The sequence below is a fragment of the Arthrobacter sp. SLBN-122 genome, from assembly GCF_006715165.1.
GTDB lineage: Bacteria > Actinomycetota > Actinomycetes > Actinomycetales > Micrococcaceae > Arthrobacter.
Window position 1 is genome coordinate 1,988,263 of sequence record NZ_VFMS01000001.1, and the last position, 115,343, is coordinate 2,103,605.

Sequence of the window (115,343 nt, forward strand, 5' to 3'; positions counted from 1 at the left end):
TCCATGCCTGGGTGCGGCCGCTACAGCAGGGGGTGGTCCTGGTCCTTCGGGTCACCGCCCTGCGCGGTGGCCCGTTCCACGATTTCCTGGGCGATGGCGTACACCTTGCGGTTCGTATCCTGGCTCAACTGACTGATGAGCTCAAAGGCCTGCTCCGCGGTGACCCTGGTGCGCCCCATCAGGATGCCCTTTGCCTGTTCGATGACTGCCCGGTTGCGGGCCGACGCTACGACTGCCTCGGTGGCGAGTTGGTGGCGGTCCGTATGGATTGACTGCGTCAGGTCCACCACCACACCCCAGACGCCAACTGCAGTGTCCCCTTCAAGGATGTAGTCCGCAGAGTACAGGAGTTTGTGCTGGCGGTTCTTGCGGTCCCGAATGGACACGTAGATGGACGATGGCCCGCCTGCCGAGGAGACGCGTTCCCAATAGGCATGAACCCGGGGCCGGTCATCCGGCTCGATGTGCGCCATTGCCATGTCCATGGACGGGACAACTTCGCCGCGCTCATACCCGTACATCCGGTACAGGCTGTCAGACCAGCGGAAAATGCCGTCTGAGAAGTAGTACTCGACGAGTCCGGTGGGACAATCGAGGAAGTCCTCGTGCGGGATATGGCCTGGCACAAGTCCTGGAAGCTGGCTGCTGGGAATCACTGAAGGGGCCGTTCGACGTGGCTGTGTCCTGGCCGCCCCCTGGACCGGATTCAAAGGACCAGAATACCGCAGGGTCCGTACTTTGCAGGGGCCGCTGGTCCCCTCGGTGGGGCTGGTGCCGGACGCCACAGATCCCGCACCCTTGGGTGCGGGATCTGTCCGGCGAAGGCGGGGTGGGGCGGTTGTTTAGGCGGCGTCCTCCACGACCACCAGGTCGCGGCCATTCGTTTCCGGGGTGAAGAAGGTGGTGATGAACGAGATTGTTGCCAGGGCCAGCGAGTAGATTGCCGGGACCAGCCAGGAGTGGTTGGTTGCGGCGAGGAGGGCAACGCCGATCATGGGTGCGAATCCTCCGGCGAGTACGGCGGACAGTTCGCGGCTGAGGGCCACTCCGGTGAAGCGGTGCTGGGAGCCAAAGAGCTCCGGCAGCAGGGCGCACTGCGGGCCAAGCATGGCCTGGACGCCAAGGGCGATGCCCAACACCATGACGATCCACACCAGGGTGACGTTGCCCAGCGTGACCAGGTAGAAGGCCGGCAAGGCGATAACGGCCTGGAAGAGTGCGCCGTAGCGGTAGACGGGAACCCTGCCGAAACGGTCGGACAGGGCGCCGAAGGTAACAACCATGACCGCAGCGAAGCCTGCGGCAATCAACAGGCCCGTGGGGCCGATGAACTTGTCGCCGGCGAAGACACCTGCCGGCATGCTGATAAAGGACACCAGAAGCGCGGAGTAGATGGAGGAGTTGCCGTTTTCCCCCATCCGCAGGCCAATGCCTATCAGCACGTTCTTCTTGGAGTGCTTCCAGATCTGGCCTACGGGATTTTTGGCCACGGCCTTGTGCTTCTCGAGTTCCTGGAAGACCGGGGTCTCTTTGAGCCGGAGCCTGATGAAGACGGCGATCGCGATCAGGACGACGCTTGCCAGGAATGGTACGCGCCACAGCCAGGCCTGCAGGGTTGCCTTGTCCGCCAGCGCCATCAGGGCAAAGGTCCCCGCACCCAGCAGGGTGCCCAGCTGGATGCCAACGAACGGCAGGGAGGCGAAGAAACCACGACGGCGGCGCGGGGCCACCTCCGAGATGAGGGTCGTGGCGCCTGCCTGCTCGGCACCGGCGCCCAGGCCCTGCAGGATGCGCAGGCTCACCAGGAGCACAGCCCCCAGCATTCCCGCCTGTTCGAAGGTGGGCAGGAGGCCTATGGCGCAGCTGGACAGGCCCATGAGGCCGATGGTCAGGATCAGCACCATCTTCCGGCCGAACCGGTCGCCAATGTAGCCGAACACCACGCCGCCGAAGGGCCGGGCGGCGAAGCCGACGCCGTAGGTGGCGAAGGAGGCGATGACTGCTCCACTCTCACCCAGTGGTGCGAAGAAGAGCGGGCCGAAGATCAGGGCCGAGGCAAGGCCGTAGATGTAAAAGTCGTAGTACTCCAGGGCGGAGCCCACGGAACTGGCAAGAGTTGCCCTTCGCAGCTGGTCCGGATCGACGGTGGCGCCGTCCGCGGTGGCCTGCGGTGAGTTAGTACGAGTTGTCACGAAAACTCCCTCTAATGCACTCCAAGCCCCCGTTGGCCTGGTGGGATAGCGGCAACACCTATTGCGTCGATCACTATGCTGAACACAATACAGCACACTGAACAACTGGCAACAGTCTTTTTGGTTTCTTACGTCCGGGGATGCCTGGCCCTTCAGTTAGTTAGCCCATCGGGTTGCCCAGCGAGTGGGCCAGCTCCTGCAGCTCCTTGACTATCTGGGAACCCTGTTCCGGCGTGTAGGTGGCCTTGAGCGCCGTTACGGACAGGCCCAGGCTGGGACCGTGCGCGCCCCGCGTGGGGACGGCGACGGCCAGGCAGACCACGCCGGTGGTGGATTCTTCATCCTCGAAGGCGAAGCCCTGCTCGCGGATTTCCCGCAGCTGGGCCTTCAGTTCCGTGCCCGTCCGCAGGGATTTTGGCGTGAGGACGGGCAGTTCTGCGTCATCGGGGAACATCTCCTCAATGTCGTGCACGTTCAGCCGGGCGATCAGCGCCTTGCCCACTGCGCAGAGGGACACGGGCATCTTGTCCCCGATGTTGGAGGTGAGCCGGACCGCGGGGTGTCCCTCGTACCGGGCAAGGTAAATGACGTTGTTTCCGTCCAGCATGGCGATCCGGACCGTCTCGCGGGAAAGGACGGAGGCTTGTTCGCAGTAACGGTAAAACTCCTGGACTTCGTCCATGCGGCCCAGGTAGGCGGCACCCAGTTCCACCAGTTTGCGGCCAAGGGTGAACTCCGCGCCCTGCCTGCTGACCAGGCGCGCCTCCTCCAGGGCCAGCAGGAGGTTGGAGGTGGATGACTTGGGAATTCCGACTTCGCGCGACAGGTCGCTCAGTGTCAGCCGGCCGGTTGCCGATGCGGCCAGGGCATCCAGGACGGCTGCGGCGCGCGTGACGGCGGGAGCCGGAGAAGCGGTTCCCGGTTTATCGGATGAAGCGGGAATGGGGGAATCGGCCATGATTCTCCTTAGGTTGCCGGGCGGGCTTCGCTGGTGTTCAGTCAACTGAACGTTATCCATATTAAGGCGTCGCGGCGTCCCCCGATGCTGGGCCGGCTCAGGCCACGGCGCTGCTCAGGGTTCCGATTTCCTCCACCACAACGTCCACCCGGTCGCCGGGCGTCACGGGTACCGCGGTGCCGGGCGCTCCGGTCATCACCACGTCGCCGGGTTCCAGCGTCAGCCATGAAGTGACGTAGATGAGGCAGTCCACCACCGTGGAGGGCAGGTTGAAGGTCCCGGAGGTGGCCTTGGGTGTCCCGTTGACGTAGACGTCGATGGCCACCTTCTCGGGATCCGGGAGTCCGGTTTCTATCCAGGGGCCCAGGGGCGTGTAATTGACGCCCGCCTTGCCCTGGAAGTTCCGCTCGTCCACCGCGTTCTGGTCCACGTTGGTGACGTCATTGACGCAGGTGTAGCCGAGGACGTGCGCCAGGGCATTCTCCGCAGTCAGGTTGGTGGCTGTCCTGCCGATCACGACTGCGAGTTCACCCTCGGCATTGACCACGCCTTGGTCCCGGACTGCGGCGATGGCGTCACCCGGGCCGGCGACCGTGTGGACGGACTTGTGCCACGCCTGGATGGGCAGGGGGTGGTCATTCAAGGTCCGGTTGTGGCCAATGCCCAGGACGACGGCGGGCGTCACCGGGGCGAGGAACGTGGCCTCGCTGTGTGCGGTGGCGTCGCCGGTGTAGCTGAGGGTTTGTGCGAACGGGTCGGCGATATGGTGCCATTCCCCGGCCCGTTCAACTGCATACTGCGGGCCTGCTGCCGTTTGGATTCTGGCGATGCGCATCGGTACTCCGCCCCGTCTTAGTAGAAGTGGACGGTGTCCACGAGGTGGGGGAGGTCCCCGCCGTCGAGGAACGTCCGGAGGTTGGTGCAGAACCGTTCGGTGATGAGGCGGTTTTCGGCGGCGCTGAGTGCTGAGGTGTGGGGCGAGACCATGACCTTGGGGTGGTTCCACAGGGGGCTGTCCTGCGGCAGTGGTTCCACGGCGAAGACGTCAAGGCAGGCGTAGCCCACCTGGCCGTTGTCCAGTGCGTCCAGCAGCGCATCCTCGTCCACCACGGTTCCGCGGCCTACGTTGACGAAGGTGGTCCCGGGCTTCATGGCGGCGAACAGGTCCCGGTTGAACAGCTTCTCCGTGTAGGCGGTGCCGGGCAGGGTGTTGACGACGGCGTCTGCCGTGGCCAGGAGGGCGGGAAGACCGGCGTTGTCCACAACCAGGTCTATCCCGTCGATGGGCTCCACGGTCCGCTTGCTGCCGCTGACTTTCATTCCCAGCGCCCGGGCGATCCGGGCGGTTTCCAGTCCGATTTCACCGAGGCCGCTGATGACCAGGTTTGATCCGTTGACCAGCCGGGTGGGGACCCGGAGGCTGGGCCAGGCCTTCGCCGCCTGGTCCTGGGCAAGTTCGGCGCTGCGCTTGAAGCCGTTGAGGATTCCCATCGCTGCGAACTCTGCGAGGGGCAGGGCGTGGACCCCGGCGGAGGTGGTGATCTTGAACTTCTGCAGGACATCCTGGCTGAGCCCTGATGCCTTGACTGCTCCGCCCGCCCCGGCCGCCATGGCATGGACCCATTGCAGCCTTGGATTTTCCCGGGCGATGCGGGCCAGACCCTCAGGGTTTTCGTTGGGAAAGCCGTAGAGCACCTCGGCGCTGTTGAGCATTGCCCAGTAGCGCTCTTCCTGTTCATTCGTCCGTTTGAAGCCGGGATCCCCCGTGTGGTCGGCCGGAAAACGTTCAGGCGGCAGGAGGTCCGGCTGGTAGAGGACCGTTATGGACGGATCAACGGCGCGGATCTGGTCCACAAGCTCTGCTTCGAGCGGGACGGCGATGGCCACGGTCTTAGGGGAAGTCATTCGTCCAGCATAATGGGTAGTGTTCGGCATATTGAACAAAATTGATAATTGACGTCTTAGGGGAGCGGGTCCGAAGGCGACTGTGTCAGATTAAAATCTGTAACCCTGGCATCCGCGCGTCAGGAATGGGAAAACCGGACTTCAACCGGACGCGTTTCAGGTAATGACCTGATGTCAGGTTTGGGCGTGCCCAAATGGGGCAGCGGAAAAGCTTTCGCCTCTGTGGGAAAATGCGAGTGCCCCGTTCTTATGGGGGAGATCGTTTCAGAGGCGGTTAAGCCAAGTGAGTTGCGACCTGTCCTCGAGGATCAGTGGTGCGAGTGCTTCGTTGAACGTCGCTCCATAGCTGGCGTTGATGTGGGCTTCGAAGGCTGCGGCGTCTTTGTACTCTTCATAAACGAAGAATCGTTCGGGGTGTTCTGTCTCCCGATGTGCGATAAAGAGGATGTTTGCAGGTTCCTCACGAACCTGCCGTGCCAGGTCATTGATGAGTGTCTCCACGGCGTCTGCGTGTCCAGGCAATGCGGTGAACTCTGCGTAGAGCACCCGCCGATCCTGGTTTGCGGGCATGGTCAAAGGCTTAGCTCCTGACGGTTTTGTTGTTCTTCTAGTGTTGGGCTGACCAGTGCGTCAGTGACGTTGGGCAGGCGAGGCCCACCGAGGACTAACTCGAGGCGTGGGCGGCGTTGTGATTTTCGGCCCGCCGGATTTGCAGTTGTGGGACTGAGGCAGGACAGGTTGCGGTTCCTATTTCGTCGAGGCGTGGAGGATTGGCACCGACGCGTGAGCAGGTGATGCCGGAGGCTTTGGTCGCGTAGCGCAGGATGGGGAGCAGACGTTCGCGGTCAAGCCTCATGAGGTCGTCGCGCTTGGATGAGCCGAGGAGGTCCAATTGGTCGAGGGCAGCGATAAGTGCTGCCATAAACGAGTCACCGGCACCCACAGTGTCGGCCACTACGATGGTATATGCGGGCAGCTCGATACGGGATTGTCGGGTGAGGGCGACAGGTCCCAGAGCGCCGCGAGTCAGGATGACAAGTGCTGGTCCTAGTTCCAGCAAATGCTGCATGGCCATGTCAGCACTTACGTCCGGGTACAGCCACTGCAGGTCTTCATCACTAGCCTTCACGACGTCGCTGATCCCGATGAAGCGCTCCGCTTGTCTGCGGGCAAAACCAACATCCTGGATGATGGTAGGCCGGCAGTTTGGGTCGTAGCTGATGGTTGCCTTTTCCCTGGCGTCGCGTAGCAGGGTGTGAACGGTCCGTGCACCCGGCATAAGCATTGTGGCTATTGATCCGGTGTGCAGGTGGGAGGATGTTTCGATGGCGGCCGATGCTGCCAGCGTGCCGTTTGCCAGGTCCCAGTCAAGGGAAAATTCGTAGGTGGCGCTGCCATCAGGGTCGACGGTGGCTGTGGCTGTGGAGGTGGGAGCTGTTCCCCCGGTCAATACTTCTACGCCGTTGTCCTTGAGGTGCTGGGCAATCAGGTGGCCGTGGTCGTCATTGCCGAAATGCGTGACGAGCCGGGTTTGTACCCCAAGTCGTGCGCACCCCACTGCAACGTTCAGTGGACTTCCACCAACGTGATCACTAAGTGCCGGGCCGCTTTCTTGGGATCGAATTCGATCCACGAGAGACTCTCCAACTGTCGTAATGATGTTCCCGCTCCTGTCGGGTGCGGGGAGTTCGAGGGACGCCATGTCGCAAAGATCCTTACTTGTTCTGCTTGGCAAAGTGCTAATGCTGCTGGTCGGGTGAACCTTGGCGAAGAGCCACCGGGGTTCGGTAGTTGGGGTGTTTTTTGGGTCGCTGGCGCTGGCCTTCAACTGCAGTGTTCACTGGAACAATCTGTACACATTAGTGACTGAGGGTCCTTACAGGGACACCGGAGCATCTTGCGCACATGACCTTCGACGACCGCGGGCCTTCGACCTGCTCGGGCGCGGAGTCGACGTCATAGCCCAGCACCGTGTCGGCCTGGGCGCTACAGCAGCTGAGGTGCAGTCGTCGGCTACTTCCGGCCCGGTGCGGAGCCCGGCGCAGATCCATTCGAGTCTGCGCCGGGTTTCGACGGTCTCCTTTGTCTCGGAATCTACCTCGGCCAGCGGTGCTGGGCGACTGGAAGCTCAGGGAGGACTTGGTTCACGCCGTCTTGATACCAGTAGGCGGTGGTGGAGATGTCGTCGCTGCGTTCGAACAGTCCTCCGTGATCCCAGGTTCCGATTTGCTGCACGGCCACACGTAGGCGCTCCTGGAAGTAGATGGGGTCCGGGATGTGCCAACGGTAGATGCCATGCATGGGAGGCATCCCTGGGTGGAAGGGTGCGGCCTTGGTTCGGTCAACGGTCTCGTGGAACGGGTAGCCGAAGTAGGGAGCGTTGAAGGTGAGGATCTTGGGGTCAGGAACGCTTCGTAGCTCATCCTGGAATGCCCAGGCTCCGCCGGCGTAGTCCTCCAGCCCGGTGCTGCACAGGGTGGGGTAATCGGTGTCGTCGTCTACGTAGAATTTGACCTCTCCCTCGCCCCACCAATAGCGCTGCAGGGAAGCAAGGGCTACGTAGGTGCCAAGATACTTTCCGCGCCCTTGGACGCCGTCCAGGATTACGTGGTCTTGTCCAAGCGGGAGGTTGCCGTTTGAGCGGCGCCATTGTGCGTGGAAGTACATGGCATCTGCCACGTCATCGCCGATGGTGTAGTCAATCTGGTAGAAGAAGTGGGTGAGTTCTCCTCCGTGCTGGTTCTCGATCGTGATGCGGGCTCCTTCGCGGAACGGCATCGGTATGAAGCTGTTCATGCCACCGGTTGGCGCAACCACAATAGGTTCTGAGGTGACGAGCGCTCTCTGGGCGAACCCGTTGCAGAAGAAGTCTCCCAGGGGGACTTCGACGCTGGGGGTTTCGGAGTTGTCCCAGTACATGCGTAGGACGAGATCGCGGAGGACAAACGGGCCGGCGTCGGTTCGGTGGTCCACGGTCAGCCAGATGTGCCGGATGACGCCAGGTCCTTCGATGTCGGCGAGTGTGGCCGTCGTGCCCGAGGGGATCTTGATCCAAGCCGAGCCCTTCCGGCCGGGGCCGAGGTTTGAGGAGGCTTTCGCTCCCTGCCCGGGCAAGCCTGTGAAGTTTTCGGCGTTGATGGAGCGGCTGCTGACGCCGCGAGGCATAGTGGCCCATGCGATGGTCACTTGGGGTTCCTTTCGATGGAGATCTTAGCGTGATGGCTTACTTAACTGCTCCGGCTGCAACGCCGCGCACCAGGGTGCGCTGGAAGAGCAGGAAGAAGACGAGAGTCGGCAGTAACGACATGAGGGAGCCGGCGTTAAGCACTGTGATGTCGATGTTGTGCTGCCCGCGGAGGGTGGCCAGGGCGATGGGTATTGTCTGGGACGACTGGTCGGCCAGGAGCACCACCGGAATGTAGAACTCGTTCCAGGTCCAAATGAAGAAGAACACCACCAGGACGGACAGGCTCGGCCGCAGGATGGGTACCAGCACTTTCCAAAGGATTTGCCACCGGCTGGCTCCGTCCAATTGAGCAGCCTCAATCAATTCCTCGGGAATGGCACCCATGACGCTGGCCAGCAGGTACGTCCCGTATGCCGCTTGCAGGACGGAGAAGACAATGATGACGCTCCAGACCGTGTTAAAGGTGCCTGTGGCCTGCGCGCCGTAGAACAACGGGTAGATCAGGGCCTCGTGAGGGAGCATGGTGGCCACCAGCAGCACCGCCAGGACAATCCCGTTGGCTTTCACGCGGCCAACACCCAGCGGGTATGCGCTCATCAGGGAGAGCACCACTGCTATCGCTGCTACGAGCAGTGAAATGACCAGGGAGTTCCAGAAGGCCTGGCCGAAGTTGACCCTGCCGAGATAGTTGATGAAGGCATCTATGGACAGGGATGTGGGCCAACTAAGCGGCCCGTGGCTTGAGTAGTCCTGCGTGGACTTGAAGGCGTTCAGGATGATCAGGCCGAAGGGCGCCAAAATTGCGATGCCCGCAATGACAGCCACGGTGAGCAGCACCCATTCGCTGGGTTTCCGGCGCTGCGCTCGGGTTTGGGTAGGGGTGGGCGTCAGGCGGACTTTCTCCCGAGTTTGTGTGGCGCTCATATTGTTTCCTGCCTGCGCTGCCACCACAGCATGAGCGCTGCTATGGCGAAAATGACCAAGGCCATGACGGTGGAGATCGCCGAACCGTAGCCCACTTGGGACAGTTCAAAGAAGTTTCGGTAGGCGTAGTAGGACGGAACGACGGTTGATCCTTCCGGTCCACCTCCGGTCAGGATCAGGATGGGGGCAAAGACTTTTAGTGCTGCCACCGTTGCGGTCAGGACCACAATGAAAATCTCTGGCCGAATGGTTGGTACGGAGATAGCGAGGAACTGACGCCATTTGCCGGCGCCGTCCAGGGCAGCCGCCTCGTACAGCTCGGGATCGACCCGGGACAGGGCAGCCATGAAGATGACCAGAGGGTAGCCGATCTGGAGCCAGACGAGCATTAGCATCACCGCGTAGATGGCAAGATCAGGGTTTCCCAGCCAGTCCGGCCCTCCCATCCCAATGGACTGCAGGAAACTGTTGATGGCGCCGTTCGAAGGATCCAGGATCCAGCTCCACATGAAGCCAGCAACAGCGATCGGCAGGATCTGTGGAAGGTAGTAGGTTGCCCGGAGAAAACTGGCGATCCTCGGTCCGAACCGTCTGCCAATTGTCTCGGTCAGCAGCGCCGCCAGAAGTAGGCCGATCACTGTTGGTATCACGACCATGGCAATCACCATGAAGATCGAGTTTCGGAGGGATGTCCAGAATTCGACGTCCGCGAACAAGGTGGCGTAGTTATCCAGGCCGTTCCAGCGCATCGGCGCTGCCCCTCCTTTCCATCGGAAAAGAGAGAAATAAACGTTAGTTCCAAAGGGGATACCGACCACGGCCAGAAAACCGATGAAGATCGGCAAGAGATATAGCCAGTAGCCGCTCGGTCGGCGCAATCGTGGCGCCAGTCCATTGCTCACGGCAAATTCCATTCGTTAGGGGGTCACGGGGTTGTCCGGGAACGGGGTGGAGCCACGGGTGCATGCCACCCCGTTCCTAAAAGGGCTAGTCCTTGGTGCCCTTGTCGTAGAAGGTCTGGAGAGCGTCCAGGTACTGGGAGGCCGTTTCGTTCTTGTTGGACATCGACTGCATGTGGTTCTGGATGAAGTCCAGAAAGCCTGGCACGGGGTAGTCCGGGTAGAAGGACAGGGTGTCGGCTGCTACAACCTGGTTGAACTTCTCTGTGAGTTCCTTCGTCAGGGGGTCTGAGATGACATTGATGTCTCCTGCCAGCGGCAGGCCACCCTTCTGCCCGATCAGGTTCTGAACTTCCGGGCTGAGCGTGGTTTCAATCCAGTCGTAGGCCAGGTCTTTGTTCTTGGACTTTGCAGGAACTCCCCAAAGATGTCCGGATGAGCCCATGGAGAGCTTTGCGCCCGGCATGATGAAGAATCCCCAGTCGAAGGAAGCATCCTTTCGGATACGGGCAAACATGCCGTTGTTCCAAGGGAGCATGCCAGCCTTTTCCGAAAGGAAGTTAACGGTGGCTTGCTCGAATGACAGACCACCGAGCTGGTCGCCCATGTATCCTTGGTCGATCCACTTTTGGAATCGCTCGGTTCCGCTTTTCCAAGCACCGGACTGGAAGACAACTTTGTCTTGGATGAACATGAAGTCGTCAATTTCTTTACGGCTGGCTTCTGCGGAGACCAGCGAGTACCAGACCCACATTTGGTTGAAGCCTTGGCTTGTGCTGGCTGAGCTGGAAATCGGCACCTCTCCTGCCGCTTTCAGCTTGTCCATGGCTGATTCGAAGGAGGCCAGGTCCGTGGGCACCTCCGTGATGCCTGCCTTAGCGAACTTTGCCTTGTTGTAGTAGAAGTACACGTACTCGCCTACGTTGGGAATTCCGTACCAGTTCCCTGAGCCGGCCTTGCCCTCCTCGTCGTATGGGCGAAGGCAGACATGGAGCCTGAGACTTTTTTGTCCCATCCAAACTTGCTCACCGCGTCGTCGAGTGGCTCGAGCAGCCCTTGCGAAGCGAGCTGGCCGCCGTCGGCGTTTCCTTTGTTGAACTCAACGACATCGGGGACGTCGTTACCGCTGAGGAGAATCTTCGAGTTTTGCCGAAAGGCGTCGAAGCTGGTCTGCTGGACATCTACCGTGAGGTCGGGGTGCTTGGCTTTGAACAGTTCGACCGCCTTCTGCCAGCCTTGACCCTGTGGGGTCGTCGGATCTTCATACTGCAGAATCGTGAACTTGCCGGTGCCGCTGCTGGCCGATCCAGCCTGTTGGCCAGGACTGCATGCTGTCAGTGCCAGCGCGCTGACGCTGAGTGCGCCGAGGCCTCCAAGGACCTGACGTCGGGTAATTGATCGCATGTGCGAACTCCTCTCTGAGTTGTTGCCGGTGCCAGTTCTTAGGCAGGGCTGAGTATCCGTAGCGGTCGGCTCGGATGTTGTTTCGGTGGAAGGGACTATGACGGTAGCTGGGCTACAGAGCCGCGTTCTACAAGTGGGCAGTGTGCAAGGTGGGAGACCGGATCGCGGGGTTCACGGGCTTCTTGGCTGCGCCCGATAAGGCGCCTCGCCGCCCAGTCACCCATCTCGTGGTGGGGCAACTGGATGGTAGTCAGTGGTGGCAGGAGACTTTCGGCAACAAAGGGGTGGTTATCAAACCCAACTAGTGACAGGTCCTCCGGGATCCGCAAACCCAACTGCGCGGCAGCCTGGTAGGTGCCGAAAGCTAACTTGTCCGAAAAACAGAACACTGCGGTGGGACGGTCAGGCCTGCTGAGCAGTTCCAGCGTTGTTTCCCTTGCGGCAGCGGCGGTGAGTTCCGTGGCGGCCACGTGCAGCGCCGGATCCGGCACCATTCCTGCAGTGCGTAGGGCTTCTTCGTATCCACGCCGGCGAAGTTTCGTTGCTATGTACCGCTCATCGGCAAGGTTGCACATTGCGATGCGGCGATGGCCAGCCTGAATCAGATGTCTAGTGGCGGTAAAGGCTCCTCCCACTTCATCCGGCACCACCCAATCCGTGACTGCCGCCTCGTCTTCGGGTCGCCCATCGAGCACCACAATAGGCAGCGACCGTGGGACACGAGGCAACTTCACGTAGCTGTGATAATCAGGTGCGACGATCAGGCCTTCGATACTGCGCTGGAGGAGCGCTTTGACCGCAGGCGCCTCCAGCCCCGTCATTCCAACTGTGTCAATAAGCATCAGGAGGTACCCAAACTCGGCTGCGGCCGTCTGGGCACCGGCAATCATTGGTCCAGCAAAAGGCGTTGATGCAACACCATCCGAAAGCAGTCCGATGGTTAATGACTGTTTGGTCTTGAGACTTCGAGCCAAAAGGTTGGGGACGTAACCAAGGTCATCGGCGACCGCCCTGATCCTGGCAGAGGCTTCCGGGTTGACGCGCCCGTCACCCCTGTCATTGAGGACAAGCGAGACGGCAGAAATCGAAACCCCGACTTCCTTAGCAATGTCTTTGAGAGTGACCAGCGACATGATTTACGAACCTCCTTTCGGTTCTGGCGTCAATCGTTTGATAACTGACCTCAAACGATTGATGTAACTGTCAGTGAGTCAAACGATTTGACGCAATGGCGTTATCAGACTGTTACGTATCGCATGGGTCTTAGGTTTCATGTCTAAGGCAATAATTTGGGCATGCGGACGTGTGGGACGGGATCCCCAATGCCCCCCCACCTTAAAAGCAATTGCAAGAGGGCCGGTCGGTCGAGCATCGCTTTTCCTTCGGATTGTCGTGATCCCTATCGATGCTCTGGAACCATTGCATGTTGCCTTGAAGGTCCCGCCGGTCTTCGCTTCATGCCCCGTGACAGCTGTCAGCCGATTTGCGTAGCCAAGCAGCTCAGAAGGTCCGGGGAAGATTTCAGAATTTTTGGCGTGCGTAGGGGCCGAGCTGAGTCGTTGCCTTCAGTCCGGCAAAGAGTCCGGCCAGCAAGAATCTTTCCGGCCGGCTCCAACGGTATCGGCCGCGTGTACCTTCCGAGCCGGTATCCAGACCATTTCCTGGCCGGAGATACGTTGTCATGGGGCGTTGAGGCATCGGAGGCGCTGTGTGTAGGCATGGGCTCCGCTACAGCTGTGCGGCGGCGGTTACGCCAAGCCGACCGCGGGTGCGGTCTCCAATTGGTCTGCGATATGCTGCCAGCCATTGCTAAACATGCCGTAGGCGGTTTTGATTTGGACGCCCACGGCAAGTTCTGGGCATTCGTTTTCGGCGTTGGTTCCCCAGTTGACCCACCCAGACTGGCGTCGCTGAACGATTTGGAAGGCTCCTGAGGGTTCGGAGGTCCACCAAATCATGGTCCTGCCGAGTTCTGAATGGAGTTCCGCAGTTTTGGAGGCTGGTCCGGGGAAGACGGTCTCGTGCGGCAGCGCGGAGACGTCGACGGGGGCGTCCGTTATGGTCCAAGTCCTGTCGGGGAGATCTGCGAGCACGTGGGAGCTTGCCCGGACCCGGGCGAGTCGTTCGCGGATTTCGTCGTTGTCCAGGGCGCCTTCCCAGCTGCAGAATAAGCGCCAGTACAGGTCCCAGTGGGCGGTTTCGATGTTCCCGGTGAGTTGGCGGCGAAATTCCTGAAACTTAGCAGTGCTTGAGGTGGAGTTTGCGATGGTTTCATCGACCATTTGGGCGAGTTCCCCGGCGTAGGGGTCACCGGAGCGGTACCTTGTGCCGCCGTATGCTTCGAAGCGGTCAAAAACCACGTCGCCTTGGCCTGCTTCAAATTCGTCACCGACGGTGATCTTGTTGGTTATTGAGCGTCCGTTGATGACTGTTTGGAAGTCATCCACCTGGTAGCTGCGGGTGAAGTAGGGCGTGCCGTGGGTGAATTTCCAGTCGATGGCAAACGCTTTGCCCTTGAGCTCTTCGAGCAGCCCGTCAGGGACGGTTCCGTGCATCCGGTAATGGTGCAGGATGGGGCCGCGTTCGATGGTTTCGATTTCGACGGTGGTGTGCTCGGGCGGGTTGATGAGGCCGTTTTCGGGGGTGAAGAATGGGCCGTAGAAACCGCCGATGGCGTTATTGCCTGAGGGCAGCAGGTCGATGCCTTCTTTTAACGTTGCGAAGTGACGCAGTCCCCATTTTGACGAACCGGTACCCTCGGCAGTACCTGAACACATTTCGAGGTCGAAGTACCCCGTGTCCAGGCGGACGAATGCGTCGGATTCGACGGGTTCACATTCGTTGATCCCTTCGACGTGCCCGGTGAGCGGTGCGGCCAGGCTGAACTCCATGCTTCCTTCAAAAGTCACTACCGTGATGAACGTGGTTTTACCGGGTTCGGGTTGGGCGTTCAGCCGCTGGCAGATAAGGGTTTCTCCGGCGCTGGTCGTTGCCGTCCAGAGGTTTTCAGTGAGTTCGGCGCCGACAGTGAAGGTCACTGGCTCGTTGATCCGGTAGCCAGGAAGGGCGTCCTTAACGGCGATGGTGGGCATTGCCACGGGTTTTCCTCTCGAGTTTTGGGTGTGGGACTCCGACCCGGCCACTTGAAGAATGTGACCGGGTTGTCCCGTCAGGCAGGCAAGACGCTGCCGTGATCGCGTTTGGTAGTGCTCTTATGCCGGTGTCTGGGCGGCGAGGGCCCTGGACCACGGCAGGCGGAGCGAGCGCTGCTTCAGGCTGTCGATAGCCACCGCGAGGATGATGACAAGGCCCTTAATCAGCAGCTGAGTGAAGAACTGGACGTTCATCAGGATCAGCCCGGTGCTGAGGACACCGAGAATGATGGACCCGATCAGGGTGCCGTAAATCCGTCCGCGACCGCCGACGAGGCTCGTGCCGCCCAGGACGACGGCGGCGATTGCGTCCAGTTCGTATCCGGTGCCGGCTGTGGGCTGGGCGGAGACGACGCGGGCAGAGAAGATGACTCCGGCGAGTCCGGCGCAGACTCCGGCGATGACGTAGACGGAGGTGATAACGCGTTTGACGTTGATGCCTGCAAGCCTGGCGGCCTCTGCATTGCCGCCTACGGCGTAGACGTGTCGGCCGTAGCGGGTGCGCTCAAGGACGAACCACGCTGCGACGTAGACAATGATCATGATCACCACGGGCACTGGGATTCCGGCCAGATAGCCGTTGCCAATGTCCCGAAAACTGAGCGTGTTCGAGACAATGGGCTGCCCGTCGGTCATTGTGTAGGCCAGACCCCGTAGGAAGGTCATGGTGCCGAGGGTGACGATGAAGGCGGCCAATGCCAGGTAGGAGCTGAGCAGTCCGTTAATCAGCCCGGCGACCGCCCCGGTCAGGACGCCGACGAGGATTGCGACCGGTGCTGGCAGACCTGCAATGCCAGCCATTACCGAAGAGACTCCGGCGACGGCCAGAATGGAGCCGACGGAGAGGTCGATCCCGGCTGCGAGAATGACGAATGTCATTCCGGCAGCGAGAATGGCGTTGATTGAAATTGACCGGGCAATGTTGAGCAAATTGTTGACGCTGGCGAAGTTCGGTGCGATGACAATCATGAGTGCCACGAGTGCGATCAGGACTACGAGGATGCCGACGCGGTCCCACCAGTAGGCGAAGTCGAAGCTGCGTACGGGCTTAGGTGCCGTTTCTGGCAGGACGTCCGCGTCCTGCGGGTTTAGAGCCTGGTTAGTCATTGGAATTCTCCGTTTGTCTGTGCTGCGGTACCGGTGGCGTGGAACATGACGTCCTCTTCGTTGGCGGTGCGTGAGTTGAGTTCGTGGACGATCCGCCCGGACCGCATTATGAGGAGCCGGTCGCTGATGCCTATTGCTTCGGGCAGGTCTGAAGAGATGACCAGAATGGCCTTCCCTGCCTTGGCGAGGTCATTGATGACTTCATAGATCTCGCTTTTCGCGCCGATATCCACGCCCCTTGTGGGTTCGTCGAGGATCAGCACGTTGGATTCGCGCATCAGCCACCGGGCCAGGACCGCCTTTTGCTGGTTGCCGCCAGAAAGCGCGCTGACCGGCAGGCGCAGGGCGTTCTGCCGGAGGTGCAGGCGTTCCATCTGCCTTTTCACGGCATTCCGGATTTTCGTGCGTTGGAGCACTCCGGCGTTCACGTGGCCGCCGAGGGAACTGATGGCGATGTTGTCCTCGACGGTGTGGGACACGAACAGGGCCTGGTCTTTGCGGTCTTCGGGGACCATGGCGATTCCATGGGCGATCGCCTGGGCGGGGCTGGAGGCAATGGCCGTCTTGCCTTGCACTGTGACGGTGCCACCGCGGGGCCGGTCTGCGCCAAAGATCATCCGGGCCGTTTCCGTACGGCCGGCTCCGATGAGTCCGGAAAGGGCGACAACCTCGCCCGAGCGGACCTGAAAGCTGAGCGGCCCGATGCCGGCTCCGTCGGTGAGTTCCTTGACATCCAACATGACATCGCCAGGGCTATGCCGGTCATGGTGGTATAGGTCCTCAAGGTTGCGTCCCACCATCATCCGCACGACATCGGGAGGGCTGATTTCGGCCTTTTCGCGGGTTCCGACGTACGTCCCGTCGCGGAAGACGGTGACCCGATCAGCAAGTTCCCAGACCTCTTCCATACGGTGCGAGATATACACGAGACCGACACCTGCCTCGCGCAATTCGTTGATGATGGCGAAAAGGTGCAGTGTTTCGCTCCGAGAGAGGGCAGCCGTTGGTTCATCGAGTACCAGGATCTTGGCGTTTTCACTGACTGCCCGGGCAATCTCCACCATCTGTTGCATGCCCACGCTGAGCTGGCCGAGCTCGGTCCGCGGGTCGATCCGTGCACCGACCCTTGCCAGCTTTTCACGGGCTTGGGCGATCATGGCGCGGCGATCGAGCGCCCCGAATTTGGTGGATGGCTCACGTCCGAGGGCCAGGTTCTCGGCAACCGTCATCGCCGGTACCGTGTTCAGCTCCTGATGGATGATGGCTATGCCGTGGGAAACGGCCTCGTATGGGGAGCGGATGTCGATTTCGCCGCCGCCCATCAGGATGCGTCCGGAATCGCGGGTCACGTTTCCGGCCAAAATCTTCATCAGTGTTGATTTGCCCGCCCCGTTCTCACCCATCAGGGCATGAACCTCACCGGCACGCAGATCGAAGTGGACGTTGTTGAGCGCGAGGGTAGCGCCGAAGCGCTTCGTGACGCTTTCCAGCTGCAACAGCGGCTGGTGGGAAGGTGTTGTAGTCATGGCGGCCTATTCTCGGTCCGGGTTGTGTGGGGCCCTGTGGGCCCCACACGGGCAATGGGTGCGCTCTACCAGCCTTTGTACTGGTTGACGTTCTCCCGCGTCACGAGCTCACTGGGGATCAGAATGGTGGTTTCCGCCGGGGGCTTGTTGTCGATGATGTTCTGGGCAACCTCGACGGCCTTGCGGACCATCTCCGCAGGGTTCTGTGTCGCGGTTCCGATGAAGGGCGATCCCGGCTGCTTGAGTTCGGCCACTGCTTCCGGGCTGCCGTCAACGCCAGTGACTTTCACCGTGCCGTTCTTGCTGGCCTGCTGAACTGCCAAAACTGCGCCCAAAGCCGACGGGTCATTCATGCCGAAAACCCCTTGTACATCCGGGGTTGCGGTGAGCATGTCTGTGGTTACAGCGAGGCCGGAAGCACGGTCGTTCTTGGAAGCCTGTTGCCCGACCACTTTGATGTCAGGGAACTTCTTGACAACGTTGTTGCAGCCGGTGATGCGGTCCCGGATGGTCTGGAGCGGGGTTCCGTCCACCAGGAGAACATTGCCCTTCCCTCCCATCTGCTCGAACAGGTACTGGCAGGATTTTTCGCCGGCCTGTACTGCGTCTGTCATTACGACGGCGTCGGCGCTCTTGGCCGGAGTGTCCACGGCGATGACAATTATGCCCGCCTGCTTTGCCCGCTCAATTGCCGGCTGGATCCCGTCCTCGTCCACCGCGCTGATGACGATCAGGTTCACGCCCTGCTGGATGAAGGTGTCAATCTGTGTATTCTGATTGGCCAGGTCAAGTTGGGCGTCCTGGGTGTTGGCGGTGGCACCGATCTTCGCGGCAGCTTCCTTGGCGCCCTTGTCCATGGCCGAAAAAAACGGGTTAGACATGTCCTGGACCATGAGGCCGATTTTCTCGATCTTTGTCGGCTTGCTGGCGCCGGGCTGGCTGTCCCCGGAGCTGCAGGACGTCAGGCTGAGCGTGGCCATTGTTGCAGCGGCTGTGAAAACTGCCGACTTCTTGAAGAACTGGTTCATTTTCGGATCTCCTTTGAACCGGAACCGGCGGGGCCATGACGGCCGCCAGGTCCGTGAAAAAACGTGGTCGATTGTATTGGTGGGAGGGGTTACGTCTGGGTCGCTGTGCGAAAACCGGGCTTTCGGGTAAGTTTTCGCGGCGTCACGTACCTCTGGGGTGTAGCAGTCTCCGCCGGACCAGGCCTTGCCCGGGACGTGTCGGAGGGTAAAGCAAGTGGCTTGTGCCGGGCTGGCGGGTCGGTTCCTGTCGCACCGGCGGTTGAAAGGGGACAAGTGATGACGCCACGGCCACCGTGAACTGATGGCCGGCGGTAACCTTGGCTGCTACTGTTCGGTCGGCGAGGAGCTGGGTCAGCACCCGCAAGACTGTCGCACGATTAAGTCCGCGTTCACCTCCCGGCGGTCCTCGGGACGGTAGTCCGGCACTGGAGGTTCGCCCCGCCGTTCAGCGTCCAGCTGCCCATCGAGAATTCGGGTTAGCGTCTCGGCGGCCAGCACCCCGATCGATTCGCTGTCCTCATCTACCACTGTCAGCGGCGGAGCCAGCAGCGGCGCCCAGGCAAACTCGTCGAAAGCTATGAGTGCCACCTGGGCGGGAACAGCAATTTCACGTTGCTGGAGTACGGTGAGGACACCGTGCAGCAGGGGGTTGTTACCCGCTATAATCGCCGCTGGCAGGGTCTGGCCGGGGGCATCCAGATAGCCGGACAACGCCTTATGCGCCGAATCGGAGTCGTTTTCCGTCTCCAGGACGTGCAGGGCGGCCCCATGCTTGGTCGCCGACTCTCTGAGGCCGCGCTCCCGTTCGGCCCGCGTGGACCAGCGACCCGGATAGGCCACAAAGAGCCAATCCATATGCCCGTGTTGGGCCAAGTGGGCTCCGGCCTTCATACTCGCCGCATAGTTGTCCGTGAGAATGCTCGGGACTTGTGTGGCCTCTTCCGGCGGCGCTGAGTCAACGAAAACCACCGGGATGTCCCAGCTTTCCAGGAGCTTAATGTTCTCCATACTCAGCGTGAGGGTGGTGATTATGCCCGCGGTGCGTGACTGGATCAGATCCTGAACGATGGCATCTTCGACCTGGGCGGTGTAGACGCCTTCGGCGGCGATGTCCGCCACGACGGCATTCCGGCCAGAACCCCTCAGGACCCGCTGAATGCCCTTCATGAGGTCCAGATAGTAGTAGTTCGAAGTGCTCGCCGTGATGACCGCGATCGAACTGCGCGATTTCTTGCGGAGTTCCTGCGCGGCGCGGTTAGGGACGTAACCCAGCTCCCGGGCCGCCTTCAACACAAGTTTCCGGCTCGCATCCGAGACATCGGCACCGTTGCTCAGGGCTCGCGAAACCGTGTAGGAAGAGAGGCCTGTGACTTCACTCAAGTCCCGCAACGTGGGCTTCTTCGCCATTATCGCGACCACTTTCTAATCGTTTAGGGAAAGGTATCGCAAACTTCCAGTTGCGTTACCTAAAGGATTAGGGTTAACCATAGGTGTGACTGCACCCACACGTCAATAGCGTCGGCTTCTCCTAATTCGCAGGACGAACTACAGTCGTCCCGGTGCTTGGGTCCGATGAGGGAAGGGGCCGTCGACTGTACTCCCAGTACAGCCCCAGAGCTGGTCAGTTGCGCCTCCCGCGGGTTCGACGGCAGCACGTTCGGGGTGTGAGGTCTTTTCCGCCTTTGGCAGGCCCGCGCTGCTCGTCCAGCGATGCCCTCCCTATGGCGTGCTGATGAGGGAGCGTTCAGATTCAGCAATGACACCCATGAAGGAACATGAGGTTGGCCATGGGGAAGTGCCCACGGTTAAAGACCAGGCTCTCCTTCACGACTTCACAAGCACGCCTTGCGTCTCAGGCCCTCAGCGAGAGTACCTAAGCCATCGAGGTTGCGGGCGAGGCAGTCCATGGTGTGGAGTACGACGGTGTTCTCAGCGCGGGCGAACCGCAGCCGTTCCGTCAGTTGTGGCCTGTCGGTTTCCGTGCCGGAGGACTCGTCCGTGAAGGCCCAGTCCAGAACCTGGCGTTCGGGCTGGCCCCTTTTCCTCTCTGGTCCAGCGTGCTCACGTGCACACTCAGCGCGCCGTCCATGCACCGGCACCTCAAACCCTCATCCTGTCGCTGAGTTTTAGGCCCGTGCCAGAAGAATATCGAGCCTTACGGGCACCCCTTAGTCAGGGTGGGGTGTACTTCAACCAAAAAATGGATACGTGGCACTGCCCCTGAATGAGGCTCCCTCGTAGGGAAAGCTCCTCTTCGGAGTTCGCTGAGATCGCCGCGTCCGACCAAGAATCACCTACGCACTACGTCGGCCTCGCGGGGGTTCGCGGCTCCCGCGGTGGCCCTACGAGTTCCGTGGGAAATCTTCGAATTTCGTTTGCCTCATGGGTAGTAGTGAGTCAGGATCAGCGATTTCTGCAACGAATTCGCCTGCACTCGCCAGACCCCGTACCGGCACTTGTCGCCTAAGGCGTGCCGGATGCCTGACTTTTGTCAGGCTGAACTAGGCAAACCTCCTGAAGAGAACGGGTCAACGCGGGCAGGGACAGATCCCCCGTTTCGTTTTGTGAGTACGGGGGACCTGTCCCTTAGTAACGTCGCTGATGACTGTCAGTGGTCTCGGGTCACCACATGGCCTTGTTAAGGGGCGTTACCGTGAGATTCTCGAGTCTTGCCGTTCCACCTTCCGAAAAGACGGACAGGTCATCTGCTCCTGCGGCTGGAAATACTTGGTCGGTCAGAGTTGCGAGGCCGTTTTGGGCAAAAACTTCGACGGACGCCCTGTCGATAAACAGCCGGAGGAGCAGTCGGTCGTTGATGAGCTGCACGGGGACGTCATCGACCGAAGCAAAAGCCGGATGAAAGCCTTCATTTCCGGAGTTTGTCCTGTCGATGAACACACGTCCGCTCTCACTTTTGTAGCCGATACGCGTTGCTTCAGTTCCGTTGCCCAGTACCTTCAGGCCGAAGGAGGACGCGGTTCCGGGGGAGAACTCAGCATCAATTTGAACGACATCTCCAGAGATGGGCAGACTGCTTGTGCCCGGCTGGATGTCCTGGGCCTGGGTTGTGGCGTATGCCGCGGCAGTGTTCTTCAGCGTGTTTGCCTGAGCTACCACTTTCTGTGTGAGCCGTGGCCCTTGCGGGGTTTGGGTGAGGAGCACTTCCCTGGGCAGGGCCATGGTGCCGCGCCAGGTGGTGGTGGGTGTGGCCTGTCCGTAATCCCAGTTGTTCATCCAGCCCAGCATGATCCGTTTGCCGTCCGGGGCGTTGTTGAAGGAGACAGTGGCGTAGTAGTCCCTGCCCCAGTCCAGCCAGTCGTGCTGTTCCTGCCGCGTGATGTCGGATGCGACGAACTCGTCAGCCAGAATGTGCCCCCAGTCTCCGCGGTTGTTGTCCACGATCCTGATGGCCGCCTGGCTGCCCTGGAACTCGCTTACATCCCAACTCTTCCAGTCCAGGTGTTCCGAATCGGAGCCAGTCGCGGTGCGGACCGTCTGCCCGTTGACCACGAGGTTCACGGTGGTTTCACTGCTCCTGGGTTTAGCCGGCTCCGAGCCCAGCACCATGTTGTCCAAGGTGAGGTGGCCCCACGGCCCCGTGGCGTTGTCTACGATTCGAATGCGGGCAACTTGACCGAAGTACTGCGATACATCCCAGTTTTTCCAGTTCAGGTCACCTGAATTTGTTCCGGTGGTGGTACGCACTGGGACTCCGTTGACGAGCAGTTCCACTTGGAGCTGCCCGTCGGGCCGGTTGCCGCCGCCTAATAGGAAGGCGATGTTGTTATTGGTCAGGTAGAACTCTGGTGATGTGATGGTTCCGACGTTGTTATCTGCCTTTGCGCCGCCCTCAAAGGTGTTGATGCGTTTTCCGATGGCGAATTCACCGCCTGCGGTTGAGGGGTTTCTGGCTGCCTCGAAGTCACCGGTAAGTTGCCATCCGGCGTTTGTAAGTGTTCCGGGATAGTCGAATCCGTCGAACAGCAGGTATCCCGGAGGGGCTTGGTTGCCTGATTGCTCGCCGGGCTTTTGCGGGTGATTTCCACCGCCGGTCAGGAAATTGATGTAGTCCTTGGGCACAGTGAACGTCGCCGATTCCATCGCGCCTACGGGGGAGTCGCCGGCATGGAACCCGTTAACCAGGCCGGCCCCAATGAACCCGGTGACTTCCTGCTGTCCGGCCAGGGTGCCGGTGGCAGGGGAGCTGCCCCAGGGCGCGGATGCGTTGGAAGGATCGTTCTGCACGTTCCAGCCGCTGTAGCTGCCTGCGTTGAAGCCTGCGACCGGGGTGCCGGGTGGTGGCACGTCAGCGGCGTCGGTGGTTTCGGAGGTGAAGGTTGTGCCATTGAAGGAACCGACAAAGTATTGTCCGCCGCTTCCCCCAGCGACCGCTCCCGGATTGATGTTCACCACGAGCACCCATTTGATGTTGTTAGGGTCCCCGTCCACGGCGAGGGGGAACAGATCCGGGCATTCCCATTGCCCGCCCGTTGCATTAGCGGGCTTGAAGTCATCCAGATAATCCCAGTTTTTGAGGTCGTTGCTCTTGTAGAAGAGAACCCGGTGTTCGTTGGCTTCCACGGCGGACATCACCCAATAGGACCCGGCTGGTCCCTGGTACCAGAACACCTTGGGGTCACGGAAATCGCTGGTGTTCCTGTTCAGGACGGGGTTTCCGGTGTATTTAGTCCAGGTCTGACCGTCGTCGGTGCTGTAAGCGAGGGACTGGGCCTGCTTGCCGGGAAACGTCGGATGGCCGCCAGTGAAGTTACTTGTGTAAACGGCAACCAGGGGCGGATTCTGAAGAGTCCCGAAGCCGCTGGTGTTTTGCGCGTCTACAACAACGGAACCGGAAAAGATGTCCTCCACGGACTGCCCGGAGCTGTTTAATGTTTGGGGGATCGCCACCGGCTTTTCCTGCCAGTGGAGCAGGTCAGTTGACGTGGCATGCCCCCAACTCATGTTCCCCCAAGTCGTTCCGGTGGGGTTGTACTGGTAATACATGTGATAAACGCCTTTGTGGTAAACGAGCCCGTTGGGGTCGTTCATCCAGTTCTTTTGGGGCGTGTAATGCAGGTATGGCCGGTATTGCTGGGTGGCCGGGTCCGGGTCGCTGGCGTGGGCGGGGGCGTGCGCCATGGTGAGGGCCGAGGCAGCCAACACCACTGCCATCACTGTGGCCCACCGCTTCCTTGTACGAGTGATCCTCATTGATTCATGTCCTTCGACTGCATTCGTTGGAGCCGCGGATGCTCCCTCGGGCCAACTGTCGTTTCACGTGCGTGGGCGGAAGGAGCGCAGAACGGTGGATTAGGGCGTGGCCCGGAACGAGTAGGAGCTGGTGTACTGGACAAACTCGGCCGATGTGCCGCTGTCCAGGATTTTGGTTCCGGTTGTAGAGCCGTCAAGTACCACGGTGTTCACGGGCACGGAGGCGACCGTGTTGTTGACTGCGATGTAGTTGTTCGCACCCGAGGCGACCAGGACGATGGTGGGCTTTTGGCCCTGCGGCTTCACTGAGGCCGAGGGTACGTCGTAGGAGAAGTGGTTTCCGGTGACTGTGTTGGCGCTGCCCACGATGTGAACGAGTCCAAAGAGGTCGTCCAGTCCGTTGTTGTAGGGCTTGAGGGGGTCGAACGGTTCCATTTGCCGGAGGAAGTGGTTGGAGCCAAGCAGGTTTTCGGTGCAGCTGTCTTCAAAATTCACCATGCCCGGGTAGAAGGCATGGAACCGGTTGGCGGTGATGGATGAACGGGTGCAGTTTTTGAAGTGGACGCTGCTCTTGCCCCGGGGGAACACGTTGTTGGCGGCTACAAGCAGGCCCATGTGACCTTCCGCGAAGATCGAGAAGCCAACGTAGCCGGCGCCGATGAGGTTGTCCGTGACTTTTGAGGCTTGCCCGGACCCTGTCAGTTCTATGCAGCTTCCGCACTCGGCCAGGAAATTGCCGCTCACGCTCAGGGCGTCCGTGTCCCGCACAACGAGGCCGTGTTCGAGGTAGACCATGCCCATGCCTTCGATGCGGCAGGAGTCGTTGGCGGAATCAAAGCGGATGCCTGTTTTTCCGTTCACATATGAGTTTTGGTTGGAGTTAAAGGACACGCCATCGAGGCAGAAGTTTTGGAAGATGATGGAGCTTAGCCTGGGGTCTCCGGTGCGGAAAACGCGGAATGCGTCGGTATTGCCGTCCGTGTTTTCTACGCGGATGCGGCTGCCGCCGGGGTTGATCTCATGCCAGCTGGAGGTGTTGCCTGCGTTGTATCGGATGCTGCTGGAAGTGAATCCATGCCCGGAGCCGCGTATGGTCAGGAAGCTGATATCCACATTCACACGGGTCTTGAGTGAATAGTCGCCCGGCGGGATGTAGACGACGGCGCCTGGTTTTGAGGCTTGGCTGGTTTGTTGAGACTTCACATCGGCGATGATGCTGTTGATGATGAGCCCGATGTCGTTGTAGGGGGTGGCTGAGGGGTTTCCTGGAACGGACCAGGTGGTGACGTCATAAACAGATGTCAAAGCTGATGCTCCTACTTCGTTGGGGGAATTCGTAGCCGGTTGGGGACTTTAAGCGGGTGAAGAGGGCTAAAGCACCCCGATAAGGTGCCGGTGGCCCGGCAGCTCAGGAGAGCCTTGCCCTGGGAAGGACTCTTTACCTGACTCGGCCTGGCTGGTTCCTGTTGCGGCAGCATGGCTGGCCGCGAACAGGGCCACGACCATTGCAGCCAAGGAAGCCGATCCCGCTCGAAGCACAGTTCTCCGATCGGGATTGTAGGGGTGGGATTGCACGTGAAACTCCTTCGTTTGAGTTCGGTGGGAAGACCTGGGCCGCGAGATTGCGTGTGGAAGCTTGCGCAAAGTAGTGAAATCTGCCAAAATGCCAAAACGGTTTTTCGTGGCCGCGCATTCACGTTAGGGCCTCTCATTGCCAGTCGTCAAGAGCCTGGATGAAACATGATGTGACGCTTGACACCCTGCGCATGGGGTCCTATGTTGGGTGCCAAGTCGTTTTAGCAAAACGGTTTTTCGCCCCATATCATTCTCACCACTTCCGTTCGAGAGAAAGTGAGTCGACAGCGATGTCCACTCGTAAAATCATCAACAGGCTCGCCATCGGCGGCATCTGCACCGCCGTCGCCCTGGGCGCCTCGGCGTGCGGCGCAGGGGGCCCGGCGACCACGTCGGGAAGCGCCGGCACCAGCCCCGTCAACGTCCTGGTAGAGGCCGGCGGCCACGCCGAGCTTACCGGGGTCGCAGAACAGTGCAAGAAGGACGCCGGCGTTGACGTGAACTTCGTCGAACTGCCCTATGACGGCATGTTCAACCGGCTCTCCAGCGAATTTTCCTCCGGCAATGTCTCCTTCGACGTCGCCGCCCTGGATTCGGTCTGGCTGCCCAGCTTCAAGGACGCCGTCCAGCCCATCGACGAACTCTTCACGGACGAGGCCAAGAAAGACATCTTCCCGGCCCTGGTTAAGGAAGCCAATGTGGATGGGCACTTCATCGGCATGCCCGCGTGGACAAACGCCGAGATCATCCTGTACCGCAAGGACCTGTTCGAGGACGCCAAGAACAAGGCAGACTTCAAAGCCAAGTACGGCTACGAGCTGGCTGCCCCCACCACCTGGAAGCAGTACCAGGACATCTCCGAGTTCTTCACCAAGGACGGAATGTACGGCACGGACGTCAAGGGCGGCGTCGAAACCGAATGGCTCGCCCACGTCCTGCAGGCCGGCTCGCCCATGGTCCTGGACGGCGACAAGGTGGTCATCGACAACGCCGCCCACAAGGAAGCACTCGATTTCTACGTCAGCCTCGTCAAGTCAGCGCCCTCAGGCGCAGCACAGGTGGATTGGGCCGCCGCTCAAAACCTGTTCAACCAGGGAAAGACGGCCATGACCCGCTTCTGGGCCCACGCCTACCGCCAGATCCCCACGGACTCCGCGGTAGCCGGCAAGGTCGGAACCGCTCCCATGATAGGCGGAAGTGCCGGCGTCGGCGCCGTTCCCGGCCCCTGGTACCTTACGGTCCCGAAGGCCACGAAGAACACCGAAGCGGCTAAGAAGTTCGTCAAGTGCGCCTACGACTACAACGACAAGGGCATCGAATCCAGCCTGGGCCTGGCTTCCCGTATCTCCGCGTTCGAGAAGTACCAGGACAAGGCAGGCTACGAAAGCTTCGGACCCCTGATCGAAACCCTTAACGGCAAGGCCACCGCCACCCGCCCGGCCACCGAGAAGTGGCAGCAGATCGTAGACACCGTCCTGGTCCCGATGCTGCAGAAGGCCGTAGCCGGCGGTGACTCCACCACCCTCCTTGCCGACGCCAAGAAGCAGATCGAGGACCTCCTCAAGTAAGACCACCGCGGCCGGCACCTGATTCACCGGTGCCGGCCGCGGTCCCGACCAGTGGAAGAGAAAACCGTGCGTATCTCCGATCGCCGCTTCGCATTGTTCCTAATGACACCAGCGGCGCTGTTCCTGGCAGTGTTTGTCGCCTTCCCCCTGTTCCGCCTCGTCGCGGACAGCTTCTTTAAGATCTCGCCGATCGCTGGCGGCCCCCGCGACTTCGTGGGCCTGGATAACTACTTCCGCGCTTTCGCCTCCGACGCCTTCATGGGCGCGGGCTGGCGGACCCTGGCCTACACCCTGGTCGTGGTCACCCTCGAATTCGCCCTGGGCCTGGGCATGGCGCTGCTGTTCACCACCCTCGGGCGCAGCTCCCAAATCTGGCGGACCGTGTTCATGTACCCGCTGATGATCGCCCCCATCGTGGCAGGCCTCCTCTGGAAATTCCTGATGATTGATAACTTCGGCCTCATCGGGACTCTCCTGCACCAGGCCGGCATTTTGTCCAACCCCAACCAGATCGGCTGGCTCTCCGATCCAAACATCGTGCTCTACTCCGTCGCCGTCCCAGACATCTGGCTGACCACGTCGTTCATGTGCCTGGTGCTCTTCGCAGGACTGCAGAACATCCCCGGGGACCTGATAGAAGCCGCACGTCTGGACGGTGCACGCGCGCCTGCCCTGCTGTTTCGCATCATCCTGCCCCTCCTGCGGCCCGTCATCGCCGTGGCCCTGGTGGTCCGCGGCATTGACGCAGCCCGGGCGTTCGACACCATCCTCATCCAAACCAATGGCGGTCCGCAGTCCGCCTCGGAAACCATGAGCCTGCTGATTTACAGGACCATGATCCGCTTTGGTGACCCCGGGCTGGCAAGCGCCATGGGCACCCTCTACCTGCTGGCCATGCTCACCGTCGCGTTCGTCGCGGTGTCCACCATCTGGCGGCCAGGAAAGGACAACTGATGCACGTCGCCGAAAGAATTGAGCACGACGGCGGGACCCCGGCCAAGGCGGCCACGGCACCTTCAGCGCCGGCCGCCGTCATCCCCCTGCGCAAGCGCCGCGGCGTCAACCGGGAAGGGCTCGAAGCCGGCCGGCGCAGCACCAGGACTCTGCTGTGGATCCTCCTCGCCGCAGCGATGGTGCTCTACGGGTTCCCCTTCCTGTACCTGCTCTTCACCTCCTTCAAGACCCCCATCGATACCATCGCGGTACCCCCGACCATCCTCCCCAGGGAATGGACGCTGGAGAACTACACCAACGCACTGGGCCGCAGCGGAGTCCTGGCTTCCTTCATTAACAGCGTCCAAACGGCCATTATCAGCACCGTGCTTTCGCTGGTGCTGGCGGTCCCGGCCGCCTACGGCATCACCCGGTACAAGACCCTCAGCGGCCGGATCTTCATCATGGCCGCCCTCGTCACCCGCATGGTGCCGCCCGTGGCAATCGGCATCCCGCTGGCCTCGATGATGGCATCTATGGGCTTGTCGGATACTCCGATCGCGCTGTCCATCGCCCACACCACGATCTCGCTGCCGCTCTCCATCTGGCTAATGGCCAGCTTCTTCGAAGCGGTTCCGGGTGACCTAGAGGAAGCAGCAACTGTGGATGGCTGCAGCAGGCTGGGCGCGCTGTGGCGGGTGGTGATCCCGGTGGTCTCCGGAGGCATCGCCGTCACCGCGATCTTCGCCTTCCTGGCCTCCTGGAACGAGTTCCTCTTCGCACTCCTGATGACAGCGATCCGCTCCCAGACAACGCCCGTGGTCATCGCGAACTTCCAGACCCAATTCGGCCTGGACTGGGGATCCATGACGGCGCTGGCCGCCGTGTACTCCATCCCGGTCATCCTCCTCACCCTTCTCTTGCAGCGCAAGATCGTCGCAGGCATGACGCTCGGCGCCGTCAAGGGCTAGACCACCAACAATGAAACAAACAACAACCCACGCGGGAAGTCGAAAGGTGCGAAAGCATGGAATTTCGGCAGCCAGATAGCCCGCTCAACGGCGTGGCACTAAGGCAACGACTATTCCTCGGTAGCCTACTGGTACGAGACCGGAAAGCACCCGCCGGGAACAGATGCCTCCGGTCGAGGAACGGCTTCTTCGACGCTGGCCTGAACACTGCCTCCGTGACGAGCAGAATTCGGCCCCTCAAGAGCATCACCAACCATAAGGACGTGGGAGACAGATGAGCAACAGGAACATCGGTATCAAGGACGTGGCCGTCGCCGCCGGGGTCTCCGTGACAACTGTCTCCCACGTGCTCAACGAGGTTTCCTATGCCCGAATCAGCCCCGGAACCAGAGACAAGGTCAGGACCGCCGCCGAGGAACTCGGCTACGGCCCGAACCGCCTCGCCCAGGCCTTGCGCACGCAGCGGACCGGCATGCTGGGTCTGGTCAGCGAGGACATTGCGACGACGCCCCACGCGGGCCGGATCATCCTCGGTGCTGACGAGGCAGCCAAAGCACGAGGGTACAACCTCATGATCATCAACACCTCCGGCTCCGCAAGCCTCGAATCCCGGCAGGCCGACGTCGAGGCCCTCCTGGAACGCCGGGTTGACGGAATCCTCTACGCCACCATGTACCACCGCAACGTAGAGCTGCCGGCCAACCTCCGCAGCGTACCCTCCGTCCTGGTCGACTCGGCGGCCATAGGCGGAAACATCACAGCCGTGATCCCCGACGAGGAAGGTGGCGCGCGCGCGGCCGTCGGTGCGCTGCTCGCCGCCGGCCACACCCGAATCGGATTCCTCAACAACACCGACGATGTCCCCGCAACCCGTCAGCGGCTGCAGGCCTTCCGGGCCACGCTGACCCAAGCAGGGCTCGACGGCGACGCCGCACCTGTCGAGTCCGAGGTCTCCGAGGTGCAAGGCGGCTATGAAGCAGCCCGGCGGATCCTGGACCGTGAGGACCGACCCACGGGCTTGTTCTGCTACAACGACCGGATGGCCATGGGAGCCTACCGCGCGGCTGCGGAGTTGGGACTATCCATCCCCGGTGACCTTTCAGTCGTCGGCTTTGATGACCAGGAACTGATTGCCGCCAACCTTCACCCGGGTCTCACCACCGTGGCCCTGCCTCATTACGAGATGGGTGTTTGGGCGACCGAGCACCTGATTGACGCCGTCGAAGGGAAGACAGACCTTACCCTCATGGCACTTCACCCGACCATTCTGAGCTGCCCCCTGGTGCGCCGCGATTCCATCACGGCTCCCCGGCAATAAGCAGCCAGCCCCTTCCATTACACGAGGAACACCAGACATGACCAGCTGCCTTGATGCCGCACGCCCGGAAACAGCCCCGGAAGAAACCTCCAGGTTCCGGCCCGCCATCCACTTCACGGCAAGGGATACTTGGCTGAACGATCCCAACGGACTGGTCTTCTACGACGGCCTGTACCATCTCTTCTTCCAGAACAACCCGTACGGCAACGTCTGGGGCAACATGTCCTGGGGCCACGCCACCTCCCGCGATTTGCTGCACTGGACGGAGCACCCTGTTGCCATTGCCTGCGACGAGACCGAGGACATCTTCTCAGGCAGTGTCGTCGTTGACCATGGCAACACATCCGGTTTCGGCGCGGCGGACGCACCTGCCCTCGTAGCCATTTACACCAGTGCCTACAAAGCCGGGTCCGAACACAGCGGCACGCAGGCCCAGTCCCTGGCCTACAGCACAGACGCAGGAATGACCTGGGAAAAGTACGCCGGGAACCCAGTCCTCACCAGAAACTCCGCGCACTTCCGCGATCCCAAAGTCTTCCGCTACGAAGGCAAACACGACCCCTGCTGGATCATGGTCGCCGTCGAAGCCCAGCACCAAAAGGTGGTCTTCTACCGTTCGGAGGACCTTAAATCCTGGGACTTTCTCAGCGACTTCGGCCCGGCCAATGCCGACGCCGGCGAATGGGAGTGTCCGGATCTCTTTCCCCTGGCGGTGGACGATGATCCCGAGAACATCAAGTGGGTGCTCATTGTGAACGTCAACCCCGGCGCAGTGGCGGGCGGTTCCGGCGGGCAGTACTTTGTCGGGGAGTTCGACGGCATCCGGTTCGTCCCCGACGCCGGTTCACTCGCGGCGCCGGCCGGGGTCAGCGCCCTCGGTGATTCGGCCGCGGCCGCTGCGGCGCTGCAGCAGTGCCTATGGCTGGACTGGGGACGCGACTGCTACGCCTCAGTATCCTTCAGCGATGCCCCGGATGAGCGGCGCATCATCATCGGCTGGATGAACAACTGGGACTACGCCAACGAGCTACCCACTGCCCCTTGGCGGTCCTCGATGACCCTCGCCCGCGAACTGCGCCTCACCGCACTCAACGGCTTCGCCCGCCTGGTCCAGCAACCTGCTCTAGCGGGCCTTACCACTGGAGAAGATCTGACTGCGGCTCACGAGCAGCTGCGATCCGGCACGTTTGAGCTGCGGGATTCGACCTTCCGGTTGCCTGCTGCTGTACCAGACAGCGCCCAGGTTATCGAGGCGGAAATACGGCCCGGAAATGCCGAATATGTGGCCTTCCACCTGTTCGGTAACCCTGACGAAACGACGGGGACCGTGCTCAGCTACAACGCCACCACCGGCCAACTGGTGCTGGACCGTCGGCGGTCAGGAAACACTGGCTTTCATGAGAAGTTTGCCTCCGTGGAATCAGCCCCGCTGGTCCTTGAGGACGGCGTGCTCAAGCTGCAGATCGTCCTCGACCATTGCTCAGTGGAGGTGTTCGCGCAGGACGGCAAAGTGGTCCTAACGGATCTCATCTTCCCCGCCGCCAGGAGCCAGGAAAACTGGCTGACGGCTGGGGGAGGCACAGCAACCGTACTCAAACTCGCGGTCTCAACACTCAGCTGAAAGGTCCAACATGCCATCAGTCCAGCAAACCGGCGCTGACCTCCAGCCTGCCTCTGACGTAGTCGTTGTAGGTGAAGCCCTCGTGGACATCGTGGTCTCACCCCAGGGCAGTGTGGAGCACCCCGGCGGGTCACCTGCAAACGTTGCCTACGGGCTAGGACGCCTGGGCGTGACCACCGGGTTGCTGACCTCGATCGGCGACGACCACTATGCCGCCGCCGTCGGCGAACACCTGCGCAGCGCCGGGGTTCATCTGCTACCCGGATCCCGGCGCCCTGGCGCAACCGCTACAGCAACCGCGGTCCTGGCCTCCGACGGTTCAGCACAGTACGACTTCGACATCCGATGGGATTTCCCGCGGATTACTCCCGCCACCATGCCCAAAATCCTGCACACCGGCTCCATAGCCACTTTCCTGGCGCCGGGAGCGGCCGTGGTGAAGGAGATGCTCGAGCAAGCCCATCAGCGCTGCGTTGTCACCTACGATCCGAACATCCGCCCTGCACTGCTCGGCAGCCAGGCCGAGGCGAAGACCATCTTCGAAGAACTCGTCCCGCTCACGGAGGTGGTCAAACTCAGCGACGAGGACGCACGCTGGCTCTATCCGCGACTGACCCTGGAAGACATCGCGGCACGCATCCTCGGACTCGGGCCTGGGCTCGTCGCCGTCACCATGGGAGCAGAAGGATCCCTCCTCACAACCCACGCCGCGCAGGTAGCCGTTCCCGCCGTCGAGTCTGCCGTGGCGGACACCATCGGGGCCGGGGACTCCTATATGTCCGCCCTGATCTACGGACTCCTCATGCGCGGAGCGGACGGTCTGGCACCGTCAGTGATGGAATCGCTGGGCCGGATGGCAGCCAAAGCAGCCGCCATCACCGTCCGGCGCCCGGGCGCTCAGCCCCCAACGCTGGAGGAACTGCGGGAAGACCTGCCGAAGCATGAACCGGTTGCCCCATAAAAGCTCCGGCGTTATCAGTCTGAGAAACCACAACATCAAGGGAAGAAGCAATGCCGAGCAATAACTACTACGACGTCACGGCTTGGCCCGTCGGCAATCCGGCCAAGGACGTAGGCGAGGTCCTCAACAGCATCATCGCCGACATCAAGGACCGGCAGAGCGCCACAAACGTGGACGACGGCGGAAAGCCTGGCGCGGTGATCTACATCCCGCCGGGGGACTACCACCTCCGCACCCAGGTGGTCATTGATGTCAGCTTCCTCCGGATCGAAGGCTCGGGGCACGGGTTCACATCGTCGAGCATCCGGTACAACGTTCCCGAAGAGGAATGGCCGGACTTGCATGAGCTGTGGCCCGGGGGAAGCCGCATCATCGTGGACCTTCCCGCCGCGGAAGGGGACGAAGCCAAGGGGGCCGCCTTCTACGTCGAGCGGAGCGGGAACCCGAGGATCAGCTCCGTGGAGTTCTCCAACTTCTGCATCGACGGGCTGCATTTCACCCCGGACGGCTCCGGCATGCACCCGGAGAACACCTACGTCAACGGCAGGACCGGCATCTACGTAGCCAGCGCCAACGACTCCTTCCGCGTCACAGACATGGGCTTTATCTACCTGGAAAACGCCCTCACCATCTACAACGCCGACGCGCTCTCCATCCACCACAACTTCATCGCCGAGTGCGGAAGCTGCATCGAACTGCGCGGCTGGGGACAGGCATCAAAAATCACGGACAACCTGGTGGGGGCAGGCTTTAAGGGCCACTCGGTCTACGCCGAAAACCACGGCGGGCTCCTCATCACCGCGAACAACATCTTCCCGCGCGGGGCGAGCAGCATCCATTTCAGGGGCGTGACGCGTTCGAGCATCACAAACAACCGCCTGCATTCGTTCTACCCCGGGATGGTGCTCCTTGCGGACAACAGTACGGAAAACCTCGTGGCCACCAACCATTTCCTGCGTGACCACGAGCCCTGGACGCCGTTTCTGGGCATCGACAACGGACTGGACGATGTCACCGGACTCCTCAGCGTCAGCGGCAGCAACAATTCCGTAATCGGCAACCACTTCTCCGAAGTCCTCGACGCGCAGAGCATCAGGCCTGCGGGTGCAACGCCTGTCATCATCCGGCTGAAAACGGGGGTGGGCAACTTCGTCTCCAACAACCACGTGGTGGCAATGGACGTTCACCCCAAGGCAAGCGACTCCTGCTACGCAGCCCAGGTGGACGCCCTCTTGACTACCGGAGCGCCTGACGGGCTCGCCGTCACAGCCGTGCTGGTCGACCCCGAATCGTCCCGGAATACGATCCTTGACTCCGGAACCGATGCCCAGATTGTGGCCGACAGAGATATAAACGCCATTAGGGCCACACCCACGGTAGGTTCCGAATTCCGTCGGCGGCTCGAATCCGCGAGCAAAGCAAGCCGCAGCCAATCCGTCGAGTCGTCACTCGCCTCAACGCGGGCTACCGAACTGGGAAATAGGGGATGAGTTGCCAAGCTGCCGGGCCGGTAGGTTGGCAGCTCCCCGCACACCGGGGGATGACGATCACCTGGGTAAAGGGTCCCTCAACCAGGCATTATAAAACGCCGATAATAAAGATTCTGTCAGCCTGGCGAGGCAGGGAACTTGCGGTCTTGGCGTTGCGATAAGAGCCTGTGCGAGACTGTCTGCCAGGCGTTCTAGATCGCTCTGGCCTGGCGCAGGTACTGGTAAACCGTTTCGCGGCTGATGCCGTAGTCGTGGGCGAGGACGACTTTTGGAACACCGTTCTCAGCACGATGCACGAGCTCGGCGGCCCGTTCGGCGGTCAAGGTCTTCTTCCGCCCCTTGTAGGCCCCGCGCTGCTTCGCCAGGGCAATTCCCTCGCGCTGACGTTCCCTGATCAGGGAACGCTCGAACTCGGCGAAAGCACCCATAACGGACAGCATCAAGTTGGCCATGGGGGAGTCCTCGCCGGTGAAGACCAGGCTTTCCTTCACGAACTCCACGCGTACCCCTTTGCGGGTGAGGCCTTGGACGAGAGCACGGAGGTCATCAAGGTTTCGGGCCAGCCGGTCCATGCTGTGCACCACCACGGTGTCACCGTCACGGGCGAAGCGCAGCAGCTCGGCGAGCTGTGGTCTGGCGGTGTCCCTGCCGGAGGCCTTGTCCGTGAAGACCTGGTCAAGAACCTGGCCGTCGAGCTGGCGCTTTTCATTCTGCTCCAGCGTGCTTACCCGTACGTATCCGATCCGCTGTCCGCCCACCGTAACCTCCAACCGAGTGCCTGTGAGGTTGAGTTCTAGGCTTGTCCTACAAGCAAGTCAAGACCTGACTGCAGTGTTGTCAGGTTGGGATGTAGGACAGCGGACAGTCGGACCCTGTTGCTTCAGATCGGCTTGGAGACTCAGAACTTAGCCGCGAGCAGCTGGCCGCGCGGTAGATTCCCTCAATAGGAGCGTGGGTCCGACTTTCGAGTCCGGGATGATGTCCGGACTAGTGAGGCGCTGCTGAAGCAGTTGAAAAGTCCTTGTGCCCAGATCCTTGAAGTCAGGAGCCACCGTTGCGAGGGCGGGCCAAGTGAATTCGCTGAACGGCTGGTTGTCCCAGCCGACGATGGATACTTCTTCCGGGACTCGGACGCCTTTTTCGTGGAGGGCGCGTAGTGCGGCGACGGCGAGTCCGTCGTTGGAGCAGAAGATTGCGGTTATTTCCGGGTCTTCAGCGACGCGGAGGCCCTGCTCGTAACCGGACCTGGGTGCGCGGGTTGCTTCCAGGACTGGTGGGGGAGTGATGCCTGCATCGGTGAGTGCGTCGTGCCACCCTTGGTAGCGTCCTGAGAACTGGGTGAGGGGAAACAAGCCGAGGTGGTGCACTGTGTGGTGACCGAGTTGAAGTAGGTGTTCCGTTGCCTGGCGACCGGCTGCGTATTCGTCGATGAATGCGTAGGGGAAACCGGGCTGTCCGACGGGAAAGCCGGACGCGGCTACGGTCGGAATAGTGGTCGGGAGTTGGTTGAGTACTTCAGCGGCTGACGGGTCGAAGTCCAAAACAATGATGCCGGCGAGCTGCTGTTGGAGAGCAGCCTCCAAGGCCGCTTTGACGTCGGGTCCTTCGGCGGATTTCACTGCTGAGATCACGACGGAGTAGCCTGCGGCTTGGGCGGCTTCTTCAATGCCGGCGAGCGTGTTCGCATATCCGTAGGACGCGGTGCTGGCGGTGAAAATCGCGATCATCGTGTGTTTGCCGCTTCGGAGGTTCCGGGCGACCGAACTGGGCCGGTAGTCGAGTTCTTTGATGGCGGCCTCGACGCGTTCCCTGAGTCCTTGGCTTACCGGGATATTTCCTGTCAGGACGCGGGAAACTGTCGGCACGGAAACGCCTGCCATACGCGCCACGTCGGCGATGACAGGTTTGCGCGAATCGTTGGCGATGGTCATTTCAATCCTCGTTGTAGTGTGCCGGCTGCTTTGAAGACTATCCGGCTATATGGGTCTTTGCGTGCACTTGCCTCCTGACGAGCAACCACGCCAGCAGGGCCGGCACAAGGCCGCTGCCCAAGGGGATCAATGTAGGCAGGCGGAGAGCAAGTACTCCCCACGTAGCCAGGCCGATTACACATCCGCCGAGGGGAAGGGGCCTGCGAAGGACTAGCTGCAGTGCTGCCTCCCACAGGTTTCGGCCACTCGTCTCATTGTCTGCTTCCATGGCGGCTGCCAACAGCGCAAGGTAGAGGCCTGCGGCGGCACCGCACAGCGGGATGATGACGCACAGCGCTGCTGTGCCGAGCGCTCCGGGTGTCGATAGCCAAAACAGGATCGAAAATGCAGCCACCACCGCGAGGAATGCGGTGGCGATGCCGGCTAGCGCAAGGCGCTTCCACGCCCAGGAAAATTCACTCATGAAGCGTCGGAAAGTACCTGGTTTGTCTTCCAGAATGACTTGGTGGAACGAACGCTGGAGGGCCACCGCCGCGGGCAACATGGTTACGAGGGGAACGCTGATCACGACAAACAGCAGCTGCAGCAGCAGCGCTTCACCAGTGACGTCGAAGGCGGCTACGACGGCCGCTCCCTTGGAGTGTGCTTTTGCCTTGTTCATTGCGTTTTCCTTACCGCGGCCTCGTTGCTGAGGATACGCCTCCACCCCTTTGAGCCGATCCCCAAAAGTGTGACTTGCATCGCTGATATCGATATCATACACTGGTTTGACCCCGCCATCCATTGTCGGATGGCTACTTCAGGAGGATTGATATGGCACGTCGACGTGCGGGAATTCTTTCGCTGGCGGTCGCCGGCACCCTTGCCCTTAGCGCTTGTGGCTCCGGCGGTGCGTCCACCGCTCCTGCCTCGAACCCGGCAGAAGCCACCGGTACGCTCCGCGTCCTGGTGCCCAGCTACCCGGCCAGCAACGAGGGCAAAGCGGCCCTCGACAAAGTAGTTGCTTCGTTCAACGCGAAGTACCCGAAGGTCACGGTCGAGCCGGACTTCGCTACGTTTGACACCTTGAACCAGAAGATTTCCACGTCCATCGCCGGCGGCCAGGGCTACGACGTTCTGGTGACCGGCATCGGGTGGGTACCACCGTTCGCTGCGAAGAACGTTTTCGAGGACCTGTCCAGCTTCGGGGCGTCCGCTGATTCGCTGGGCAAGTCGACGGACCCGGGGCTTGTCCCGGCGTCCGAGTTCAAGGGCAAGGTCTACGCTGTGCCGCTGATCGCGGCGCCCAAGCCGTTGGCCCTGCGCAAATCGTTGTTCGAAAAGGCGGGTCTGGATCCGACCAAGCCGCCGACAACGATGGATGAGCTCAAGGCCGATGCCGAGAAGCTGACGGTGAAGGATGCCGCCGGCAATATCACCCAGGCGGGCTTCGACTTTTGGGCAGGTCCGGGCGGTTACCGCCAGGACTTCGTCGCTTTGCTGGGTTCGCTGGGCAAGCCGCTGTATGACGGCGACGGTAACCCGCAGTTCGCCGGAGCTGAGGGTACCCAGACCCTGGAGTGGATGAAGAGCATGGTGAACAATGTGCAAAAGTACGGCGCACAGAATGCCGCCAAGTCCCCGTTGGTCAACACCGGCGAAGCGGCCATGGGCTTTACCGGTGGCTACATCGATTGCTCGGACAAGGGAGTGGGCAAGGCTACGTGTGACGACTTGGTCTACTTCAACCTCAAGGACAAAGAGGGCTCGATGTTTACCGGCGGCCAGCTCGCCTCGGTCGGTAAGAGCAGCAAGCTGAAGTCAGCTGCCTGGGACTTCATCCAGGAACTGGGCAAGCCGGAGGCCGAATCGGGAATCGCAACGCTGAACTTCGCTGTCCCGGCATCCAAGGACGCCGCCGGCTCCGACGTTGTGAAATCCAATCCGGCGAGCACCTTCGTGGCAGCCAACCTTAGTGACGCGAAGTTTGAAGGGGGAGCGGCCAACTGGCTCGAGCTCCGGGGGACTTTCGGCACCGGCCTTGACGATGCTCTGCTGGGTAAGAAGTCAGTGGAGGACACCCTGAAGGCACTGGAGCAGCAGTCAAAGTGAGCACTCTCAAAGAGACCAAACCAGCGGTGCGTGCGGCGGGGGCGGCTCATGCCCGCGCCGCACGCCCCGAGGTGCGGAAGTCACGGCTCACCCGGCAGCAGTCCCGCGCCGGCTGGTGGCTCCTGTCGCCGGCGCTGCTGCACTCAACATTCTTCCTCGCCGTCCCAGCTGTTATAGCCATATTCCTCAGCTTCACCGACTATGACTTTTCCGGGACCTGGAAGCTGATCGGAATCGAAAACTACACGGAGCTGTTTCAGGACACCCGGTTCCAGGCTGCACTGCGAAACACGATCGCCTACACACTGGTAGTGGTTCCCCTGTCGATGGCCCTGGCACTGCTCATCGCACTGGGGCTGAACCTGAAAATCCGCGGGCTGGGCTTTTTCCGCACGGTATATTACCTGCCCGTAGTCACCGCTACGGTTGCCGCGGCATCGGTATGGTTGTGGATCTATCACCCGAGTGCCGGCTTGGCGAATGCAGTAGGCAGTCTCTTCGGCCTAGCCCGTTCCGAATGGCTGAACGACCCCGGCACGGCCCTGCCGGCACTGATGGCAGTGGGAATCTGGCAGGGGCTTGGCGCCAAGATGATCGTGTACCTGGCTGCGCTTCAGGGGGTCTCCAAGGAGTTGCTCGAGGCCGCCAATCTCGATGGCGCCAACCGCTGGCAGGTCTTCCGGAACGTTATTTGGCCAGCCCTCGGCCCGGCACATTACTTCGTTCTCATCACTGCCATTGTTCAGACCTTCCAGGTCTTTGACCTCGTCTTCGTCATGACCAAGGGCGGCCCGGTCAACTCGACAACCGTCCTGACCTTCGACATCTACAACAACGCCTTCGAAGGCCTCCGGCTGGGCTACGCGTCCGCGGAAACAGTCATCATGCTCATTCTCATCGCGGTCTTCATTTACCTCGGCGGCCGTTCGCAAAGGAATACCCAGGATGGACAGTAAGAAACTCACCCCCGGCCGCGTGGTCCTCTACGCAGTACTTCTGCTGGGCTCGATCCTGATGGTCGGTCCGTTCATCTGGATGATACTGACGGCGTTGAAGTCCACCGGTGAAGTCAGCACGTTCTCCTGGTTGCCGACCCAGTTCCACTGGGACAACTTTCTCGAGGCCATGAATGCTGCCCCGTTCCTGCGCTACTTCGGCAACAGCCTTCTTTTGACGATCGGGGAGACAGCCCTGACATTGGTGTTCTGCACCATGGCCGGATACGCGCTGGCAAAGGCCCCCATTCGCGGAGCCAAGGGGATCCTGAACTACTTCATCGCCCTGATGATGGTTCCGTTTCAGATCGTGCTGGTGCCGTTGTTCCTGCTGGTGAAGTCGATCCCGCTGTTCGGGGGTAACGACATCCTGGGACAGGGCGGTACGGGCTGGCTGAACACCTGGTGGGCTCTGATCATCCCCTTGGCGATTGCACCGCTCTACACCTTCCTGGCCCGCCAGTTCTACGTGACACTTCCATCGGAACTGGCGGATGCAGCACGGGTGGACGGACTTGGAGAATTCGGGATCTTCTTCCGCATCATGACGCCCCTGGTCAAGCCGGCCCTGGTCACCATCGGCGTCTTCCAAATTGAAGCGGCATGGAACAGCTTCCTGTGGCCCCTCATCGTCACCAACTCCGATGAGCTCCGGCCCCTGCAGGTAGGGCTTGCGATCTTCTCGCAAGATCCGCTCAACGTTCAATGGCCCTACCTCATGGCCGGCGCCACGCTCGCCACGCTGCCCATGATCATCCTGTTCATCTTTGCCCAGAAGCGCTTCGTTGAGGGCATGGCCAGTGCAGGCCTCAAGGGCTGACCCTTCCACACAAGAGGAACAACATGATCACGCCGTCAGCCTCGACGCTGGGCGCACCGGGGATACCCCTGGACGTCATCCTGACCTGGCTGCAACAACACCGCATCCATGGCATCGAACTGCGACTCACCGCAGGGGAAATCGCCGACCCACACATGGGCATACCGGCCCGGGACGACCTAGGACGCAGGATTGACGCAGCAGGTGTGCAGGTAACGGCCATCGCGAGCTACGTGAAGGTGGCGGCTCCGGGGCCCGATGAAGCCGTCCTCGCCGAGCTCATCCAGGCAATCGACTTCGCCAGGGACCTCGGGGCACCGATGGTCCGGGTATTTCCCGGAGCAGACATCCGGCCTGCCGCCTTCACCGAGGTCCCACCCCTGGTGGAATCACGTGCAGAGGTGGATGAACGGGCGGCACGAAGGCTCAGTGCAGTCACCTCCTACGCGGCTGGCCTCGGTGTCCTGCCGGTGCTGGAGACCCACGATTCGCACCCCACTGGAAAGGACGTCGCACGGATTCTGAACCGGGTGGACGGACCTGTGGGGGTGGTGTGGGATGTGCTGCATCCCTGGCGTGTAGGCGAAGCGCTGGACGAGACGTGGAAAACTCTCGCGCCCTGGCTGACAACCGGCCGCGGCTGCGTCCAGATCAAAGACGCCGACATGCCAGCCAGCAGTACACCCGTGCCCATCGGCGAGGGTTCCTTGCCCACCGAGGAGTTTGGCCAACTGCTGGTCCGCAACGGATACCGCGGCCCGGTCACTCTTGAATGGGAAAAGGCCTGGTACCCGCAGGCGGCGCAACTGGACATCGCACTGGATTCCGTCCGGACATGGCTCGACAGACATTGGGAAAAGGACATCAATTGAGTGCAGCACTGCACAGCACCACCGCGCCAAAAACGCCCCGGTTCCGGCCCAAAGTGGCCCTGGCAATGCAGGACGCCGACCTGCGGGACGCCCTGTTTTCCAAACGCCTCCGCAGCCGGCTCGAATCCATCTGCGACTGCGACTTCAGCATGGTCATCCAGGACTTCAAAGCCACACCCGATGAAGCCCTTGGAGATGTTGACGTTCTCCTCACCGGCTGGTTCTCTCCCCGCATCGACGCAACTGTTCTTGCCCGGATGCCCCGGCTCAGGCTTATTGCCCATGCAGGTGGAAGCGTCAAGGGGCATGTCCTGCCTGAATGCTGGGAACGGGGCATAACAGTGACAACGGCTGCAGAGGCCAACGCGTTGCCGGTTGCCGAATACACCCTTGGCCTCATCCTCCTGGCCGGAAAGTCAACAATTGCTGCCAGCCACCTCTACACCCAGCGCCAAACCAAAATTGACCGGGAGCTGGAATTCCCGGACAGCGGCAACTACGAGCGGTCGATTGGGATCGTTGGAGCATCCACCATCGGTCGGCTTGTTCTGGAACGCCTTCGACCGTTCGACTTTGACGTCAGTGTGTATGACCCGACGATCAGCGACGCCGAAGCGCTGCGGCTGGGTGCCCGCCGGCTTGGCCTCCATGAGCTAATGAGCTGCAGCGACATCGTGTCGCTGCACGCCCCGGTACTGTCCGAGACCGTGAACATGGTCGGCCCTGCCCAATTGGCTGCGATGAAGGACGGCTCGACCCTGATCAACACCGCCAGGGGTGAACTGGTAGACCACAACGCACTCATTGCTGAGCTGGAAGCAGGCCGGCTCAATGCCTTCCTGGACGTCACCAGCCCGGAACCATTGCCCGCCGGCCACCCGTTGTACAGCCTTCCCAACGTACTGCTGACTCCCCATATTGCCGGTTCGATGGGTACCGAACTGCACCGGCTGGCGGCCTACGCAATCGAAGAAATCGAACGCTACGCCGCAGCGGAGCCCCAGCGGTTCCCTGTCGGCCTCACCGACCTGGTGAGGATGGCCTAACGATGGAAAGCAGTTTCATTTCATGGTCAAACGGCACCACGCCCAACGGACGTCCCTCCGCAATGACCTTCACCATAGAAGCTGCACAGGGGCCTGCCCCTCGTTCACGCCTGAGCGGATGAAACCCAAATGGGTGACGACGTCCTCCCACCGCTCATCCCTCTGAGCATGCGGTTCCTGATTTCGAGAGAAGAGCTATGTACACGCTGAACAACAGCATCAGGGATTACGCATGGGGATCAAAGACCCTCATCGCCGACTTCCTTGGCCGTCCACCGTCAGGCGCGCCGGAGGCGGAGATGTGGATCGGCGCCCATCCAGGTGCGCCGTCAGAGGCACTCCTGGACAGCGGTCACAGGCGCCTGGATAAATTGATAGGGGCTGACCCGGAAGCCCTGCTGGGGCCGGACAGCCACGCGGCCTTCGGGAGCACATTGCCGTTCCTGATGAAGGTGCTGGCTGCTGAATCTGCACTGTCACTTCAGGTGCACCCAACACGCGAACAGGCCGCGTCCGGCTTCGCAGCCGAAGATGCCCTCGGCGTCCCGAAAGATGCCCAAACACGCAATTACAAGGACCGTAACCACAAGCCCGAGATGATTCTGGCCCTAACGGACTTCGAGGCCTTGTGCGGGTTTCGCTCCGCAACTGACACCAAAGCGATTTTCGACGCGCTCGTGACCTTTTTCAGGGAGACAGGGGCCGAAATCCCCAAGGTCCTGCAGCAAGCCAGCTCCACCCTTTCCGGCGCCGACGAACCATCTGCGATCCGGCAAACCTTCACCGGACTGATCAGGGGCGGCGATGAAGTCTCTTGTACCGTTGACGCCGTGGCGGCGCTGCTGGGCTCGACGATTCCGGAGGGTCCCTATACGGCGGCTTTGAAAACGGCACTGGAGCTCAGTGAAGCGTATCCAGGGGACCCTGGGGTTTTGATATCCCTGATGCTGAACAGGGTTTCCCTTCGTCCAAACGACGCGATGTACCTGCCTGCCGGGAATATTCACGCCTATCTGCACGGCTTAGGAATCGAAGTCATGGCTTCCTCCGACAACGTGCTGCGCGGCGGACTAACCGCCAAGCACATTGACATTGAAGAACTGTTGAGAACAGTCAACTTCATGCCTCTGCCCGTTCCAAGACTCGCCGCAACTTCTCCCGCAGAAGGGCACCTGATCTGGCAACCTCCCTTCGACGAGTTCCAATTGCAGCGGATCGAGCTGGAACCCGGAGCCCCAAGCATGGAGCTTCCAGCAGGGCTTCCGGTGCTTGTCCTGGTCGCCTCCGGCAGTGGCCTGTTAGACACCAGACTGCAGGCATTGGAACTGGAGAAAGGCGACAGCGCTTTTGCCGGAGCGAATGAAAGCCCTATTACGTTGCGGGCAGGCAGCACGGAACCATTGGTTGCCTTCGTCGCCACCACAGGGCTTCAGGAAGCGATACCCCGTTGACGGCCCGCCCACCCTTTAACCAAATCCTTAAGACACGTCAGGAATGATATGACCAACCCAGCGAACGCCCTGTCCACCGCCGACGGGATCCCTACGGCCAGCGGCGCAACGGGCGCCTTAATTGGCTTGGATATCGGTGGCACCAAGACTCACGGCGTAAGGTTCGAAAATGGCGTGCCTGTGGCCGAGAGTATCGCCGGCAGTGCCAACGTCCAGAACGTCAGCCGGGAAGCCGCCCGTGCCCACCTCGCACAGCTTTTCGCGGATATTGGCTACGGGAACGTAGTACAGGTATGCGCCGGCGCCGGCGGAATCGACACGGAAGCCGATGCCGAAGCCCTAAAAGCTCTCATCGCCCCTTTCGCACCGAAAGCCCTGACCAACATCGTCCACGACTCACGGCTGCTGCTGGCAGCAGGCTGTGTCAGCAGCGGAGTCGCCGTCATCGCCGGGACGGGGTCTGCGGCCTGGGGACGTAATCCGCGCGGAGTGGAGGCGCGGACAGGAGGGTGGGGATACCTGCTGGGCGACGAAGGGAGCGGATACTGGCTCGGCCGGGAAGCCGTCCGCCACAGCCTGCGCAGAATGAACCAGGGCTGCGAACCGGACGCCCTCACCCGGGGCCTTCTAGCCGCATGCGATCTGGATCATCCGAATCAACTGATCGCCCTGTTCCATTCCGCAGGCACAGGACGCCGGTACTGGGCGCAACAGGCGCGTCTGGTCGTGGACGCCGCTGACGCCGGTCACCTTCCCAGTCAGAAGATGCTTGACCGTGCCGGGCAGGATCTCGCTCATATGACAACGCAGACACTGTCTCAATTGGGCATTACCGGCCCCGTCGTTCTGGGCGGAGGCCTTGGCATGCACGTACCGCGGCTTCAATCAGCCTTCCGTGAAGCGTTGGCCGAGGACGGAATAACCGATGTCCGCCCGGTTACCCAAGCCCCTGTCTTCGGTGTCACGCAACTCGCGGGGAAACATCTGCCGCGGTTGGCCTAGCAATACCGTAATTTCTCGCTCCCAATCCTCGTAAAAATCTTAGTCCGCCACGTTGAAGCTGCATGGAGGTGCTATGTAATCCGTTCACGTCCCCGCAACAAAAACGTTCCCGGTCGCCCCCGCTTACGTTCACGGCGGTGCCGTTAATGGAGCCGTTTTCTTTTGGGGGCATCGCTCTTGTCCGCTGTCCAGGTCGACGTTGGTGGTCATCCACGGTTCGTAGCATTTCCAGGCCTTGGTCGCAGGGGCACGGAAGAACTGCACGGACCGGTAGCGGTGTTCATCAATACCGAGCATCCGCGGGGCTAGGGCATCAACATCAGGCAGGGTCACCGCCGCGGGATCCAGAGCCCGCTGCACCAGCCACCACCAGGCACTGAACCAGGCGGCGGCCTCGGCGGCTGTCCTGCCGTGGCTGTGCGATGAGAGCGGGATGAAACCTCGAGGAGCAGAAAGCAAAGAACTGTGACTTGCATCTCTGAAATCGATATCATATTCTGTATTTGCTGCACGTCGCCGCAGCTGGTCTTATTTCCCGTCACCGGCCATAGGAGCCCGTATGACTGAACTGGTCCCCCCGTAATTTTGTCCAGGCGACATCCCGGGAAGCAGGTGGCTATTCGACCCGTCGGCCGGTAATACCTCTAAAAAGCCAGCCAGCGGCAGGTGAAACAGCACCCAATGACAAAATTTCCGGCCCGCTTGGCCGCCGTTTCAGCCGGACCAACTGCTCACGGACAGCTCTCATCCGCAGGAGAAAAATGAGCTCAACAACATCGACCATTCGTCGCGTGTCAGCCGCCGAAGTCGCAGCGCTTGAGGCTGCACTAAGTGCTGCCGTTGAAGCTGCTATCCCCGATGCACTATCAATGCAGCACGGCCTCAGGGTAATGCGGCTGGGGCCCGGGGAATACCAGGTGCTAACCGACCCGGACGTCCCTTGCGGCTACACCGTCTGCGACACGTAAACCTGGAGTAGGGCCCATTCCAGAGAAGCTCTCAGAGTACCCAAACTTCCTTCTGCAGCTCAGCCACGACAGGCAGGAACAGTCTTAAGCGCCTTGACTGCGATCAACCGGCCAGTTTCAAAACGGGAAGCAAGCGGCCGCCATCCTTCGCAGCTCCGCATTTCCAGGGATGCCCCTAACGACAACGGCCTGGGATGCGTTCAGATATTTGCAGTGAGATGCCGACACGGAGCCCCGCCGATCAGCGCACTAACTTGTGATTTCTCTCGATATCGGGCTGATGCGCCCGCAAAACGCAGGCAAGGATTCGAGCATGAAGCTCCAGGGCTTTCATGCGCCACATCTACAAATCTCAAATAAGGATGCTCACTCACTTTGGAGGAATTATGGGCTTCGAAACCAAAACGATCCGTATCGCCATGAACGGCATCACCGGCCGGATCTTCCAGATGCTGGGCGGCCTGCACTCCGGCCGTTCCGTCTGCCACCTCTCCAGGACCTTCGAACTCGCCGACCACGCCGGCCTGCTCAAGGACCCCGCGCTGGTTGCGTTCCGGATGTCGGACTACCTGCGCATCAACGGGGTGGGCGTGTGAGCGACGGGTCTCTAAATCGACGGACGTCACCCACTATGCGAAGGAGCATCATGAGTAAACGATTGACCGCCCGAACCAGTCCGGCCCGGGATTCCCCGTTGTCGCGCCGGGGCGGCAGAACCGCCGTCGGCGTAATCGTCGCGGCTCTCACAGCCCTTGTCTTTCCCACGGTGACAGCCCCTCCGAGCCATGCAGCTGCCCCGACACTCACCGACGACGTCTACGTACGATCGACGTCCCCCTCCACGAATTTCGGTACCGCGTCAAACTTGGTCGTTGGGAAGGGCGGTCACGCCTACTTCCGGTTCGACATCTCCCAGATTGACGTGTCGACACTCCAGTCCGTTGTGCTGAACATGACCAAGTACAACAACGCAGCGAACCTCGTTGCTGTACGAAGCAGCGAGTACCTGACCAGCGCAGGCAAACCAACGGGCACTACCTGGACGGAATCGAACATCACCTGGAACAACCGACCACTCGATGTCCAGGGATCGCCCGTGGCGTCGGCCACGGCACCGCAGGGAAACGCCGCGGTTCCCATCGACATTACAGAACTGGTCAAGGCCGCAAAGACTGCGAAGAGTGACGTTCTGTCCATCGATCTGACCACCACGGCGGTGGATGACCAGACAGTCGCAGGCACGGACATCTATTCCACCCGCGCAACGAACGCCGCTGTCCGACCCTCGGTTCAGGTCGCACGAGTCACTGACGTCCCCGCCGTCGATTACCCAGTCAGCCAGAGTTTCAGCGACTATCCGTCGAACGGACAGTCGGCCCAGGATGTGGTGCGCATCGCCGACGAGAGCGGGAAATACCTCACTGTCGACAAGTCCTCCGGCGCCGTAGGCCTGACCGACACCCCGAGTTCCGCAGGGTTGTTCGCCGTCTACGGATACAAGTACACCGCCGCACCCTACCAAGGGCTGGGCGGCGGACAGCAGACGACGTACTCGATCAAGAGCCTCGACAGCGGAAAGTACCTCACCATCCAGAACTACGCCGGAGGTGCCGGCCGGCCGTATTACACAAAGTCGGGTGCGAACTACGACGTCACCGCCGGCGCCGATGATGTCGGGTGGAATGAACGTTTCTCGGTCAAGGGATACCCGAGCTCTCACCAGTACACCATTGCGAGCCATCTCGACGCTTTGCGCGACGGTGCCGAAGCCACAGTGTCCCCGGTTCAGGCCAGCGCAACCGGCCTCGTCGTTGCACCAGGCGATAAGGGCGCCCACCTGTTCACATTCACATCAGCGAAGTCTGATCTGCTCGAAGTCCAGCAATCAGTCACCGGCTCTTCAGTTCGACTTGCCTGGAAACCCGTGAATGGCGATACAGACGCGTCCCACTACACCGTCGATGGCAACGCTACCGCCGCCTTTGACGGGACCGTCCTAGCCGCAACCATCACGGGAGTCACGACTGGAGTCCACGAATACGCCGTCCAATACAACTCCGGCTCCGGTCCTGTGCTGTCGAAGGTCGACGTCGAAATCTTCAATCATCCCGGTGTCTCACTGACGGGAACGCAGCTCGATGCCATGCGCGATCACATCGCGAAGAAACAGGAGCCGTGGTATTCCGACTACCTGCGGCTGAAGAATTCCGTTCCGAATTCCATGTCGTCGCTCGACTTCCAACCGGTGTTCCGCAGTGGAGTCGGCCGCGGTGCGCCCCAAGGGTCAGGCAATATCGCCGACTACGAAAACTCCGGAGGTGCAGCCTACTTCCTCGCTCTGCAATGGGTCATCACAGGTGATGACCGATATGCAGCAAAGACCGCACAGATCCTGGACGGTTGGTCCTCCACCCTGAAACAAATCGACGGACGTGACCAGATCCTCGGTGCAGGGTTGGCGACACTGAAATACATCAACGCCGCAGAAATCCTTCGCTACTACCACGGGGGCTATTCCGGCTACTCCGGTGACCAGTTCGCAGCATTCCAGCGGCTTATGCTGAACGTCGTCTACCCCGACATCCAGGACGCTGGTGCGCCGATGATCGCGAATGGAAACTGGGATGGTGCAGCGATCGTGTCTCTGGAGGCGATCGGCGTGCTGACCGACAGCAAGCCGATCTTCGACCGTGCCGTATCGATGTACAAAAGCCCATTCATCAACGGTTCCATCGAGAACTACGTCACCGACTGGGGGCAGACACAAGAAACCGCCCGCGACCAGGCGCACGCGCAACTCGGACTCGGGCTCATGGGCGACATTGCCAGAATCGCCGAAAGCCAGAGCGTTGACCTGTGGAGTCTGAACGACAACAAGCTTGCACGCGCTTTCAACTGGGTCGCGCAGTACAACCTCTTCAGTGGGCAAGGTGAGCTCCGAGCCGAGCCCGTGCCGAACATCTTCGGCCGCACGGACAACACCGCCTATTGGACTACGCTGGACCAACAGTCGATCCTCCGGGGACAACTGAGGCCCATCTACGAAAACGCCCTCGCACACTACTCCCAGGTGCCCGGAGTGGACGTCACTTGGCTGGCACGCGCGGCACAAGCGTCGAGGCCCGAAGGGCTGGTCCACATGGACGAACTGAATTTCGACACCCTGGCCATGTACAACGGCCCGGCCACGACGACCGTGGCGCCGTATATCCAGCTCCGCACGATGCTCACACCGTGGTACCAGCGCACCTGGCCAGAAGTGAGTGCGTGGGGAGACGCACCACTGGCAGCACGCACAATGACACCGGGCGGCACCATCCCGGCCGACTATGCAACGGAAACACTGAACTCGTACCTGGCCATCCAGAACGATTCAACGGTCGCCGTTAGCGCGATGCAAAAGAAAGCACCCTACTTCCGGCTCGTAACGAACTCGGATGAGAGCTATTCGTTGCAAGACGCGACGACCGGGCGGTACCTCAGCGTCACGGCGACAGTCGTCAACGGCGAGAACGAGATCGTCCTGGGACCCTCGACGGTCGGCGATGCAGAGAAGTTCGAAGTCCGCAGCACCGGAGTCGGTCGCTACTACCTTGTGCACGACGGACGTCTAGTCGATCTCGCCGTTGACGGGCCGACCTCATCGCCTAATGATGCCAAGGTGAGTCTCCGGCTCAGCACCCAGGCAGCGACCACGAGCCCGGCGTCGACCGCCACCAACTCGCTGTTCTTCTCATTCGGAACACCACTGACCGTCGAAGCAAAAGCATCAGTGGTCAAGAGCGCCGGTAACAGCAACGACCTCACGATCACCGTTACGACGGCGATGAGTGACGGATCAACGACTGTCTCCACGGAGACAGTCAGCATCAACAACAACTCCGCGGGCACGTACGCGGTGGGAACCCACCAGGTGTACGTCGACACGCAGGGCAACACCCAAGTCCGCGAGTGCCGAGTCGTGAGCTGAGTGCAACAACAAATGGGCCGGCCGCCTTTGAAGGGGTGGCCGGCCCATTGCGCACCGACCGACGAGTGGTATGGATGCGTATTCAGCGGCAGCGTAATCGCCCCCGGGTCCCGACGCTCTAGAATCCGAGAGCGTCCGATTTGACGGCTCGTTTCCCGGCTGATTCGGCGGTCCGTGCGATCCCGTTTCCGCCCACGGGCGTTCGAGGAACGTCTTCTGCGTCTGGATGCCGCTTGCCCGAGGGGCGTACGAATAGGGCTAAGTTCGGGTTTGTTGACAGTGCGCTCATGATCTTCTCAGATCCCACCCTGACAGTGGGTGGGAAAGGAATCGCGGTGAGGAAGCTCGAGAATAATCGAATCAGTCCAAAGATTCCGGACTTGATGAAGTTCGCTTGGGGCAGTGGGTGCTCATGGCACATGTTTTGATTTTGGCGGGCGTCGGAGAACGAGTGAAAGTTCCGCGTCCTCCCATGTCAGGCCGTTATCACGTCAAGTTTGGGTGTACGGCAACCTGATAGTGGTTGAAGTGCTATCCATTCGAGCTTCGAGACGGGTACTGCTAGGTCCACTGCTTCAAGTGAGGTGTGGCCGCTCCGGAAGCCCTCCGAGCTACCCCAGCACCTCCAACTCCTGAAGCTTTCCAAGCGCCACACCCGCCATGAATTGTGCCTGATCAACGAGGATACTGTCGTCAAACACTGCCCTGGGCGAATGCATGGGAGCCCACTCCATGGGGTCGATATCTGGAGACCCAGCTCCGAGGTGCCCGTACGCTCCGGGGACCTCCACGAGGACCCGGGAGAAATCGTCAGAGCCGGTCCTGGGGGACGGGCTGGGCACGAACCGGTGCTCTCCGAAGAATGTCCGTGCTGTCCTGCCCCAGAGTTCGGCGTCACTGTCGTGATTGACGGTGGCCGGCATAACTGGAGTGAACGTTGCGTCGGCTGTCAGTTGATGAGCGGACGCCAGTTGCCGGATAAGATCCGGCAACTCCTGTGCGAGCCGTGCTTCGACACCGGGGCTGAAAGATCTGACGCTGGCCCTGAATTCCGCCGAATCAGGTATGACATTAGAGGCGGAACCACCATGGAACTGGCCCACGGAAAGAACCACGGGATCAAAAACGTTGAATCGCCGGGTGATGTACGTCTGTAGCGCTCCAAGCATTTCAGCAGCTACCTGTATGGGATCCAGAGCCTGGAAGGGGCGGGAACCGTGCCCACCACGCCCGATAACCTTGACGGACAGATCTCCGAAGGCTGCCATGTAGGAGCCGGCCCGGGTCGTGAACACGCCTGACGGCATGTCTGAAACGACATGCAGGGCGTAGGCAGCATCCGGTCGCCTGCCGGCTGCATTAAGAACGCCTTCCTCCAGCATGATGCGGGCCCCGTCATGTCCTTCCTCCCCCGGTTGGAACATGAAGATGACGTCGCCGGTCAGGCTGTGACGTACGGACGAGAGCAAGCGGGCGGCACCAATCAGGCCCGCTGTATGCAGGTCATGACCGCAGGCATGCATTGCGCCATTGGTCGAGGCAAAGGGTATACCCGTTTTTTCTGCCACAGGAAGGGCGTCCATGTCCCCTCTAAGCAGTACAGTAGGACGGCTCCCAACGGGGGACTGGGTGGCCCCGCCCCGGAGTACCGCAACCACGGACGAGGCCGCTTTTCCCAGGCTTATTTCGAGGTCGAGTCCCTTGAGTGCCTCAAGGACCCGGGCCTGGCTGCGGGGCAGATACAGGCCGACTTCAGGATCGGTGTGCATTTCCCTACGGAAATCGACCAGGTCGCTTCCAAAGGCCGGGATCGCCGCCGTGGCGCCCTCAAGGAAACTCAGCGGTGAAAACCGCACCGTATCTGTCGTTGAAGTATCTGTCATTGAAGGGCTTTCTCGTCTCATGTTGCCAGGCCCTGGCCTGCTGCTTGCCCGAGAGGACGCGGAGCCTCCGCCTTAGCCAGGCGTCACGTTTCTGGAATGTCTGTCGCAGGCCTCGCAGGGCCTCGCTTACGCTTTGGTGGGGTCGGATACGCCGCCTAGAGCGGCAAATCCGTCCTGTCCACGCCAACCACGCGGTCGCCGGTAAAGAAGCGAACGCCGTACTGGGGACCGTGGCCTCCAATACCGCTGGTACCCCAGAAACTCTGCCGCGAATTGCCGGCCAGGTCGCTCATGAACGTGCCGTTGATGCGGACCTCCCCGGCACGAATACGGGATGCCACGTCGATGGCCCGTGTTTCGTCACCGCCGAATACGTAGGCATCAAGACCGGTTGCCGGTCCGTTTGCATGGCTAAGCGCCTCTTCAACGGAATGCACTGGATGTACCGTGACCAGTGGCCCGAAGAGTTCTTCCGCGGCGGCTCCGGCCGGACATCCGACGATCATCCCCGGTGCCAGGAACCAGCCGTTAAGATCTGGTAGATCGCCGGCAGTGACCAGCGTTCCCCCCAGTTCGACGAGTCGATCCACTGCGGCTACCAAACCATCACGCTGCCGCTCAAACGCAAGGGGACCCACTTCCGTTGTCTCATCCAAGGCATTTCCGACCCGAAGCTTACTGAGTTCGAACTTCATAGCTTCAACGAAACGGTCGTGAACCGACCCGTCAACCAGTATCTTGCCGGGCGCCTCGCACCACTGGCCATTGAGACGGGTCATGCCCTGCACAATGGACTGTGCCGCTGAGCTGACATCGGCATCATCCAGAATGATCACGGGATTGTTGGATCCGAGCTCCATCTGCATGACAGCCAGATTGGACGCCGCAGCCTTCGCGACCGTTCGGCCTGCCGAATCGCCCCCTGTAAACGAAAGAGCCTCGATGCGGGGATCCGAGGTCAGCAGTGATCCTGTCTCCGAATTCCCATGAACCAGTTGAAACGCAGCGCTCGGGTAATCGAGTTCGGTCATGGCGGCGACGATCGATTCGGCGAAGAGCTGGCAACCGCCGGGGGCGTTCTCGGAGGGTTTGAGGATGACCGGGCAACCAGCCGCCATTGCTGCCGCCACCTTGCCTACCACGGTGAAGGTTGGAGCATTCCAGGGGCCAACGATGAGGGCCGGGCCGAGGGGCTTGCGCAGGATGACCACAGGCCGATCACCGCCGTCAAGGGTCTCCGACTCGCCAAGCTGCTCCGCTTCAGCGATAGTTCCCCGGACTCTGTCCCCGAGTGCACCGGCAATCAGGCGAGTGGTCCGGATAGGGACTCCCGTGTTGATGCTGTCCTGCAGCGCGATTTCTTCGCTCTGGGCATCGAGAGATGCGGCTACCTTCGTCAGGAGCTCAAGACGGTCCCGGAGTTTGATGTCTTCAAGTTTCCCGGACTCGTGCAGTGTCGCCGCTGCGGCGAGTGCGCACTCGACGTCAGCCTTTCCGGTCTTTCGCATCGGCTGCCGGGGTTCGCCCGTGTTTGGGTTGGTAAGGTAGCGGCCGTTTTCGTCGAGCTGCAGCCATGCGCCATCGACAAAGGAGCGTTGCTCGACAAGGTCGGGGGTGTTAGCGGTCAGTTGTGCTAGTCCTTCAGCAGTCATTCAAGGTGCTCCTCTGATTTTCGTTGTTGTCTTTGTCGTCCAGGACCAGCGACGGCAGGGGCTGGGCATTGACGTTTGACCGTTTATGTTCGGGAGGATTTGCAGCGCCACAGTTCGCAGCTTTCGTTCCGGCGCTGGCCGTGGCGCAAAATCAGATCGTGATCGGCCTGACAGTCAGCTGCCAAACGGTCTTCAAAGTTGTCCGGATCACAGTTGCCTGTCGGTCATGTTCAGCACAACTCGGATCGTCGAGGCTTCCGCCATCGCTTCGAATCCCTCGTTGATACGTTCGAAGGGCAGTTCCTTGGTGACCATTGCATCGAGATCCAGTCGGTTGTTCAGGTAGTGGTCCTTGAACATGTGGACGTCGCTGAGGAACCTGTTCGCGCCCATGTAGGCGCCTTGCAGGTGTCGGTCGCCGTATACGAGCGCATCTGCGGGGATACGCAGTTCGGACCCTGTGGGCATGAGACCGAGGATGGTGGCGGTTCCGTTCGGGCGCAGGAGCGAAAAGGCGAGTTCCGCTGTCTGGCTGCGGCCCACCGCCTCGATTGCATGGCTGACACCTTGGGGAAGAAGTGATCGGACCTGGATGAGTGTTTCTGTCGGGTCGGATGATGAGACAACAGTGTCCGTGGCACCGAAGTTACGGGCGAGCTCCAGCTTCGCCGGCACAGCGTCAATGGCAATGATTCGTCGTGCCCCAGCCAACCTGGCACCTTGAATGGCCGCTATTCCGACACCGCCGCAACCGATCACGGCAACAGTATCCTCTGGTCCTACCTTTGCGCCGTGAATAACCGCGCCGACTCCTGTACTAATGCAGCAACCGAGAAGACACGCCACCTGGGGAGGCAGATCCGAGCCGACCACTGCAACGGATGCCTCCTTCACGAGGAAGGCCTCTGCAAATGCGCCGATACCGCCGAGCGACTCAACGCTTGATCCATCAGGTGAGAGCAGCCTGGGTCGCTGCCGCTCACGCATCGAGTCGACTCGTTCGCACTGGGTCGGGCGCCCGCTTATGCAGTTGCGGCATGCCCCGCAGGAGGGGGTGACCGTTGCCACGACCCTTTCACCAGTCTTAATTCTTGTGACTGCAGAACCGACGCGCTCGACAATGCCTGCGACTTCATGCCCGAGGACCACCGGCAGGGAGATATCCAGCGACCCCTTCAGATAGTGCAGATCACTATGGCAAAGGCCCACTCGCTCGGTCCGGATGAGAACCTCAGTGTCCTCCGGATCATCAAGCAGCAGTTCGCGGATCTGAAGAGGGGCTCCGGGCTTTTCCAGCACGGCGGCAAGAATCGGTGTAGTCACTTGGCTTCCTTAGTGGTTGAGGAGCTGGCAGATGGGTCGCTTCGACCATCTTCAGCCCTGGTCGAGTTTCAAAAGTGTGTGGACGGAACAGCCTTTACGAGCACTATGTGCAACCTGACCAGCGCGGACGTTAGAACGGCCGGGATCAGTGTCAGCTTCCGGTTCCAACTCGGGATCCATGCCGGTTCTCACCTACAGCGGCCCAGCGCTTAACGTGACGTTCCATGGCGCGGAGGGCGTTTTCCAGCTTCGCCAGCAGTTCCCGTGTCTCCTCTTCAGTGATCACCAAGGGCGGGGACAGAATCACGGCATTGTTCAGCGGGGCGATCCCGGCCGGGTAGACAAGAAGCCCTTGGTCCAGGCATTCATCGACGAATAGGCCAGCCGCTCCCAGCGCAGGATCGGGTGCCTGCTTGCTTTCCTGGTCCATAACGAACTCGAAGCCCCAGAGCAGGCCCCGCCCACGGACGTCGGCGATGCAGCGGTACTTTGTTGCCAGGGAGAGCAGACCCTCTTCAAGCTGCTTCCCCCGTTGCCGGACGTTCGCGAGGATATCCTCGCGTTCCATGAAGTCCAGGACCGCCAGGCAGGTCGCTGCCCCCAGTGGGTTCCCCGAGAAGGTGTGCCCGAACGGAGCGACGCCGCTGCCCTCTCTGAGCGCCTCGACGATGTGGCTCCGCAGCAGGACGCCAGCAACAGGGGAGTATCCGGCACTCATTCCTTTGCCGATAAGAAGAAGGTCCGGCACGACGTCCTCGTAGGAACTCGCGAACCAGTCGCCCGTGCGCCCCATTCCCGTGATGACCTCATCGATGATCAGCAGCACGTCCAGCCGATCACAAATGTCGCGAAGGCGGGCGAAGTAGCCGGCCGGCGGCGTCAGGACGCCGCCGGCGGCTCCTACGATTGGTTCGACGATGACTGCCGCGACTGTGCCGGGGTCCTCGTTCTGAATGGCGTCTTCGAAGGCTTTCGCAGCCCGCGCAGCGTACACTTCCTCGCTCTCGCCTAGCAGGGCGAAGCGGTAGGCGTAGGCCGGCGGGGCGAAGGAGAACGCATGGAGCAAGGATCCGTAGTCGGGGCGGCGTGCTGCATGCCCGGACATCGACAGGGCGCCCATTGTCATGCCGTGATAGCTGATGGTCCTGCCAAGGATTTTGACTTTGCCTGGGAGCCCCCTTTCGCGCCAGTAGCTCACTGCGGTGCGGATGGCGTATTCGGATGCTTCGGACCCGCTATTGACGAAAAACGCCATATCGAGGTCCCCGGGAGCGATGTCGGTGAGCCGGCGGGCGAGTTCTTCAGCGGGCAGGTTGGTGAACTGGGTTCTATACGTGAAAGCTACGCGGCGGCACTGTTCTTTCACCGCCTCCGCAATTTCGTCCACGCTGTGACCAATGCTGGCGGTCATGGCGCCGCTTGAACCATCCAGGTACTGGCGCCCTTCCGTGTCATACAGGAAGATGCCTTCGCCGTAGGCAACTGTCGGGTACTTCTTGTCGATGATTTGCTTCAACAGTGCGCTGTCGGAAATGGGAAGCTCCTAAATATCGGCAGCTGCTCTCGCAGCTCACTATCTGCAGTGACGGGTGGGGAAATCTCTGGAAGATCTTTTGTCCATGGGCGCGAGTGGCCGGCCGCGCCTTGCGCAGCCGGCCACCATTACCGTCGTTCCCAAGAAGGCTCGTGCGACGGCGGCTACGGAGATGAGTCTTTGTTCCTAAATCCCTGCGGAACTTTCTTCGCTGCTGGAACCTGCCGGGATCAGTGCGGCATACGTCACCGGCCGCTTGGATCGCATAACCAGCGCGGTAGTCACGCCGCCCAGGAAGAGTGCAGCCATGAGCGTCAACAGTATTCCCGCCGCCAAGTCGCCGCCGACGAGAAGCCCGAAGTTCTGAAGGACCAGAAAGACAATTCCCCCGAGTCCGAGAAGGGCAAGCGCGGGGGCCAGCAACGTGCCCCAGACCTTCTTGTTGTGTGCATTCCTCCGGAAGAACACGATCACCGCGAGTGACGTGAGAGCCATCAGAACAACGATGCCCAATGTGGCCGAGCCTGAGAACCAGGTGTAAGCCTGCGTTACCGGGTCGAGCCCGATGATCGCCTCGACACCAAGCAGTGCTATCGCAACTACCGAGACGATCAAGGCTGCCCTGGATGGAGCGTGGTGACGCGGGTGGATTGCACCAAGTCCAGACGGAAGAACACCTTGCGTACCAAGGGTAAAGAGGTACCGGGTCAGTACGTTCTGGAAGGTGAGGATGCAGGCGAAAAGGCTGGTGATGAGGAAAACCTGGAGCAGGGTGGCAAGGAGCGGGGACACGTACTGTCCCGCGAGCCCTACAACAATGCTGGTGGGGTCGTTCGTCGCGACTTCGACTATCTGGCTGCTTCCGACTCCCGCCTGGAGTGCCCAGGCAGTGAAAGTGTAGAAGATGCCGACGCCGATAACGGCGATATAGGTTGCCCGCGGGATAGTGCGGTCCGGGTCACGTGCTTCGTTCCGGAAGACGGCGGTGGCCTCAAAGCCGATGAATGAGAAGAAGGCAAACATGACGCCCAGAGGCGGGACACCTTCACCCAAACGCGCGGGGGACAGCGAGTCAGCACTCAACCCTTCCGCGCCGCCGTGGACAATCACCCCGATGTTTACTGCCAGCAGAACGACTGTTTCGATGACCAGGACCACGCCCAGCACCTTGGCGGAGAGTTCGACGTCCCGGTATGCAAGAGCACCGCAGGTTGCCATCAGCACCAGACTGCACAGCCACCAGGGAAGTTCCGGACCGCCCAGATCGTGAACCGTGGTCTGGGCCGCTGACCCCAAGTATGAACACAGCGCAAGAAACAGCAGCAAGTATGTTCCGAGCGCAAAAGTGGCAGCCCCCATGCCAACACCTCGGCCCAGCCCCGTTTGGATGTAGGAATAGAACGCTCCAGCATTTTTTACAAAGGGCGTCATCCTCGTAAAACCAACAGCAAACAGAAACAGAATAGCGGTCGCGATAAGGAAGAACAGCGGACCGCCCGTGCTTCCCGATGCAGAAACGACAACAGGCCAGCCAGCCACGACAGCTGTCATGGGCGCAGCTCCCGCCACAACCATGAACACAATCGACCGGACTCCCAGGCCCCTGCTGAGCAAGCGGTCTGGGCTCAAGATTCCGTTGGGTCCCGCATCCACCGGCTCAAATTTAACATCTTTAGTTGCCATTCGTCCCTCCTGGACGTAGAAGCTGAGTGTCATCGCGATGCCTTCGACAAGGCGGAATTGAGCGGCATCGCGGAACCCACAATCGGGCCGGCCCCCTTGCCGAACGTCACTGTGAGTTGGATTACAGCGTAGGAGTTGCCCCAGAGTTTGCGATGTTGAGCCTGCACATACATCCGTCCTGCGCATGGTCTTGATGCACAGCTATTCGCTGGCAAAAAAATGGACGCGGTCCTATGAACGAGGAGTTTATGGAATGTGCACCGCGCACATACAGCTACTTATCGTGGTGCTCCCAGCACTCGCTGGCCGCAGTTTCCTCAGGCATTGTCGGAACTAACGGAGCTTCCCAGAGTCCATACGGGACTAGGAAATTTTCGACAAATCCCACTTCTCCTGAAGGAGCACCCGATTATGAACAGCGTTATTTCGGTCTACAACCCCGCTACAGAAGAACAGATAGGCGAGGTGCCCGCCTACGACCTGCCGGACGTAAATGCAGCGGTCGAACGCGCAGGGGCCGCCCAGCGCGCCTGGGTCCGCAAGCCACTGGCTGAACGCCGTGATGCCCTCTGGGCTATTGCCGATGCTGTCATCGCCCACAGCGACGAACTGGCCCTTCTCGAATCCACCGACGTTGGTAAGCCATTGGCGGCGGCCCGACAGGAAGTTCTTGGTGTCGCCGAGTGCTTCAAGTACTACGCCGGAACGGTGGACAAGATCCTCGGGGACACCATTCCGGTCGATGGCGGCGTCAGCATGACTTTCCGCGAGCCGCTGGGTGTTGTGGCCGTAATTGCCCCGTGGAACTTCCCTCTGCCTATCGCATCCTGGAGTATCGCCCCGGCTCTGGCCAGCGGTAATTCGGTAATTGTGAAACCCGCGGCCCTTACCCCCCTATCAACTGTCCGATTTGGTGAGATCGTGAAGGAACTGGGCGTCGTCGGGGACGCGCTTCAGGTTCTCACTGGTTCGGGCGCCCGGATCGGCAATGCCCTCGCTGAACACCCGGATGTTAGCAAGATAAGTTTTACTGGTTCCACCGAGGTCGGCCGGTCCATCGTCCAGGCGGCTTCAACGACGATGAAAAGGGTTTCTCTTGAGCTCGGCGGGAAGTCCGCCAGTATCGTCTACAACGACGTTGACCTCGCCAAGTGTCTGCAGGCAGCCCCGATGTCGGTCTTCGACAACACGGGCCAGGACTGCTGTGCACGCAGCCGCTTTCTCGTGCAGCGGGGAATCTTCGACGAGTTCGTTGAGGGATTCATCGAGACTACGCGCGCACTGAAAATCGGTAACCCGCTGGACGGCAAGACCGATCTGGGACCTCTGGTATCGGCTGCCCACCGCGACACCGTTTCCAGCTTCCTCGAAAACGGTCTCAACGTCGTCACCGCCGGTGAAGCACCGGATGGCCCCGGCTTCTGGATGGCGCCCAGAATCGTCATCGCCCCGGACCCCAAGAGCCGGGTGGCAACCGATGAAATTTTCGGCCCCATCGCCTCGGTGATTCCCTTCGACACCGAAGAGGAAGCCATCGCGCTGGCCAACAGCTCAATTTACGGCCTGAGCGGCTCCATCTGGACCAACGATGTCGGACAGGCCCTGCGGACGGCGCGGGCACTTGAGTCCGGGACTCTGTCGGTCAACTCAAACTCATCCATTCGAATCCAGACACCTTATGGCGGCTTCAAACAGTCAGGCATCGGCCGCGGACTGGGCCAGGCTGCCATCGAGGCATACACCGAACTCAAGACCGTATTTGTAAGGACAGAACCGTGACAACTGATACAGGGGAGCTGGTTCGGACCAACCAAGGCACCTCATCCGAAGTATCCAGTGAGACAGGTACCGCCGTGCAGACCCTCAGCGTCCTCTACGGCAGCCAGACCGGGAACGCTGAGTTCCTTGCGTCCAAGATCGTGGACAAGGCAAACGGCCAGGGTTACGCAGCCGAGCTTATGAGCCTGGACATGCTGACCCCGCAAGATGCGGCACGCAAGGACCGCCTGTTGATCGTTACCGCCACACACGACAACGGCCACATGCCGGACAATGCGCAACCGTTTTGGGACCAGCTTCAAAGCGCCGGTTCAGACCTCTTCAAGGACGTTCCCTTCGCAGTCCTTGCCATTGGCGACTCCATGTACGAAGACTTCTGCAAAGCCGGCAGCGATCTTGACGAGCGCCTTGGCGAACTCGGCGGCAAGAGAATCCTTGACCGCCTCGACTGCGATGTCGACTATGACCTGACGTCAGGCAAGTGGATCAGGGGCATGCTTGAGACCTTCAAGACAGTTGTTCCCAAGAAGCGCGACAACAACCCGGAAGACTCCACTGTTCCAGGAGCAAACCCCGCCGAGCAGCCCAAAGGCACACGCCGGGAACCTGACACTGCCACCGTCGTCGAGGCCCGCCTCCTCAGCGCTCCAGAGTCCGAAAAAGAGGTCTGGCACTATGAGCTTGAGGTAAGCGGCGACAGCCGCAACTACCGGCCAGGTGACTCACTTGCCGTAATCCCCACCAACTCCATCGAACTCGTGGAAGACCTCCTCGGATTCCTTGGCCTCGCGGGCAGCGAGGTATTCGGTGAAGACGGCAAGACCGTACGCGAGACGCTTCAAAACGACTATGAGCTTCGGCTGCCCCATCTGGGCATCGTGGCCTGGCTCGTCGAAAATCTCGCCCCGGATCATCCCGTGCGGAACCTGGTCGAGTCCGGTGACCGCAATGCGCTGGAGGACTGGCTGTGGGGACGGGACATGCTGGACGTGCTGCAGGAAACCCGGACAACGGATGTCGATCCCGGCGAGTTCCTCTCAATGCTGAGGCCCCTGCAGCACCGGTCGTACTCCATTGCCTCCAGTCCCCTCGCTGACGGCGACCGCATCCACTTGACGGTCTCCACTGTGCAATACGAGACCGCCGGCCGCCGGCACTCGGGTGCATGCAGCGGATTCCTCCAGTCCGCCGCGCAGACCAAGACAACCATAAAAGTCTTCCCGCTGCCGGCGCACGAGTTCCACCTGCCCCACGACAACTCAGCTGACGTGATCATGGTCGGTCCGGGCGTCGGAGTTGCCCCGTTCCGTGGCTTCCTCCGTGACCGCGAAGTCTCACAAGCCCGGGGACGAAACTGGCTGTTCTTCGGGGACCGCCATGAAAAGCCTTCCTGGCTTTATCAGGAGGAAATGGAAGAACTGCAAAGCAACGGCGTGCTGAACCGCCTCAGCGTGGCTTTCTCCCGGGATCAACAGGGCAAGGTCTATGTCCAGGACCGGATCCGCGAAGAAGGAGAAGACATCTTTGCCTGGCTATCGGGTGGAGCCTCGGTCTATGTGTGCGGCGGCAAACAAATAGCACCTGACATTGACGAAGCCCTGCTGGCGGTGCTCAGAAGCCACGGCGCAATGACCCCCGAAAAGGCGCACGATTACCTGCAGTCCCTGAAGAGCGAAGGACGTTACGTCAAGGACGTCTACTAGGCCCCGCTCGACCTGCCCAGCACCATGGCTTTCGTGTCCTGGGTACTGGGCAGAACACGGAAAAGCCTTGGCCTGCCTACCGCACAGGAATGTGACCTGGCTTACCGAATGCATGTAGCCGGCAATCATGATGTGCACCTTGCACATACGCCAAAAGGACCCCGCTCTTAGTGTTTTTAGTAACCAATATCAATGAGGATAAGAGGTACATAGTGAATCCCATCACACAGGTCCCGGAGGACCTCCACGAACTCGAGGCCATCGACATGCAGGATCAATCCTCAGCCGCGTCAGCGCATGACGAACTGCAAAAGTTCGTCTCCGACAACGACATCAAAACGTTCAAAGTGGGCGTCGTGGACCTGGACGGCGTATGGCGCGGCAAGCGCATCCCTGCCAGGTACTTCCTGGAAAGCGTCGCTGAGCGCGGAACGAATATCTGCAACATCATCTTCGGCTGGGACATTCAGGACGAAATCATTTCTGATCTCAGCTACACGGGGTGGGACACGGGTTACCCTGACGTGACGCTCCTCCCCGATCTCAGTACCCTGAAGGTCGTTCCGGGGGAACCCGGCGTGGCTTCCGTCATTTGCGACGCCTACGAGATGTCGGGCGAGCCTGCGGCAATCTGTCCCCGGAGCATTCTCAAGCGAGTCGTGCAGAAAGCCGAAGACCTTGGATACTCGCCAGTCTGCGCCTACGAGTTCGAGTTCTACCTGCTCAAAGGCACCCCGACGGACCTTGCCGCCAAGGACTGGCGCGACCTGACCCCCATCACGGCGGGCAGTCACACCTACAGCCTCGTCAGGGACACAGGCACCGAGTTCCTCATCGGTGAGATCCGACGCCGCCTGTCTGAGCAGGGCATTTTCATCGAGGCCAGCAACAGTGAAAACGGTCCGGGCCAGTTCGAGATGAACATCCACTATTCGGATGCTCTCGCAGCCGCGGACAACGCCCTCCGGCTAAAGGCAACCGTCAAGGAGGTTGCAGCTGAGGCCGGCTACACGGCATCATTCATGGCCAAGATCAACCCGGAGTGGGCCGGCTCCTCCGGGCACATGCACCAGAGCCTTTGGGATCCGCAGTCGGGCAAGTCCGCCTTCGCCAATGCCGAGGAGCCCGGCGAACTGAGCGCCATCGGATACAACTACCTGGCCGGCGTCGTCGAGACGGCACCGGAGCTCACGGCCCTCTACCTGCCCACCATCAACTCTTACAAGCGGACCGAAGGCGGGCAGTGGGCCGGATCCAGCGCCACCTGGGGCCTGGACAACCGAACGGTCGCCATCAGGTCCATCCCGTCAAAGAGCAGCGCCGCACGCATTGAAAACCGGGTACCGGGCGCTGACGCCAATCCTTACCTGGTCATCGCCGCTAACATCGCTGCCGGCCTGCACGGCGTGGAGCAGGAACTGACCGCCCCGAAGCGGGTGGAAGGAAACGCCTACGCCCTGGAGGAAGGACACCAGGTAAAGCAGCTGCCCGGAACACTCGACCAGGCCATCGAACAGTTCGAAAAAAGCGAGGTCGCCAAGGCGTACTTCGGCGAAACCTTCGTGACCCACTACGTCCAGACGAGGCGCTGGGAGCTCCGCAAGCTTCAGACCAGCGTCACCGACTTCGAGATCGCACGTTACCTGGAACGCATCTAGCGCAGAGTGCAGCGCTAAGAGCTCCATTTCCATTTTTTAAATACTCAGAAAGAAGCACCCAATGACCACTCACCCCGGAAAGATCGCTGCAGTCACCGGAGCCGCGTCCGGAAACGGCCTTGCCATCGCAGAAAAGCTCCTCAAGGAGGGCGCCACCGTCGTAGCCCTGGACCGTGACGAGGCCGCGCTCGAACGTCTGATCGGCCAGCACCCGGAAATGGTGCCTGTTGTTATGGACGTCGCCGACGAAGCCTCGGTCCGCAGCGGCATGGCCGAGATCGACGCAAAATTCGGCCGGCTCGACACCCTCGTCAACAACGCAGGAATCGTCAAGGGCAGCAACTTCGACGACGTGAGCGTAGCGGAATGGGACCAGGTCTTCGCCGTGAACTCCACCGGACCGTTCCTGGTCAGCCAGGCCGCACGGCCGCTGCTGGAGAAGGGCGCTGCCGCCCGGGGCGACGATTCAACCAGTGCCATCGTCAACATCACCTCTGTCGAGGCCCACATCGTCATCGCCAGCAGCGGACACCCCCAGGTCCACTACAACGCCTCCAAGGGTGCACTTCTTATGTTCACGAAGGCTTTGGCCATCGAAACCGCAGCTTCCAAAATCCGTGTCAACGCTGTCGCCCCCGGCTTCATCGAGACCCCATTCACCAAGTCCGTGCTGGAGAACCAGGACGCCGTGAAGTTCCTGCTCGACCGCACGCCGCTCGGACGAATCGGACGGCCCTCCGACGTTGCCAACGCAGTCGCGTTCCTGGCCAGCGACGAGGCCAGCTGGGTGACCGGTACCACCATCCACGTCGACGGCGGTTGGCTGGTTTACTGACATGCGGGCGCCCCTTATTGCCATTTCCGCGGCCCGGCAGACCGTCGATACCGCCTTTGGCCCGATGCCTTCAACGGTCCAGAACATGGCCTACGCCAACGGCGTGCTTGCCGCAGGCGGCCGTCCCGCCATTCTTCCGTCCACGGCAATGATCCCCGATGCGGCGCTTGAAGGATTCGACGGGCTGATCCTCACCGGCGGCGGTGACATCAGCCCCCGGCTGTATGGGGAGGACCCGGCCGACACGGTCTATGACGTGTGCGACATCAGGGACGACTTCGAAATCGAGCTTTACAACGAGGCCATGCTCCGCGGCCTGCCCATCCTGGCCACTTGCCGGGGGATGCAGCTAGTCAACGTTATTCGAGGCGGAAACCTCGTCCAGGAAGTGAGCCCGGACAGGGGGCACTGGCAGGACCATCCCTCTCATGAACCATGGCACCAGGTACAACTGGAGCCCGGTTCCGAACTTGCCCGGATCGCCAAAGACCTGACCATTCCCGTGAACAGCTACCACCACCAGGGCTTGGGAAAGCTCGGAACAGGCCTTCGTGTCGTGGGACGGGAAGGCGATGTTATCGAAGCAATTGAAGCCGACGATGCCCGCCTCATCGGAGTCCAATGGCATCCCGAGCACATGGTCGACTACCACGAAGCCCAGAAGGCCCTCTTCGTCGATCTCGTGGAGAAGGCCGCAGCGTACGCACAGTCACAGAAACCACTTCAGGAGCAATTCTCATGAGCACAGAAACTGAGCGGGGACTCAGCCACAACAAGTCAGACTTTGACTTCCACGGACGGTCGCTCGACAACATTTTCGACGAATACCAGGACATCCTAGCCAACGGACCTGTCGGGCACAGTAACAAGTATGGAGGCTTTTGGTACATCACCAAGAGCGAAGATATCTTCAACGCCGAGCAGGACCCCGACACGTTCGCGGTCGGACCCTCAATGCTCCTCCCGGCGTTCGGCACTGACGTCCCCCTGATTCCGATCGACATCGATCCGCCGACCCACGCTGACTTCCGCAAAATCCTGCTGCCGATGTTCACCCCCATGAACATCTCAAAGCTGACACCCGGAATGCGGGAGACCGCTCAGCAGCTGTGCCAGGAAGTCCTCACAGCCGGAGACGTCGTTGATGTCTCGGCAAAGCTTGCCCGCCCGATGCCGACCATTATCTTCAGCCGCCTGGCCGGATATCCGGAACAGGACTGGCCAATCTTCGACCGGTGGATCGACGAAATCATCTATGAGCGGACCGCGCATCCGGAAACCGCATATGCGGCCGGACGCGAACTCAACGACTACTTCGACCGCCTTCTGGACGAACGGGAAAAGGCCGGACCGGAAGCGGACGCCAGCAATGACCTGATCACCCAGCTCCTGAAAGCGGAAGTGAAAGGCCGGAAGCTCACGCGGGAAGAGCTGCTGTCGTACTGCTACCTGCTCTTCCTCGCCGGGCTCGACACGACCGCCTGGGCGATCCGTTCCGCCCTCTGGTACCTGGCCGGCAACCCGCAGGCCCAGCAGCAGTTGCGGGAAGACCCGGACCTGATCCCCACCGCAGCCGAAGAATTCCTGCGGACGCTCTCCCCGGTCCAGGCCATGGCCCGCACCGCGAAGAAGGACACAGTTGTCCGGGGCCAGGAAATCAAGGCTGGCGAACGCGTTGTGCTCGTCTTCGGCGCGGGCAACCGTGACCCGGAGGTCTACGAAGAACCCAACGACATCAAGATTGACCGTGAAGACAACCGCCACCTGGCCTTCGGCGGAGGGATCCACCGGTGCCTCGGCTCGAACCTTGGCCGCGCCGAAATGGTTATCGCCATGGAGGAATTCCTGAAGGCTGTCCCTCACTTTGAACGGGCGAATGACGACGAACCGTGGCACGGCGTCGGCCCGCTTACCCTCAAGATTGGAGCTTGATCACCATGGGAGAACTTTGGGTCGACGGAGGGCGTTGTCAAGGCCACGCCCGGTGCTGGGCTCTGGCACCCGAAACCTTTGAGATCGACGAGGAAGGCTACGCGCACGTCATTCCTGGCCGCGAAAACAGCGGCGATGAACCCAACGTCCGCAAGGCCATCCGGAACTGCCCCGAACGGGCAATCCTGGAACGGGAAACGAACGAGGCCAGCGAGAAAGCATCAGAGGTTTCGGCATCGTGACACATCTGCCAGACCGGGTTGCGGTCATTGGTGCTTCGGTTGCGTCGGCGATGCTGATTGAACGCAGCCGCGAGCTGGGCTTTGCAGGCGAATTTATAGTCGTTGATTCAGACCCGAACGCGCCCTACGACCGGCCCCCGCTGTCCAAGCAATTCCTTCTTGGCACCGGCCCCGTCGAACCGGCCGAGTGGTGGCCGGAGGCTACGCCGATCCTCAATGCAAAGGCCATCGGGCTGCTCACCGACAAGCGGACTGTCCTGACGGACAAGCTCGGAGAAATAGCCGCTGACGCCGTCGTCATCTCCGCAGGAGCCGGCTCAATCCGGCTGCCGAACGAGCCAGCGGGCGTTCTCAGCCTCAGAACCGCGCAGGACGCCCTTGCCCTGCGCAGCGCCGTGGATGCAGGAGCTGCCAGTGCAATCATCATCGGCGCGGGAACCATTGGTGCGGAACTGGCATCTACACTCGCCCAGCGTGGGCTTGCCGTCACGGTAGTGGATTTGGCTCCGCAACCAATGCAGCGCTTCTTTTCAGGACATCTGGGAGAGGAAGCGAAGGCATGGATGCATCAGGCCGGTGTCGTAACTCATTTTGGGGTTGCTGTGGAATCCATTCAGAAAACGGATGCGCAGTGGAAGGTCCGGGTCAGCGGCCTGGACCTGCACGCCGACCTGGTGATCAGCGCTGTCGGCGCACGCCCCCACACCGAATGGCTGACCTACAGCGAGCTCGACATTTCCAACGGAGTCCGTTGCACTGCGGACGGGAAGGCCCTCCTGACCAGTGGTGAAATCGCCGACGGGATCTTCGCTATCGGAGACGTTTCGGCCCGGCGGGCCGAGGACGGAACCTTTCGGCGGTTCGAGAGTTGGACCCAGGCCCAACGTCATGGCGCAGCCCTGGCAGAATACTTCGCAGGCTTCGACTCCAGCGAACTGGAACAGGCTCCGTACGGGTGGACGGAGCAGTTCGGCCGAAAGGTACAGGTGCACGGAATGCTTCCGACGGCAGGCGAACTTGTACAGGTATACGCTGCGGAGGAACGCAACGCCGCCCTGTACCGGGTTGGATCTGCGGAGGAGGACGTGGCTTGGATCGGCGTCAACGCGCCAAGGCAGTTCAGCCGGGCCTCCCTGGGCATGAGCCTTCTAAGCTGAAACGATGAAACCCCCTGCTGAGCCTGCGGCCCCGCAACCGAATGAGGTTCTGCCCGCAGGTTATCGCCGCAAACTCCAAATAGCAGAGCTTCGCGCAGACACCCTGTCCGAGCTCACGCAGCTCATGATGGAAGGACCCGATCCACTCGCGCTTGCCCAAAGAGCAGTGGACTTGGTAGCCAGGGCAACAAACTCAGCAGGGGTTTTCGTCTACCTGTGGGATGAACAGGAACAAGTCCTTGTCATGCGCGCAGGCACCCCTGGAGTGCAAAGCCAGCAAGTGGGACGAATCACCCTTCGCCTCGGCGAAGGTGTAACTGGCTGGGCAGGGCTCACCAGACAGTCGGTTGTCCTAAACAAGAACATTCAGCAGGACCCGAGGTTCGCCAGCATCAGTGAACTGCAGGAAGAAGATTTCAATTCGATGCTGGTTGTCCCGATCGTGGCACCGACCGGGACCCTCCTTGGCGTGTTCAGCCTCTGGTCATATGAGGAGGAAACCTTCACCTGGGAGTCAAAGCTGATTGCTGACGAGGTGGGAGTGCTGCTTGCCAGCGGCCTGCTGCAGGCTGAGACGGTTGATGACTTGCGGCGCCAATCCGCAGCTGCGCACTTCCTTGTCGATTTCCCGATCAACTCCGCCACTTCCGTCCTACAATGCGCCCAAGTGGCCACGCAGGCGATTCTTAAGCACATGAGCTCCGACGGCTGCGTCATTGAATATTTCGGCCGGGGTGCAGCCACATCGCCGCCCACCGCCATCGCAATGGACAAGGGCGAGCGAAGCGGAATCGTAGTTCGAACCACTCACTCACGAACAGCAACGTCCGAATTCATTGAATCCAACTTCGCCGGACACGAGCGGATATCTGTCTCCTTTGGCCTGACGAGCACCCGGGGCATCGTCACGTGCTATCGTCCACGCCGTTATTCCACCAGAGAGCTCGATCGGCTCAGCGCCATTTGCTCTCAGCTGGCCGCCCTCTTTGAAGCAGTAGAACTGGAGTCCGTCGGCTCATCCCATGCTTCACGCCTGCTCCGAAGCGTCGGCACGAGCACATTCGCCCGCATTCTCGAGGAGTCAGGATGGTCCAAGGGCCGCACTCTGCCGGTCCTGGTGCGGGTGAAACGGCTGAAATTCGACTCTGACGCGGTGTCCAGACGCATCGCCCCCTACCTTCAGGAGCTGGCCGGCCCCCGATCCCTGGTCTTCACGGAAGGCCCCCTCAGTCTGCTCTTTATCGATACCCCTTCCGGCTCCGGAGAAGATATCAAGGCGAAGCTGGAGACGACTCTTTCTGACCTCGACGAACACCGTGGCGTCTCAGCTTTCGCCGGCGTAGGTCCCCTGGCGCGGGACGTCGCCTCTCTGCAGAAAGCGCTCTCAGACGCTGAAACCGCACTGGCCTGGACAGAACTGGTCGGCAGGACATCCGGGAGACGGGTCACCTCTTTCAGCGACATAGAACACCTGCAGGAGCTGCCCCTTCTTGGGGAGGGGATCTCTGCGGAGATCAGGGACGTGCTCGCGGAACTCAGATCCCTCATGCGCTACGACGCGGAAAATGGAACCCAGCTGGCCGAAACAGTCGCCATGCTCCTGTCCAATAAAGGGTCCAGTGCCGACACGGTCTCCAAACTGCACATCCACCGCAACACACTCCGGCAACGGCTCCAGCGCGTAGAGCAGCTCATCGGTCATTCATTCGAAGAAGCCGGCGACTGGCTGCCCACGGGCATTGCTGCGCGACTGGCGATGCGTGAAGGCCACCGTGCTGTTCCTCAATGACTCTTCAATGGCGGCAGCAGCGGCCGGGGTCCGCTGAGGAATATTCGGGTGAGCCCAGGAGCACCATGCTCTCTAAGGCACACACATTCGGATCCTAATGTGCAACCGGCACTGCAACCCCGGCCGTGCTGTTCGCTACGTTGAAGTTGTCCGCCTGGGTCCGGGGACTAAAGGCCAGGGGCCTCGGTGTCCGGGTTAACCGCCCAGGAATGCCAACGTCCCTCACAACCCGGGGTTTCGCAGGCTGAAACCCCGACCGCCCGATAAGGAATTTTGAGAATGACCAATGAGCCAAACCTGCCCCGAGGTACCGGTACCCTGCAGGCACTCGTCATACAGCCAGATTTTCACTGCCCGCTGGACCGTCTCGGTGGTTGGCTGCAGGATGAGGGGATAACCACCAGAATTATCCAGCCTTTCAGTGGTGACGTGATCCCGGACGTGATTCAGGAGGACGCTCTGGTGGTTCTTGGCGGTGACATGAGCTCATTGGACGACCGTGACTATCACTGGCTTACCGACATCCGGCGCCTTATGGCGGTCGCCGCCAGCCGGAGGAAACCGGCACTAGGGATCTGCCTTGGAGCTCAGTTGATGGCACAGACGTTCGGCGGGACCGTGGCCAGAGGAGACCAAGGCCTCGAGGCGGGGGTCGTCGAGGTGGCATTACGGCCCGATGCTGCCGAGGATCCCTTGATGGCCGGATTGCCAAATCCCTTCTTCGGAGGGGCCATGCATGGGGACATGATCGACCAACTCCCGCCGTCAGCAGTATGGCTCGGGATGACGGCCCAGTATCCGCATCAGGCTTTTCGGGTAGGCGAGATGTCATGGGGAGTTCAGTTTCACCCGGAGATCTCGCCGGTGGTCTACCGCCAGTGGTTGTCCCTAGTCAATGAGAATGACACGGTTGCCGTGGAGCGTGCCGGCCGCGGAATGAAAGCATTCGAGAATCAAGACCAGATCGTGAGGGAGCATACCGAGGCGATGGCGCGACGCTTCGCCCACCTGGTCCGAACCACGGCAACGGTGGCTACTCAATAACCAACAGTGCGTGGTGGCGCTGCGGCCGCGGGTGGATGTTAGACACTAGTCGATGCAGCAATTCCTGCCCGTGGACTCATTGAGTCTGCGGGCAGGAACAGGCCCTTGCCAGTACCTCGTGCCCGGATCCACCAGTATGGAGCGGGGCAAAGCACGGCGTCTTCATGTCTGGCCCAGGACCTTGTCCCAGCTGGTACCGCCAGTTCACCCCAGAACGGGGTCAGGATACTTCCACAAAGGATGGTGCCCTCATGGTCAGCGGAGCCAGCGTTTCTCCGGCTGAATAGCTATCTGCGAAAACAGCCGCTCCTGCGCTGGTCAGAGCTACTGGGACATTTGCCCACATGTTGATGCCGTCTTCCACAGACACCGCCGGCAAGTCGAGATGGGCGAGGTGCACGATCTCGTTTCCTTGTTCGATGGACAGGCATGCCCCGTCGGGCCCGACTATTATTTTTGGGTTGCAAATCGAGACCGACATAAGCCCGTGATGGGCGAGGAAGCGGGCCTCTCCACCGAACTGGAGCACAAAGTTGTCCCCGTCAGAATGATCCAGGCTCCTGAACGGGAAATAGAACTGCCGGGTATTTGTCACGGCAGCACCCTCGCGCAGGAGTATGCGTCCATCGCGCATAGACTGCACGTACTGTACAAAGCTCTCTTTCACCGCCCAGGCCATGCCGAGATCTGCTCTTTCCACAGTAGGTTCGGACATCAGGGGTTCCTTCTCGTTGCCAGGTTGCACACGGCCGGTGGTGCTCCCGCTCCCGACACAGCAGAAATGGGAGTGGCTTACCGACTCTTCATATTCGACCATTGTCGCGCCGGCACAGATGATCGATATGTACTGCGGGCATAGCGTTCGCACCGGCTGTGTGCCTGGTGCCCATCCGTTAGGGACGGTGGACCCCCGGTCGGCTCGTTATTGAGGTCGACAGCCTGCTGGAGGGGCCCCGCCGCCACCGTTGGGGGAGGGGCGGCGATGGGCTCGATCAGTCAGACCGTTCCTGAATCAGTCTCAGCAGTTGAGTTGTTCAGGGGCGACGCACTCGTAGACGAGTCCAGGAGGAATCTGCTGGCTGAGCTCAAGGGTGTAGGACCAGGGGCCGTGCCAGGTGACAAGCACGCCTGAAGCTTCCTCTTGGACTGTTTCAGAGCGCAGCCGAGTAATGGCTCTTGCTAACTCATTTTCGTCATGCAGCTGTTCCAGAACCTGTACGCGTCCAGGCGCAGCGGAGTGTTCGCACCTCATGGTGCAGCAGCATGCTGGAAATCAGGGCAGAGGCTGAACCTGTCGGTTTCCCATCTATAGTCGACCCACACCTTGAAACCGTCTGCCCGGTGAAAGAGACGGCGGGGCTCGGCGCCGTCACTGTCGAGCCACAGGATTTGATCATCATCGGTTACTGCATCGACAACTCCGCGGCGGATCTCCTTATCCAGAAGTTTCACGATGACCAGTTGGCCAACCAGCGGCTGCCATTTGGGTTGCAGGTGAAATGCCATTTAATACCGTGCCCCTTCCTATGGAGCGGGCTGTGCCTGCCTTCTCTCGGGCAGGCACAGCCGATGTCCTAAACCGTTACGAGGTCCTGCCAGTCGGCGAGGTCATGTCCATGGGCATCGCTGACAGACTTGTGGGTGACCTTTCCCGCCGCCACGTTCAGACCGCCCGCCAGGGCGGGGAGCCGGTCGAAAGCACCCTTGACGCCGTAGTTGGCCAAAGCAACCGCGTAGCGGAGTGTGACGTTGGTCAGCGCGTAGGTGGAGGTGTTCGGGACAGCTCCGGGCATGTTGGCCACGCAGTAGAAGATGGTGTTGTGGACCTCGTAGGTGGGTTCCTGGTGCGTGGTGGGGTGGGTGTCTTCGAAGCAGCCGCCCTGGTCCACGGCGATGTCCACCAGGACCGAGCCGGGCTTCATCCGGGCAACGAGGTCGTTGGTGACGAGCTTGGGGGCCTTCGCTCCCGGAATCAGGACGGAGCCGATGACGAGATCTGCATCGATAACTGACTTTTCGATCTCGTACGAGTTCGACGCCACGGTTTTGAGCCGGCCCTGGTACTGGGCGTCGAGTTCGCGCAGGCGGTTGATGTTGATGTCCAGGATGGTGACGTCGGCACCGAGGCCGAGGGCCATGGCGGCGGCGTTGGTGCCTGCGACACCTGCACCGAGGACCACCACTTTCGCGGGGCGGACGCCGGGTACGCCGCCGAGCAGCACGCCTTTGCCGCCGGCGGGCGCCATGAGGGAGGTCGCGCCGACCTGAACGGAGAGCCGGCCGGCTACTTCGGACATGGGTGCGAGCAGCGGCAGCGCCCGGCCTTCCTGCACCGTCTCATAAGCGATGGCCGTGACGTCGGAGTCGACAAGCGCCTGAGTCAGTGCGGGCTCCGCGGCAAGGTGAAGGTAGGTGAAAAGGAGCAATCCCTCGCGGAAATGGCGGTATTCGGACGCCACGGGTTCCTTGACCTTCATCACCATGTCGGCTCGGGCCCAGACCTCTTCCGCAGTCTCAACGATCTCAGCTCCGGCGAGTGCGTACTCCTGATCGCTAATGCCGGAACCAACGCCGGCACCGGTTTCCACGAGCACGTCGTGGCCGTTTGCTTTGAATTCATGTACGCCGGCAGCTGTGATGGCGACGCGGAACTCGTTGTTCTTGATTTCCTTGGGGACGGAGATGATCATGCTCACGCTTTCTGGGGAGATTGATGCTTGTGGGAAAAAGAATGACAGAAACTGCGGATGAGGCGTGTCTCAGCACAGGATCTACGGCAGAATGCCAGTAACCGGCAAATTCCTGCACTGTGAGGAGTATTACATGGTGTCCGACCCGCAGAAACTGCAGCAGGTGACTCTGGACGAAGTCGACCAGAGGCTTCTGGGTCTGTTATCCAAGAATTCAAGGCGAACCAATCAGTCGTTGTCGGAAGCCCTGGGGCTTGCGCCCTCAACCTGTCTTGCCCGCCTTAAGGCGCTTAAAGAGTCCGGGGTGATCAAGCGGTTCACCGTCGAAGTCGCACCCGAAGCGATGGGCCTGCCTCTCCAAGCCCTGGTTAGCGTGCGGCTTAGGCCTGGTGCCCGTCACCTCATGAACGCCTTCGGAAACGAGTTACGGGACCTTCCCGAAATCAAGCAGTTCTTCGTGCTCGGCGGTGCCGACGATTTTTTGATCCACATCACGGCCAAAAACACCGAGCACATCCGTCAATTCGTACTGGACCACTTGTCCTCGAATCCTGCCGTCGCAGGCACCCAGACCAACCTCGTGTTCGAACACGGTCATGGAACCGCCTTCGGGCTCTAGGTGGCCTAGGACAACTCGCTCGCCGTAGATGGCCCAGCCGAGGGTCATCCCGCGGTTTCGTGGTCGAGGCAGCTGAGCGTTCCGGTCCATGTCTTGCACTAGTTAGGGGAGCGGCCAGCTGCTCCAATGGCATTGCGAGACGCGAAAGCCGTCGCTTTATTAGGAAAGGAACCGAAAGTGTCATCCTCAGATGCACGTAACCCCGACTTTCAGAGAATCTTCGAAAGTCTGCCGAACCAATACATCATCGTCGCCCCCGACAGAACGATTGTCGCCGCCACTGACTCGTTCCTTGCATCTACGGGAAAGAGCCGTGAGGGAATCGTCGGCATGGATATCCTTGAGGCTTTTCCGGACAACCCTGACAACCCGGATGCGAAGGGAACAGAGATTCTGCGCAGCTCCATCGAGCGTGTTGTCGAGACCGGAAAAATCGACATTCTTCCGCCTGTTCGCTATGACATTGAGAACTCGGACGGAATTTTCGAGCCCCGCTGGTTCCAGCCCCTGAACGCCCCGGCTTTCGACGATGAGGGCAAGCTCGTCTACGTCCTGCACGGGGCGGAAGACATCACGGCTCAAATGATGAGCAAAAGCTGAACCTCCGCAATCAGGCCCCACCGAACCGATAGGACTGAAATCATGGACGACGTCAAAGTAACCCTCATTGGAGGACCGACCCTGCTCCTCGAGATCGCCGGCTACCGGATGATTACTGACCCCACCTTTGATTCTCCCCAGGTCTACCACCACCCAATTGCCGGGCCCGTGACCAAGAAGCTCGGCCCGAGCGCCACCCCCGAGGAGCTTGGTCAAGTTGACCTAGCTCTCGCTTCCCACGAGCACATCGATAATCTGGACGTCGCCGGACGGGGTTTTCTCACGATGGTGCCGCTTGCCCTCACCACGACGGAGGCCGCGAAGAGCTTCGGCCCCAACGTTCTTGGGATCAGCGACTACGACGTTCACACCGTTTCGCTTCCCGATGGCAGGCAGATGAAGATCACGGCAGTGCCCGCGCACCATGGCCCCGAGGGCGTGTGGGACGCGCTCGGTCCGGTGATCGGCTTTGTCCTCGAAGCAGAGGGCATGCCCACGGTGTACATCAGCGGTGACAACTCCGAGCTCGATATCGTGCGCGAAATCGCGGACCGTTTTCCAACCATTGATATCGCTGTGCTCTTCGTCGGCGGCGCTAAATTCGATGTGATTGCTGACGGGGCGTATATCACTCTCAGCAATGACCGTGCCCTCGAAGCGGCCAAGATCATGGGTGCTAAAAAGGTCGTTCCAGTGCACGAGGATTCGTGGGCACATTTCAGCCAAAATGCGGATCAGATCAGCAAACTCTTTGCGGACGCCGGGCTGAGCGATTTGCTCATCGCCCTAAAGCCGGGGGAGTCTGCCGACATCCGGCTCTAGCAAGAGGACTGGAATCGGAGGTTGGGCGGTTAGCAGCCCAACCTTCGATTCTTCTTTCAAAGACAGAATGGGAGAAGGTCCACCACGGACAGCATGGCGTCAACTTATGTGCGCGGCGCACATACAGCTGCCTGACCGGTCGGGAAGAATGGCGGCAGCACTACTCACAGACCGCTTGGAGCTCAGAGACGATGACGACCATTGCAGAGCAACTCACCCGAGAACACGACGACCTGGCGGAGGCTGCCGGGCGCCTCAGTGCCGACTACTGGTCGCAAGATACCCCCTAGGGGTATCGGTGCTGTACTAGCAACTGGAGCAAGTCCCGTCTGGGACGTAGGAGACGAAGTGGCACCCAAAACAGGACGGCAGAGCGGTTTGATACCCCTGCTGGTCATAGCAACTACACAGATGATGCTGGTGCTGGATGACTCGATTGTGAACATTGCGCTGCCCAGCATCCAGCGGGAGTTGGGCGTGGAAGCCCTTCACCTGCCGTGGGTTGTAAACGCTTATATCCTGGCGTTCGGCGCACTCCTCCTGCTGGGCGGGCGTCTCGGCGACTTGTGGGGCCGGCGGCGCACCTTGCAGCTGGGCATCGCAATCTTCGTAGTGGCTTCCTTGGCCGGAGGGCTCGGGCAAACCACAGAAATGCTCATTGTCGCCAGGGCCGCCCAGGGATTGGGTGCAGCTATGGCAGCCCCCAACGCCTTGGCGCTGATCTCAACGACGTTCCCTGACCGTAAGATGCGCGACACAGCGCTGTCCCTTTATGGGGCGATGTCCGCCCTCGGCCTCGTCATAGGCCTGCTCCTTGGAGGCGTCCTGACGAACACCCTCGGCTGGCGCTGGGTGTTCTTCATCAACATCCCCATCGGTCTGCTCGTTCTCCTGGGCAGCCGGACCCTCCCGGCCACCGGCGGTCACCAGGGACAGCTCGGCATCCTCGGCGCGGTACTGGCCACCGGCGGAATGGTCGCACTCGTGTACGCCATCACACGTTTCGGTGAGGCCGGATTCACTGATCCGGCAGCGCTGGTACTCTTCGGCGCTTCCGCCGTCCTGCTCCTGGTGTTCACACTCACTCAAGCGCGCAGCAAAAACCCACTGGTGCCCCTAAGCCTCTTCAGGGACCGCAACCGTGCCGGCGCCTACGCCACCATGCTCCTGCTCGCCATTGGCCCGATGGGCACTTTCTATGTCATCACCCTCTACCTCCAGCAGGTCCAGCAATTCAGCCCGCTCCAGACCGGTGCTGCCTGGCTGCCGTTCGCTGCCGGACTCATACTGGGCGCCGGTAGTGCCCCGAAGCTTCTGCTGAAGATAGCACCGCGTGTCGTCGCTGCAACGGGGGCACTCCTCAGCGCCGTCGCTGCGCTCTGGTTTTCCACCATCGCCGAGGACGCCAACTACTGGCTCCACCTGGCACCGGCCATGTTCGTACTCGCCGGCGGATTCGGCCTGGGCGTCATAGCGCTCACACAGGCCGCCGTTTACCACGTCGACCAGGACAAGGCAGGGATCGCCTCGGCGCTGCTCAACTCAGCCCAGCAGATCGGCGTCGCTCTCGGTCTAGCCGTGCTGGCCGCTGTCGCGGCCACCATCTCAGCGCCGCACGAACGCGCCGGCGTCAGCCTCGGGGCAGCTCTCACAGCGGGTTACAGTACAGCGTTGCTAGTCGCCGCCGCTATTCTCGTCATCGCTGGAGTACTGGCCCTAACAACGCTCAATGGACACCCAACACCCGAAGCCCAAAACTCCGACACAAGCACTGACGAACTAACAGTCTGAGAGCCACTTTCTCTACGTAACAGCCTTTGGTAGGCGCTGGCGTTGTCAAACGCCAGCGCCTACTGGCTATGCGGCGTCTCCCACAGATCTTTATAAACGCCGATAACAGCGATTCCGTAAAGCTACGGCAAGAAGGGCGGCTCGGCGGGGGAGGAGGATCCCGCGAGCCTAGCTTGGCGTAGGTACTGGTAGACCGTCTCCCTGCTGATCCCGTAATCATGGGCAAGGGCGACTTTTGAAATGCCGCCGCCAGCCCGCCTGACCAGCTCGGCCGCCTGCTCCGGGGTGAGGGTCTTTTTTCGCCCTTTGTACGCGCCGCGCTGCTTGGCCAGGGCGATCCCTTCCCGTTGGCGTTCCCTGATGAGGGAACGTTCAAATTCAGCGAATGCCCCCATGACGGAGAGCATAAGGTTGGCCATGGGGGAGTCCTCGCCTGTGAAGACCAGGCTCTCCTTGACGAACTCCACCCGCACACCTTTGCGGGTGAGGTTCTGGACGAGGGCGCGCAGGTCATCGAGGTTACGGGCGAGCCGGTCCATGCTGTGAACGACGACGGTGTCCCCGTCACGGACGAACCGCGACAGCTCGGTCAGCTCAGGTCTGGCAGTGTCCCGGCCGGAGGCCTTGTCAGTGAAGACCCGGTCCAGAACCTGGCCTTCGAGCTGGCGCTTCTCGTTTTGGTCCACCGTGCTGACCCGCACGTACCCGATCCGCTGTCCGGCCACCGGCGCCTCCAACCCTCGTCCTGTCAGGTTGAGTTCTAGGCCCGTGACAGAAGGAAGTCAAGACTACCGCGCGGGATCGTCGGGACGGGGTGTACTTGCAGGACAGATTTGCAAAAACGCATCTTGACGAAGAAGGCCTCACGTTTATCGCAACAGCGCCGAACCCGGCACCGGACACGGCTCACCCCTGCTCACTAGTGTTGGGCCGCAAGAGCGCGATACGAGGCCAACCAGACTACCGGTGAGCGGGAAGAGCCGGCACCTCGGCTTCCCTGAATCAACCTTGAATTCCTGATGTCTCCGCGCTACTGACGACGTTTCGGTCTTGAAGCCGGCTATCTCGTAGCGTCCTTGCGCTCCAAGTGCCTATTCATGTCTTTCGGGAGACTTCATGCCAAACCAGGGCTGACCATCGAAATCTGCATCAGCGATTCCTCCCACCTTCGCGTTTATGAGGGTCGGTTCGTGAAGATTTTTGGGAACGTAGCTTCCATCATCGGGATGGTGGAAGAGGTACTCTCGTGCGTGCTCCGCGGTGTGTTCGTTAAATAGCTTCTCCATAGCCGCTGTGCCAGCCTGTATTCGGTCCGCATCTCCTCTCAGTATCGCGGCTCTCATTTCCTGCAGGCGCGGATCGTCGATGTCGTACTGCTCGACCATCACCATGGGATCACTCATCAAGAGGCCAATCTTTCGCGTGAGGGGGAAAGTGATACCCCAGGCGGTCGCAAAGCCGACTCCCTGCCAGGCATCGTCCGAGAGGTTGCGGACAAGGCTCACCGGGGCATCGGAGGTGATAAGCGAGCGAGTTTTGAAGCGGATGAGCGACCACGGGCGAGCGGCTAGGTAGGGCGTGATTTGCTCGGCAGTATCCAGCAGATGCTGGATGTGCTTTAGGTTTGAGAACCTAATTGGAGGCCCTCCAGGTTGCGTCGCTTGATCCCATAGCCGGTTCGCTTCCTGATCTGTGGCCTCAAACCCAAGGTTTCTCTTGATCCAAGACTTCGCGTGGGGGCGACCGCCCGCTCCTATTTCGAGGCGAACCATACTCGCCTGTAGGTGCTCTATAGTTCGACGAGTGTCGGGGCCTCGCACGTGCTGGAGAGCGGAATAGTAGGAGAGCTTCCAGCGGTCCACTTCGGGGAGTGGGAACTCTCCTTGCATTACCCTACGGATAATTGCCAGTCCTTCCCCCTCAATACTGCTTAGCGCCGTTTCAAACGCACCAGGCTCCTCTAGTTCCTCCACTCTGTAAAAGTGTGTCTGAGCCGCCACGTTCTTCACTGAGGGTGTATACGACTGCCGACCGGAGTCGAGAGGCAAGACGGTGATGCGTTCCTTCTCCGTTGCGAATCCGCGAAGATAGCCTCGGGGCACGTAGTGGTGCAGCTTCCCGCTACTGTCTTTGCTCATCATGTCGACATCATGCCACCCAGGCCGCAGCGCAAACTGGTCATCCCACAGAGTCGCGGGTTTACTGAGACTGACCCGAATCACCTCCGGGACCCTCCAAGGGATCCCCTCTTCCCGATAGCATACATAACGTCGGTATCGGCTCCTCGAACATGGGTGGGGGAGTACCTCTGAATTGGGTTTTCCGGGCGGGTTTTCAGCCGTCGGAGCGAAGGGAGATGTCTGCGGCACCCCGCAGGAGTGCAGCAACCTCGGGGGTCATGGAATAACGCACACCGTCCCAATCCCAGATGTAGTGCCAGTTTTTGCCCTTGGGGGTGACGTACAGCGGAAGCCCTGCGCGACGGACCGCCTTCCCCACGCCGCCGAGGGTACCTGCGACGCCAGGCGCACCTTTCGGGTCTGAGACAGCCTTTGCGATGTCCCTTGGAAGGAAGTGCATGGTCTGGTCACCGGTTCCCTGAATCATGTGAAGGAGGACTTCTTGCCCCCTCAGCGAGATCTTGTCCCATAGGGTAGCGGCGATGGTGGGAGCTTCGCCGGTCTCAACCCATGCAGGGACAGTTCCCGATGGAAGCCGGGTGGGCGCATCAGGCTCAGGAACCTCTGCGATGAACTCGCCAAAGCGGATTTGGAACTCCTGCACGCGGTGTTCGGGGACGTGGACAGTTATTGGAATGAGCATCTGAACTCCAAGAGGGGTTGTAAGAGAGGTTGGTACTCAAAGTCTCGCGTTCGGGAGCCTGGATGTCAAGGGAGGTTACAACCTCCCTTGAGAAAGTCCCTGCCGGGCCTTGAATCTCTATATCCCGTGGCGGCGCCTCACACTCGTACGGTGTGAACGTCAGGCTTTCAGCGAGCCCGAGGACCTTCCGCGCTCCTGTGCGGGAGCGCCAATGGATCCCCCGCCGGGCGGCTTGCTAACCGGCACGCGAGCTCACGACCGCTGCCAATGGCCGATGCATTGAATGCAACGGTAGTGGATTAGCTTTACATAACGTCGGCTATCGGTCACAGCACTGAGCTGTTGTGCCGGCAGAGGGTAGAGGCTTCCGTCGAAATGCGGGATGCAAACCCTATTCTCGGGAGAGTTCCAGGCCTGAAAATGTGCTTGTCACGACCCTAGGAGGTCTCCATGCGCAGCTTTTTAATTATTTGTTGCCTCGTAGCTTGCGGAGCAATAAGCGGCTGCAGTGCGACAGGAAACAGCCACCCTACGCAACCGACCTCAGCTCCTGCCTCGGGTACGCGAGCCATTACCGTGGACCCTTGGGGGCGTGATCTCCACGAGTCACCCGTGCCAACGGTGTTTCTTTCCCCGTCAACTGGGAACTTCTGCATGCCCTCCCGAATCACCGATCGCCCCGACGCCTACTTATGTGTAGGTGAGGCACCACAAGGTCCGGGGGTACACGACTTTTGTATCCGCAATCCTTCCGGTGAGGACGAATACGCGTGTCTGGGCAAGGACCTGGCTTGGCAGGTATTGCGGGGCCTTCCGCAGCGAACTGCGGGTCCTGTCACGAGGCCCGGAAAGGTGGGGGATTATGTATACCTCAAACTAACTGACGGCACGATGTGCACGAGGAGTCATATAGCCGGGATGCCGTCGGCGGGAGACTACGTGTTCTTGGGCTTGTGTGATGGTAAGACGTCCTATTTCACTCGTTTCGCCGGCGCTGACCCCCCATCCGATAGCTCTAGCCCCTTTGGTGAGGGCACCGATGCCCAAGGGCGCTGGCTGGTCAAAACCGGAATAGCAACGACTGAGCAACTGACCTTGAGGTCTGTTGAAACGGCCTATCGATAAATGAGCCTATGGGCATGTCCAGGAATTATTTCGATAACTTAGATAGTTCAATTGCAGCTCATTAGCAATGAAAATCCACCGAAAGGGTTTTGGGACATAACGCACACCGTGCCGCTGGTCAAAAATGCAGCCCAACGTAGCAGGTGATGGGCCAGCCCAAATAGGGGAGGGGAAACCCTAGGAACGCCGCGAACATCTTGACGACAATGGATGAACACGCATCACTAGGGAGGCTGGCTATGGATGCCACACGGATCGTCTTCCTCATCCTGTCCCTGGGGGCTCTCGCGGCCTGCAGCCCTGGGGGTTCGGCATCGGGGGTATCCACCCGGTCCGGAGCGGACGTCGTTGCGGACTGCCGCAAGAACCACCCGGACGCGGACGGCAAGCCGGTGAAGCAAGAAGACGGAGCCAACCCCCAAATTTTCGTCGTGAAGGGTTGTGGGGCGCCTGGAGTTTCGGGGGTTGCAGGCGACGGGCTATGGGAGGCTCGTTTTTCCAGCTATGGAGTGGACGCGGATTATATGAGCCCCTACTACGTCGTCGAGTCCTTCATAACGGATTGCCCCGCCCTGGGCCTGGACTTCGAGTTCTCGCACATGAACACTATTGACTATCGGATAGTCGTGCCGGATGCAAGCGTCGTATCCGGAAATTCAGACCGGCCCGAAGACGTCTACAGCCTGAGTTCCGTCCCCGCTGCGGCACCTCAGGAAGTCAAAGCGGCCGCTGGTTCCGATCTGCTCGTGTTCCACGGCTCAAAGACTTCGATTCAGAAAGTCAGCTGTGAAGATCTAACCGCCGTGACACCCCGCCCCACGCCAACCGGACAATAATGTTCCCAGGTTGACATGAGGCCAATTATCGGTGCTCGCAGCCCTGCATCAGGCGCCGCTCCGCTTATCAGGATCCGCTCCCAGTATGCGAAGCAGATCCCGGGTAGCCAACCGCAGCTCCTCGTAAGCGTGCTGGTAGAAGTGCGGGGTGGGGTGATTCAGGGGAGTGCTGTCGAACAGGCTGGTTGGCTGCAACGCCTCGTCGATGACCTGCTGGTCGTTCCCCGGATCTGACTCATGCTGAGGGCGCAGCTCGTCAAAACCCTGGACCAGACTCCTACTTCTTCGTCATCCTGTACCGCTCGATCTGCCGCAGCCGCCGAAGGAGGCTGTCGCGCCGCGGGTGCGGGACGGCGTCGGGCTCTTCCGCGGTGAGATCGATGTGCTTGGTGCCGTACTGCCAGAGGAGGAGGTCGTCCAGGAGCCGGTCCGGGCCGGGGGAGTAGCGGTGATCGAGGGCTTTGCGGACTTCCGTGATGCGGTTGGCGCTGAGCAGACCGGCCAGCTGCATGGTCTGGTTCATCCCGTGCGCGGCGAGGAGTTCGGCGGCCCAGCCCCAGTCATCGTCCACCTTGCGGTCCACGTGCGGGAGCAGGGTCCGCCAGACGTCCCGGATCCGGTTGGGCGTGAGCGGCGCTGCCCCTTCGCCGTCCATGTCCCAGAAGCTCCGGACTTCCTCATACCGTTCGTGCAGGTCAGCGAAGGCCGTCTCTACTGTTTCCAGCATGGCGGCGGTAGCCGTGAACTGCCGGTCGAAGTGCGGCGTCCAGGCCCGCGGGTCCTCGGCCTTGAACCGGATATCGTGCTCAATCTCGCTCCAGGCGTGGGCAAAGATGGTGCGGATCTGGCACTCGAAGAAGTAGCTGCCGTTGGGCTGCAGATCCGGGTTGAAAACCTGCTGGTACTCCTTGACGGCCTCGTTCTGGATGGTGCGCAGGATCAGGTGCCGGCTCGAATACCCGTAAGTGCCGGACTCAATGGACCCGATGTCCTTTTCCCGGTCGCCGCGGCAGTCGAAAAGCTGCCTCTGACGCTTGATGATATTGGCCACTGCGGCGTTCTCGGCTGGGAGTTTGGTGATCACCCGGATGCCCACCATGTCATTGAGCGTGCGGAACGGGTCCGGAAACTTCAGGAGCCTCCGCCCACCCGGCTCCAGCGGCTCCTCGGTGCGCGAGATCTTTTCCTTGAAGGATTCCACCGTCTTGGTGCGGCCGGTAACGAACAGCGGCGTGACCTCGCTGTCCTTCAGCATGTCCCTCAAAACCAGCAGGACATCCCGGGTAACCAGCTTCAGGGCAGGCCGGACGCGCTCATAAATCTCCACGTTGTGCTGCACCGACTCACGCAGCGGCTCGTCCAGGCTTTCCCAGTTACTCGGCATAATCCCAGCTTACGGCGGGGGTCCGACAGGAAGCCGTTAGGGGTCTTTACGTTGCGGCGGCTGACGTGGAGCCGCGCACTACCAGCGAGGTCTCCAGGGTGACGCCGCCGGACCCCAGCGACTTGCCCTCCATGAGCCGGCGCAGTTGCTCCCCGGCCTTCTGGCCCAGGGCGGTGGCGGGCAGGTGCACACTGGTCAGGCCCGGATTGCTTGTGGCCGAATAGGGCAGGTCGTCGAACCCGGCCACGGCCAGCTCCTCGGGGATCCGGATCCCTGCCACGCGCGCTTCCTGCAGCACCCCGTACGCATGGGTGTCGGTGGCGCAGGCGACGGCGGATACGCCCGCGCGCTGCCAGTCCGGCCACGCTTCGGCAAACGCGTGCGCCGCCGCGCCGACGTCGATGGTGGTGCTGATGATCCGCTCCGGGCTTACGGTGATGCCGCGGGAGGCGGCTTCCGCCAGGAACGCCGCACGCCGGACCGCGAACGTCTCGGTGCCAGTCACGCTGTCCACATAGGCCGCTTCCCTGTGCCCGGCGTCAGCCAGGTGTGCGGCCAACGCCCGGGCGCCCTGTGCGACGTCAAGATTCACGGCTGGAGCGGCCGATTCCAAGCCGGGGGCGTCCAGCAGGACCAGGGGGCCCGCAATGGAAAGATCGGCCAGGAAGCCGGCGTTCGGTGCGTCAACCAGAAGCCCCGCCGGGCGCAGGGACATCAGCTTCCGCACGTCGTCGGCCTTGGGAAACTCGCCCGAATCCGTGACGGAGAGCAGCAGCTGGTACTGCGGACCCAGAGCCTCCCGCACCCCGCCGATCACCTTGGCGAAGAATGGGTTGGAGATGTCCGGCGCCACCAGGATCACAATGGAGCTGACGCCCTTGGCCAGCGAGCTGCCGATGCCGTCCACCACGTACCCCAGCTCGGCGATGGCCTCCTGCACCCGGGAAATATTGTCCTCGGACACTCGGCCCGCCGTCTTGCCATTGGCCACCAGCGACACCGTGGCCACAGAGACTCCGGCCCGGGCCGCGACCATGGCTGCCGTCACCCGCCGGGGCCGCGCCCGCTGCTGCACCTGTTCCCCGGAATCCATACTTCGATCCTAGTCGCAGCGTCGAACCCACCAGCAGCCGCAGGACATCAAGCGTTTGACGTGCACAAACGGAAAAGCAACGTTAAGCGTTTGACGCAGGCCACAAAAGCCTGCCATGATTCCTCCCGGAATACTGAATCCCTGCCCAGGCAGGCCCCAATGACGTGGAGAACCATCGTGGAACCAAATCCCCAAGCGAACCAGACAGAGCCCAGCAAGATCATCCTGGACTGCGACCCCGGCCACGATGACGCCGTGGCCCTCCTGCTGGCACACGGCAACCCCAACATCGAACTCCTTGCCGTCACCACGGTGGTGGGCAACCAGACCCTCGAAAAAGTCACCCGCAATGCCCTGGCCGTGGGCACCATCGCCGGCATCACCGGTGTCCCCTTCGCGGCCGGCTGCCCCCGTCCACTGGTCCGCAGCATCGAAACCGCGCCGGACATCCACGGCGAGTCCGGCATGGACGGCCCCGCGCTGCCCGAGTCCACCATCGAGCTGGACCCGCGCCACGCCGTCGACCTCATCATCGACACCGTCATGGCCCACGAACCCGGCACCGTCACCCTGGTGCCCACCGCCGGCCTGACCAACATCGCCATGGCCGCCCGCAAGGAGCCGCGGATCGTGGAACGCGTCAAGGAAGTGGTCCTCATGGGCGGCGGCTACCACGTGGGCAACTGGAGCGCCGTGGCCGAGTTCAACATCATCATCGACCCCGAGGCCGCGCACATCGTCTTCAACGAGAAGTGGCCCGTGGTGATGGTGGGACTGGACCTCACCCACCAGGCGCTGGCCACCCCGGAGGTCGTGGAGAAAATTGCCGCGATCGGCACCGGACCGGCAAAGTTCGTCACCGAACTGATGGACTTCTTCGCCCACACCTACAAGGACGCTCAGGGCTTCGACTACCCGCCCGTCCACGATCCCTGTGCCGTGGCGTACGTGATCGACCCCAGCATCGTGAGCACCCGGAAAGTGCCCGTCAACATCGAACTGCAGGGCACCCTCACCCTGGGCATGACGGTGGCGGACTTCCGCGCCCCGGCACCCGCGGATTGCCACACCAGCGTGGCGGTCGATCTGGACCACGCACGGTTCTGGGACCTCGTCACCGACGCGCTGGTCCGCATCGGCGAGCCAACCAGCAAAACCAACGCGGACGACGGCGACGCGCGCCAAGGTGCGTCGCCCAGCAAAGGCAACGCGGCCGACGTCGTACGCCCCGAAAGTGCCCACCTCACCGCCGGAGGGGTCAAGTAGATGGCCGCCGCAACCATGGCCGACGCCAAGACCGGCCGCGGCAACATCGCCGCCCTGATGACCGCCCTGCTGGCAGCCTGCGTGGCGTTCCAGCTCAACGCCTCCATGCTCAGCCCCGCCCTGGTGACCATGGGCCAGGAACTCAAGACCGACCAGGCCGTCATCGGCCTCTCCCAGACCTGGTTCTTCACCGCCGCCGCGCTCTTCTCCCTCTTCCTGCCCCGCCTCAGCGACATCATCGGCCGCAAGAAGGTCCTGGTGGGCATGATGCTGCTCATGGCCGTGGGTTCCGTGATCGCAGCCCTCGCCCCGGACGTCACCTGGCTGTTCGTGGGCCGCATCATCCAGGGCGTCAGCGGACCCACCGTGCCGCTCTGCCTGATCATGCTCCGCTCCGCCGTCAGCAACCCGCGCAAGTACGGAACGCTGATGGGCCTGATCACCGCGGTCAACGGCGGCGTTGCCGGCGTCGACTCCTTCGTGGGCGGCTATTTCGCGGAGCACTTCGGTTTCCGCAGCATCTTCTGGCTCATGGTGGTCCTGGCCGTTGCCGCCACCGCCCTCATCATGTTCCTCGCCTCCGAAAGCAAGCCTGCCGCCGGCACGCGGATGGACTGGCTGGGCGTGTTCTTCATCGTGGTGGCCGTCGGCGCCCTGCTGACCGCGCTCAACGAGGCCGCCAAGCTGGTGGGCGGATTTAACCCAGGCGTGCTGGTCCTGAGCGTGGCCCTGGTACTGGTGTCCGCCGTCGCGTTCTTTGCTTTCTGGCGGACCGAACAGCGGGCCGCGCAGCCCATGGTGGAAACAGTGCACCTGCGCCAGCGCTCCACCTGGGCGCCGCTGCTGACCACCACACTGACCATGACCGGCATCTTCGCCGTCATCAACGGGATCGTCCCCGCCTACGTCCAGGCCGCAAACCCCGGTTTCGGCGTGGGTCCCACCGAGATGTCGCTGATCATCCTCACCCCGTACGCGCTGCTGGGCTGGCTGGTGGGCCCGCTCTCCGGCAAGCTGGCGCCGGTGCTCGGCTACACCAAGGTGCTGCGGATCGGCCTCCTGGGCAGCATCGCCGCGCTCGCGCTGATTGCCTTCCTGGGCCTGAACAGCCTGCCCCTGATGATCGCCGGCACGGTCTTGCTGGGCATCATGTACGCCGGTACGGTCAACATCATGCTCAACGGACTCGGCGTTGTCCTCTCGCCCGCCGGCAACCCCGGCTTCCTGCCCGGCATGAACGCCGGTGCGTTCAACCTGGGCGCGGGCCTCAGCTTCCTAATCCTGCCCGCCGTGCTGGTGGCCACCTCCGCACTTGGCGACGCGAAGGCCGCCTACCTGACCGTCGTGGTGGTCGGCTTGGCTCTGACCGTGGCCGCGTTCGCCGCGTCCCTGCTGATCCCCAAGCCGGTCGAGGCAGAGGTGGCCCCGGCTGAGGTGGCCCGGTGAGCGCCGCGGGGGGGAACACCGGCCGGATCGTCGTCGTCGGCTCCCTCAACGCCGACCTCACCATCTACTGCGAACGCCTCCCGCAGCCCGGCGAAACCGTCCAAGGCAACGGGTTCGCCGTGAACCCGGGCGGCAAGAGCGCCAACCAGGCCGTCGCTGCCGGCCGTTTGGGCGGGCGCGTCAGCCTGGTGGGTGCCGTGGGGAAGGATGCCAACGGTGCCATGCTGGAGGCTTCGGTGGCCGGTGCCGGCGTGGATGTTGGGCACGTGCGGACCTCAGGTGAACCCACCGGCGTGGCCGTCATCGCCGTGGACGCCAGCGGCGAGAACAACATCATCATCTCGGCCGGGGCCAACGGCACTTTGTCCCCGGACGACGTTGCGGGCGCCGCGGACGTGCTGGACGGGGCTGCCGTGGTGAGCCTCTGCCTCGAGGTCGGCATGGACACGGTGCTGGCCGCCGCCCAGGCAGGGCACGACGCCGGCGCCACAGTTTTGCTGAATCTCTCGCCCTATGCGGAGATCCCGTCAGCTCTGGCCGGGCTGGCGGACGTCCTGCTGGTCAACGCCCACGAGGCCGCGCAATTCCTTGGAGTTGCGGTGCCGGAGGTTGGTGCGGCTGCCGGCGAGTGGGATGCGGTGCGTGAGCGCTTTGCTGCCCGCGGGATCCAGCAGGTGCTGGTGACACTGGGTTCGCAGGGGTCAGTGGTGCTGGACTCGCTGGCTCCGGCCGGCTCCGGCGTGACTCTTGTCCAGCCCACCCAGGTGCACGCCGTGGACACCACCGGCGCCGGGGACGCGTTCACTGGAGCGGTGGCTGTGCGGTTGGCCGCCGGCGATGCGCTCGCCGATGCCGCCGCCTTCGCCTCCGTTGCCGCGGCCCTGGCAACCACCCGCAAAGGGACGCAGGCGGCGTACCCGGACACGGCCGACGTCGAACGCCGCCTCCGGGCCTCCTGACCCCAATAGCGGGCACTCAACTCAATAAACCCCATCGACTGCTCCGTACTTGTCGTTTTCACGCGCGAAAACGACAAGTACGGAGCAATGGATGGGATCTACAGCGCCTCGAGGGTCACTCCGGTGTGCGCGGCGAGCCGGGCCAGGAGGGCGTCCTGGAACTGGATGTCCATCACGGCCGGATGCGGGGCTTTCCGGCGCTGGTGGTACCAGTAGCCGCCGCTGGCCAACGCGGCTGGATCGTCGCTGGTGGCCAGCCACTCCTGGGTCCGGTGCCCCAATTCGAGGCTGTCCGGTGCCGACCGACCGCCCATGCGCGTGGGCACCCAGCCAGGGTCCACGGCGTTGCTGGCGACGCTCGGCACCAGCCGGGCCACCGCTGCCGACAGCGCAGTGACCTGCAGCTTGGTGGTGGAGTAGGAGGCCGTCGTCGTCCGTCCTGCCCAGTCCAGGCCCTCCAGGCCGGTATCGCCACCGCGGTGCATGCCGCTGCTGAGGTAGATGAGCCGGCGCGGTCCGGGGATGAGGGCGGTCAGCAGGTATGGCGCCACCACGTTCACCGGCAGCAGCGCCGGGCCGTCCAGCACGCCCGCGTTGTGGATGACCGCATCAATGCCGCCGATCCCGCTGGCCTCAGCAGCGATCTGCCGGACTTCCTCTTCAATGCTGAGGTCGCCGGTCACCAGTTGGGCCCCGCGGTCCAGGAGGTGCTGGAGCGCGGGGACCCGTCGGGCGGAACGGGCGTGCACGATCACCTCGTGGCCGTCCCGCAGCAGTGACGCCGCTGCTGCCCGGCCCAGCCCGTCCGTGGATCCGGTGATGAAGACGCGTGCCATGCGGGCCCTCTGTCCCTCGTGGTGGTCCCTACGCTACCCGTAGCCCCTGCTGTCCAGTCCATGCCCCACGCGGTACAGGATCAGCTGCGCTTCCTGCCCAGGATCAGCGCCAGCAGTCCTCCGAAGGCCAGGAGCAGCACGCCCACCACCAGCAGCCCGCTGTTGACGCCTGCGTTGATGGCCGAGGGCTGGGCCGCGGGGATTTCCGTGCCCGGACGGGCCAGCACGGGAGTGGTCACTGCGGCCGTTGTTACAGCTTGCAGGGTAACCGGCGGGGGAGTGGCCCCGAGACCGGTAGAGGAGTTGATGGGGGTTGCCGCTCGGATACCGGACGGCAGTCCTTGGGTCCCGGAGGCGGTGTCCGCGGCGTGGGCGGCGACGCCACCTGAAGGCAAAAGGCTGAGGGCGATCAGGGCGCCGAGCAGGCAGCCACGGATATTACGGTGCATCATGAAGTTCTCCTGAAAGTTGGACTGGGCCTACTGCATAGACCGGTTTGGGCTCGTTTCCGCCTGTGGATGCGGAAGGGCCTCAACTAGTCAGGAGATGAACCGGGGTCGAAGGACACCGGTGCGGGGACAGCCAACAACCTGGCCTGGACGGCAGCCGTGCCGACCGCAGGGATCTGGAAATGATAGGCGCCGAGCCATGCCGGCATGGTTGAGCCGTGTCCGCTGGACGGGCTGCTTCCTCCCGTGGTGACGGCGGGAATGGCGGGTTCTTGCGGTGCATCGACCGGTGCGTCTCCAGGGCCTGCCGCGGACAGCACCGCCGTTGCGGATGCGGGCCTCAGATGTGCGTCGCAGGCCACGCCGTTACGTTGCAGGATCTCGGAGCTGGTCGCACGGGCGGAAACGGGCACAGTGCCCTCAGGCTCAGCTGCCGCTTCGGCCGGGCGGGGCGCCGCGTCCCCACTCGCCTGCGGCACCTGGGTAACCACGGGCGGAGAGCCGACGGGTGCACCTGCCGGCGCCGCCATTGGCAGCGGCACGGCGCTGATGACCGGATCAAGGACGGGGTCAAGCGGTTCAAGGGCTGCACCGGCCAGGGGAACAAGAGTCCCCGCGGCCCCGTCGACGAGGCCGTCCACGGTGCCGACCACGGGATTCACCACTGCCGGCACCGTGGCGCCCGGCACCATCCGGTCGACCACCGGAAGGGTCTCCACAACCTCATCAACCAGGCCCGTCACTTCCTCCACTGCCTCATGGATGGGGGGCGTTGTGTCCGGCGTTGGGATGGAGGAAGCGGGAGCTGATGCCAGGTTGCCGCCCAGCCCTGCTTCTACCGGTTCCAGGACGTCCCTGGCCGGATGGGCCACGGTGGCAGGGACAGCGATTACGGTAGACGGACCGGGGAGTGAGTCGCTGGAAGCGGAAGAGTCGGCAGATGCGCCCGCGGCGGACAAAGCGATCCACGATGCAGCCGCCGCCAGGGCAAGCAGCAGCGGGCGGAGAAACGCCCAGGCATCGAGTCTTGACTTCACGTTGTACGCCTCCCCCAGGCTCACCGGCAAACAATGCTGCCCACCATAAGCACAGGTCAGGGGCAGAGTCCAACGGGTGACCGGTGCAACCAAGATGAAGCTTTGAAACGGGTTTGGCAGGTCAGGTGGCGTCGGTGGGGGCGGCGCGGTGATCGATCGCGGCCGTCAGTTGATCGATGCGGTCCATGGCGCCGTTGAGTTTCTCCACGGCTTCCCACAGCTCCGGTTGCTGTTCCCGGACCTGGTCCAGGGTGGCGCCGGCGGACCGCAGGGACCCGAGGTCAAAGCTGACGTTGGTGCGCGCCCCGGCCACGGCGGCCCGAAGGGCACCAAACGCGACGACGACATCAGCCACCAGCGACCGGTTGCCGTTGGTTGCCAGCCAGGCGAGGTCGTCAATGGCGGCAATGGCCCGCTCGCCGAGCACGGCAGAGGAGGCGGCGGCGTCCAGGGAGGCGCGGCGGATCGCTTCGTCCCGCTCCGGTCCCGGCTCCAGCCGGAAGGCGGCCCCGAACGCCTTGGAAGCGGACGCGTCGTCATCCGCCAGGCGCAGGGCTTCCTCACGCAGTGCCCGTGCCCGCGTCCGGATCCCTGCCGGCTCCCCGCCGCCGTCCCCGCTGTAGCCGGCCACCATGGACGTGAGCGACGCGGCGACGGCGAGCATCAGCCCCGTCCCGGCTCCTCCGCCCGGTGAGCCGGTGGATTCTGCCAGCGCGCGCGTCCACTCTTCCACCGTTGACCCCTGGGTGGTCACAACAGTTTCATTCATGCCAGGAACCGTGCCCAGAAACGCGCCGGGCTAAACGGGGCGAGGACGACGGCGTCAGGCAGCGTGCGCTTCTGGCCCACTTTTGGCGTGGGGAGTCCCGGAAACATGCGGTACTCCCGGCGGTTCGGGCAGCTAAAGTGGGCCAGTGTGACACAACGCCACCGCCACCACTACGGCCAGGACCCCAGCCAGTGGGGTGAGCTTTTCCTCCCTGACCTTCCGGCGGGCGCCAGGCACCAGGGCGTGGTGGTGGTGATCCACGGCGGGTACTGGCGTTCCACCTATGGGGCCGAACTGGGTGCTCCGCTGGCGAAGGACCTGGCGGAGCAGGGTATGGCGGCCTGGAACCTCGAGTACCGGCGCGCGGGTAACGGCGGGGGCTGGCCGGCTACTTTCGAGGACATTCTGGCCGGTATCGACAAGCTGGCCGACCTGGTGGAACCGCACGCGCTGGACCTGCGCAAAGTGGTGGCGCTGGGGCATTCCGCCGGCGGCCATTTGGCGGTGTGGGCGGCAGGCAGACCCAAACTGGAGGGGCTTGTGCTTGGGGAAGGCGGCCAGGTGGACAACAGCAGCGACGGCGTCCGCCTCACCGGGGTGGTGAGCCAATCGGGCGTCCTCAACCTTGCCGAGGCTGAACGGCTGAACCTCAGCGATGGGGCGGTGGCAAACCTGCTGGGAGGCCCGTCGTCGGAATTTCCCGGGCGCCACCGCATCGGCGACCCCATGGCCGCACTGCCGTTGGATCTTCCCGTTTATGCCGTACACGGCATAAAGGACGACGACGTTCCCCTCAGCATGTCCGCCACCTATGTGGACGCCAGCCGGGCCGGACCCGTGCCGGCACAGCTGGTCATGGTGCCAGGGGACCACTTCGCCCTGATCGACGTTACGGCGGAGGCGTATCTGACGTGCCGGGAGCTCGTGGGCCGGCTGCTCCGCTGACACGAACTGCTGACCCGGCCCTGTTTCTGGCAGAGTATGACCATGCTCACAGTTATCGGCGAAGGCCTTGTTGACGTTGTCCAGCGCGCCTCGGGAATTGAGGCCCACGTGGGCGGCAGCCCGCTCAACGTTGCGGTGGGCCTGGCCCGGCTGGACCATCCGGTGCAGTTCATCGGCCGCTACGGCCGGGACGCCTACGGCGATTCGGTGGCGGCCCACCTGCGCGCCAGTTCGGTGATGCTGCCGCTGCCTCCGGACGGGTTGCCCACCAGCGTGGCCACCGCGTTGATTGACGACGACGGCGCCGCCACCTATACGTTCGACCTCACCTGGGAGCTGCCGGGCGTCGCGGACCGGCTCGGCTTCATGCTGCAGGGCACCACGCTGCTGCACACCGGCTCCATTGCCACGATGCTGGCGCCCGGGGCAACCGAGGTGCTGGCCGCCGTCGAATATGCCCACCCGTCCGCCACCATCAGCTTCGATCCCAACTGCCGGCCCAGCATCATCACCGACGTGGACTACGCCCGGCGGCAGGCGGAAAAGTTCGTGACGCTCGCCGACGTGGTGAAGGCCTCCGATGAGGACCTGGCCTGGCTTTACCCGGGGCAGGACGTGCTGGACTCGGCCCGCAAGTGGCTGGAGCTGGGGGGAGAGGAAGGCCCTGCGATGGTGGTTGTCACCCGGGGCGCGGATGGACCCTGGGGCGTGTGTCGGTCCGGCGAGGCCAGGGTGCCCGCGCCAAAGGTGGACGTGGCGGACACCGTGGGGGCCGGGGACTCCTTCATGGCGGCGCTGTTGTCCGGCCTGGTGGACCGGGAGTTGGACGGCGCGCAGAACCGGCAGGAGCTGCGGGAACTGCCGGCCGAGGGGCTGGCTGAACTGTTGGCCCATGCAGCCAGGGCCGCTGCCGTCACGGTTTCCCGCCCCGGTGCCAACCCGCCGACCCGGGCCGAGCTGAACGCGGTTGATATGAACTCTTAAGCAAGAATCGATTGCTCCGTAAATGTCGTCATGGTGGCTCAAAACGGCATCTGCGGAGCATTCGATGGGCGGTTGGCGGGTAGCTGCTACCCCTCGTGGTTGTAGTAGGGCCACGGAAGGAAACGCCGCTCACCACGGCGGTCCGGCCCCTCGAGAGTGACCTTTCCCGTGGCCGCCCATTCGACGCCGCGGGGGAACATCCTGATGAACTCAATCCGCCGGAAGGTGTCAATGTCGTGCCCGATGGTGATGGTGAAGCTGCGGCCTTCCCCATAGTTGTTGATCCAGGCCAGCGGCTGCAGGGTGTTGATGCCGGGAAGCCCGCTTAGTCCCTCCGCCGGGATGGCCACCGGATAGTGGGACATCGGCCACATCGGTGCCTGCTCGTATGATTCCAGGTCGTCGAACACCGAAAGAAGCACTTCTGCGCCTTCGTTCAGTTCCACGCCGGTGAGGATGTCGTCGCCGGTCACCGTCCAGGTTTTGCTGATGCCCTCGGTGATGGGATGGCGGGGCTCCGCTGTCTGCAGCAGGGCCTCGCCCCACGGACGGGGACGCAGGCCGGTGGGAACGCTGAGTTTCGCGCCCCGCATGGTGTTGTACTCCCCGGGGTAGCCCCAATCGTCCTCCTGTACAGCGGAGCCGTGGAACCAGACCATGCCTTTGCCGTCTTCGCGGACAAATTTCAGCAGGGCAGCGTCGGTCTCCGCGCCGAAGCCCACCGCCTTTTCGTGGTAGCCGTCGCGGCCCTCGAACACCACGATCACAACGTCGTACTTGTCGATGACGCTTGCCCCCAAGCCGCGCGGATCCTCCATAACGCGGACGCGGAAACGGCCGGTGTCCTCCAGTACGGAGGTCAGGCACTGGTTGTGCAGGCGGAAGCTGCGGAATTCGTTGTCGTGTTCCCGGGTCATATGTCCGGAGAGGATAAGGGCGTTCAGTGTGTCGGCCATGCCAGTACTGCCTCGATTCAACGGTTTAGAAGAAAGCATACTAACTTATGTATGAAAACAACATAACGGTGTTACTCTGATTCCGCACCTAGAGAGAGTGAGCAACGATGCTTCTCGAGAGAGACCTCATCCAGTCATCCGGCTTCCGCAACGTGCGTGAGGGCGGCCGCATCACCGGCTTCCAGTTCCGGGTCCGGATGCCTTCCTACCGGGGAATGGCCGCCTCCCTGATCGACGGCGTCGCCGTGCGCGTTGGAAACCTCGTGGACGTGCCCGCCGATGTTCCGCTGTGGACCTTTGGCGGCAGGCAGTGCACCCTGCAGGAACTCTGGAACAGCGACGGCGTCCGATGGCCCCTGGAGGAGGCGGCGCTGGTCACGGTTCCGTTCGACGGCGGCCTGCCGCAGGGAGTCCACGAGCTCGCCATCGAGCTGCGGCTGCGCATGTCCTACATTCCCCTTGAGCACCAGCCCTCCACCTACCGCGCCAGTCGTAGAGTGACGCTGGCTCCCGAAGGCGGCCAGGGCACATTCCGCTATGGTGTGTCCCTTTACAGCTACATGGGCGACTACGGCACCGTGATGGACCTGGAGACCGCGTTGGCGTCCGTCGCCGATGTCGGGGCCACCGGCGTCGAGATCCTTGGCGAGGGGCACGTGCCCAACTACCCCGACCCGTCGCCGGCATGGATCGACAACTGGTTTGGGCTCCTGGAGAAGTACTCCCTGGAACCCACCAACTACGGATCCTGGATTGATACCCGGCTGCACCCGGGCCGGACCATGACCGCCGCCGAAGGGGCCGAGGCGCTGCAGCGGGACTTGAGGCTTGCCCACCGGCTGGGATTCAGCTTCGTCCGGCCCAAGATTGGCGTCGTCTCCAGCGACCTGGTTCCGGACCCCATCTGGACCGAATCGGTGGAACGCTCGCTGGACCTGGCGCATGAGCTGGGCGTCATCATCTGCCCCGAAGTCCACTCCCCGACACCCATCAAGCATCCCGTGGTGGATGACTACATCAGCCTTATCGAGCGGACCGGCACCAAGAACTTCGGCCTCCTGGTCGACACCGGCATCTTCCAGGACCGCCCCATCCCCCTGCGTGACGGCGAGACCCGGGAAAACCGGCCGGCCTTCCTGGATGGAATCGGCGTCAACCCCGCGGACTTTGCGGCCATTGCCCAGTACGTGGTGTTCATCCAGGCAAAGTTCCATGACATCAACGAACAGCTCGAAGACCAGCAGATTCCTTGGCTCCCGGTCCTGAAGGCCCTCAAGGACGCCGGGTACACGGGCTATCTCTCGAGCGAGTACGAAGGTGAGCGGACTCCGTGGCGGGCCACCGAACAGGTCCGCCGCCAGCACGCCCTGATCCGCCGCATTACCGCTGAACTTCCCTGACCCCCATTCCTCCTCCCAGCAAAGGGAACCACCATGCCCAACGGACTTATTGATGATGCAAGCCTGCGCACCCACCCTGATGGTCTCGCGCTATCCCTGACCATCCCGTGGTACCGGAGCCTGTGGCTCTCATCGGTGTCCACGCTGACGCTCTCCGTGGACGGACAGGAGGTGCCCCAGGGGGACCTGAGCCTGGAGCTCGGCGGCGTCCGCTATGCGCTCGCCGACCTGCTTGCCCAGAGCGAAACCCTCTGGTACCTGCAGGAGCACCCCCTGCTGATCGCCCAGCGGGATACCCCTGTGGCCTTGGGTGAGCAGCACAGCGTCCAGCTCATCGGGGAGCTGCGCCTGCCATATATGCAGATCGCCCAGGGCCAGGACGGCGGTCCCGGCATGTACGTCCCCAACTTTGTGAACCAGGAATTGGAGCTCACCGTTACGGACAGGGCTGCTTCAGCTCCCGGACTGACGACGACGGTAACTTCACCTCCGTCAGGGGCTGAGGACGATCCCTTCTCGCTCGGGCTCACCCTGTACTCGGCCAGTGCGGAGTTCCGGGCAGGCTGGTACGACTTTGATGGCCTGCTGAACCGCGTGGCAGAGCTGGGCATCGGCCCGGGCATCGAGATCGTGGCCTCCCAGGTCCTGCCCACGTATCCGCACGTCTCCGATGACTTCACCCGTTCCTGGCAGAAAGCGTTCGACAAGTACGGTTTTACCGCCAGCTCCTTCGGGGCCAATCTCGACATGGGCCGCCGCCGGGACCGGGATATGACCCCGACCGAAGAGTTCGAGTTCACCGAGACACTGTTCCGCGGAGCCAAGAGGCTCGGCTTCCCGCTGGTGCGGATCCAGAGTGCCAAGCCGGACCTGCTGCGACGGCTCCTGCCGCTCGCGGAGGACCTGGAGCTCAAGCTTGCCTACGAGATCCACGCACCGCTGGGACCCAACTCCCCGGAGATCATGAAGGTCCGGGATGTATATGCCGAGCTCGATTCGCCCCTGCTGGGCTTCGTGGCCGATTTCTCCTCCACCATGCACAGCATGTCACCCACGCTCCTGCGGGCCGTCCGCCGTGCCGGGCTCGACGACGAAGCCGTCATTAAACTGCAGGCCGTCTGGGCCACCGACGCCACCATGCGTGAACGCCAGGAGGAATTCATCGGCTACCTGCGGGCACGGGACTTCGATCCTGCCCGCCTTGGTTCCTTCGCGCACCTGGCCTTCAATATGCACGGGCACGTCGATCCCGGCGAATGGGCGGACATCATGCCGCAAATCATGCACGTCCACGCCAAGTTCTACGACATTGACGACGGCGGCAGCGAGCCCTCCATCGACTATCCGGAACTCGTCCGCGTCTTTGTGGAGGGCGGCTACCGCGGCTACTGGTCCAGCGAGTGGGAGGGCCACGCCTTCGCCGAGCTTGGCGAGGTGGATCCGCTGCTGCTGGTCCGCAAGCAGCATGACCTCATCCGCAAGAGCATGAGGTCCTTGCCGACGTCTGCCTAAACGGCGGCCGGAACTGCCAGGCCCGGCCGGGAAACCGTCCGGGCCTGCGCCTTTAATGGGCCTGCTCCTTAAGGTGTGCCCTCGGCAGCAGATGCCGCCACGATGTCCGCGGCCTCCTTGAAAAGGTCCCGCATCCACTCATGTTCAGAGTCCCGGTCGTGCACGGGATGCCACCAGAGGGCATTGACCAGGGGAGTGGCGTCAAACGGCAGCGGCAGGATGCGCACCCCGCCCAACTGCAAAGCAAAGGGTGCGAGGGCGGCTTGGATCAGCCCTATCCGTTGGGTGCCTGCTACGAAATGGGGGAGTGACAGGAAGCTTTCAACAATGACGTCCACGCGCGGCTCAATCCCCAGCTGCTGGATCTGGCGTTGGGCCGAAGTGAACGCGGACCGGGATTGGAAGGTCATTACCCAGGGGAGCTCTGCAATGTTCTCCATGGTGATTTCCTCGCCCACTGCATGATTGGACGAGGCGACAACTGCCATCCAGCCGTCCCGCCACAAATCCTGGTATGGGAGCCCGCTAAGGAAGCCGTGCGGGATCACCATGCCGTCCACGGAGCGAAGCCGGTTGGCGGCATCCTCCACCACCAGGGGATTGTGCAGCATGAACCGGAACCGGACTCCCGGAGCGCGCTCGGCGGCAAGCTCGGAGACGACGCGTCCGATCGTGCTGAAGCCATAGTCCGAACCGTAGATCGAGAACTCACGTTCGGATTCGGACGGCTCCCACGTCGCCTGGCTCTCGAAAACCCGCCGGGCCGCCTCCAGCGCGGTGGTGGTGTGCTCGGCGAGCCGCAGGGCGAAGGGGGTGAGCTCATACGCGTTGCCCCTCCGCGCCAGGATTGGGTCGCCGAAGTGTGACCGCAGCCGTCCCAGTGACGCGCTCAGAGCCGGCTGACTTAGGTGCAGCCGCTCAGCCGCCCTGGTCACACTGCGCTCCGTGATGAGCGCGTCGAGGGAGATCAGCAGGTTGAGATCAAGCCGGGACAGCTGGGAGTAGTTGGTCATGGAGCAGGTCCTTCGGATCGTGAAGTACGTCACGTCAGCTTATCAGCGTGGCCGATAGCAGCAGCGGGAAGCATCACGGATTGCGATATTGCCAAGGAGATTTGCGCACCACTGCCTGACTTATGTCTGTCATAGCAAAGACTTATGTGCTTTTCCTGCACATCTACTTCATACTGGTGAGTGACCGGGGTCACCGTTCCCCCGGAAGTTCTTCGACAACGAAGTCTGAAAGGCTGAACATGGCACAGCACCGCCACTCTGCGGCTATGAAGGTTATCGGCGCTCTCGCCGTCCCAACCATCGCCGCCCTTGCTCTCACCGGTTGCTCAAGCTCCGCTGGCAGCACCGCATCGTCGAATGGGTCCAAGGAGTTTTCCTTGTCGTTCGCCACATCGAACACCATCGAGAGCCCGTTCCAGACGCTGGCTGAGGACTACATGAAGTCCCACTCCGATGTGAAGATCACTTTCAACCCGCAGCCCAACGACTCCTATGACCAGACCCTGCGCACCCAGCTCCAGGCAGGCAACGCCTCGGACGTCGTGGTGACCTCACCCGGCTCCGGAACGGGGCGCAGCATCCTGCCGCTGGCCGAGGCCGGTTTCCTTGAGCCGCTGGACGACGCCGCCAAGGAGCTGCTTCCCGAGGGAAGCGCCAGCACCTTCGGCCACGACGGGAAGGTATACGGCCAGGCCACGGAGATCACTGTCGCTGCCCTCGTCTCGAATGAGACTGCCGCAGAGGCAGCCGGCGGCTTCCCCTCGGATTTTTCCGCCCTCCAGGATCAGTGCAAGGCTCTGGAAACGACCGGTAAGTCCCTCTTTGCCCTCGCCGGCGCGGCGCCTCCGAACACCGGCCTGATGGCAATGTCGCTGGCCGCTTCACGCGTCTACGCCGAAGACCCGAAGTGGAACGACAAGCGTGCCGCCAAGGAGACCACCTTTGCCGGCTCCGCCGGCTGGAAGTCAGCCCTCGAAGCAGTCAACACCCTGAAGGATGCGGGCTGCTTCCAGAAAGGTGCTGCGGGCGGCGGTTTCGACGCCATCACCAAGGGCCTTGCCGGCGGAACGTCCGTGAGCGGCTTCATCCCGGCCCCGAGCTGGAAGCAGCTGGAGTCCGCCGCCGGGGGTGCCAAGTTCGCTGTACGCGCGCTGCCGGCCGAAAGCACGAGCAAGAGCTACGTCTTCGCCAGCGCAAACTACGCCTTCTCCATCAACGCAGCCTCGAAGAACAAGGATGCCGCCAAGGCTTTCCTTGACTGGGCCGCAGAGCCTGAGCAGACCAAGGCGTTCGCCGAGATCGACGGCGCGCTGCCGGTGACCGGCCTGGACAAGTACGACTTCGGAAGCGGCGCCTACAAGAACGTCGGCGACCTGATCAAGGACGGAAAGTACGGCCCCCTGCCGAACATCCAGTGGCCCAACTCCGCGGTCTACGACGCGCTGGCCACAGGGGTCCAGGGCATCATCACCGGCCAGAAGAGCTCCGACCAGGTCCTGCAGGCCATGGACGCCGCCTGGGGACAGTAGACGTTCTTGACCATCAACGTTCCAACCACTCAAAGGGACAAGCAAGGAATACCATGACTGCGACGATGCAACCGAAAAGCGAAGCAGCAGAAGCACCCCGGCGAGGCAGGCGCACTCCGGGAGCGGGCCAGAAGGCCCGCTCCCGGGGCAGGGGCCTGGAGTTTGGACACTGGTGGTGGGCCCTGCCCGGGATCGCCCTGGTGTTTGCCATCCACTACGTGGCAACCGGAATCGGCGGGTTCTTCGCCTTTACCAACTGGACGGGCATCGGCTCGTTCAAGATCACGGGCTGGGCCAACTTTGACGCAATCTTCAAGGATCCGACAAAGGTCGGAGCCCTCTCCAACACCCTCTTCCTGGCCTTCGGCTCGGTTCTCCTGGGCAACGTCGCCGGGCTGGTCATCGCACTGGGCCTGAACCGCGTCCTCAAGACCCGCTACATCCTCCGCACTCTCTTCTTTATGCCGGTGGTGCTCAGCCCGCTGGCCACGGCCTACATCTGGAAGTACATTTTTGACTTCGAGGGTCCGTTCAATGCCTTCCTGAAGGCCATCGGTGCCGGCGATCAGGCCAAGCCATGGCTTGCCGATCCGCAGTGGGCCATCTGGACCGTCCTTGTGGTGCTGGTCTGGTCCTCCACCGGGTTCGCCATGGTGATCTTCATGGCGGGCCTGGCCGGAGTTCCGGTGGAAGTGGAGGAGGCGGCGGCCATCGACGGCGCCAACCTGTGGCAGCGCTTCCGAAACGTCACTCTGCCGGCCATCCGTCCCGCCGTCGCCATCGCCACCACACTCGGCATTGTGCAGGGCCTCCGCGTCTTCGACCCCATCATGGCGCTCACCGGCGGCGGTCCTGCCGGTGCAACCGAAACGCTGGCTACCCAGGTCTACAAGCAGGCGTTTGCGCTGGGCAACTTTGGCGGCGGCGCCGCACTTGCCCTGGTGCTTGCCGCGATCATCCTGATCTTCGCCGTGCTCCAGCAGCGGCTGACGCGATCGAACCCGGAGGACTAACCCATGTTCCGCTACACCAAACTGACCCTGCTCCGGGAAATCGGCCTCTGGGCGCTGGCCCTGGTCTTTCTCGCCCCGTTCTACTTCCTGCTGACCACTGCCCTGAAGCCGGACAGCGAGATGTACACGACATCGGCCCTGGCCCTTCCCGCAAATCCGGACTTCAGCAACTTTGTGAAGGTCCTGACGGCCACCGGCAACTCAAACGTCGTCGCGGGCCTGGTCAACAGCCTCATCATCACCGCCGGAAGCATCGTCGGGCTGATTGCGCTGGGGTCAATTACCGGCTACGTCATTTCCCGCAGCACCCGCCGCTGGAGCAAGGCGGCCTACTACCTCTTCCTGGTAGCCATCATCCTTCCCGGCCAGCTCGGCGCCGTGCCGCTGTACATGGGCGCGCGTGCCCTCGGGCTGACCGGATCCGCGTGGGGTCTGGTCGTCCTGTATACCGGGATGCTTTTACCGCTGTCGATCTTCCTGTACGCGAACTTCTTCCGCGGCCTGGGGACGGACTACGAGGAAGCGGCCACGATCGACGGTGCCACCAAGTCGCAGATCTTTTCCAAGGTGGTGTTCCCCATGATGGCTCCGGCCACGGGGACGGTCACCATCTTCGCCGGGCTCATCGTGTGGAATGACTTCTTCACGTCACTGATCTTCCTGGGCGGATCCGCCAACCAGACCCTGCCGGTAGCCATGTACTACTTCATTGGCTCACTGGTATCGAAGTGGAACTCCATCTTCGCCATCGTCATCGTGTCGATGATCCCCATCCTGGCGCTGTTCCTCTTCGCTCAGAAGCGCTTCATCCAGGGCTTCTCCGGCGGCCTGAAGGGCTAAGCCCCAACAGCCGGAGAACTGCACGGCGCAAAAACCGCACAAGCTGCCTGCCCTGATCCTTTGCGCCCAAAAACAGCTCCAGCCAGGACCAGCCGCCACCCACATTCCTACTGATTACCCTCTACTACCCAGGAGCCACGCATGTACCAGCTAGCGCCCAACATCGACCTTTTGTTCTCGGAAGCAGGCGCCAGCGCCGCCGACCGCGTCCGCGCCGCCGCTGCCGCAGGCTTCGATGCCGTGGAAATGTGGGGCCCCACTGGCAAGGACATCCCGGCCCTCAAAGCGGCACTTGAGGAAACCGGCGTCCAGCTCACCGCCCAGCTGGCAGAGCCCCGTATGCAGTTCATGATCCCGCCCAAGGACCACGCGCCGTTCTACACCGGACTGGATGCGGGGGTCGAAGTGGCTCACCAGCTCGGCTGCCCCCGGATCGTGGTGGGCAGCGGCACCGGCTTTGGCGGCAGGAAGCGGCAGGACCAACTGGACGAACTGATCGAAATCTTCACCAGGGGCGTAGCGCACATCGAAGGTTCCGGCATCACCCTGGTCCTCGAGCCGGTGAACGTCCGTGTTGACCATCCTGGAGCCCTCCTGGACCGGACCTCGGAGGCGGTCTACATCGCCAAGGGCGTCGGCTCGCCCAACTTCGGCGTTCTCTACGACCTCTACCACTCCACGGTTGAAGGCGAAGACGTGGCCGCCGAGCTCGCCAATGCCGGGGACCTCATCAAGTACGTGCAGGTCGCCGACGCTCCTGGCCGCGGCGAGCCGGGCTCCGGCTCCATCGACTGGCCAGCCCGCTTCACGGACCTGCGGAACAGCGGCTACAACGGCCCCGTCGGGCTCGAGTACTACCCCACCATCGAATCGGCAAAGTCGGTGCGCCGTATCCAGGAACTGGTGGCGGGGCGGTGAGCGGTAACCGGTATCCGGCTGCGGTTGACATCGCCATCGTTGGCAGCGGCCCCACGGCATCGACCTACGCCCGGGTCCTCAGCGAGGAAGCGCCCGGAGCCACTATCGCCATGTTCGAAGTGGGCCCCACGGTCAGCAACCCGCCCGGGGCGCACGTCAAGAACATCGAGGACCCAGATCGCCGCAGCCTGGCCCAGCGGGCGTCGGAAGGCCCCGGTGCCGGCGCCGCAACAGTGAACTCGCCGGGCGCCGTCAAGAGTGGCGAACGCCGCGCGCGTCCTGGAACCTACCTGCTGCAGGACGGCTACGCCTTCCCGGGGGAGGACGGCATGCCCGTGGCGGCCATGTCCAGCAACGTGGGCGGCATGGCAGCGCACTGGACCGCCGCCTGTCCCCGGCCCGGCGGAAAGGAGCGGATCCCGTTCCTCCCGGATTTGGAAGAGCTTCTTGACGACGCCGACCGCCTTTTGGGCGTCACCACGCACGCCTTTGACGGGGCACCCTTTTCCGATCTCGTCCGCGACCGCCTTGCCGCCGTCGTTGACACCGGACGGGCACCTGCCTACCGCGTCCAGCCTATGCCCCTTGCTGTCCACCGGCGGGAGGACGGCGCCCTCGTGTGGTCCGGCTCCGACGTCGTGATGGGGGAGGTCACCCGCGAAAACCCGCAGTTTGAACTCTTTGATGAATCACTGGTGACCCGTGTGCTGGTGGAGGAAGGCGTGGCTGCCGGCATCGAAGTCCAGGACCGCCGCAGCGGTGACACCTATCAGGTGGCCGCCCGTTACGTTGTGGTGGGGGCGGACGCCCTGCGCACCCCACAGCTGCTGTGGGCTTCCGGGATCCGGCCTGACGCCCTGGGCCGCTACCTGAACGACCAGGCGCAGGTGGTGTTCGCGAGCAGGCTCCGCGACGTCCAGCCTGAGCATGCGCCGGCAGCGGCCAATGGTGCCCTCAGTGAGCAGAGCGGAGTGGCCTGGGTTCCCTACACGGACGAGGCGCCCTTCCACGGCCAGATCATGCAGCTCGATGCCTCCCCGGTTCCCCTGGCCGATGATGATCCCATCGTCCCGGGCTCCATCGTGGGGCTGGGCCTGTTCTGCGCGAAGGACCTGCAGCGGGAGGACCGGGTGGCGTTCGACGACGATACCCGCGACTCCTACGGCATGCCCGCCATGCGGATCCATTACCGGCTAAGCGAGCGGGACCACGAGGTACTTGACCGGGCAAGGCAGGAAATTGTCCGCCTGGGCAAGGCTGTGGGCGAACCGCTGGACGAGCGCCCCTTCGTCCTGCCGCCCGGTGCGTCGCTGCACTACCAGGGCACCACGCGCATGGGTGACACGGACGACGGCGAGAGTGTCTGTTCGCCCGACAGCCAGGTGTGGCAGGTCCCCGGCCTCTTCGTGGCCGGCAATGGCGTCATCCCCACCGCCACAGCATGCAATCCCACGCTGACGTCGGTGGCCCTCGCCGTGCGAGGCGCACGAAAAGTTGCAGAAAAGCTCCTCAGCTCTTTACTTATGTCTGAATCAGACAATAGAGTGAGCAAATAGAGAAGAAGCGGCCGGCTCAGGTCATTCTGTCCAAGTACAAGCATTTCTTATAGCACCGGCAAGGCATGCCGCAGACAAGGAGGTCTCGATGATCGCCGACCGCATAATCGAGCAGGGAACACTTACCACCCAGGATGGCCGCACCGCCGTCGAAGTCCGGATCCCCTGGTACCGCGCCCTTCCAGGCTCATGCATCGCCGGCGCAGCACTGACGGTCGATGGCGTGGCCGCAGCCGAAGACTCGCTGCGCTGGACCATGAACAACCGCACGTTCAGCTTTGAAGAGCTCGTGGACGAAACCGGCGAATGGTGGTTTCCGTTGGACTCGGCCGTTCTTTCCGGCGACCTTCCGGTCCGGGACGGCCAGGTCGAGCACGAGGTCCGGGTGGACCTGAAGCTCTACATTCCCTACATCATCACCGACCACGGCGTGCTGCACATCGAAGAGCACGACACCAAGACCATGAAGGTGGCACAGCGATGACCAGCCTCGGCACGCCGATCCAGGGCGTCACCCTTTACAGCTTCACCCGGGCTTTCCACGCCCGGCAGTACGACCTTGACGGCCTTATCCGCAAGGTGGCGGCTGAAGGATTCGGCCCGGGGCTTGAGGTTATTGGCTTCTCCAGCCTGCGCGGCTTCCCGGACCGCATCGACGACACCTTTGTGGGCCAGTTCCGCGACCTGGTGGCCGAGGTGGATCTCGTCCCCACCTCGCTGGCGGTCAACGTTGACACCGGCATCCGCCGGGACCGGCTGATGAACCACGACGAACTGGTCGAATACATGCGCAAGCAGATCGAGGTGGCCGCCAGGCTCGGCTTCCCGATCGCGCGCGTGCAGATCTCGCTGACACCCGATGCCATGGAAAGCCTTTTGCCCGTGGCCGAGAAGTACGGTGTGACCCTTGCCCTCGAAGTCCACGCAGACCAGCACGGCGCGCACGAACGCGTCCTCGCACTGCGCGACCGCTACGAAAAGCTCGATTCCCCGTTGCTTGGCTTCACCGCCGACTGGGGCGCCACCGTCACCGGTTTCGCCCCCTCCCTGCTGGAGGCCTACCGCCGCCGGGGTGCTTCGGAGGACCTGCTCCGGCAGGTGGTTGAGCTGTGGGACGGCTTCTATGCCGAAGGGCCGCCCAACAACCAGAAGGTCCATGGTGAGCGCTTCGGCGCCTTCATTGGCCTCGCAGCCCGGAACGGCCGTCCGGACCTGGGGATCGATTTTGGCATCAACGGAACGGGGCTGTTCGGGCCTGCACCTCTGGACACGTGGCTGGAAATCATGCCCTGGGTCCGCCATGTGCACGGCAAGTTCTTCGGCATCGATGAGAACGGCGAAGAGCCCTCCGTGCCCGTGCGCGGCCTGGTCCGGCAGCTCGTGGAAAACGGCTACTCCGGCGCCATCTCCAGCGAATACGAAGGCTGGCACTGGAACAACTGGCAGGACCCGTTCGAGATCATCCGCGGCGAGCAGGCCGTGCAGCGTTCAGCCGCGGCCAATGCCGGTTCCGCCATGATCACCGAGGCATCGGAAGCCCGCCGCATCCTCAGAAGCCATCTCGCCCAGCCCGTCCGCGGCTGAAACAAAAGGAATCAAAGACATGTCAGAAGGCATCGCGGGCTCGGGCATCGAGCTTGGCATCACCCTCTACTCGCTCACCTCCGAATTCGCCGCAGGGCTCTACACGCCGGAGACCATGATCAAGGCCGTCGCCGATGAAGGCCTCGGACCGGGCGTCGAGTTCAACATTGCACAAATGTTGCGCACCTACCCGGACGTGGACGAGGATTTCGTCCGCCTGTGGCGGGACAGCATGGACCGCTACGGCCTGACCCCCAGTGCTGTGGGCACCAACCTGGACATGGGCCGCCGTAAAGACCGGGACATGACGCCGGACGAGGAGTTCGACTTCTTCGCCAGGCAGCTCAAGACCGCCAACACGCTGGGCTTCAACAAGATTGTCATCCGGTCCGCGGGCAAGGAGCTGCTCCGCCGGCTGCTTCCGCTGGCCGAGAAGTACGACCAGAAGCTCGGCTACGAGATCCACGCACCCCAGGGCCCGAACGATCCCAAGATCCTCCAGATCCGCGAGATGTATGAGGAGCTCGGCAGTGACCGGCTGGGCTTCACGGCAGACTTCAGTTCCACCATGCACAGCCTGTCGCCTACACTGTTCCGCACCCTGACCCAGATGGGCCTGCCCGAGGAACACTTCGCGGTCATGCAGGACATCTGGCGCAAGCCGCTGCCCATGCAGGAGCGGAACCAGGAGTTCGAGGACTACCTGCGCGGTAAAAACTTCGATCCCGCCCGGCTGGGCCCCTTCACCCGGCTGGCGTTCAACATGCACGGTCTGGTCCCGCCGGAGGAATGGCTGGACATCATGCCGCAGATGTTCCATGTGCACGCGAAGTTCTACGACATCGACGAGAACGGCAACGAGCCCGCCATGGACATCCCGCGCATCGTGCGCCAGTTCGTCAAGGGCGGCTACCAGGGCTTCCTGTCCAGCGAATGGGAAGGCCATGCCTTCGCAGACCTGGGCGAATCGGACCCCATCGACCTGGTGAAGAAGCAGCACTCACTGATGCGCCGGGCCATCGAAGAATCCGTCGATTCAACTGTTTCCAACCCGACCCTGGTCGAGACTGCGAAGTAAGGAAAGCCATGGCAACTCACAACTCCCTGTTCCAGGACGCCGACGTCCGCAGGCACCCCGAGGGCATTTCGGTGTCCGTGCAACTGCCCTGGTACCGCAGCCTCTGGCTGTCCGCCGTGGACGAGGTTGCGGCCACGGTCAACGGTGTGGCGATCCCCAAGGAAGCCCTCCGCTTCGAACTGCAGGGCAAGTCCTACTCCATCGCGGAGCTGCCCGAGCAATGGGAAACCCTCTGGTTCGTCGCTGACAAGCCCGATGTGATCATCCCGCTGGACCGCATCCCCGACGCCGGCGAGCAAATCGACGTCGAAGTCATCCTCACCCTCCGCCTGCTCTACATGCAGATCGCGCCCATGCGCTACGTCGGAAACCGGGTGGCGGTTGAGCGCAAGGTCGTGCTGGCATGACAACCCTCCGGGTGGCCATGATCGGTTACGGCTTCATGGGCGCCGCCCACTCCCAGGGGTGGCGGACCGCGCCCCGGGTGTTTGACCTGCCGGCCGAACCGGAAATGGCGGTCGTGGTGGGGCGCAACGCACAAGCGGTGGCGGAGGCAGCCCACAAGTGGGGCTGGACTGAGTCCGCCACCGACTGGCGCGAGGTGATCGCCCGGGACGATATCGACGTCGTCGACATCGTTACCCCCGGTGACTCCCACGCCGAGATCGCAATCGCAGCCCTGGAAGCCGGGAAGCACGTGCTGTGCGAAAAGCCGCTGGCCAACACGGTGGCCGAGGCCGAAGCCATGGCTGAGGCGGCTGAACGTGCTGCTGCCCGCAGTGTCCGGGCGATGGTGGGTTTCACCTACCGCCGGGTTCCCGCCGTCACGTTCCTGCGGAACCTGATTGCTGAAGGCGCCGTGGGGACCATCAACCAGGTTCGTGCCTCCTACCGGCAGGACTGGCTGGTCGACCCGGGCATGCCGCTGGCCTGGCGCCTGCAGAAGGAACATGCCGGATCCGGGGCGCTGGGTGACATCGGCGCCCATGCCATCGACCTCGCCCAGTTCGTGACCGGGCTGAACCTCGAAAAGGTCTCCGGCACCATCGACACCATCGTCAAGGAGCGGCCGCTCCTGAACTCGGGTTCCGGGCTCTCCGGAACTGCCGCTGAAGGCTATGGCCAGGTAACCGTGGATGACATCGCCATCTTCACAGGACGGTTCGAATCCGGTGCGCTTGCGTCGTTCGAGGCCTCACGCTTTGCCACCGGCCGGAAAAACGCGCTGCAGATCGAGGTCTCCGGGGACAGGGGCGCCCTGGCCTTCGACCTGGAGGACCTTAACAGCGTGCAGTTCTACGACCGTACGGCACCCGCGGACCGCCAGGGCTTCCGGAAGATCCTGGTCACCAAGGCGGAGCATCCCTACGTTTCGGGGTGGTGGCCGGCAGGGCACATGCTCGGTTACGAGCACGGCTTCTCGCACCAGGTCAAGGACCTCGTGGAGGCCATTTCCAGCGGTACCGATCCCCACCCCACGTTCGCTGACGGGCTGCGGGTGCAGCGGGTGCTCGACGCCGTTGAGCGCAGTTCCGAAAATGACTCGGCCTGGACGCGCGTGGCCACCCGTGTCCCCGTCCAAGCTGGCTAAGGAAGGGAAAGTACATGGCACGACCAATCACCCTGTTCACCGGACAATGGGCCGACCTGCCGTTTGAGGAGGTAGCACGGCTCGCCGGCGAGTGGGGCTACGACGGGCTGGAAATCGCCTGTTGGGGCGACCACCTGGACCCGTGGCGCTGGGACGACGACGCGTACGTGCAGGGCAAGCTGGAGATCCTGGAACGCCACGGCCTGAGGGTGTGGACCATCTCCAACCACCTCAAGGGCCAGGCTGTTTGTGATGACCCCATCGACGAACGGCACCGCGGTATCCTGCCGGACAACGTATGGGGCGACGGCGACCCGGAGGGCGTCCGCCGCCGCGCAGCGGAGGAAATGAAGAACACCGCCCGCCTTGCCGCGAAGCTCGGCGTGAAGACGGTGACGGGCTTCACGGGCTCGTCCATCTGGAAGTACGTGGCGATGTTCCCGCCGGCCTCCGAAAAAATGGTGGACGCCGGGTACCAGGACTTTGCGGACCGGTGGAACCCCATCCTTGACGTCTTTGACGAGGAAGGGGTCAGATTTGCCCACGAGGTTCATCCTTCAGAGATCGCGTACGACTACTGGACCACCCAGCGGGCCCTGGAAGCGATCGGGCACCGTGAAGCCTTCGGGCTGAACTGGGACCCGAGCCACATGGTCTGGCAGGACATCGACCCCGTGGGGTTCCTGTGGGATTTCAAGGATCGGATCTACCACGTGCACTGCAAGGATACGAAGAAGCGTCTGGCCAACGGCCGCAACGGCCGGCTCTCCTCCCACCTGCCTTGGGCTGACCCGCGCCGCGGCTGGGACTTCATCTCCACCGGCCACGGCGACGTGCCGTGGGAGGACGCCTTTCGGATGCTCAATTCCATCAATTACCGCGGCCCGTTGTCCGTGGAGTGGGAGGACGCCGGCATGGACCGCCTGGACGGTGCTCCCGAAGCGCTGTCATTCGTCCGCCGGCTTTCCAGTTACGAGCCTTCGGCGGCGGCCTTCGACGCCGCCTTCAGCACCAAATAGCAACTGCGACAACCAAACGGCCGGCCCTGGATGATCCCGGGCCGGCCGTTCTGCTGTACAACTTCAAGGCTCAACTGACCGACACCAAGGCCGCCTCCGCCAGTGCAAGGTGCCTTCGGGTCATGTCCGTGGGGTCCTCCTGGAGCCATTCGTGGCCGCCCCACTCACTGGTGAGCGTGCCGCTGAAGCCGTGGCGGCCCAGGAGGGCGCCCAGGTCCCGCAGCGGCTGCGAAACGCGCCCGCCATCGTCGTGCAGGTCCCAGAACTTCAGGTGGAAGGCCCCGACCAGGGGAAGAATCCCTTGCAGGTCCGCGGCATCACTGCGGCCGAAGCGGATGAGCAGGTTCATGAAAAGGGTGTGAATCCGTGGGGGAACTCTTCCTGATCGGAGCAGCGCGGTGACGCCGTCGATGGTGGATGGGTCCCGCCAGTCATACTCCAGGCACCTCATGAAGTCTTGAGGCATCCCACCACGGCGCAGTTCTTCAAGATAGGTGACAGGAAGGGCAGGCATCAGCATGCTGATGTCCACGAGCACCCGTACGTGGTCATCTCCGAGGGCGGCTATCGTTTCGAGGGCAGGCTCGACGGCGGGGCTGCCGGGGGCCTGCTGCCCTTGGATTTCCTCGTACAGCACCAGGTCGAGTTCGTGCAGGAGGGGCTGGACCAGGCTGAGCAGTTCCGTCCCCGCCTGTCCGATCGGGAGCCGGATTCCGCTGGCTCCAACGCGATGCGCGGCATGCAGTTGGGGGACCAGGAAGTCCAGGCGCTGCTGGAGGGAGCGGCGCCCGGCAGGCGTGAAGTCGTCCAGGCTGGCCCCGAGAATACTGACGGATCCGTCCCTCGCAGCGAGGGCATCCCGCAGTTCGTCGACTTCGGCGTCGTGGGGAGCGGGGAAGGATCGCCACACCAGTCCGGGCTCGAGTTCTACGGTCTTTACCACAGAATCCGCGATGCCAGTGACGATGTCCTGGGCGGTCCGGGGGGCGGTGATGATATCCGGAGTCCAGTTGAAGGAGCTGGCGCAAAGCGTCCAGCTGCGTGGAATTTCGGGAGCCATAAGGTACCTTCCCCTTTATGCCTGTTAATGACAAACTTATGTCAGTTTCAGGATAAAGGATGGAAGTCATGTTGGAAACGGCTGTGCGCGAGGATGCGTTGACCACCACTCCGGAAGGTTTTGAACTGCGCATCGGCCTGCCGTGGATCCGCTCCATGCCGCTCTCCAGCATCTCCGGTCTCAAAGTGGAGGTGGATGGCTTGCCCTTGGCACCGGGGGAGTCGGGCGTGATGCTCGGCCCTCGCCGCGTGTCCTTTGACGACCTGCAGGAAGAGCGGGGCTGGTGGTTCGTGCAGGACAGGCTTGTCCTGGCCGGCCGGCGTGGGCTCTCACGCGGGTCGCACGCCGTCGCCGTCGACTTCCAGCTGATGGTGCCCTACCTGCAGGCGCGCCCCGGCTCACCCTTGGTCCTGCCGTTCCATCTCGAGGCGCGGCTGGAACTGGACGCGGCGCCGGTGCCACGCGTCTCCCGCGACGTGGCCTGAGCGGCGCGCCCCGAGCTGTGGAATATCAGGCGGGAACGGCAACCCGTTCCGGGGACGGGTGGCCCTCGGCGAACCAGCGGGGGAAGGTGACATCGAACAACTGCTCGCGCGCCAGCTCGGCGCCTCCGCGCAACGGCTCCCGCTCGTCATTTACCGAGAGGGTGATGGTGAGATCGCGGGTGGCAAGGGGCAGCGACAGTTCGTAGACCCGCTGCCGCACCTCCGCCAGGAAGACTTCACCGGCAGAACCCATAGCCCCGCCGATGACGATCACTCCCGGGTTGAACATGTTGACCAGCGCAGATATCGTCTCGCCGGCTACCCGGGCGGATTTCTGGACGAGGGAGATAGCCAGGGCGTCGCCGGCCTGGGCTGCGAGGGTGATCTCCTCGAGCGATAGCCCGCCCTTCTTGGCCGCCGCGGCAAGTTTGGTGTTGGCCCCGTCCTTGATGGCCGCTTCTGCGTCCCGCACCAGGGCCCAGCCGCCGGCCACCGCCTCCAGGCAGCCGATCTTGCCACAGCGGCATTGGGCATCGGAATCCGAAACCCTGACATGGCCGATATCACCTGCCGCACCGTTTGCACCACGGTGGATCCTGCCCTTCGACAGCAGGCCCGCCCCAATGCCCGAGCCGATTTTGCAGTAGATGAGGTCCGCGAGGGAGTCACGCCGCCGGGCGCGTTCGCCAAGGGCCAGCAGATTGGAATCGTTGTCCACCCACACGGGGGCATTGAAACGCTCCTCAAACGGCGTCCGGACGTCGAAGCCGTTCCAGCCGGGCATGATCGGCGGCGCTACGGGTTGTCCCGTGGCGAAGTCGACGGGGCCGGGAAGCCCTACCACTACGGCCCACGTGGGCACTTTTGGATGTTTCTTGAGCACGTCGTCCACGAGGGCCAGTACGGCGTTGATGGTCTTTTCAGGTCCCTGGGCGATGTCCCAGGTGCGGTGCTCGTGGTCCACGATGTCGCCGTCGAGCGCCGCTATACCCACTCTGATATGGGCCGCCCCTAGGGCACAGATGATGATCCGCCCCTGCTCGGCCCGGAAGCGCAGCGTGCGCGGCGCGCGGCCGCCGGACGACGCGCCGAAGTCCCCCTCGCCGAGGAAGCCGATCGAGATGGCCTGGTCAACGCGCTGACTCACAACGCCCCTGCCCAGGCCCGTGACCTTTCCGATTTCCGGGCGGGTAGTGGCTTCACCCGTGCGCACCAGGTTGACGATCCGCAGCAGGCTGGTCACTTCGTCCGTCTGTGCTCCAAAGCGGAGGGTGGAGTCTGTCGTCATGGCAACAATTCTCACACATTGAGACGTACTAAGGTGCAGGTTTACGGGGACTATAGCTAAAACCTTCCTGACTTATGAATAATAAAGACATAAGAAAGGGGTCGAGATGCCTTGGAGAGTAGGGGTTCTTGGTGCAGGGCCGGGTGTTGCGGCCCTGCACCTGCCGGTGCTGGGGCGGCTCGCGGACCTGTTCAGTGTGGTGCACGTTGCGGACGCCGGCAGCGGCCGCGCCCGGGCCCTGGCCGAACGGCATGGTGCACGCTGGTCCGCGGGGGAGGCGGACCTGCTGGCGGATCCCGCCGTGGATGTGGTGGCCATCTGCAGCCCGCCCGGTGAGCACTCCCGCCAAATCTTGACGGCACTCACCCTGGGCAAGCGAGCCATCTTCTGCGAGAAGCCGCTGGCCACCAGCAAGGAGGAAGCTGAGCGCGTTGTCTCCGCATGCCGTGAGGCGGGGGCCACCCTGCTGGTAGGGACGAACCACCTGTTCGACGCCGCATGGGGACGCGCAAAGCACCACCTCGTGGCACTGGAGGGCAGGGTGCAGGCCATCTCGGTGACACTTGCGCTTCCGCCGAATGACAGATACCACCGCCTGGTTGCCGAGGGCGGTCCTTTCCAAACAGTCCGGGGCGGAGGCCCGGACCTTGGTAAGCCGGCCGAGGCGGCGGGCGTTTTGCGGCAGCTGCTCACCGGTCTCGCAGTCCATGATCTGCCAGCGGTGAGGGACATTGCGCCGGGCATCGACGAAGTGGTCTACGCGCGGATCGTTTCCCCGATCGGCTACCTGGTGGGGTACCGGGCCGGAGGGGTCCTGGTCCAGCTGGTGCTCGCCATGCTCCCGGAGGGGCCGGATGCGCTGTGGCGGATGAACATCGCCACCTCCCACGACCGGATCGAGGTGAATTTCCCGCCCGCCTTTGTCCATGCCGGCAGCGCCGCCATCCGGGTGCGAAGCGTGGACGGGAAGTGGACAGAGTATCCGCGTGATGAGGAAGACGGTTACATTGCCGAGTGGCGCCTGCTCGCCGCGCTCCTTCAAGGGGATGCCCTCATGGAGTACGACGAACTGCTGGCTGACGCACACTATGCAATCGACCTGGCTGATGCCGCTGCGGCGAAAGTTCTTGAAGGGGCGCCGCATTGAATCTTGATCGGGCGTTCAGCGTCGTCACGGCTTTGCCCGCCTACACGGCCGCTGTCGCCGAGCTGCCCGTGAGTGCAGTACTCACGGAGGATTTGCGTGGTGCGGTGGCGGTGGTGCCCGGAGCCGGCGATTGGTGGCAGGGGCTGCTGGCCGCCCGCGCCGCCGGAGCGTCAGCGGTGGTGCTGGTTGATCCTGCAGTCCTTCCGCGGGGAACCGTTGAGTCCGAGCGGTGGCCCGGGGACATCCCGGTGATCGTTGAACGCCCCCGCCTGCGCCCCGACGTTGTCTCTGATGCGATCCAGGCAAGGGGCGGCAGCCCCGCCCGGATCATCACGGTTGAGTGTGCCGCCCCCGCTGCAGGCGTTGGTGCGCTCATCCGCGACGGTTTCGGCTGGATGCGCTCCCTTGCCGGCGGTTCCCTGGCGCTCCAGTCAAGCGTGGCCACTGCACACAGCAGGATCGCACTCCTGAATTCAGGCGAGTACACGGGCGGGGCTGTTCCGGCCACCCTTTCGGCAACCGCCATCGGGGGTCCCCATGATGGCGGCCTACTTCAGGTGCTGGTTCTGGGGGAGGTCCGAACGGAAGTGACCTTCGACCAGCCGGCAGGGCTCGTCCGGGTGGAGAGCCTCAAAGGCGAGGGGGCGTTTCGGGCTCCAGTGCGATACGAGTCCTCAGCCCGCCTGGCCCTCCGGCGGGCGATCGGCGCTTGCTTGTCGGACCGACCGTCAGCTGATCTGGAGGAGCTGCTGCAGGACATGGCATTGACCCAGGCGCTGCTTGATGGTTGAGCAGCGCGCTCCGCATTGGCGTCTGATCCGTGCGTTCTTATGTTGCTTTCCGACTAAAGTGCAGTATTATGGATAACGGCGCCGGGGTTCCTTCCGGACCCGTTCTCCGGCGTGATGGTGCACCGGAGGCACACCACGTCGCGTCGACGGCCCGATCGTTCGGGTAGATCACTATGCCACTTTCGCCTCTAAGACTCCGCCTCCTTGTTGTCTCCCTGCTCTCGGTCTCCTTCCTCGGGGCCCTGGACCACACCGTCGTGTCCACGTCCCTCGCCACCATTTCCGGTGAACTGGGCGCACTGACGCTGATGAGCTGGGTAGTTGTGGGCTACACCCTCGCGAGCACCGTGCTGCTGCCGGTCCTCGGCAAACTGGGTGACGTGCTGGGCGCCCGCCGCATCTTCATCTTCTCGCTGGTGATGTTCCTGGCCGCCTCACTGGCCTGCGGCTTCGCCACGGACATGACCTGGCTGATTGCCGCGCGCGTCCTGCAGGGCATGAGCTCCGCAGGCCTGCAGTTGATGTCCCAGACCATCATTGCGCGCGTCACCACGCAGCGGGAACGGCCCCGCTACATGGCCATCATCGGCGCGGCCTTCCCCATCGCCATCCTGGTGGGTCCCGTCCTGGGTGGTGCCATCACCGATTACTGGGGCTGGCAGTGGGTCTTCTGGATCAACATTCCCGTGGGTGCAGCGGCCCTCGGCCTTGCACTCATCGCCGTTCCGCACCTGGAGCCCGGCCCCATGCCCCGACACTTTGATGTTGCCGGGGCCGCCGTCTTCACCACCGCCCTGGTGGCGCTCGTACTCGCCCTTACCTGGGCCGCCGAACGAAGCGTGGGCCCCGCCACTGCCGCGGCGCTCGCTGTGAGCCTTGCCGGCTTTGCTGCCTTCTTTTTCATCGAGCGGCGTGCACCCGAACCCATCGTGCCGCTCCACTTCTTTGCCAACCGGACCATCGCTGCAGGCACGGCACTCTCGGCGATTATCGGCGTCGGTCTCTTCTCCATCACCGCCTACCTGCCCACGTACTTCCAGATGGCCTACCAGAGCACCGCCACCGTTTCGGGCCTCGTCCCCATCGCGACCGTGTTCGGCATGCTGGTCAGCAACCTGCTGACCGGATGGGTGGCCAGCCGGACGGGGCAGTACCGGATTTTCCCGATCCTGGGAACCACGATGGGGGCCGCCGGACTTTTGGTGATGGCCATGCTGCCCGCGGGCCTTCCGCTTTGGGTTCCCATGATGGTGATGGCCGTGGTGGGGATGGGCACCGGAGCGTTTATGAGTCTGATCGTGGCGGTTGTCCAGGGCGCCGTGCCCGCCGGCCAAACCGGCACCATCACGGCCACCATCAACCTGGTGCGGCAGGTGGGGTCCACGGTGGCGACGGCGGTCATCGGCGGAGTGATTGGCTTCGGCGTTGCAGATCTCCTGCCGGCAGGCCTTGACGCTTCCACCCTGACGCCGCAGCTGGTCCACGCGGCGGCGCCGACTGTCCAAGCCACCGTTGCGCAGATCTACAGCTCAGTCTTCACACCCATCTTCATTGCCCTGGCGGCCACCTACGCGGTGGGGATTGTCGCGGCGGTCCTGCTTCCGCACGGGCGCCTCTCCGACGAGCCCGTTCCCGCTTCCACCACCACTTCCGAATCTCTCTCGGCCTGATTTCAAAGGAGACATCATGTCCAACCCCACCATTGCCGTCGTCGGCAGCGGACCCATCGGTTCCACTTACGCCCGGGTGCTCCTGGAGCAGGTCCCGAACGCGCATGTGGTGATGTTCGAAGCCGGACCGCAGCTCAGCGACGTCCCCGGCGAGAGCGTCCGCAACATCCCCGATCCTGCCGAGAAGGCGCGTGCCCGGGAGATGTCCCAGGGGCCGCAGGCCGGCGCCTACCGGGAATCGCTGGGCATTCCGGCAGGCACCGTCACCGAGGGCATGTTCACAGCCCGGCAGGGCACCCACCTCCTGGACTTCGGCGGCGCCGGCTCCGCCCACGCGCCTTCCTTCCCGGCCGCGGCTGCGGCCACCAACGTGGGCGGCCAGGGCGCCCACTGGACCTGCGCGACGCCGTCGCCCGCCTTCAGTGAGAAGCTCTCCTTCATCGCCGACGACGAATGGGACGGCCTGGTTGAGGACGCCAAGCAACTCCTGCACGTCCACGACGCCGCGTTCGCGGACTCCAAGGTGGGCGAAGCCATTCGGTCCCTCCTTGACGAAGAGTTCGGCGCTGAGCTGCCGGAGGGCTACGGTGTGGGTACGCTTCCGGTGGCCGGGGACCCGCAGCCGGACGGGACCGTGCGCTGGGCTGGGGCCGACGTCGTCCTCGGACCCTTGATCGACAAGGACAGCCCGCTCGCAAAGCAGTTCGAACTGCGCGACCTCACCCTGGTCCGGCGGGTGGAGCTTGACGGACAGCGCGTCACCGGGGTCACCGTGCAGGACCTGCGCACCGGGGAAACTTCCTTTGTCGCGGCTGACATCGTTGTAGTGGCCGCCGATGCCTTCCGCTCGCCGCAGCTCTTGTGGGCCTCCGGCGTCCGGCCGAAAGCCCTGGGCCACTACCTGACCGAGCACCCGGTGGTTATCTCCACGGTGGCGCTCGACGCAGAAAAGATGCAGCGTTACGCCACCGAGGACGACCTGGCAGCCGAACTGGCCCGACGCGCACTGAATTCCGCCGATCCAGTGGCGGCGGTGAACCGTATCCCCTTCTCCGAGCCCGAGCACCCGTTCTCGGTGCAGGTCATGTACACCGAAACCACGCCGTTCCCCATGGAGCCTGGCACCCCC

Annotated in this window: 98 protein-coding genes and 1 pseudogene (1 of these 99 running past the window's edge); 54 read left to right on the top strand and 45 right to left on the bottom strand. The window is 62.2% G+C overall.

All coding sequences use genetic code 11. The features are described 5' to 3' along the window. Positions 1–20 precede the first annotated feature (20 nt). From FBY36_RS09320 to FBY36_RS09415, 21 genes are all read right to left on the bottom strand, one after another. Positions 21–626 (bottom strand): PAS and ANTAR domain-containing protein, encoded by a 606-nt coding sequence (locus tag FBY36_RS09320; protein ID WP_235008776.1) that lies wholly within the window; start codon positions 624–626, stop codon positions 21–23. Positions 627–842: 216 nt separating this feature from the next. Further along, positions 843–2,192: an MFS transporter gene (locus FBY36_RS09325; RefSeq protein WP_142118793.1), complete on the bottom strand. Its 1,350-nt coding sequence runs from the start codon at positions 2,190–2,192 to the stop codon at positions 843–845. Between the two features lie 160 nt (positions 2,193–2,352). Next, positions 2,353–3,150: an IclR family transcriptional regulator gene (locus tag FBY36_RS09330; protein WP_142118795.1), complete on the bottom strand. Its 798-nt coding sequence runs from the start codon at positions 3,148–3,150 to the stop codon at positions 2,353–2,355. 97 nt (positions 3,151–3,247) lie between these two features. Next, entirely contained in the window at positions 3,248–3,985 is a 738-nt protein-coding gene (locus FBY36_RS09335; protein ID WP_142118797.1) for a fumarylacetoacetate hydrolase family protein, read from the bottom strand. Between the two features lie 17 nt (positions 3,986–4,002). Further along, entirely contained in the window at positions 4,003–5,055 is a 1,053-nt protein-coding gene (locus FBY36_RS09340) for a D-2-hydroxyacid dehydrogenase (protein WP_142118799.1), read from the bottom strand. Positions 5,056–5,319: 264 nt separating this feature from the next. After that, positions 5,320–5,625 carry a putative quinol monooxygenase gene (locus FBY36_RS09345; protein WP_142118801.1) on the bottom strand — a complete coding sequence of 102 codons (306 nt, stop codon included), beginning with the start codon at positions 5,623–5,625 and terminating at the stop codon, positions 5,320–5,322. A gap of 94 nt (positions 5,626–5,719) precedes the next feature. Continuing rightward, positions 5,720–6,757: a carbohydrate kinase family protein gene (locus FBY36_RS09350; RefSeq protein WP_142118803.1), complete on the bottom strand. Its 1,038-nt coding sequence runs from the start codon at positions 6,755–6,757 to the stop codon at positions 5,720–5,722. 392 nt (positions 6,758–7,149) lie between these two features. Beyond that, positions 7,150–8,241 carry a glycoside hydrolase family 172 protein gene (locus FBY36_RS09355; RefSeq protein ID WP_235008777.1) on the bottom strand — a complete coding sequence of 364 codons (1,092 nt, stop codon included), beginning with the start codon at positions 8,239–8,241 and terminating at the stop codon, positions 7,150–7,152. 37 nt (positions 8,242–8,278) lie between these two features. After that, entirely contained in the window at positions 8,279–9,166 is an 888-nt protein-coding gene (locus FBY36_RS09360) for a carbohydrate ABC transporter permease (protein WP_142118805.1), read from the bottom strand. After that, entirely contained in the window at positions 9,163–10,068 is a 906-nt protein-coding gene (locus FBY36_RS09365) for a carbohydrate ABC transporter permease (RefSeq protein ID WP_142118807.1), read from the bottom strand. The genes FBY36_RS09360 and FBY36_RS09365 overlap by 4 nt, the downstream gene beginning before the upstream one ends. Positions 10,069–10,153: 85 nt before the next feature. Further along, on the bottom strand, positions 10,154–11,080 hold the full coding sequence (locus tag FBY36_RS09370; RefSeq protein WP_268815553.1) for an ABC transporter substrate-binding protein: 927 nt from the start codon (positions 11,078–11,080) through the stop codon (positions 10,154–10,156). Next, positions 10,984–11,469 (bottom strand): ABC transporter substrate-binding protein, encoded by a 486-nt coding sequence (locus FBY36_RS21010; RefSeq protein WP_268815554.1) that lies wholly within the window; start codon positions 11,467–11,469, stop codon positions 10,984–10,986. The genes FBY36_RS09370 and FBY36_RS21010 overlap by 97 nt, the downstream gene beginning before the upstream one ends. A 95-nt stretch (positions 11,470–11,564) precedes the next feature. Then, positions 11,565–12,602: a LacI family DNA-binding transcriptional regulator gene (locus FBY36_RS09375; protein ID WP_142118809.1), complete on the bottom strand. Its 1,038-nt coding sequence runs from the start codon at positions 12,600–12,602 to the stop codon at positions 11,565–11,567. A 615-nt stretch (positions 12,603–13,217) separates the two neighbouring features. After that, the gene (locus FBY36_RS09380) at positions 13,218–14,561 is read right to left on the bottom strand and encodes a hypothetical protein (RefSeq protein WP_142122569.1); all 1,344 of its coding nucleotides are present in this window, start codon (positions 14,559–14,561) and stop codon (positions 13,218–13,220) included. Positions 14,562–14,681: 120 nt separating this feature from the next. Beyond that, positions 14,682–15,728, bottom strand: coding sequence for an ABC transporter permease subunit (locus FBY36_RS09385; RefSeq protein WP_200830473.1), 1,047 nt, complete (start codon positions 15,726–15,728; stop codon positions 14,682–14,684). Further along, on the bottom strand, positions 15,725–17,254 hold the full coding sequence (locus tag FBY36_RS09390) for a sugar ABC transporter ATP-binding protein (RefSeq protein ID WP_142118811.1): 1,530 nt from the start codon (positions 17,252–17,254) through the stop codon (positions 15,725–15,727). Before FBY36_RS09390 ends, FBY36_RS09385 begins: the two co-directional genes overlap by 4 nt. 65 nt (positions 17,255–17,319) lie before the next feature. Further along, positions 17,320–18,282 (bottom strand): ABC transporter substrate-binding protein, encoded by a 963-nt coding sequence (locus FBY36_RS09395; protein ID WP_142118813.1) that lies wholly within the window; start codon positions 18,280–18,282, stop codon positions 17,320–17,322. A 351-nt stretch (positions 18,283–18,633) separates the two neighbouring features. Then, a complete protein-coding gene (locus tag FBY36_RS09400; RefSeq protein ID WP_142118815.1) occupies positions 18,634–19,689 on the bottom strand; it encodes a LacI family DNA-binding transcriptional regulator in 1,056 nt (351 codons plus the stop codon). Positions 19,690–20,114: 425 nt separating this feature from the next. After that, positions 20,115–20,381: a recombinase family protein gene (locus FBY36_RS21135; protein ID WP_142118817.1), complete on the bottom strand. Its 267-nt coding sequence runs from the start codon at positions 20,379–20,381 to the stop codon at positions 20,115–20,117. A gap of 523 nt (positions 20,382–20,904) precedes the next feature. After that, a complete protein-coding gene (locus FBY36_RS09410; protein ID WP_142118819.1) occupies positions 20,905–23,493 on the bottom strand; it encodes a GH32 C-terminal domain-containing protein in 2,589 nt (862 codons plus the stop codon). A gap of 99 nt (positions 23,494–23,592) precedes the next feature. After that, positions 23,593–24,798 carry a NosD domain-containing protein gene (locus FBY36_RS09415; RefSeq protein ID WP_142118821.1) on the bottom strand — a complete coding sequence of 402 codons (1,206 nt, stop codon included), beginning with the start codon at positions 24,796–24,798 and terminating at the stop codon, positions 23,593–23,595. Positions 24,799–25,358: 560 nt separating this feature from the next. Between FBY36_RS09415 and FBY36_RS09420 the strand changes: the two genes are divergently transcribed. The 7 genes from FBY36_RS09420 to FBY36_RS09450 all read left to right on the top strand — a co-directional run bounded on the left by FBY36_RS09420 (position 25,359) and on the right by FBY36_RS09450 (position 33,930). After that, complete coding sequence (locus tag FBY36_RS09420) at positions 25,359–26,636, top strand: ABC transporter substrate-binding protein (RefSeq protein ID WP_142118823.1); 1,278 nt, start codon at positions 25,359–25,361, stop codon at positions 26,634–26,636. 66 nt (positions 26,637–26,702) lie between these two features. Next, positions 26,703–27,590 carry a carbohydrate ABC transporter permease gene (locus FBY36_RS09425; RefSeq protein WP_142118825.1) on the top strand — a complete coding sequence of 296 codons (888 nt, stop codon included), beginning with the start codon at positions 26,703–26,705 and terminating at the stop codon, positions 27,588–27,590. After that, entirely contained in the window at positions 27,590–28,540 is a 951-nt protein-coding gene (locus FBY36_RS09430; protein ID WP_142118827.1) for a carbohydrate ABC transporter permease, read from the top strand. The genes FBY36_RS09425 and FBY36_RS09430 overlap by 1 nt, the downstream gene beginning before the upstream one ends. Positions 28,541–28,814: 274 nt before the next feature. Beyond that, positions 28,815–29,858, top strand: a complete 1,044-nt coding sequence (locus tag FBY36_RS09435; RefSeq protein ID WP_142118829.1) for a LacI family DNA-binding transcriptional regulator — start codon at positions 28,815–28,817, stop codon at positions 29,856–29,858. Between the two features lie 37 nt (positions 29,859–29,895). Beyond that, positions 29,896–31,479: a glycoside hydrolase family 32 protein gene (locus FBY36_RS09440; RefSeq protein WP_142118831.1), complete on the top strand. Its 1,584-nt coding sequence runs from the start codon at positions 29,896–29,898 to the stop codon at positions 31,477–31,479. Positions 31,480–31,489: 10 nt separating this feature from the next. Continuing rightward, on the top strand, positions 31,490–32,440 hold the full coding sequence (locus FBY36_RS09445) for a carbohydrate kinase family protein (RefSeq protein ID WP_142118833.1): 951 nt from the start codon (positions 31,490–31,492) through the stop codon (positions 32,438–32,440). 50 nt (positions 32,441–32,490) lie between these two features. Beyond that, the gene (locus FBY36_RS09450) at positions 32,491–33,930 is read left to right on the top strand and encodes a NosD domain-containing protein (RefSeq protein ID WP_142118834.1); all 1,440 of its coding nucleotides are present in this window, start codon (positions 32,491–32,493) and stop codon (positions 33,928–33,930) included. Positions 33,931–34,121: 191 nt separating this feature from the next. Here the strand turns inward: FBY36_RS09450 and FBY36_RS09455 are convergent, their stop codons facing one another. The 3 genes from FBY36_RS09455 to FBY36_RS09465 all read right to left on the bottom strand — a co-directional run bounded on the left by FBY36_RS09455 (position 34,122) and on the right by FBY36_RS09465 (position 36,522). Continuing rightward, positions 34,122–34,688: a recombinase family protein gene (locus tag FBY36_RS09455; RefSeq protein WP_142118836.1), complete on the bottom strand. Its 567-nt coding sequence runs from the start codon at positions 34,686–34,688 to the stop codon at positions 34,122–34,124. Between the two features lie 147 nt (positions 34,689–34,835). Further along, positions 34,836–35,861, bottom strand: coding sequence for a LacI family DNA-binding transcriptional regulator (locus FBY36_RS09460; RefSeq protein WP_142118838.1), 1,026 nt, complete (start codon positions 35,859–35,861; stop codon positions 34,836–34,838). 37 nt (positions 35,862–35,898) lie between these two features. Next, positions 35,899–36,522 carry a DUF624 domain-containing protein gene (locus FBY36_RS09465; protein ID WP_160141884.1) on the bottom strand — a complete coding sequence of 208 codons (624 nt, stop codon included), beginning with the start codon at positions 36,520–36,522 and terminating at the stop codon, positions 35,899–35,901. 152 nt (positions 36,523–36,674) lie between these two features. Here FBY36_RS09465 and FBY36_RS09470 point away from each other — a divergent pair, with 152 nt between their 5' ends. The 9 genes and pseudogenes from FBY36_RS09470 (at position 36,675) to FBY36_RS09515 (ending at position 49,076) form a co-directional block, all read left to right on the top strand. Further along, positions 36,675–37,952: an extracellular solute-binding protein gene (locus FBY36_RS09470; RefSeq protein ID WP_142118843.1), complete on the top strand. Its 1,278-nt coding sequence runs from the start codon at positions 36,675–36,677 to the stop codon at positions 37,950–37,952. Next, on the top strand, positions 37,949–38,908 hold the full coding sequence (locus tag FBY36_RS09475; protein WP_200830474.1) for a carbohydrate ABC transporter permease: 960 nt from the start codon (positions 37,949–37,951) through the stop codon (positions 38,906–38,908). The genes FBY36_RS09470 and FBY36_RS09475 overlap by 4 nt, the downstream gene beginning before the upstream one ends. After that, positions 38,898–39,767, top strand: a complete 870-nt coding sequence (locus FBY36_RS09480) for a carbohydrate ABC transporter permease (RefSeq protein ID WP_142118844.1) — start codon at positions 38,898–38,900, stop codon at positions 39,765–39,767. The genes FBY36_RS09475 and FBY36_RS09480 overlap by 11 nt, the downstream gene beginning before the upstream one ends. 23 nt (positions 39,768–39,790) lie before the next feature. Then, positions 39,791–40,639: a sugar phosphate isomerase/epimerase family protein gene (locus tag FBY36_RS09485; protein ID WP_142118846.1), complete on the top strand. Its 849-nt coding sequence runs from the start codon at positions 39,791–39,793 to the stop codon at positions 40,637–40,639. Further along, positions 40,636–41,685: a hydroxyacid dehydrogenase gene (locus FBY36_RS09490; RefSeq protein WP_235008778.1), complete on the top strand. Its 1,050-nt coding sequence runs from the start codon at positions 40,636–40,638 to the stop codon at positions 41,683–41,685. Before FBY36_RS09485 ends, FBY36_RS09490 begins: the two co-directional genes overlap by 4 nt. Positions 41,686–41,882: 197 nt before the next feature. After that, complete coding sequence (gene manA / locus FBY36_RS09495) at positions 41,883–43,136, top strand: mannose-6-phosphate isomerase, class I (protein WP_142118850.1); 1,254 nt, start codon at positions 41,883–41,885, stop codon at positions 43,134–43,136. Between the two features lie 48 nt (positions 43,137–43,184). Beyond that, positions 43,185–44,138 carry an N-acetylglucosamine kinase gene (locus FBY36_RS09500; protein ID WP_142118852.1) on the top strand — a complete coding sequence of 318 codons (954 nt, stop codon included), beginning with the start codon at positions 43,185–43,187 and terminating at the stop codon, positions 44,136–44,138. A gap of 1,411 nt (positions 44,139–45,549) precedes the next feature. After that, positions 45,550–45,702 (top strand): annotated as a pseudogene (locus FBY36_RS09510) (DUF993 family protein); the annotation flags it as partial. A 50-nt stretch (positions 45,703–45,752) separates the two neighbouring features. Beyond that, positions 45,753–49,076 carry a CBM96 family carbohydrate-binding protein gene (locus FBY36_RS09515; RefSeq protein WP_160141885.1) on the top strand — a complete coding sequence of 1,108 codons (3,324 nt, stop codon included), beginning with the start codon at positions 45,753–45,755 and terminating at the stop codon, positions 49,074–49,076. Between the two features lie 611 nt (positions 49,077–49,687). Here the strand turns inward: FBY36_RS09515 and FBY36_RS09520 are convergent. From FBY36_RS09520 to FBY36_RS09540, 5 genes are all read right to left on the bottom strand, one after another. Beyond that, positions 49,688–50,959 carry a M20 metallopeptidase family protein gene (locus tag FBY36_RS09520; protein WP_142118857.1) on the bottom strand — a complete coding sequence of 424 codons (1,272 nt, stop codon included), beginning with the start codon at positions 50,957–50,959 and terminating at the stop codon, positions 49,688–49,690. Positions 50,960–51,114: 155 nt separating this feature from the next. Beyond that, positions 51,115–52,611 (bottom strand): aldehyde dehydrogenase family protein, encoded by a 1,497-nt coding sequence (locus tag FBY36_RS09525; protein ID WP_142118859.1) that lies wholly within the window; start codon positions 52,609–52,611, stop codon positions 51,115–51,117. Positions 52,612–52,818: 207 nt separating this feature from the next. Next, positions 52,819–53,934, bottom strand: coding sequence for a Zn-dependent alcohol dehydrogenase (locus FBY36_RS09530; protein WP_235008780.1), 1,116 nt, complete (start codon positions 53,932–53,934; stop codon positions 52,819–52,821). Between the two features lie 151 nt (positions 53,935–54,085). After that, entirely contained in the window at positions 54,086–55,450 is a 1,365-nt protein-coding gene (locus FBY36_RS09535) for an aminotransferase family protein (RefSeq protein WP_235008781.1), read from the bottom strand. Positions 55,451–55,654: 204 nt separating this feature from the next. Beyond that, entirely contained in the window at positions 55,655–57,151 is a 1,497-nt protein-coding gene (locus FBY36_RS09540; RefSeq protein ID WP_142118860.1) for an APC family permease, read from the bottom strand. Between the two features lie 411 nt (positions 57,152–57,562). On the opposite strand from FBY36_RS09540, the gene FBY36_RS09545 reads away from it, so the two are divergent. From FBY36_RS09545 to FBY36_RS09590, 10 genes are all read left to right on the top strand, one after another. Continuing rightward, the gene (locus tag FBY36_RS09545) at positions 57,563–58,930 is read left to right on the top strand and encodes an aldehyde dehydrogenase family protein (protein WP_142118862.1); all 1,368 of its coding nucleotides are present in this window, start codon (positions 57,563–57,565) and stop codon (positions 58,928–58,930) included. After that, positions 58,927–60,633, top strand: a complete 1,707-nt coding sequence (locus FBY36_RS09550; protein ID WP_142118864.1) for a diflavin oxidoreductase — start codon at positions 58,927–58,929, stop codon at positions 60,631–60,633. The genes FBY36_RS09545 and FBY36_RS09550 overlap by 4 nt, the downstream gene beginning before the upstream one ends. A 212-nt stretch (positions 60,634–60,845) precedes the next feature. Then, complete coding sequence (locus FBY36_RS09555) at positions 60,846–62,291, top strand: glutamine synthetase family protein (RefSeq protein WP_235008782.1); 1,446 nt, start codon at positions 60,846–60,848, stop codon at positions 62,289–62,291. 61 nt (positions 62,292–62,352) lie between these two features. Then, positions 62,353–63,126, top strand: coding sequence for an SDR family NAD(P)-dependent oxidoreductase (locus tag FBY36_RS09560; RefSeq protein WP_011777266.1), 774 nt, complete (start codon positions 62,353–62,355; stop codon positions 63,124–63,126). Position 63,127: 1 nt separating this feature from the next. Beyond that, on the top strand, positions 63,128–63,868 hold the full coding sequence (locus FBY36_RS09565) for a gamma-glutamyl-gamma-aminobutyrate hydrolase family protein (RefSeq protein WP_142118866.1): 741 nt from the start codon (positions 63,128–63,130) through the stop codon (positions 63,866–63,868). After that, on the top strand, positions 63,865–65,058 hold the full coding sequence (locus FBY36_RS09570; RefSeq protein WP_056331965.1) for a cytochrome P450: 1,194 nt from the start codon (positions 63,865–63,867) through the stop codon (positions 65,056–65,058). The genes FBY36_RS09565 and FBY36_RS09570 overlap by 4 nt, the downstream gene beginning before the upstream one ends. Before the next feature lie 5 nt (positions 65,059–65,063). Next, positions 65,064–65,300: a ferredoxin gene (locus FBY36_RS09575; RefSeq protein ID WP_056332056.1), complete on the top strand. Its 237-nt coding sequence runs from the start codon at positions 65,064–65,066 to the stop codon at positions 65,298–65,300. Further along, a complete protein-coding gene (locus FBY36_RS09580; RefSeq protein ID WP_235008783.1) occupies positions 65,297–66,457 on the top strand; it encodes an NAD(P)/FAD-dependent oxidoreductase in 1,161 nt (386 codons plus the stop codon). The genes FBY36_RS09575 and FBY36_RS09580 overlap by 4 nt, the downstream gene beginning before the upstream one ends. Positions 66,458–66,461: 4 nt before the next feature. Next, entirely contained in the window at positions 66,462–68,246 is a 1,785-nt protein-coding gene (locus tag FBY36_RS09585) for a helix-turn-helix domain-containing protein (protein ID WP_142118867.1), read from the top strand. A 279-nt stretch (positions 68,247–68,525) separates the two neighbouring features. Further along, entirely contained in the window at positions 68,526–69,290 is a 765-nt protein-coding gene (locus FBY36_RS09590; RefSeq protein WP_142118870.1) for a type 1 glutamine amidotransferase, read from the top strand. 220 nt (positions 69,291–69,510) lie between these two features. Here FBY36_RS09590 and FBY36_RS09595 read toward each other — a convergent pair whose 3' ends face one another. The 3 genes from FBY36_RS09595 to ald form a co-directional block, all read right to left on the bottom strand. Continuing rightward, positions 69,511–70,005 (bottom strand): HtaA domain-containing protein, encoded by a 495-nt coding sequence (locus FBY36_RS09595; protein ID WP_235008784.1) that lies wholly within the window; start codon positions 70,003–70,005, stop codon positions 69,511–69,513. Between the two features lie 533 nt (positions 70,006–70,538). After that, positions 70,539–70,796, bottom strand: a complete 258-nt coding sequence (locus FBY36_RS09600; protein WP_142118872.1) for a hypothetical protein — start codon at positions 70,794–70,796, stop codon at positions 70,539–70,541. Between the two features lie 68 nt (positions 70,797–70,864). Then, positions 70,865–71,980: an alanine dehydrogenase gene (ald, locus tag FBY36_RS09605; RefSeq protein WP_142122576.1), complete on the bottom strand. Its 1,116-nt coding sequence runs from the start codon at positions 71,978–71,980 to the stop codon at positions 70,865–70,867. A gap of 133 nt (positions 71,981–72,113) precedes the next feature. On the opposite strand from ald, the gene FBY36_RS09610 reads away from it, so the two are divergent. The 4 genes from FBY36_RS09610 (at position 72,114) to FBY36_RS09625 (ending at position 75,812) form a co-directional block, all read left to right on the top strand. Beyond that, positions 72,114–72,599 (top strand): Lrp/AsnC family transcriptional regulator, encoded by a 486-nt coding sequence (locus tag FBY36_RS09610; RefSeq protein WP_166843131.1) that lies wholly within the window; start codon positions 72,114–72,116, stop codon positions 72,597–72,599. 177 nt (positions 72,600–72,776) lie between these two features. Then, on the top strand, positions 72,777–73,199 hold the full coding sequence (locus FBY36_RS09615) for a PAS domain S-box protein (RefSeq protein ID WP_200830475.1): 423 nt from the start codon (positions 72,777–72,779) through the stop codon (positions 73,197–73,199). Between the two features lie 42 nt (positions 73,200–73,241). Continuing rightward, positions 73,242–74,021 carry an MBL fold metallo-hydrolase gene (locus FBY36_RS09620; protein ID WP_142118876.1) on the top strand — a complete coding sequence of 260 codons (780 nt, stop codon included), beginning with the start codon at positions 73,242–73,244 and terminating at the stop codon, positions 74,019–74,021. Between the two features lie 348 nt (positions 74,022–74,369). Beyond that, entirely contained in the window at positions 74,370–75,812 is a 1,443-nt protein-coding gene (locus FBY36_RS09625) for an MFS transporter (RefSeq protein WP_235008786.1), read from the top strand. A gap of 122 nt (positions 75,813–75,934) precedes the next feature. Here the strand turns inward: FBY36_RS09625 and FBY36_RS09630 are convergent, their stop codons facing one another. The 3 genes from FBY36_RS09630 to FBY36_RS09640 all read right to left on the bottom strand — a co-directional run bounded on the left by FBY36_RS09630 (position 75,935) and on the right by FBY36_RS09640 (position 78,635). After that, positions 75,935–76,537, bottom strand: a complete 603-nt coding sequence (locus FBY36_RS09630; RefSeq protein WP_142118878.1) for a recombinase family protein — start codon at positions 76,535–76,537, stop codon at positions 75,935–75,937. A gap of 366 nt (positions 76,538–76,903) precedes the next feature. Continuing rightward, positions 76,904–77,953 carry a DUF4238 domain-containing protein gene (locus FBY36_RS09635; RefSeq protein WP_142118880.1) on the bottom strand — a complete coding sequence of 350 codons (1,050 nt, stop codon included), beginning with the start codon at positions 77,951–77,953 and terminating at the stop codon, positions 76,904–76,906. A 193-nt stretch (positions 77,954–78,146) separates the two neighbouring features. Continuing rightward, positions 78,147–78,635 (bottom strand): hypothetical protein, encoded by a 489-nt coding sequence (locus FBY36_RS09640; protein WP_142118882.1) that lies wholly within the window; start codon positions 78,633–78,635, stop codon positions 78,147–78,149. A 1,364-nt stretch (positions 78,636–79,999) separates the two neighbouring features. Here FBY36_RS09640 and FBY36_RS09645 point away from each other — a divergent pair. Then, positions 80,000–80,596 carry a hypothetical protein gene (locus tag FBY36_RS09645; protein WP_142118884.1) on the top strand — a complete coding sequence of 199 codons (597 nt, stop codon included), beginning with the start codon at positions 80,000–80,002 and terminating at the stop codon, positions 80,594–80,596. Positions 80,597–80,873: 277 nt separating this feature from the next. Here FBY36_RS09645 and FBY36_RS09650 read toward each other — a convergent pair whose 3' ends face one another. Then, positions 80,874–81,980 (bottom strand): GTP pyrophosphokinase, encoded by a 1,107-nt coding sequence (locus FBY36_RS09650; RefSeq protein ID WP_142118886.1) that lies wholly within the window; start codon positions 81,978–81,980, stop codon positions 80,874–80,876. A 46-nt stretch (positions 81,981–82,026) separates the two neighbouring features. Then, positions 82,027–83,073, bottom strand: a complete 1,047-nt coding sequence (locus FBY36_RS09655) for a LacI family DNA-binding transcriptional regulator (RefSeq protein ID WP_142118887.1) — start codon at positions 83,071–83,073, stop codon at positions 82,027–82,029. Positions 83,074–83,232: 159 nt separating this feature from the next. Here FBY36_RS09655 and uriH point away from each other — a divergent pair, with 159 nt between their 5' ends. From uriH to FBY36_RS09670, 3 genes are read left to right on the top strand one after another with little or no spacing between them, the layout of a single operon-like run. Beyond that, complete coding sequence (gene uriH, locus FBY36_RS09660) at positions 83,233–84,339, top strand: uridine-preferring nucleoside hydrolase UriH (protein WP_142118889.1); 1,107 nt, start codon at positions 83,233–83,235, stop codon at positions 84,337–84,339. Beyond that, positions 84,340–85,785 carry a uridine transporter UriT gene (gene uriT, locus FBY36_RS09665; RefSeq protein WP_142118891.1) on the top strand — a complete coding sequence of 482 codons (1,446 nt, stop codon included), beginning with the start codon at positions 84,340–84,342 and terminating at the stop codon, positions 85,783–85,785. Next, positions 85,782–86,744 (top strand): ribokinase, encoded by a 963-nt coding sequence (locus FBY36_RS09670; protein ID WP_142118893.1) that lies wholly within the window; start codon positions 85,782–85,784, stop codon positions 86,742–86,744. The genes uriT and FBY36_RS09670 overlap by 4 nt, the downstream gene beginning before the upstream one ends. A 98-nt stretch (positions 86,745–86,842) precedes the next feature. On the opposite strand, the gene FBY36_RS09675 is transcribed toward FBY36_RS09670, so the two are convergent. The 4 genes from FBY36_RS09675 to FBY36_RS09690 all read right to left on the bottom strand — a co-directional run bounded on the left by FBY36_RS09675 (position 86,843) and on the right by FBY36_RS09690 (position 89,835). Further along, positions 86,843–87,580, bottom strand: coding sequence for an SDR family NAD(P)-dependent oxidoreductase (locus FBY36_RS09675; RefSeq protein ID WP_142118895.1), 738 nt, complete (start codon positions 87,578–87,580; stop codon positions 86,843–86,845). Between the two features lie 80 nt (positions 87,581–87,660). Beyond that, complete coding sequence (locus FBY36_RS09680) at positions 87,661–88,032, bottom strand: hypothetical protein (RefSeq protein ID WP_142118897.1); 372 nt, start codon at positions 88,030–88,032, stop codon at positions 87,661–87,663. An 83-nt stretch (positions 88,033–88,115) separates the two neighbouring features. Beyond that, positions 88,116–89,066, bottom strand: a complete 951-nt coding sequence (locus FBY36_RS09685) for a hypothetical protein (protein ID WP_142118899.1) — start codon at positions 89,064–89,066, stop codon at positions 88,116–88,118. Between the two features lie 121 nt (positions 89,067–89,187). Continuing rightward, complete coding sequence (locus FBY36_RS09690) at positions 89,188–89,835, bottom strand: cyclodeaminase/cyclohydrolase family protein (RefSeq protein WP_142118901.1); 648 nt, start codon at positions 89,833–89,835, stop codon at positions 89,188–89,190. A 147-nt stretch (positions 89,836–89,982) separates the two neighbouring features. Here FBY36_RS09690 and FBY36_RS09695 point away from each other — a divergent pair, with 147 nt between their 5' ends. Beyond that, the gene (locus tag FBY36_RS09695; RefSeq protein ID WP_235008787.1) at positions 89,983–90,780 is read left to right on the top strand and encodes an alpha/beta hydrolase; all 798 of its coding nucleotides are present in this window, start codon (positions 89,983–89,985) and stop codon (positions 90,778–90,780) included. A 9-nt stretch (positions 90,781–90,789) separates the two neighbouring features. Then, positions 90,790–91,764, top strand: a complete 975-nt coding sequence (locus FBY36_RS09700) for a carbohydrate kinase family protein (RefSeq protein WP_268815572.1) — start codon at positions 90,790–90,792, stop codon at positions 91,762–91,764. A gap of 86 nt (positions 91,765–91,850) precedes the next feature. On the opposite strand, the gene FBY36_RS09705 is transcribed toward FBY36_RS09700, so the two are convergent. Then, entirely contained in the window at positions 91,851–92,720 is an 870-nt protein-coding gene (locus tag FBY36_RS09705) for a ThuA domain-containing protein (RefSeq protein WP_142118907.1), read from the bottom strand. A 107-nt stretch (positions 92,721–92,827) separates the two neighbouring features. Between FBY36_RS09705 and FBY36_RS09710 the strand changes: the two genes are divergently transcribed. Both FBY36_RS09710 and FBY36_RS09715 read left to right on the top strand, forming a co-directional pair. After that, positions 92,828–94,120, top strand: coding sequence for a C-glycoside deglycosidase beta subunit domain-containing protein (locus tag FBY36_RS09710; RefSeq protein ID WP_142118909.1), 1,293 nt, complete (start codon positions 92,828–92,830; stop codon positions 94,118–94,120). A 33-nt stretch (positions 94,121–94,153) separates the two neighbouring features. Then, on the top strand, positions 94,154–95,632 hold the full coding sequence (locus FBY36_RS09715) for a C-glycoside deglycosidase beta subunit domain-containing protein (protein ID WP_142118911.1): 1,479 nt from the start codon (positions 94,154–94,156) through the stop codon (positions 95,630–95,632). Between the two features lie 68 nt (positions 95,633–95,700). On the opposite strand, the gene FBY36_RS09720 is transcribed toward FBY36_RS09715, so the two are convergent. Beyond that, positions 95,701–96,645 (bottom strand): LysR family transcriptional regulator, encoded by a 945-nt coding sequence (locus FBY36_RS09720; protein ID WP_142118913.1) that lies wholly within the window; start codon positions 96,643–96,645, stop codon positions 95,701–95,703. Positions 96,646–97,022: 377 nt separating this feature from the next. Between FBY36_RS09720 and FBY36_RS09725 the strand changes: the two genes are divergently transcribed. The 11 genes from FBY36_RS09725 to FBY36_RS09775 all read left to right on the top strand — a co-directional run bounded on the left by FBY36_RS09725 (position 97,023) and on the right by FBY36_RS09775 (position 107,773). Next, positions 97,023–98,174: an ABC transporter substrate-binding protein gene (locus tag FBY36_RS09725; protein WP_235008789.1), complete on the top strand. Its 1,152-nt coding sequence runs from the start codon at positions 97,023–97,025 to the stop codon at positions 98,172–98,174. A gap of 53 nt (positions 98,175–98,227) precedes the next feature. Further along, positions 98,228–99,187: a carbohydrate ABC transporter permease gene (locus FBY36_RS09730; RefSeq protein WP_142118917.1), complete on the top strand. Its 960-nt coding sequence runs from the start codon at positions 98,228–98,230 to the stop codon at positions 99,185–99,187. A 3-nt stretch (positions 99,188–99,190) separates the two neighbouring features. Continuing rightward, positions 99,191–100,027 carry a carbohydrate ABC transporter permease gene (locus FBY36_RS09735; protein ID WP_142118919.1) on the top strand — a complete coding sequence of 279 codons (837 nt, stop codon included), beginning with the start codon at positions 99,191–99,193 and terminating at the stop codon, positions 100,025–100,027. 141 nt (positions 100,028–100,168) lie between these two features. After that, on the top strand, positions 100,169–100,945 hold the full coding sequence (locus tag FBY36_RS09740; RefSeq protein ID WP_142118921.1) for a TIM barrel protein: 777 nt from the start codon (positions 100,169–100,171) through the stop codon (positions 100,943–100,945). After that, positions 100,942–102,501, top strand: coding sequence for a GMC oxidoreductase (locus tag FBY36_RS09745; RefSeq protein ID WP_142118923.1), 1,560 nt, complete (start codon positions 100,942–100,944; stop codon positions 102,499–102,501). Before FBY36_RS09740 ends, FBY36_RS09745 begins: the two co-directional genes overlap by 4 nt. 88 nt (positions 102,502–102,589) lie before the next feature. Beyond that, positions 102,590–102,985, top strand: a complete 396-nt coding sequence (locus FBY36_RS09750) for a C-glycoside deglycosidase beta subunit domain-containing protein (RefSeq protein WP_142118925.1) — start codon at positions 102,590–102,592, stop codon at positions 102,983–102,985. Then, complete coding sequence (locus FBY36_RS09755; RefSeq protein ID WP_142118927.1) at positions 102,982–104,085, top strand: sugar phosphate isomerase/epimerase family protein; 1,104 nt, start codon at positions 102,982–102,984, stop codon at positions 104,083–104,085. Before FBY36_RS09750 ends, FBY36_RS09755 begins: the two co-directional genes overlap by 4 nt. A 19-nt stretch (positions 104,086–104,104) precedes the next feature. Continuing rightward, a complete protein-coding gene (locus FBY36_RS09760) occupies positions 104,105–105,163 on the top strand; it encodes a sugar phosphate isomerase/epimerase family protein (protein ID WP_142118929.1) in 1,059 nt (352 codons plus the stop codon). Positions 105,164–105,171: 8 nt separating this feature from the next. Next, positions 105,172–105,570 (top strand): C-glycoside deglycosidase beta subunit domain-containing protein, encoded by a 399-nt coding sequence (locus FBY36_RS09765; RefSeq protein WP_142118931.1) that lies wholly within the window; start codon positions 105,172–105,174, stop codon positions 105,568–105,570. Further along, a complete protein-coding gene (locus FBY36_RS09770; protein WP_200830476.1) occupies positions 105,567–106,754 on the top strand; it encodes a Gfo/Idh/MocA family protein in 1,188 nt (395 codons plus the stop codon). The genes FBY36_RS09765 and FBY36_RS09770 overlap by 4 nt, the downstream gene beginning before the upstream one ends. A 14-nt stretch (positions 106,755–106,768) precedes the next feature. Further along, a complete protein-coding gene (locus FBY36_RS09775; RefSeq protein ID WP_142118933.1) occupies positions 106,769–107,773 on the top strand; it encodes a sugar phosphate isomerase/epimerase family protein in 1,005 nt (334 codons plus the stop codon). 70 nt (positions 107,774–107,843) lie between these two features. On the opposite strand, the gene FBY36_RS09780 is transcribed toward FBY36_RS09775, so the two are convergent. Further along, positions 107,844–108,833, bottom strand: a complete 990-nt coding sequence (locus FBY36_RS09780) for a restriction endonuclease subunit R (protein WP_142118935.1) — start codon at positions 108,831–108,833, stop codon at positions 107,844–107,846. Between the two features lie 68 nt (positions 108,834–108,901). Here FBY36_RS09780 and FBY36_RS09785 point away from each other — a divergent pair, with 68 nt between their 5' ends. Next, positions 108,902–109,318, top strand: coding sequence for a C-glycoside deglycosidase beta subunit domain-containing protein (locus FBY36_RS09785; RefSeq protein WP_142118939.1), 417 nt, complete (start codon positions 108,902–108,904; stop codon positions 109,316–109,318). Positions 109,319–109,343: 25 nt separating this feature from the next. Here FBY36_RS09785 and FBY36_RS09790 read toward each other — a convergent pair whose 3' ends face one another. Continuing rightward, a complete protein-coding gene (locus tag FBY36_RS09790) occupies positions 109,344–110,606 on the bottom strand; it encodes an ROK family protein (RefSeq protein WP_142118941.1) in 1,263 nt (420 codons plus the stop codon). A 106-nt stretch (positions 110,607–110,712) separates the two neighbouring features. On the opposite strand from FBY36_RS09790, the gene FBY36_RS09795 reads away from it, so the two are divergent. The 4 genes from FBY36_RS09795 to FBY36_RS09810 form a co-directional block, all read left to right on the top strand. Beyond that, positions 110,713–111,753, top strand: a complete 1,041-nt coding sequence (locus tag FBY36_RS09795; protein WP_142118943.1) for a Gfo/Idh/MocA family protein — start codon at positions 110,713–110,715, stop codon at positions 111,751–111,753. After that, positions 111,750–112,544 carry a hypothetical protein gene (locus tag FBY36_RS09800; RefSeq protein WP_142118945.1) on the top strand — a complete coding sequence of 265 codons (795 nt, stop codon included), beginning with the start codon at positions 111,750–111,752 and terminating at the stop codon, positions 112,542–112,544. Before FBY36_RS09795 ends, FBY36_RS09800 begins: the two co-directional genes overlap by 4 nt. A 173-nt stretch (positions 112,545–112,717) precedes the next feature. After that, positions 112,718–114,214: an MFS transporter gene (locus tag FBY36_RS09805; RefSeq protein WP_142118947.1), complete on the top strand. Its 1,497-nt coding sequence runs from the start codon at positions 112,718–112,720 to the stop codon at positions 114,212–114,214. 16 nt (positions 114,215–114,230) lie between these two features. Beyond that, positions 114,231–115,343, top strand: partial view of a GMC oxidoreductase gene (locus FBY36_RS09810; RefSeq protein ID WP_142118949.1) — the 5' portion only. Its footprint extends 456 nt past the window's final position; only the first 1,113 of its 1,569 coding nucleotides appear in the window; the start codon lies at positions 114,231–114,233; the stop codon falls past the right edge of the window.

Coding starts and splice junctions, on each gene's coding strand:
- FBY36_RS09330 (WP_142118795.1), bottom strand. CDS start 3,150: ATGGCCGATTCCCCCATTCCCGCTTCATCCGATAAACCGGGAACCGCT.
- FBY36_RS09335 (WP_142118797.1), bottom strand. CDS start 3,985: ATGCGCATCGCCAGAATCCAAACGGCAGCAGGCCCGCAGTATGCAGTT.
- FBY36_RS09340 (WP_142118799.1), bottom strand. CDS start 5,055: ATGACTTCCCCTAAGACCGTGGCCATCGCCGTCCCGCTCGAAGCAGAG.
- FBY36_RS09345 (WP_142118801.1), bottom strand. CDS start 5,625: ATGCCCGCAAACCAGGATCGGCGGGTGCTCTACGCAGAGTTCACCGCA.
- FBY36_RS09350 (WP_142118803.1), bottom strand. CDS start 6,757: ATGGCGTCCCTCGAACTCCCCGCACCCGACAGGAGCGGGAACATCATT.
- FBY36_RS09360 (WP_142118805.1), bottom strand. CDS start 9,166: ATGAGCGCCACACAAACTCGGGAGAAAGTCCGCCTGACGCCCACCCCT.
- FBY36_RS09370 (WP_268815553.1), bottom strand. CDS start 11,080: ATGGGACAAAAAAGTCTCAGGCTCCATGTCTGCCTTCGCCCATACGAC.
- FBY36_RS21010 (WP_268815554.1), bottom strand. CDS start 11,469: ATGCGATCAATTACCCGACGTCAGGTCCTTGGAGGCCTCGGCGCACTC.
- FBY36_RS09375 (WP_142118809.1), bottom strand. CDS start 12,602: ATGTCGCTGGTCACTCTCAAAGACATTGCTAAGGAAGTCGGGGTTTCG.
- FBY36_RS09380 (WP_142122569.1), bottom strand. CDS start 14,561: ATGCCCACCATCGCCGTTAAGGACGCCCTTCCTGGCTACCGGATCAAC.
- FBY36_RS09385 (WP_200830473.1), bottom strand. CDS start 15,728: ATGACTAACCAGGCTCTAAACCCGCAGGACGCGGACGTCCTGCCAGAA.
- FBY36_RS09390 (WP_142118811.1), bottom strand. CDS start 17,254: ATGACTACAACACCTTCCCACCAGCCGCTGTTGCAGCTGGAAAGCGTC.
- FBY36_RS09395 (WP_142118813.1), bottom strand. CDS start 18,282: ATGAACCAGTTCTTCAAGAAGTCGGCAGTTTTCACAGCCGCTGCAACA.
- FBY36_RS09400 (WP_142118815.1), bottom strand. CDS start 19,689: ATGGCGAAGAAGCCCACGTTGCGGGACTTGAGTGAAGTCACAGGCCTC.
- FBY36_RS09410 (WP_142118819.1), bottom strand. CDS start 23,493: ATGAGGATCACTCGTACAAGGAAGCGGTGGGCCACAGTGATGGCAGTG.
- FBY36_RS09420 (WP_142118823.1), top strand. CDS start 25,359: ATGTCCACTCGTAAAATCATCAACAGGCTCGCCATCGGCGGCATCTGC.
- FBY36_RS09430 (WP_142118827.1), top strand. CDS start 27,590: ATGCACGTCGCCGAAAGAATTGAGCACGACGGCGGGACCCCGGCCAAG.
- FBY36_RS09435 (WP_142118829.1), top strand. CDS start 28,815: ATGAGCAACAGGAACATCGGTATCAAGGACGTGGCCGTCGCCGCCGGG.
- FBY36_RS09440 (WP_142118831.1), top strand. CDS start 29,896: ATGACCAGCTGCCTTGATGCCGCACGCCCGGAAACAGCCCCGGAAGAA.
- FBY36_RS09445 (WP_142118833.1), top strand. CDS start 31,490: ATGCCATCAGTCCAGCAAACCGGCGCTGACCTCCAGCCTGCCTCTGAC.
- FBY36_RS09450 (WP_142118834.1), top strand. CDS start 32,491: ATGCCGAGCAATAACTACTACGACGTCACGGCTTGGCCCGTCGGCAAT.
- FBY36_RS09460 (WP_142118838.1), bottom strand. CDS start 35,861: ATGACCATCGCCAACGATTCGCGCAAACCTGTCATCGCCGACGTGGCG.
- FBY36_RS09465 (WP_160141884.1), bottom strand. CDS start 36,522: ATGAACAAGGCAAAAGCACACTCCAAGGGAGCGGCCGTCGTAGCCGCC.
- FBY36_RS09470 (WP_142118843.1), top strand. CDS start 36,675: ATGGCACGTCGACGTGCGGGAATTCTTTCGCTGGCGGTCGCCGGCACC.
- FBY36_RS09480 (WP_142118844.1), top strand. CDS start 38,898: ATGGACAGTAAGAAACTCACCCCCGGCCGCGTGGTCCTCTACGCAGTA.
- FBY36_RS09485 (WP_142118846.1), top strand. CDS start 39,791: ATGATCACGCCGTCAGCCTCGACGCTGGGCGCACCGGGGATACCCCTG.
- manA (WP_142118850.1), top strand. CDS start 41,883: ATGTACACGCTGAACAACAGCATCAGGGATTACGCATGGGGATCAAAG.
- FBY36_RS09500 (WP_142118852.1), top strand. CDS start 43,185: ATGACCAACCCAGCGAACGCCCTGTCCACCGCCGACGGGATCCCTACG.
- FBY36_RS09515 (WP_160141885.1), top strand. CDS start 45,753: ATGAGTAAACGATTGACCGCCCGAACCAGTCCGGCCCGGGATTCCCCG.
- FBY36_RS09520 (WP_142118857.1), bottom strand. CDS start 50,959: ATGACAGATACTTCAACGACAGATACGGTGCGGTTTTCACCGCTGAGT.
- FBY36_RS09525 (WP_142118859.1), bottom strand. CDS start 52,611: ATGACTGCTGAAGGACTAGCACAACTGACCGCTAACACCCCCGACCTT.
- FBY36_RS09540 (WP_142118860.1), bottom strand. CDS start 57,151: ATGGCAACTAAAGATGTTAAATTTGAGCCGGTGGATGCGGGACCCAAC.
- FBY36_RS09545 (WP_142118862.1), top strand. CDS start 57,563: ATGAACAGCGTTATTTCGGTCTACAACCCCGCTACAGAAGAACAGATA.
- FBY36_RS09560 (WP_011777266.1), top strand. CDS start 62,353: ATGACCACTCACCCCGGAAAGATCGCTGCAGTCACCGGAGCCGCGTCC.
- FBY36_RS09565 (WP_142118866.1), top strand. CDS start 63,128: ATGCGGGCGCCCCTTATTGCCATTTCCGCGGCCCGGCAGACCGTCGAT.
- FBY36_RS09570 (WP_056331965.1), top strand. CDS start 63,865: ATGAGCACAGAAACTGAGCGGGGACTCAGCCACAACAAGTCAGACTTT.
- FBY36_RS09575 (WP_056332056.1), top strand. CDS start 65,064: ATGGGAGAACTTTGGGTCGACGGAGGGCGTTGTCAAGGCCACGCCCGG.
- FBY36_RS09585 (WP_142118867.1), top strand. CDS start 66,462: ATGAAACCCCCTGCTGAGCCTGCGGCCCCGCAACCGAATGAGGTTCTG.
- FBY36_RS09590 (WP_142118870.1), top strand. CDS start 68,526: ATGACCAATGAGCCAAACCTGCCCCGAGGTACCGGTACCCTGCAGGCA.
- FBY36_RS09595 (WP_235008784.1), bottom strand. CDS start 70,005: ATGTCCGAACCTACTGTGGAAAGAGCAGATCTCGGCATGGCCTGGGCG.
- FBY36_RS09600 (WP_142118872.1), bottom strand. CDS start 70,796: ATGGCATTTCACCTGCAACCCAAATGGCAGCCGCTGGTTGGCCAACTG.
- ald (WP_142122576.1), bottom strand. CDS start 71,980: ATGATCATCTCCGTCCCCAAGGAAATCAAGAACAACGAGTTCCGCGTC.
- FBY36_RS09610 (WP_166843131.1), top strand. CDS start 72,114: ATGGTGTCCGACCCGCAGAAACTGCAGCAGGTGACTCTGGACGAAGTC.
- FBY36_RS09620 (WP_142118876.1), top strand. CDS start 73,242: ATGGACGACGTCAAAGTAACCCTCATTGGAGGACCGACCCTGCTCCTC.
- FBY36_RS09635 (WP_142118880.1), bottom strand. CDS start 77,953: ATGATGAGCAAAGACAGTAGCGGGAAGCTGCACCACTACGTGCCCCGA.
- FBY36_RS09640 (WP_142118882.1), bottom strand. CDS start 78,635: ATGCTCATTCCAATAACTGTCCACGTCCCCGAACACCGCGTGCAGGAG.
- FBY36_RS09645 (WP_142118884.1), top strand. CDS start 80,000: ATGGATGCCACACGGATCGTCTTCCTCATCCTGTCCCTGGGGGCTCTC.
- FBY36_RS09650 (WP_142118886.1), bottom strand. CDS start 81,980: ATGCCGAGTAACTGGGAAAGCCTGGACGAGCCGCTGCGTGAGTCGGTG.
- FBY36_RS09655 (WP_142118887.1), bottom strand. CDS start 83,073: ATGGATTCCGGGGAACAGGTGCAGCAGCGGGCGCGGCCCCGGCGGGTG.
- uriH (WP_142118889.1), top strand. CDS start 83,233: ATGACGTGGAGAACCATCGTGGAACCAAATCCCCAAGCGAACCAGACA.
- uriT (WP_142118891.1), top strand. CDS start 84,340: ATGGCCGCCGCAACCATGGCCGACGCCAAGACCGGCCGCGGCAACATC.
- FBY36_RS09675 (WP_142118895.1), bottom strand. CDS start 87,580: ATGGCACGCGTCTTCATCACCGGATCCACGGACGGGCTGGGCCGGGCA.
- FBY36_RS09680 (WP_142118897.1), bottom strand. CDS start 88,032: ATGATGCACCGTAATATCCGTGGCTGCCTGCTCGGCGCCCTGATCGCC.
- FBY36_RS09690 (WP_142118901.1), bottom strand. CDS start 89,835: ATGAATGAAACTGTTGTGACCACCCAGGGGTCAACGGTGGAAGAGTGG.
- FBY36_RS09705 (WP_142118907.1), bottom strand. CDS start 92,720: ATGGCCGACACACTGAACGCCCTTATCCTCTCCGGACATATGACCCGG.
- FBY36_RS09710 (WP_142118909.1), top strand. CDS start 92,828: ATGCTTCTCGAGAGAGACCTCATCCAGTCATCCGGCTTCCGCAACGTG.
- FBY36_RS09715 (WP_142118911.1), top strand. CDS start 94,154: ATGCCCAACGGACTTATTGATGATGCAAGCCTGCGCACCCACCCTGAT.
- FBY36_RS09720 (WP_142118913.1), bottom strand. CDS start 96,645: ATGACCAACTACTCCCAGCTGTCCCGGCTTGATCTCAACCTGCTGATC.
- FBY36_RS09730 (WP_142118917.1), top strand. CDS start 98,228: ATGACTGCGACGATGCAACCGAAAAGCGAAGCAGCAGAAGCACCCCGG.
- FBY36_RS09735 (WP_142118919.1), top strand. CDS start 99,191: ATGTTCCGCTACACCAAACTGACCCTGCTCCGGGAAATCGGCCTCTGG.
- FBY36_RS09740 (WP_142118921.1), top strand. CDS start 100,169: ATGTACCAGCTAGCGCCCAACATCGACCTTTTGTTCTCGGAAGCAGGC.
- FBY36_RS09750 (WP_142118925.1), top strand. CDS start 102,590: ATGATCGCCGACCGCATAATCGAGCAGGGAACACTTACCACCCAGGAT.
- FBY36_RS09755 (WP_142118927.1), top strand. CDS start 102,982: ATGACCAGCCTCGGCACGCCGATCCAGGGCGTCACCCTTTACAGCTTC.
- FBY36_RS09760 (WP_142118929.1), top strand. CDS start 104,105: ATGTCAGAAGGCATCGCGGGCTCGGGCATCGAGCTTGGCATCACCCTC.
- FBY36_RS09765 (WP_142118931.1), top strand. CDS start 105,172: ATGGCAACTCACAACTCCCTGTTCCAGGACGCCGACGTCCGCAGGCAC.
- FBY36_RS09770 (WP_200830476.1), top strand. CDS start 105,567: ATGACAACCCTCCGGGTGGCCATGATCGGTTACGGCTTCATGGGCGCC.
- FBY36_RS09775 (WP_142118933.1), top strand. CDS start 106,769: ATGGCACGACCAATCACCCTGTTCACCGGACAATGGGCCGACCTGCCG.
- FBY36_RS09780 (WP_142118935.1), bottom strand. CDS start 108,833: ATGGCTCCCGAAATTCCACGCAGCTGGACGCTTTGCGCCAGCTCCTTC.
- FBY36_RS09785 (WP_142118939.1), top strand. CDS start 108,902: ATGTTGGAAACGGCTGTGCGCGAGGATGCGTTGACCACCACTCCGGAA.
- FBY36_RS09790 (WP_142118941.1), bottom strand. CDS start 110,606: ATGACGACAGACTCCACCCTCCGCTTTGGAGCACAGACGGACGAAGTG.
- FBY36_RS09795 (WP_142118943.1), top strand. CDS start 110,713: ATGCCTTGGAGAGTAGGGGTTCTTGGTGCAGGGCCGGGTGTTGCGGCC.
- FBY36_RS09805 (WP_142118947.1), top strand. CDS start 112,718: ATGCCACTTTCGCCTCTAAGACTCCGCCTCCTTGTTGTCTCCCTGCTC.